We start from the raw sequence: 115,343 nt of genomic DNA on the forward strand, positions 1-115,343 counted from the left end.
AAGAAGGTACCAAAACCAGATTGGAAACTCATAGCCCAGTTTATGTAGAACGGAAAACGGCATGTAAATTGGAAGGTTGAGAAGGATTGCTCTCCAGCTAACCGCCCATGTCAATGTAACTACGGCCGATAGTGATGGCGTTTTGCTCACTGTTGCTCCCTTGCTACCGCGCTAATGGATAGGCAGTTAGTCAAGATTGCCTTTTTTGTCAATCGATTGGCCTAAATTCAGCGGGCACTCCTGGCCATTCTTGAAGTTATTGTGAAACTTTGCCCCAAACGGACAATTGGTTAATCCGTTCCAGCTTACCTCCCGTAAAGAGTTGGCCATCGCACAATTGGTACGGTGGAAAGTAATTCAATCCAATGACAAGGAAATGTGAATATGAAGGGTTTGGTAAAAGGTTTGGGGGTTCTTCTATTGGCTTTTGGAGGGCAGCTCTCTTGGGCTGATAATGAATCTGAGCTTGAGACGGTCCCCTACGTGGACGTCTATCAGTACGTTGGCAAGTGGTATGAAATAGCCCGACTGCCACAGATCTTCCAGCCTGCCTGTACAGCAGTCACGGCAGACTACGGTCTCAACGATGATGGCACACTCAGTGTTTTCAATTTTTGCCGAATCCTACACCCAAAGTACGGTTTTCCCATCAGCGTGCAAGGTACCGCTACCCCTCTAGATGATACGAATAGCAAACTTGCGGTTTCATTCTTCGATGGGAAAACCAATGGTAACTACTGGGTTCTAGAGCTAGACCCAGCATATCAATGGTCCCTCGTGGGCGACCCCAATCGCAGCAGCCTTTATCTTCTAAGTCGAACTCCACAACTGGATGAGGCCATTGTAGATGAGCTGCTTGAATTGGCTGTCACTAAGCACGGTTACAATATCGACCACATCATAATGACCAAGCAACTACCAAATTAACCCAATGAACCAAAGGCGAGCGGAGCTTTTGCTCCACTCGCCCTCTGAAAGTTAGAATTTACATTAAGTTCTATAAAATACATATATATCAATATGTTAAATCTATTTATTAATGTATTTTCTAGCTTAAATGTGTCCTTTCACACCACATTCGCAGGCCATAGCGTCTACTATTACTCACCGTCATTTCTCACAATCACATAACCATTTCTCTCTCCCGCAGCCTCTTGACCACTCTCGTGAAAGAGGTCATCTAAATATCTGGGACAGCTGTGATAGCAGAAACATGAGGAATCTGTACCCACGATATCTGCAGAATGCAAAATCACCGGCAACTCCGCCAAAAGATATCTCACCGCTATTGAAACCATCTCGAATGTAACTTCTTCTTCCGCTAGATGGTGCTCCAGCACCCATCTACTGGCTTCCAGACAACCCTCGCGGAAACCATCATTCAAGTGAAACTCCTGCTCAAACTGATAGAGCCAGCGAGAATAGAGCTCAGATTGTTTCAACCACTCGGAGTCAACCAATTCACTGTCTACAGCACACGAGCCCGAAGCGCGATAGACCTTGTTATGCAGATAGTGGCACTGTCGTCGAGCTCTTTTTCTCGCCTTCTCTTCCTCATAGCCAAGTGCGATCTGTGTATATTCAGCAGCATTATCGGGAATAAAAAACATGACTCGCTTAAAGTGACTTTGCGCCCACTTTGCAAGCCGAGCAATCTGCCCCTCGGAGAAGTAGCTGTTGAAAGGACTTACACCTATTACCGCTAGGTCAGCCATCTCATAGATTTCTTGTGAACGCGACGTTGCAAATTCAACCTTCATCCTACAACTCCATGGAACAGCACTGGGGAGCCAGTAGATCGATTCAGTGCAACATTTTTACCGGGAATAATGAGCAGTATTAAGCAGAAAAGGTTGACCTGAACCGCAATTAACTCTCGCCTAGATGCTTACCTTCAATATCAATACATATGTCTTAGATATAAATAATCGGTAACCAATCCCATTAATTGAGCCCTCGGGCGTGACCGTTAAGCCACGTTGAAGCAGTACGCATTTAAAAGGCCTCTGAACTAATTCAGAATGACTCTGCGGGACTTGAGGATTGCCGCTGCTTGGCACCGCTCGCCGTAAAAGAAAATTCGGCCTTAAGGGCCCTTCCTGTAAGTCTTTTAGAGCAGTTCACTCTGTGTTGCGATTTCATTCTGAGGGCTAGATATCCTTGCGAAGCTGCACTTTCACCCGAACCACTCAGAACGCTAAAGACATCCCGGAACTGATAGGGGGCTCTTAAAACAGCGGGTGTATCAACTCAATTCCTTTTCTTTTTAGCGGTATCCATTTTCCCGGCACTCAATCACTCTATGCTCGACTAGCTGGTCAAAAATGCTCTTCAGACGTAAAAATCATCAAAACCGAGCCGTGCCAACCGCCTCCATTTGAGACCAAATGCCCTAAATAATGGATAGTAGGAAACTCTATTTTGCTAAATGTGCCTAATGTGGAAAAGATCCATCTCTGATTGGAGGTATTTCATGCCCTTCGGAGCTTTCAGCCTTTATACTTGTCCTAAGCTATAGGTCGCTAAGCCATAAAGGCTGGTCGCCTATGAAGTAGGACGTATAAAGAGACTCCCTATGCTTACCAATCGGATCGCCGCTCTATTTTCCGGCTTCTTGGTCATTGGCCTGCTTTCCACAACCGCTCTGGCAGAGACCGAGCTTCTGGCTCCTGAAAAGGACCAGGGCAGTACTGCCAGGGAGATTGTCGGCAAGCTAGAAATGCTGCACTACAACAAAATCAAGGTCGGAGACGAAATGTCGGAAGACCTTTGGGACGAGTACATTGATGCTCTAGATCCCACCAAAAGCTACTTCCTCGCCTCAGACATCAATGAGTTCCGCGAATGGCAAACCAAGCTGGATGACCAGCTACGCGCTGGCGATGTCAAAGCAGGCTTTGAGATTTATAACCGTTTCCGCCTGCGTATGGGCGATCGGTTGGACAATATCTTATCCCAGCTCGAAAAAGGCTTGCCCGCTTTCGATTTCGATCGCGATGAATCCCTCGAACTCGACCGTGAGGAGAGTCAGTGGCCTACCTCCATCAGTGATGCCGATGATCTTTGGCGTAAGCGCCTGAAGAGCAGCGTCTTAAACCTGAGGCTCACAGGTAAAGAGGATGAGGATATTCGCGATTTGCTGGAACGCCGCTATAAAGGTCAAAAGAAGCGCCTTGAGCAGCAAAACAGCAATGACGTATTCGAGCTCTATATGAACTCGTTGACTCGCCTCTATGATCCCCACAGTAACTATCTGTCCCCACGCTCCCTGGAAAACTTCAACATGAGCATGTCGTTGTCTCTGGAGGGCATCGGTGCCGTGCTGCAGGGGGATGAGGAATACACCAAGGTTGCCCGATTGGTAGCGGGTGGTCCTGCTGACCGCACCGGTAAGATCAAGCCTAACGACAAGATTGTAGGGGTCGGCCAGGATAAAGATGGTGAAATGGTCGATGTCGTCGGCTGGCGGCTGGATGACGTGGTGGATCTAATCCGCGGTAAGGCCGGCACCTTCGTGCGCCTGGAAACTATTCCCACCGGCGGCGACGGCACGCACAAAACCATCCTGATCAAGCGCAGTAAAGTGAAGCTTGAAGATCAGGCTGCCAAGAAGGCCGTATTCGAATTTTCAGATGGTAAGAAGAGCTACAAGATCGGTGTAATCAACTTGCCGACCTTCTATATAGACTTTGACGCCTACCGTCGCCGCGACCCCAATTACAAGAGTACTACCCGCGATGTGGCTAGATTGCTCAGCGAACTGAAAGAGGAAAAGGTAGACGGTATCATTCTGGATCTACGCAACAATGGCGGCGGCTCCCTACAGGAAGCCACCATGTTGACCGACCTGTTTATCGATCAGGGTCCAGTAGTCCAAATCCGCCACGCTAATGAGCAGATTTCACGGCACAACCGCTCCCGCTCTCGCGCAATGTATCGCGGCCCGCTGATGGTATTGATTAACCGCCTCTCGGCATCAGCTTCCGAGATCTTCGCCGGCGCCATCCAGGACTACAACCGCGGCTTGGTTGTTGGCAATCAATCTTTTGGTAAAGGCACCGTGCAAACTATGGCGCCCCTGAAAGAAGGCCAGTTAAAAATTACCCAGTCCAAGTTCTACCGCGTATCTGGTGATAGCACCCAGCACGCGGGCGTGAAACCCGATATCCCCATGCCGCAACTTATTGATGCGGAGAGTGTTGGTGAAAGCGCTTACGATACCGCCCTGCCCTGGGACCGTATCCACGCCGTACCACACGCCAAGTACTTTAATCTGAAGACTCTGATTCCTAATCTGCTCACTAAGCACAATAAGCGCACAGCATCAGATCCGGACTTCATATTCCTGCGCGATCAATTCAAGTTTGAGAGCGAACGCGCCGATAGAAAGCATCTCTCCCTTAATGAGGTAATGCGAGAGCAAGAACGTGAAAACGTGAACCAGCGCCTGCTCTCCATGGAGAACCGCCGTCGCGAAGCAAAAGGGCTTGAACCCTACAAGGATTTCGAGGCTTATGAAGAGAGTGAGTCTGAAGAAGTGGCAACTATTGGTGGCCCTGTGGAAATCAAATTAGAAAAAGATCCAATCTTGAACGAAGCGGGCTATATAATGGCGGACTTTATTGGACTGGCTGACAAAGCCAGTAAGGCACCGCCGCAAGTCGCCAATTTCTAAAGATATGATGCCCTTTGGGGGTGCCAGGCACACCCATGCGCACAGTAAACAATTAGGTCGGGCTTGCCCGACCTTTTTCATTTGGGGGAAGAAATGAAAGTCGTTTCCTTTAACGTCAACAGTATTCGCACTCGCCTGCACCAAATGCAGGCTCTGGTAGATAGCCATCAACCCGATATCATTGGTCTTCAGGAAACCAAGGTTACCGATGAAGACTTTCCTGTAGATGCCATTCGCGACCTGGGTTACGAGCTAATCTATTTTGGCCAAAAAACACACTACGGTGTTGCCCTGCTCTCACGCCTACCATTTATCGATCGCGAATATGGCTTTCCTACCGACGACGATAACGCCCAGCGCCGTATGGTCATGGGAAAGTTCGATATTGGCGGCAGTAAACCTCTCACCGTCATCAACGGCTACTTTCCCCAGGGCGAGAATCGTGAACACCCAGTAAAATTCCCGGCAAAGCAAAAGTACTACGCTGACCTCGATACCTATCTACAAACCACCTGCGATCCCGAAGCCCCGGTGCTGGTTATTGGCGACATGAACATCTCTCCGAGTGATCTGGACATCGGTATCGGGGAGCCCAATCGCAAGCGCTGGCTGCGCGACGGCAAGTGCAGCTTCCTTCCAGAAGAGCGCGAATGGCTGCAGAAAATCGAGGCCTGGGGCTTGGCGGATACTTTCCGTGCGATGAATCCTGATACAGATGATGTATTTAGCTGGTTTGACTATCGCAGTAAGGGTTTTGACCGCGAGCCCAAGCGTGGGCTGCGGATCGACTTGATTATGGCTACAAGCCCTCTGATGGAACATTGTGTGGCCACAGGGGTCGATTATGATATCCGCGCTATGGAGCGCCCCTCAGACCATGCGCCGGTCTGGGCAGAGTTCAAGCTCTAAGCATTTAGTGAATAACCGGGATCTGCTCCCGGTTTTTTTGGTCCTTTGAATATTCGCTTTTCCATATATAATGCCCACTAAGTTGAACGGATTGCCGTTCTGGAGCATTCCTATGAAGAGGCGCATCCTGTTCGTCTGCTCAGGAAATTCAGCGCGTTCGTTAATAGCTGAGGCTTTATTGCGCTACTACGGGGGAGAGCTCTTTGAGGTTTTTAGTGCAGGAACAGATCCCACCCCCGTGGATGTCCGAGCTATTAAAGCCCTTCAGCGCTTCGGCATTCCGATCAAGGGGCTGTGTTCCAAAAGCTTGCAGGAGGTAGCTGACCGGAACTTTGATTTGGTCATTACCCTGTGTGACAAGAGCCATAACGAGTATGTACCCGTCGCTGGGCACGGTAGGCTGATTTCATGGAATTTTGAGGACCCAGCGAGCCGGCATTGCTTCAAACCCTTTTACACAACGGTGTTGGAACTGAGTACCCGCATCAAACTTTTTGTCCTGGTGTATAACAAGGCCGTGAAAGCGGCGTAAACAAGATTTGGGGTAAGCCTTGAACCCAGTTCAGTTCTACAAGTGCCTGGCAGACGATACCCGCCTGCGCACGCTTCTACTGATCACCCACGAGGGAGAACTTTGTGTGTGCGAACTCACTGCTGCTATGGGTTTGAGCCAACCCAAAATATCTCGGCACTTAGCCCTACTCCGCGGCGCTGATTTATTGCGGGACCGCCGCCAGGGACAGTGGATCTTTTACCGCATCAACCCTGAACTGGGCAACTGGGCCAAATCGATCCTTCAAGACACTTTGCAGGCAAATCAGCACTTTATTGCCGAAGATCTTCGCAACTTGATCCTAATGGGAGATAGGCCCCAAAGAGCTAGCCTATGCTGCTAAGTCACGGCAGTAGGTATTTTGCTGGCAAGTAATATCACTAAGTCGCTGAAAAAATTTACCTGGATATATGCGATTTTTCATATATTTAGATTACTCAGGAGTTACAACATGGCTATCAAAGTCGGAATCAATGGATTTGGTCGTATCGGTCGGCTTGTGCTGCGCGCAGCCTGGGACTGGCCAGAGTTGGAGTTTGTGCAAATCAATGACCCCGCTGGAGACGCTTCCACCCTTGCTCATTTACTGAATTTTGATTCGGTACACGGGCGTTGGCAGCATTATGCAGAAGCTAAGGACAACACAATTACGGTTACTGGCCAGGAAATAAGTTGTAGCCATAATCTCGCCATTGCCGACACAGACTGGAGTGCTTGCGACCTGGTTATTGAAGCCTCTGGGAAAATGAAAACTAGCGCGCAATTGGAGGGCTATTTAAAGCAGGGGGTAAAGCGTGTGCTGGTTTCGGCTCCCGTAAAAGAAGACGGGGTACCAAATATTGTTTTGGGGGTGAATCAGCACATTTATGATCCAGCCAAGCATCAAGTTGTTACTGCAGCCTCCTGCACCACAAACTGTTTGGCCCCGGTGGTAAAAGTGATACATGAAAAACTGGGCATCAAGCATGGCTCTATCACTACTATCCACGATATCACTAATACCCAGACAATCCTTGATGCGCCCCATGCAGATCTGCGCCGCGCAAGGGCCTGTGGAGCCAGCCTGATACCCACTACTACCGGCTCAGCCACAGCAATCACCGCCATCTTCCCGGAGTTGACCGGCAAGCTGAACGGCCATGCCGTACGAGTCCCGCTGGCCAATGCCTCCCTGACGGATTGTGTTTTCGAAGTAGAACGGGAAACAACTGTGGATGAAGTTAATAACCTACTGAAAGCCGCAGCAGAGGGCGAGCTGAAAAATATTCTCGGTTATGAGGAACGTCCTCTGGTATCTGTGGATTACAAAACCGACCCACGTTCCAGCATTGTTGATGCACTGTCCACCATGGTGGTCAATGGCACTCAAGTGAAAATTTATACCTGGTATGACAACGAGTGGGGCTATGCCAACCGTACTGCAGAGCTGGCTCGCCTGATTGGATAAGCCAATGTCCTAGATCCCACCAATAAAAAACTGATAAATACCCGCGGGGCTGGCCTGATCTTCAGGCCAGGAGCCCCTAGTAGTTAGAGCCAAAACCCATGCAGTTTTTCTCCACCCTTTCGCCCTCGGTACACCAATATTTATTGGTGACTGGTAACTATTGGTCTTTTACTCTAACTGATGGCGCACTGCGCATGCTGGTGCTTCTGCATTTCCATACCCTGGGGTACACCCCTCTCGAAATAGCCCTACTGTTTCTTTTCTATGAGTTTTTTGGAGTAGTCACCAATTTGGTGGGGGGATGGCTCGGTGCCCGGCTAGGCCTTAATCGCACCATGAATATTGGTCTGGCATTACAGGTTTGCGCTTTAGCTATGTTATTGGTCCCTTCCAGCTATCTCAGTGTGCCTTTGGTTATGGCCGCTCAGGGGATATCTGGCATAGCCAAAGACCTAAACAAGATGAGCGCGAAAAGCTCAATCAAGCTTTTGCTACCTGACAACAATACCCAAGGAACTCTTTATCGCTGGATCGCCCTACTGACTGGCTCCAAGAATGCCCTGAAAGGCATTGGGTTCTTTATGGGGGGAGGCCTACTGGCGCTGCTGGAATTTCGCGGGGCTATATTCGCAATGGCAGTCGCTCTCGCCTCAGTATTGCTTTTGAGTAAGAAATTTTTACGAAAAGATTTGGGTAAAACGAAAGTGAAAGCCCGCTTTCAAGATGTATTTTCTAAGAGTCGCCCGGTGAATATCCTTGCGGCAGCAAGACTGTTCCTATTTGCATCTCGTGATGTTTGGTTTGTAATCGCCCTGCCTGTTTTCCTGGCGAGCGAATTCGATTGGGGCCACTGGCAAGTCGGTGCATTCCTAGCCTGCTGGATCATCGGTTATGGCGCAGCACAAGCCTTTGCCCCAAGGATCACTGGAAGTTTTTCTTCGGCACTGCCTGATGGCCGAACCGCCCTATTGTGGGGCTGCGCATTAACTCTGATACCTGCGCTGATTGCCTTCTCACTCTATATCGGCTTCCACCCTCAACTCAGCATTTTGTTGGGCCTCATGGTATTCGCTCTGTTATTTGCAGTGAACTCTTCTGTGCACAGCTACTTGATCGTCGCTTATGCCAGAGAAGATAGCGTTTCTATGGATGTGGGGTTTTACTACATGGCTAACGCTCTGGGCCGCCTTACCGGAACTCTGTTGTCGGGCTGGATTTTCCAGATTGCCGGTTTACAAGCTTGCCTGTTGGTATCCACGTGCTTGCTGTTTTTGGCAACCTTCATTTCGCTTGCATTGCCAAAACACAACGAAGAAGACAACCCGATGATCAATGCAGTAACTTAATCAGATAGCTGATTAGAGGCTTTCAATTGAAAGTATGACCAATGGTTCCACCCTCGCTATGGGGTGGAATTCCCCGGGGGGATCACAGCCAGCCAATAACAAGAGAGCTCCGGACCACAATATCCAAGATAAACGACTACACATAAGCTACCACTTAGGACCCGCAGTAAACGACCATACCGGTTATTACTCAGACTCCAAACTATCAGGCCATCTCTATGGATGGGTACATTGTTATAGGCAGAAGATTAGAAAACCGAGCGCCAAATTTCTATGCCAAATTGGCATCAAATTCTGCCAATACACCAGGGTAAAATCTTGGCAGGGTTATATATGCAAATTACTCAGTACAATAAACATTCAGATTCCCTTAGAAGGATCTCCAAAATTTATATAAACATCGATTGCGGGAACGGCACGGAAATCTGGCGCCAATACTAGCCTCAATACTCTGTCAGGTGCGGAGAACTTTTTAGCTCAATAGCGCTTACATAGGTATGAAAGACCAAGATTATCAGCCCCCTGCAACTTTTCAGATACTGGACTTAATCGCCAGTAAAGCCTTTTATATCTTTGAGGATGCGATTAGGTAAAGTAATTTCCTCACTAGAGTCATAAATAAAACCTTAATGCAGGCACAACTGATTTTCAAAAATACATTCCTGGTCTCGGCAACATTATCAAGGGTCAAACAGAGCACTCTGGCTTTATGGTTATCGACCAACGAACACATAGTAGAGCCATTTAAATCACGGGCAAGGTAAATGACTTTATAAGAGTACTTGTTTCACTGATTACCCGTAGTCATCCTAATCAGTGTACGGTCTTTCTTTATAAAGTGATGATAAAGGGCTGCCAGGAAGTGTCCCAAAATAAGTAACCAGATAAGCCATTCACCCAGCACTTCCTTATGAATGAAATCGATAGGTTCCTCGAACTGTTTGAAGGTCAAGCCCATTTTATTCTGAACAAGGTGGGCAAAAAGGGAAGTGTCAGCAAACTGAGGGATTTCAAACAGGAAAAAGTACTCAGTATTCACCCCAGTTCCTAGGTATCCGGTTAATGGTGCAAGTATCATGACTACATATAACAGAAAATGGCCTGTATGCGCGGCAAAGTGCTCCAGCCTGGAGCCAGGTTCCAGTTTCGGAGTGGGATTAGTCAAACGCCAAAATATCCGTAACAGTACAAAAGCACCAATCGTTATGCCAATAGACAAGTGCAGCTGTAAGGCAATCCAGTTTGCTGGGGTATCCTCTTCAGTAAACCATTGGAGGTAATAGACACTGACGTAAGATCCTAGAATTAAGAATGCTATTATCCAATGAAGCCACTTGGCAACTGCCCCATATTCATAGATAGTATTTCGGGCGCCCATAGAATGCCTTCTTTATAAATTTTGCAGCCTAAAACACTATAAACCTAAAGCTGGCCAGGGGCCTTATAATACAGCTTCAATCATGAATACTTAGGGGGGTGTGGGCGCCTTTTCTATGCCCCCTATAGATCACAGCGCTTTGAGTAGAGGATTTCGATTCATAAAAACCTAAAGAATTAAATTGCGTAAAACATCATATTGATGCCTGCAGTGACTTTCTTATTCCTGCAAAAAAGAACAATACGCCTATTGTTTGAACCATATGATAAAGACTATTGTGGTTAAACGTCCAAATAAACGTAAACTCCAAAGCTGTTCTGACTTGCAATACCACAGCCAGGAGAGAAACAAACCCGCCAATAACCATATACCAAGCCCCAGGTAAACGCCCCATAACCCCCATCCATGTATAACCAATAACAACAGGAATCATCACTAACGCTTGATAACCCACAAATACTATGAAACCATCAATTCTAGATACTGCAATGAAATAAAATATCAGGCCAATTAAAAATATGTAGGGCAATAACTTTCTTGATATTCGCTCACCGGCAAGATCACCAATAATAGCGAGTGTAAACGACACCAGAAAAAGACCGAGAAAAAAAAATAAAACATGCCACATGAATATTCTTTCAGGTCCGGCAATCTGAAAACCATGAATTACCGAACCCAATAGGCCAACGACAAACATCACCCCAAAGAAACAAATCCAGCAATTTCTCTTCCAGCTAGACTTGAATTCCGGCCTAATAAAATAAAGAAATATAAACAACGCCAATACAGCCAATACCAAGTCTGTTATTGCCGAAACTTGTTCAGTAGGTACATCTGTTAATTTAAGCACCTATTTCACATCCCTTCAACGCAGCATATTTATATGGAAAATATCACGCAATATCGCATCACCTATCAAACCGTAAAAGCCACCCATAACAGCAATGGCAACACTAGCCGACACCGAACGACCAGCCTCATTACAACCAATACCAAAGCGCCAGGGTTAAATTAATCATCATCATGATAAAGTCCATAATAAATATAAACTTCATCACACCTTTCACTTTCCAAGGCCCACCCCCTTTTCGGTTCTTTAGCGCGACTGGCAAGTTATAAATAAACTGAGAACCATGTGTAACAGAAAAAACAAAAAGCAATATAGATCTTTGAATATCCCCGGAAAAGGAGGCGTGATTAACCAATAAAAGAATACTCATTAGCGCCAATGAAAAATTAAACCCGCCCAGAAATTTACCTGACTCAGCCAGAATTCCAAAGACAGGGGTATCCCTATGCTCTCTAGGAACAACCAGCTTGGCAAAAATCTTTCCCCGCAAGGAGAAAACATTGAAACCCATTAAAAACCAAATAGTATTTAGCACTAAAACCAGCTCAAAGATCACGTTACTCTCCAAATTTATTATAATAATTGCTTGTGATTACATACGGCTATATACAGTACAGCGTCATCTATTTAGAACCATGTAAAGATGTTTTTTCAGGAGTTACTTAATACAGGCCAGCGCTCCACGATCTCCCCTTTGTCATACACAGCTATATCCCCAAACTGAAGAAATACAGACTCACTTTGTGTTGGTCGCAAGAAAACCCAGTCATCCTCTTGTAGGACAACCTGATTGGAAGCATTGAGCATTTCCTGATTTGTAGAGCGTCCATAAATAGGATTGATCGAAAGACCTTCTGGAGATTCGGGCAGCGCCTTCCAATACCCCCCAGAGATAAAGAATGTCTGCTCGCGATTTGGGTTTAACCAGCGCATCGTACCCGTTAGTTTCTCCAAACCAGGAATTTGAGTCTGCGGTAACTTCTTCAATACTGGGCTGGCGATAAATGCAGCCGCCTTGTGATCACTGAGGGTGGGGATATCAAAATCTGTAGGTTTAACAAGACAGGAACCTGCCGCCAGCTCATTACAGGGTGCACTATCTGAGCGTGATTTATAAAGCTGGTAAGTCGGGCTGCCGGCGCCATTCAACGTCAACCTTTTAGGATACTGGTCACCCAACAATTGTTTAGCGTGCTCAAGCCTCTGAGTATAAATCTCCAAACCGCGATCAATGGCTTTCTCTGGGCCACCTAAAATACCCGGCATCTTAGCCGCATGGGCGTCATAGCCCATAAATCCTGACAGAGTAAGCAGTGGTTCTGTCTTAATAATATTGAGCATTTCAGTAAGGTCCCGAGCATCGCTGACTCCACCGCGGTGCAACCCCACATCCAACTCGATATTGATTTGTAACCTTTGCTCAAGGCTACCGGCTAGTGCCGCATACTGTTGTAGCCGCCGAGGGCTATCAATCAGCCACTGAAGTTGTGTTCTAGGGTCAAATCCACTGGTTGTTGGGCGGCTATAAAAGCTCTTGGCCGCAGCAATCGGAAGAGGCTTACCCAGCAAAATATCTGCCTGTGGTTGTGACTGGGCCAACTGTTGCAAAAAAGGTAGATGGAAAACCATATACCGCTGCGTACCAGTCTGTTTGGCAACCGCCTCCAGTAACCCCAGAGCTGGTAACGATTTGGCAACAATTCGATAGTCAAAGTGCCCATTTAGATGCCCAGAAAGTACAGTCGCATTGGCTCTCAGGCGGTTTAAATCCACTACCATTGTGGGACCAGAGAAACCTGCGGAATCCAGAGCCTTAGAGAGACTTTGAAAATAGTTAGTGTGCCCCCCCTGCCCCAAAGCTTTAGGCCTTAACAAAGGAAATGCGGCCGCAACCCCCAATGCCGCTCCGCCCAGTAAAAATTTTCTCCGCGTTTTCTGCACAGTTCGCTCCCCTAGTCTCTCTTCAGCCCTGAGATGAATAAGGGCCCTATCAACCAATTAGTTTCTTCAGGTACGGGTTTAAAAATTTTCCTTTAGGGTCAAGCTCACGTCTTACCTCAAGAAAATCCTGCCAGCGGGGGTATAAACCAGCCAGGTCCTGCCGGTGCAAGGTATTAAGTTTCCCCCAGTGCGGTCTGCCGCCATGCTTGCGCATAATGGGTTCCAGTGCCTTAAAAAGGGGCTGGTAATCCTCCTCAAAGTAACGGTGTACCGCAATAGATACGGAATCCTGTTGGTAGAAGGGGCTCAACCAAATATCATCCCCCTTTACAAAGCGCACTTCGATAGGAAAGAACACATTAAGATTGTTCTCTTCGATTGTGCGGCGTAGCTCCTCAAAAGCGGCCAGTCCGGCTTCCCTGGGAAGGTGGTATTCCATCTCATTGAAGCGAACATTTCGCTCACTGGCGTAGTTTCGCCAAGAGGACTCCACAACCACCTCCTTTTCAATATCCTCCATTGCAGACTGTAAGGCGTATTGCCGTAATCTGGGCGACCAGCCAAGCCAGTCTCGAACAGTTTTAAGGGTCATTACAGCTTCGTTAGTATCTTCACGCGCGGTAGTAAAGATCTCTTCATCCGTTAGTTGGTGCGTATCAGCCATACACATTCCGGAGAAAGGAATATAGTAAAACTCGAAATTGCGATTTGACTCCGCAAGTGTCTCCGCCTGCTCAAGCACCTCCCCCATGGGAGCCACCCAGGATTCTCGCCGGAGTTTGTAACTGGACTGGTTCTGCATACGCACCTTGGTCACTAACCCCAGGCTACCCAGGGAAACTTTGGCTGCTATGAAAGTCTCTGGGTTTTGCTCTGTATCGCACCACAGAGTGCTGCCATCTGCCGTAACCAGCTCCAATCCCGTTACATAGCTGGACATACAACCTAAACCGGCCCCAGTGCCATGAGTGGCAGTGGCCAGGCATCCGCCGAGAGTTTGCTCATCAATATCCGGCTGATTAATCAAGGCTTGACCAATATCTTCAAGCGGCTGGCCAAGATCGGCTATACGTGTACCCGCGTAAATCGTAGCCTGGGTGGTTTCGCTACTATAATCGGCCACACCGCTAATACGCCCGAGCGAGAGAATGGTGTCATCGGTGGGTACCAAGGCCGTGAAGGAGTGCCCAGCCCCCACAGCTCTAACAGCACCTTTAGCATCAGCTACACGTTGCTGTAGTTCGGCGATTGTCTTTGGTGCCAGACGTTCACTGGGCAGGCAGTCTTGCGAACCAGACCAGTTGCGCCAGCGGATACCCTTACGCTTTACTGGGCCACTCGCCTGTACCAAGGTGCGTGCCATAGAGGAGATTGGAGTAGCAGCGATAGCTGTAGAACCAGCGGCAATAGTTGTAATAAAGCGGCGACGTGACTGCTGCATAATCCCTTACTCCGCAGAGGCCATAAAGGCAATTAACTGTTCAAACTGCTCCGGTGAGCACTCGAAACAAAGGCCCAGTGGCGGCATCCCCTGGAAACCATTAATCGCGTTTTCAACCAATACATCCATTCCCTTGTCGAGACGCGGTTCCCAGCCGGCAATGTCCCCAGTGAGTGGCGCAGCGCTGACCCCAGTGCTGTGACAGCTGCGACAGGTTCGCTGATAGATTTCAGCAATTTCTGGATCAGCGGGCGCCAAAGTCAGCGCTTGTTGGGCTAAGGCCAAACGGTTTTTAGGGCTACTGTCGCTGGATTCCGAGCAACCACTCGTCAGTAAAGCCACAATAAGGGGGGCGCAGAAGAGCCTAAGGCTCCGGTGAGGTCCTACCAGTTCCATGTATGTACACCTACTACATTATTGTTAATATTTCCCAGGCTCTGGAGCCTGAGGTGGGCGTTGTGTACTTAAACTGCAACCATTGTTAATCAGGCTGGCAGCTAAGACAACAAGCGGAACTGCTCAGTCTATTATTGATTTTAAAATTTACTAATCCTGTATCCACTCATATCACCAATCCTTTATTATTCCGGCAATTGCTTTCTAGTACGCTTGCCCAACCTTTTATTTTGGCCATAGCCCGTTAAAGCTCTTTCTATCTTACTTATTGATGAAATGACAATTAGTATCTATTACTGAAGTCTTTTATCCGTCCGGTAGGCGCCAAATAAAATCGCTTAAATATTGCTAGTAATATTTGTCAATTAAGGAGGCCTCATAATTAATTAAAAATCGTTCCCCTTATCACGCACAACCAATAGACCGATATCCGAGATACACCATTGATAGAAAAATAAAATCGGACAATTTAAATAACGGATAACAATAAATGAAAAATAAACTATTAAGATCAGCTCTTATCGTAGGAAGCCTGGGCCTAAGCGCTTCTGCTTCAGCAATAACTTTGTCAGAAATATGGGATATTCTGGTTAGTTCCAGCACTCAGGTAGGTTTTACCGGCACTGTGGGCAATCAAGCCTATAGCAGGCCGGGAAGCTTGGCTGGGCAAAGTGGCCAAATTAGAGTAATGGCAGCCAACATAAAGGGCTTTCCTGAAGGTTTACAGGGTATTTCTGATGGCCAGGCATCTCTATTTTCATCCACCTATATTGCTGGGCAGGCCTACGATATTGTCGGACTCCAGGAAAACTGGGTCAGAAATTACGCGGTGATGTCTCCCCTTAGCCAAACAGAATATCCTTATCGAAGTGATCATTTCCAGGGCGGGGTCTTCAGTTTTGGCGATGGTTTAAGCACTATCAGCAAACACCCTATTAATGGAAGGCAGCTGCATGTTGAGTATTCAAGCTGTAAGGGTACCTACTCAGACTTTATCGCAAACGGCTCAAGTCCCGATTGTGAGACGGAAAAAGGCTTCACCTTCACTGAAGTTCAGCTAGCCAAGGACCTAAAAGTACACTTTTACAATACTCACATGGACACCAGTAACGGCCAGGAGAAAACAGGCCAGTTCAACCAGCTCAAACATTTTATTCAACAAAATTCGGCCGGATATCCAGTGATTGTAATGGGTGACTTTAATGCATGGATTGACAACGGCGGCTGGCAGCCAGGACCTAATCAGTCGGAGTTGGGGCGCTGGGCTTCCGAGTTGGGCTTAACCTGGTCCTGTAGCCAGGTAAGTTATGCCGCAGGTAATACGAATATTAACGATGTAAAGGGCCCCTGTAAGGGTGTTGACCATATTGCTTTTCGCGGCAACTCGCAAATTAGCTTCTCTACCAACCGGTATGATGAAGTCCACCAGAGCATCAGTGATCACAACCCCATTACGGCAACATTAAGTTGGACCAATCACGCTGCCGCCTATTCATCCACTTATGCGAGGGCACATACAGCTTCCCTGCTTAATACCCACCACAACACACGCATTCAGGCTGTCTACGGTGGTAACGATGAGGCAAAAAATATGCCTGCTGCGGCTGCAGAATGGGAGACTTTTACTCTTGCGCTGGAGCAAAAAGGGAACACCCAGCAGTGGGTGGATCACCGCTGTATTCAGAGTGGTGACACAGTTTCACTGCGCGCCCATAACGGTCATTACTTACGTGCCACTCCACATAACAACCATAATGTCGATGTAAGAGCCAGTGTGCTTTTAGGCTGGGAGAAATTTGTCCTTTACAACCATTCCAACGGATGGGCCTGCTTGAATCAAAATGACAAAATCACTTTGAAAACAGCCCACGGAAAATATGTGATGGCGGACGCAAATCGTAACCTGTCCGCTTCAGATAATCAGTTAGCCTGGGAGTTCTTCCAGATTGAGCTTGGAAGATAGTATGTCTTCAAATACTTCCAAACAGTTGCTTTTGCGCTCACATGCTCAAGGAGAAGTAGCTCTAAACTAATGTCCAGTTTTTAGAAGCAATTCGGGCTTGGCGGGCACTTTAATTGTCAAAAGAGCTCGAATTGCATTATTTAGAATCTACCATCCTTAAGCCGGTATTTAGGAAAACTCCTTCACGCAATGAGCGATGGATGCTAGTTTCCCTTATCTCGTGGAGGCTAACACCACAATAAGACCACTAGATTAATTATCGATCGACCATCTTCAATGATCTTCCACCCAAAACTTTGTTAAGTACGGCAGCTAAGCGCACACCACCTTGCTGTAGACGCATTTCTAAGGAATCCCTGCAGCGCAAGAAGTACTTTTCCCCCAATTGAGTTTCATTGGTATATGCCAGTTTATGAGCCAACTGATGGGACTCCTTTGCCCAGTCTGTTGCATCTGTAGACTGCCAAAGCTGGCTCTGGACTGCACCAATTTTTTCTGTCTGTTCTTTTGCATAACCCTGCCAATCGGTAACCACTCTTGAGACAAGATGGATATCCCAAAGAGCGTGTAAATTGGTCTCCTCTCCATAAAAGTGCACGAATACATCGTTGCCACCACGATCCGAATAAAGACCTGTGTGCAGCGGCTGATGAAGATCCCCTACAAAGTGCGCAATAAACATTAAGGCCTCGGCACGCTCTGTCCCTGACCGGGTGCGATCTGCAAGAACTTCTTCAAACTGCTGAATGGCTTTGACAATACACCCTGTTGGAGGGCAATCCCTCTCCGCTTCATAGCGGTTCCAGTCACGGGATAGATTGATATAGTGCATGGGCGCTGCCCAATTATATTGCTCGTTGGAACGAATACGATCCGCCCAGGTAGCTGACTCTGCCAGATGTGGTTCCCCAACCTCATCAAGTAACAATTCAACTTCTGCGGCTACATTAGGTGCCAAATAATGCCAAGCGATTTCTCCAACCACTCTATGGCCATCATCTCCCCAAGCATGGGATTTTAGGGTGCTGAGCAGCCCAACCAATAGAATATTTATACAAATTATTTTTTTTAGGTTAATCATCTCAATCATCCACTGCAGAAATTTGCGGCAAGCTTAATAAACATTTGTGACAAATTGGTCTGCATCAATGCCATCTCACGAACCTGTTACAAAATTGCAACAAATCGTTAACCAGCCCTTCAATTTCACCCGCTAAAAAGCACTCTGGCCGAGACCTGGGGATGAGTCTCGGGAGCCGATTACAACCAGTTCTCTCAAAGCCACGCTGTTGGCCCACTTAAAGACCAGGATTTAGTTATGAAACCTTCTATCTTCCGGCGCATGTGCTTATCCGCCGCGATTATCTCCGCGATTGGTTCAACACATGTCTCTTACGCTCAGGAAACTGCCGCAGCCATTCGCGGCTCTATTACTGGTAGCGCAGGCGAAGCCATCAGCGATGCAAAAATTACTGTAGTGCACGCGCCATCCAATAGTCGGCGAGTGGCCGAGGTAGGAGAATCAGGACAGTTTAATCTCAGTGGTTTGCGTGTAGGAGGCCCTTATACCGTCACAATTGAAACCGAACAGGGGGATCGTACCTTTGAAGATATTTATCTCTCAGTAGGCGATACCCTTCCCCTGATGGTATCCCTCAACACAAGTAACTTTGAAGAAGTCACCGTGCTTGGCCAAGCTATCACTACTTCCCGACTGGCGGTAGGCCCGGCATCTCACTTCAATAGCGATGACTTAGCCAGTGCACCCGCAGTAAACCGCGATATCAAGGACTTGCTACGTCTGGACCCACGAGTTTACATCGACGAAGCCAGCTATGACTCTATTCAATGTACTGGCGCCAACCCGCGCTTCAACAGCCTTACTGTTGACGGGGTGCGCATGAATGACAACTTTGGCTTGAATAGCAATGGCTATCCAACAGAGCGCATGCCCTTCTCATACGATGCAATCGAGCAAGTTGCTGTAGAGCTGGCTCCATTCGATGTGCAATACGGCGGATTCAGCGCCTGTAACATCAATGCAGTGACCAAATCCGGCAGCAATGAGTGGCATGGTTCATTCTTTTATGACTATACCGATGATGGTTTCCGTGGAGACTCTCTTGAGGGTGAAGACTTCCCTGTAGCCAGTTTTGATGAAAAGCGCTACAACGCTACCTTAGGTGGAGCCATTATCCAGGACAAACTCTTTTTCTTCACCGCTTACGAAAAGCTAGAAGGTGTCGCTACTTTTGACCGGGGACCAACAGGCAGTAATTCTCCCTCTGAGGTTGAGGGCGTATCTCAGGAGCAGCTGCAGGAAATCGTGCGCATCGCGAATGATGTGTACGATTATAACCCTGGCGGGCTCCCCTCAAGCCTGCCGGAAGAAGATGAGAAATTGCTGATCAAGCTAGACTGGAATATCAGCGATAATCATCGAGCCTCTCTTACCTATAACTACAACGATGGCTACTCTATTGCCGAATCCGACGACGACTACAATGAGCTAGAGCTATCCAATCATTATTATGAGCGCGGTGCCGAACTGAATTCTTATATTGTTCAGCTGTTTTCCGATTGGAGCGATATCTTTTCTACAGAAATGAAGATCGGTTATTCAGAGTTGGATAACTGGCAACTCTCTCTCGGTGGTACTGAATTTGGTGAAGTCCAGGTCACCAGTAAGGACGAAGAAGGCCTAAAGAGCGCAACGGTTTACTTGGGATCTGATGACTCCCGCCATGCCAATAAGCTGAGTTACGATAATTTGAGCATAAAACTCGCCGGGCGCTTATTGCTGGGTGAGCACAATCTCACCGCCGGCTACGAACATGAAAGTTTCGATGTATTTAACCTGTTTATTCAGGAAGCACAGGGGGAGTACCGGTTTGCTAGTATCGAAGATTTTGAAAACGGCGTTGCCAGCAAAATTATCTATGAAAATGCTGCCATCACCAATAATCCCTTGGATGCTGCAGCAGAGTTTGCTTATGACATCGATACTTTCTACCTGCAGGATGAATACACTTTTGCCGAAGTTGATCTCACAGTCGTAGCAGGCTTGCGCTATGACCGCTACAGCAGCAACGATAGGCCGGTGAAGAATCTGGATATCACAGAAACGTACGGTTTCAGTAACCAGCATAATATGGATGGCATAGACCTTTTACAGCCACGTCTCGGTCTCAACTGGAATGTCAATGACAGCCTGGAGCTACACGGTGGCCTGGGCCTATATTCTGGTGGCAATCCCAACGTTTGGATTTCCAACAATTATTCCAACAACGGGGTATTGCAGATAGAAACCACCGATAGTAGTGGAACCCCGCTCTTCGATATGGACTGGACTGGCAGTGGCCGCCCCATCTATGACATACCGCAAAATCTATATGACCAGGTTGCCAATGGAGAAGGAAGATCCGGTGGCGTCAATCTAATGGACCCGGATTTCGAAATCCCTTCAGTTTGGAAGTATGCCATCGGTGCTAGTTACGAGTTTGAATCCGGCTATTTGCTTTCTGCTGACTACCTCTATAGCGACTATAAAGATGCAGCCATTGTCCGCGATATATCCCTGCAACAAGTGGATACTGCTGTGGATGAGCGCCCAATTTATGAAAGCGCCAATGGTCGTAGCGGAGACTTTATGCTCACTAACGTAAAAGGAGATTCCGGTTTTTCCAGCGTTCTATCCCTGGGTCTAAGCAAGTCCTTCGACTTTGGTCTCAATGTAGCCTTGGGCTATGCCTACACAGAAGCCGAGGATGTGAATCCAATGACCAGTTCTGTGGCTTGGTCTAACTACACCAAAATTGCAACTATCGATGCCGAGAATCCGGGGGCCGCTACCTCCAACTATGTGGTACCCCACCGCTTCACTCTCAAAATGGACTACGCTCACGAGTTTTTTGCAGGCTATGAAACGCGCTTTACCTTGTTTGGCAGTGCAAATGAAGGGCTACCCTATAGCTATACTTTTGGCGGCGGCTTATTTGGCGATGCAGGCTCCGGCCGCAGCCTACTGTACATCCCAACCGGTAGCGATGACGCAAATGTAGTATTTGCTGAAGACTTCGATACTGAAGCCTTTTTCGCTTTTGTTGATTCTGAAGATCTTGATCGCGGTCAGATTATGGAACGAAATGAAATCCATAGTGATTGGTGGACCAAGTTCGACCTACGAATTGACCAGGAATTACCCGGTTGGCGCGCGGATGACAGGATCAACGCCTACTTTATCGTAGAAAATCTGGGGAACTTGATTAACGATGATTGGGGCGTGATGTATGAAGGAGACTTCCCGCGCTATCAGGCCGCTGTAGAGGCTGATATCGATGATCAAGGCCGCTACGTATTCAATAAATTCTTAGAGCCATCAGGCCAGACACGGGTTGCTGAACCATCTTATTGGAGCGCTCGTATAGGCGTTCGCTACGAATTCTAACCATAAGAAAGCCGCGGCAATTGCCGCGGCTTTCTATTATCCAATTATTAAATAATCCTAGTTCAGCAACTCTAGGCGCTACCTAACCAACGGGCCAAGGTTTCCCGTAACAGATCCTTGCTCAGGGGCTTGGTTAGATAATCATCCATTCCTGCCGCTAAACAACGCCCTTCGAATTGTTCTTCCGTGGTACTGGTTAAAGCAACGATTGGTAATCGATCATCAGGCCTGTGCTCTGTTTCCCATCGGCGCAGTATCTCGATTATCTCGGCACTGTGATCGGTATTTTGCTGACAATCTACCAGGGCTAGGTCGTAATGCCCCTCTGATAAACGCAGCAAGGCCTCCTCTCCATTGCTGGCGATATCCACCTGGTAACCGAGTGCCTGCAACATCTCTTCCGTTACCCACTGATGTGGACGGGAGTCCTCCACCAACAGCAGGGAATATTGCCGCGGCTGGTCGGCACCACCTTTTACTACACGCCGAGTAGTTCGCTTGGCGCCGCCAAAGATTCTCTCCACCAGAGTATCGTGTAACTCCTTACGGGTTACCGGTCGTCCCAGGTAGAGAGCTGAAGGTACGAGTCTTTGCAATTCCGCAAAAGAGGACTTTTGACCAAAGCCGCCCAGGCATATCAATGGGCAATCACGGTCCTCAGCATGAGTCTTTTCAAAGAATGGTGTAACTGATTCAAAGAGTATCTCATCGCCCATGGCGGGCACCAACATGATCAGTTGCCCTCGCTCCAAAGCCTGCTGAAGGAGCTGCTGTACTTCACACTCGCAACCTTCACACCAGCGCTGGGACTTTACGTCCATACCAAAGGAGCGCAGCATCTGCATCAAGCCGGAAATAAACAGGCCTTTTTGGTGTATCAGTAAAACCTCACTATCCTGCAAACGGCGGTCCGGGGTTAAGTAGGTACGCTGATTAGGTTCAATAGTAAATTTGACTACGACCTGGTAGCGGTTACCGTCTTGATTGGAGTGCAGTTGTAGATACCCCCCCATAGCTTCCGCCAGACCCTTGGCGATAGACAGCCCTAAACCTGTAGTTACCTGATTGGTATCCATTCTGGAAAAAGCACCAAACAGCTCACTCTCATCGGGCAGGATTTCACCGCGGCCGTCATCTTTCAGAGTAATATTCAACTGCCCTTCTACAGAGGTGATCGGGGTAAAACTCACTTCGCCCCAAAGCTCTCCCCGTTGGGCAATTCCCGTAGCCGAGTCCACCAGATTGCGAATCAACTGAGCTGTTTTACGATTATCGCCAGTGACCATCACCGGCAGGCTGTCATCAATCTGAAAGTTAAATTCCAAAGACTGACTATGGGCTGCTCGCGCAGCGAACTTGAAGGACTTTTCAATGGTTTTGACCAGGTTAAATGGCCCCTGGCGCATACGGATATCTTTGCGAGCAACGCGGGTAAAGAGCCCCACATTGTCCACTAGCTTAAGCTGTTGGCTGCTGGCATTTTTGGCCAGCCCCACCCACTCTTTTTGACGCTCGCTGAGCGGTTCTGCCTCCAAAAGAGACAAGGCCCCCAAGGCATCAGAAAGCTGGCTGCGGAATTCCTGACCAATATTAACAATAAATTCATTCGTCAATTCAACGGCCGCTTCAGAGTGCTTTCGTGCTGCAGCCAGGCTGCTCGCACGCTGCTGCAACTCCTGCATAGCCGACAGGCGTTCCCAATAATTCTCCGACTCTCGCCGCCCCTGGTGAGCGGTCAGCCAGATAAAGGCCAGAGTGAGCGTCCCGTAAATAGTACCGAGGATCATGCCAGAGAAAAGAGCCATCAATGCCGCTGGCAGTAGAGAAGTAACCGTAAACCAAGTGAGAAAACGGTGATAAGGCGAGAATACCGTGGTCACGCTGGAGCAAAAGATGACGGTATAGATCCACAGAAAGTGGGTCTCTGGGGCAAACCCCATATAGTAAACAAAATAGAATAAAGTCAGGCCCCACCAGATAGAGCCAAGAATCGATACAAAAAAGTAATGATTACGCCAGCGATTGGGTCCCGAACTATACAAATGACCAAAACGAAAAACGTAGTAACCGCGGATCAGCGTGAGAACCACTAACCCGGCCCCTAGAATCAGCAATAAGCGCGGAGCTTCCAGGCGCATATCACCGATGGTGGCCGCGATCAAAAATGCACAGAATGAGAGCACCATGCCTCGCCGGCTATATTTGGCGATACGCATATCGGTGGCACGGCAAATACGCCGATCCTTCTGCACCTTGAGTTCAGGGCGATCAAATAATGTCATAGCGACCTTCCCTGGAGCATTGGGTATCCGGTGACATAGAGGTCCCTAGCCTATCCCAAGTACTTCAACCAGTACTGTTTTTATAATAAAGCCGAGCAGTCCAAGACCGAGTGCCAGAAACAGGATAAAGGTGCCAAACCTACCCGCTTTAGAATCCTTGGCCAGGTTCCAGACGATAAACACCATAAATAAGATTAGTGCGCCAATTCCCAACCACAGGGAATACTCTTCAAACTGCTCAAAAGTCATGCAAATCTTCGCTTGTAAAAATTGGCGCGCATTGTACAGCGCTTAACAACTACAGGTAAGACTTGGCCGAATACAGTCGGTCAGCTCACCCATTAACATGACTGGCAGTTCAAGCACCCTGATAATAGTCACCATCTTCCTGCGCGTGGGTTCCACAGCGCAAACGACGCACTTCCTTCTCACGATAGCGGCTATCGTGCCAACATCTTGGTAGTGGCTCACCAGACAGAAAACACAAGTCTGTTTTATCGAAAACTTCTGGGTCTTGTACCTCTTCCCCCCACAGATAGCGGCCAACTACCGTGAGCTCATAGGGATTCGAGAGCGTGACAACATCTGCCACCTCAACCAAGTGCTTGGTGGTTACATCTTTAAAAAGCATAGTGGCACCTTTTTCCACTTCCCATCTTCAGTATAGGGCTTTTGGCGACAATTCTGGCTAAATTAGGGTTTATTGAAATGATGTAAAAAAGAAATGCAGCTACAGGGCAAGGAGGAGCACATAATTGTAAAGAGCTTGTGATCTGCAGAACACATATGGATTGATAAGGAGAAGCCTAATCTTATCCGGACTTCTCCAAATTCTATAAAAAAAGATAGGGCTCCTTTAGCCCTCAATAGTCAGACGAGCGGAAACCATACCCTGCTCCGGCAAAGCATCAAGGTTGATGGTGCGAACACCCAATTGTTCTTTCATCAACTGGTTTAGCCATGGCTGAAGATCCTGATAGCGCACCTCTTCAACCCATAGACGAATACGATTTTCCCCTTCGGGCTCAAATCGTTTAATCGTGACCCGGTTTTGCTTGGCCGCATTGGTTACCCGCTGCAACAAAGTGCCGGAAGCTTGGCCGCCCCCACTATTGGGTTTAACACGGGAGAGCACGGGTCGCTGGGACTCCATCCACAGAACCAGCTCCTGTGACTCCTCTGCTCGCGCGCGCGACTCATCGAAAAAACCTTTGGCCGGACTGTAAAGGCCATAGACAATAAAAAGCACCCCGGCAAAAAGACTAAGGATGCTTAAGGCGCGTTGATCACTGGGTGACAGCGCCTGCCACTTCTGTTTCCACTGCTCGATTTGTTCTTTCATTCTGCTCTAAATACCGAATTCTTTCGCCTTATACCTTGCGCCTCTAGCGCACACGCACCCGCCCGGATACGCCCTTCTTCAACTCATTGGCACCAAGTAAATCTGCACGCAAACCATTGCCAGACAGCTTGCTGACAAAAGTGTCCAAATCTGAGAGGTTCTGTGCCTTAAGCTGCAATACCATTTCACCGCGCTGGCCATCAAAGCGAAGTGATTGAAGTTGCAACTCTTTACCTCGCTGTTGAGTCCATACTTTGCTGAGCTGTTGCATATGGGTGGTAAAGGCGCCGCCCTGATTCCCCGCATTTTTTAAGAAGCCATTTAGCTGCCTACGCAGCTGGGCCGAGGGACGTACATTGGGGAACATCTCCGTGAACATGGCTCTAGCCTGCTCTTCTGCCTGCTCGGCCTGCCAGTGGTAGTAGGCCCCAGCACCGACAAAAAACAGAAGTTGTGCGGCAAAACAGAAGGCGGCTACTTTGGCCGGCTTTAGCCACCATACCGACTCAGTTTTGCCGCTGGCTAGTTGATAATCGCCACTGAGCAAATTACTAAGTTTGCCGGGCTTATAACGCTCGAGAAAAACTTCTTCAGGTGGGCGCTGATTGACTTGTAGGCGATCGGCAAAAAGTGATTCCAGCTCGGCAACAACAAGACCGTCCTCTTCACCGCCACCCAGTAATAGGAGTTCTTTGCCCTCTTCCCCTTCCTCCTCATCAGCACCTTCTTCAGAAGTAATATCTGCGCCAAGAAGGGAGCCTAACAGAGGCTGGAGGTATTCGCGGCGGATCGACAATCCCTGCCCTGTCGACTGCCAAAAATGAGCCTGCTCTCCATCCAACCAAAGGGAAAGGTCAATATCGAGTAGATCCAATAGTAAATATTCTGGTAATGCCTCAGCCAAAGGCCAGCCGAGTCGCTCCACCTGACTGTGCAAAATTTCCATCTTGTCTTTGGAAATCGCGTAAATGCTACAGATATCACCATTGCGAGGCGCACAGACAAAATGCAGATCTTCTACATCCTCTGCAAGCTGCTCTTCGACCATATAACCAATAGCGTTGGCCTGACGTCTAGCTGCTTTGGGGATAGATTCAACGCCACTCCAAACCCAGTTACCAGGCAGAAGTAGCAGCGCCTTACTGCCCTCTGGCAAGTTCAACGCTGGGTGGATGTCGGGTACAGCCGATGCCTCAAACTCTGGATTGAAGGCTGAAAGGAATTCATCATCCAGAGCAGCTTCACACCAAGAGCCATTCTCCCACTGATGTAAGGTGAGCCCACCGGCGCCAGTTTCAGAGAGCCGCAGCAAGACCAAAGCTGGCTTGGGTGGCACTGCAGGCATGCCGATTTCATTTACGCTTTTCTTTTTAAACATACAATCTTATTGGCTATCTACTATCTAGACTCGCTACGGTGCCTTGTAGTCGAGTAATTCCTGCATCATTGCACCAGAAAAAGTGCGCCGCTGGCGCTGTACAACTTTGACTTCACCGTCCCCGGCCTCATCGAGCCATAGAGACGTCTCCCAATACTGGCGGTAGTCTTCACTATCTCCCAGTTGGACAGCAATACGCGCCAGAAAGTGCTGGCTATGAAACACAAACTGGTTGGTGTTGTTGAAGCCATGAGAGGACAGATCCCCCGACTGGCTAAGGATGCCGCCAGACTCTCGAAACAGCAGCAACTTACTCACACTCGCGGAGGGGTCCACCGCTTCCAAAAGCTCCTGAGAAGCCAGATTGATATTGATCTTGCTTCCAGTCTCCGGCAGCGCACACAGGAATGGAGCCAGCTTCTGCCAGTCTTCCGGCTCCATACCCTGTACAGAAGACAGTTCCGATATATCACTGATTAAGGTATCTGGGGTGCGATGGGCAAGATCCCTACCGAGATAGCCATCGTCCTCGGTTGCTGAAGAACGCGGTGTGTCGTTGTCATCCATCCAGTCGGCAATAGTCCCGGCTAAGTCTGATTTTCCTGTGACATTGCTCACCAGTCGGCGAAAAATATCAAACTGATCGGTGCCGTTACCGCTATCGACAAGATTATTTACATTAAAGCAAGAGTTTAAGTCTTTGATATTTATGCGTATTTTTCCGTTATCAGGATTGAACTGCAACGCCGGTGCTGCCCAGGCCTCAAGAGCGTGATCGGCAGGTTGGGCAGCGTCTTTATCCTCTTCATAATCCTTGAGTAGCGCCACCCTACTCCAGGCCTCAGCCCCAGCGACAAACTCGGCTAATTGCGAATTAGCTAAAAGAGCACCACTTCGGGTGATGGAAATCTGATCTCGGGTAATGGCGTGCGAGACCAGGGCAATTGCAATCACCATTACAAGTAAAACGGTAATTAAAGCCACGCCCCGCTGGCGGCGAAAAGTCTTTATCGACTTAGAGCCGCTCATCGTTACCACCTCCGCCGGAATCATCCCCACCTGAATTGCCGCCGTTTGAGTTGTTCCCACCTCCATTACCACCGTTGCCGGAATTAGCTCCAGGAGGACTGAACTCTACAGTTGAGAAGGAGAATACGCGGCGTATTTCACCGTACTGACGGGTCATTAACACGATCTCGATAGCCTTTGGCAGGCGGCTATCTGCACTGGTAGTAGATGCTGTAGTACCGGCTGGCGGCCATTGGGCAACCCAGGCATCTGAGCTAGGGTCAAAATACTGTAAAGTCAGGCTCTCCACACCGGCGAGCAGAGGTTCAGCAATTGGCTCGGAATCAGGGCCTCGGTCTAAAACTTGCCAGCGACTGCGCAATAACAAAGCCCCAGGATCTTCCTCATCAGTAAAGGAGCTGCTTCTCTCATCGTCTTCTGGGTAGCCGATACTGTAACCCAGCCGCTGAAGTTCACCCCGGGGCTCACCAATAAGGTTTGCCGCCCCAAGGCGGGTAAATTCGAATTCGTCCTGATCACCGCGCAAAGCAGGTTCATAGCCCGTATAGGCATTTTTAATCGGTCGCGCTGTTACCTGGCGCAGGTCCTCCTCCAGACGATAGAGAGCCATGGAAAAACGGCGCAACTCTTCTGCACGACGCTCAACAACACTGTCGGAATTATGGAAAACTTCTAGAAGGGAAAACGAACCAACACTGATAATCGCCACCAGCACCAGTACGACGAGCACTTCAACCAGAGTAAAGCCTGACTGGCCCTTTATTGGAGAAATCTGCATAGAAGCTACTCCTGCGCCGCCCAGGCATCCAGTGTCAAAGTTGGGTTTTCGGCATCGGGGTAACCCACTTGAATCACGATATGGCGAAGGCGCTCTTCGCTGGTTGCCTCTACCTTTGCGGTCACTTCCCAGTCTCTCTCCGCAAAGGACATTTCCTCTTTTTTCTCACCAATCGGAGGCCAGGGAGTTTGTACCCTAATTTGCGAGAGTACCTGTTGAGCGACCCAGTTGGCTGCGAGCCGCTCCTCCATAACTCTTTGGCGCTGCACGCTGCTCTGCATAGTGCGCAATACGCTGGCGGCAATAACCCCAAAGATGACCAGGGCGATCAAAACCTCAACCAGGGTAAAACCGCCCTGTCGGGCCAGGGAATTGCGCTTAAAGGTCATCGGCTTGCCACTCTAGCTGCAAGCCATAGAGGCTACTGTAAGAAATTGTCGCGCCACGAGAGAAGTCACCATCCTCGACCAGAAAAACGGCTAGTTTGATCGGGAGAACTTCACCACTCGATAAAGCGACAAACTGCGGCTTGATCTTTTCCTCATCGCTCTGCTCTTCAGCAAACTCTGTGGATTGGGTGGAAGGCAGTTCCGCCTCTTCAAGCACCTCCAAACGAACGATAGCGGGAAGCTCATGAGCCGCAAATCGCTGGCTGCGTCGACCGGCAGCAGCCACATCGGGAGCCTGCCAAGTCATTGAAGTGGGATCAAATCGCACTACCGTATAAGACTCGGGTTCAAGCACTACGCCGTAATGGGCTTTATCAATCAGGGCACGGTCCGCGACAAGCTGCAACAAGGCGGAGAGACGTTGAGTCTCCCCTTCCCAAACACGCACCCCGGAACTGCCCAGGGACATCATGGCCATGCCAGCCAAGCTGGCGATGATAACAATCACCACCAGAATCTCGACCAGCGTGAAACCCTGATTACGCTTGAGCCTACTGCGGGCTGATCGCCTATACATCGATTGCTGATTGAACCGAGTTACAGGTCAGCGGCAAAAATATCAGCGGCTTCCCCCTCTCCACCGGGCTTACCATCCGCACCCAGGGAGAACAAATCGAATGCGCCGGCACTGCCGGGGCTGATGTACTGGTAGTGATTACCCCAAGGGTCCTTGGGTGCTTTCTTTAAGTAAGGCTCAGTCCAGTTTTTAGCTTCGGGAAAACCGGAGGGACGGGAAACTAGAGCTTCCAGACCCTGGTCAGAACTTGGGTAAACAAAGTTGTCCATGCGGTACATGTCGAGGGCAGTCTCGATAGCACGAAGGTCAACGCGAGCTGCCTTCATGCGGGCTTCACCAGTTTTGCCCAAAACACTGGGAACCACCATGGCGCCGAGAACACCGAGGATCACAATCACCACCATGACTTCAATCAAGGTGAAGCCACCACTTCTGCGTAGGTTTCGCATTTTTTTCTCCAAGTTCAGCTGAAAGCTGGGAACCCCCAGGGCCACGAAGGGAATCGTGGCCCCAATTTAAAAATATTCAGTTTTTGTAAAAAGAGATCTATCTACACTCTCAAAGCAGTAAGAAGCCGAGCACCCCTACTAAGCCGAGTCCAATAAGTACCCTTGAGGCCTCGCGTAGGGTAAAGCCACGGCTGTTTAGTAAGGATTTCATCTTCCCCTCCTAAATAACCTGCATCCTGAATCTGTGGACTTCACTACTTTGAACTCTACATAGCCAGTTCGTTCATGCTCATAATTGGCATCATGATGGCCATCACGATAAATAGTACGATAGCGGCCATAACAAGCAACATCAGCGGCTCGAACAAGCTCACAAAAGCAGTCACCGCCCCCTGAAGGTCTTGCTCCTGGGACTCCGCAGCCCTCTGCAGCATTTCGTCCAGGGTGCCAGAAGACTCACCACTGGCGATCATGTAGATCATCATTGGCGGGAAATACCCAATATCTTCCATGGCTCGGTGCAAACTGCCGCCCTCACGTACCGTCTTCTGTGCAGTTTCCAGACGATCCTTTAAGAACTCATTGGTCATTACCCCGCGAGCAATACCCATTGCCTGCACCAGTGGGACACTACTACCAGTAAGGATCGCCAAGGTTCCCACATAACGGGCACTCTGCGCACCGCGAACCATCCAACCAATTACCGGCAGGTCCAATAGGCGATGGTGAAACTTATATTTGATCGCCGGGCGGCGCAGCATAATGACCACACCCGCAATAATGGCCCCTAGCGCTGGAGGCACCAGCCAGCCCCAGGCGGCAATAAAGTCACTCATTGAGACCAGTATCCGAGTGGGCAGCGGCAAAATTTGTCCAGTGCCGGTGAAGACCTCAATGACATCCGGCACCACATAAACCATCAGGCCAGTAACCACGAGGACACAGATAAAGACCAATACCATGGGGTAAATAAGTGCCAATTGCACTTTCTGACGAAACTGCTGCTGCCCCTCGGTGTAATCTCCCAAACGTTCCAGCACCGCATCCAAGTGTCCGGAGTGCTCACCGGCCTCCACGGTAGCCCGGTAGAGCTTGGGGAAAGCCTTGGGGAAACACCCAAGGGCCTGGGCAAAACTGTGGCCCTCCAAAATCTTTCCGCGCACCGCCAGCACTACCCGCCGGATTTTCTGGTTGCGAGTCTGGTTGGCAATTGCCCCTAGGGTCTCCTCCAACGGAATACCGGCGCGCAACAAAGTGGCAATTTGGCGGGTAAGCAGGGCCAGATTTTTAATGCTGAGCCCGGGACTTCCGGACATAAAACCGCCAGCACTCTTCTCAGATTGCTCGGCGGCAGGGGTAACATCCAGAGGCACCATGCCTTTAGCACGCAATTGCTGCCGCGCCGAACGGGCACTATCGGCCTCTAGGGTTCCCTTGCTTTTTCGACCGGATGCCGCGAGGGCTGTGTACTCAAACGCTGCCACGATTAAGACTCCTGGGTTACCCGCATGACTTCTTCAAGGGAAGTCCTGCCGGCCAGGACCTTGGCAATACCGTCATCGCGGATACTCGGCCCCAATTTACGTGCTTCTGCCACCAGCTTGCTCTCGGAAGCTCGATCGTGGATTAGCTGGCGCATGATTTCATTGAGCGGCACCAACTCATAAATACCGATTCGGCCCACATAGCCGCTATGGTTACATTCATCACAACCATTGGGGCGGTAGATGAGAGCATCCTCAGCGGGAGCGACGCCGAGCACTAGCCTCTCCCCTTCATCGGGAACATGGGGCTGCTTACAGGTAGGGCAAAGCACCCTGACCAGGCGCTGTGCCAGAACTCCAATCAAACTGGAGGACAGCAAGAAAGGTTCGATGCCCATATCCATCAGACGGGTAACAGCACCAAGTGCAGTATTGGTATGCAGGGTTGAGAGTACCAAGTGACCAGTCAAACTCGCCTGGATGGCGATCTGCATAGTCTCAAGATCTCGAATCTCACCAATCATCACCACATCCGGGTCCTGACGCAAAATTGCGCGCAAGCCCCGTGCAAAAGTCATATCTGCCTTGGTGTTGACCTGGGTCTGTCCAACCCCTTCCAGGTTGTATTCGACCGGGTCTTCCACCGTCAGGATATTTTTTTCGCGGCTGTTAATGCTGCCGAGGCCGGCATAGAGAGTGGTCGTTTTACCTGAGCCCGTCGGGCCCGTAACCAGAATAATGCCGTGTGGGTGAGCCAAAAGCTCAGTCATGACATTGTGGTCCCGCTCGGACATGCCAAGTTTGGACAAATCCATTTTACCCGCTTGCTTATCAAGCAGGCGCATCACCACCCGTTCACCTGCCGAGGACGGCATGGTGGAAACACGTACATCGACTTCACGCCCGGCCATCAGCAGCGAAATACGGCCATCCTGCGGAATACGCTTTTCAGCGATATCCAGCTTGGCCATTACCTTGATACGGGAAACCAATAGCGGAGCCAGGGCGCGCCGAGGCTGCAACACCTCGCGCAGCACGCCGTCTACCCTAAAACGCACAATCAAGCGTTTTTCAAAGGTCTCAATGTGAATATCCGAAGCCCCCTGTTTCAGGGACTCCGCAAAAATCGCATTGATCAGCTTAACGATGGGCGCATCGTCTTCCTGCTCTAGTAGATCTTCTGTTTCCGGTAGCGAATCTACAACTGCGGCCAAATCCAAGTCATCACCCAGCCCCTCTACTTCGGAGAGGTTGCCCCCCTCACGGTTTTCGTAGAGGCGCTGCAAGGCTACCTGGAAAATTTCATCTTCCACCGACTCCAGGCTTACCGCACCACCATTGATACGTTGCACCTCGGCAATCGCAGAGGGGCTCAGCGGTGCAACGTATTGGCACAGCGGGCGCCCCTCCTGCTCCAGTAGCAGGACCTTGTGGCGCTTAGCAAAAGCATATGGAAGGCGACGAATTGCTGGAGTCCCTGTTCCTGTATCAACCGTCATTTAGATTCTTCTACCTCCAGCACCTCAACCTCACCATCCAACACTTCAACCTCACCAGGTACTCCCTCTAGGGCGTCTTCCAGGTTGTCAACGGCATTGATAGAGCCATCTACCGGCGCTGGGCTTTCGTTATAAGTTCCTGTTGGCGGCATCAGGTCAGGTAGCGCATCACCGCGGTGCCAATCCCACAGCAGGCTCGTTCTGTCTTTCAAGAAGATCTGCTTCTGCTGCATATCCATGTAGCGTTTGCGGGTTTCTTCATAGCCAGCCAACTGGGTGCTCAGGATCTTAGGCTTGAGGAACACCATCAAATTAGTTTTTACGACTTTCTTGGTATTGTTTCGGAACAGACGCCCTATTCCTGGAATATCCCCCAACAGAGGCACTTTCTGCACGGAGTCAGTAACATTATCTTCTATCAGCCCACCCAAAACCAAAATCGCACCATCATCAATCAATACCTTGGTGCGAATTTCACGTTTACTAGTAACGATGTCCGAGGCACCCACAGCGGCATCAGCTGCAGCGGAAAGCAGGTTTTCAACCTTCTGCTCAATTTCCAAAGTTACCGAGTTATTGTTATTTACACGTGGAGTGACTTTGAGGGTGGTACCAATATCTTCCCGCTGAATAGTGGTGAAAGGGTCGTCATTGCTACCGGACAACAATTGCTCACCAGTAATAAAGGGTACATTCTGCCCGACGAGGATTTCAGCCTCTTCGTTATCCAAAGCCATAATGGTCGGCGTAGACAGAATATTGGTATTGCCCGCTGTGGCAAGCGCATTCACTGCAACTCGGATATCACTTCCACTCAAATAGCCTAAATGTAATGCATTCGCGCCAGTGATACTCGTGAAAGGTAGGGAGAACGGATTGATATTCCCATCTCCGTCTTCAGCCGGTAGGTTGTTCCAGCCGGCAACAAGGTTTTCATCACCCGTGATCCAGCTGATACCAAGGTTATTATTGGTATCCTCTTTAACCTCGACAATAATTGCCTCGATCAGCACCTGAGCACGACGTACATCCAGCCGTGCGATCACGCCTTTCATTGTTTCCAGTAGTGCCGGAGGCGCGGTGAGAACCAGCGCATTGAGGGATTCGTTGACCTGAATGCTGACTTCAACGTTCGCAGCCTGCTGGTCTTTTTCTGTATTCTGAATACTACCGCTCATGCCTTCCAGAATTGGTTTCAGGTCGGCGGCATTGGCATACTGAACATAAACCACAGCCGTATTGCCATCACCATCCAGCGGCTGGTCCAAGCGGGCAATAACGGTTCTGATCTGCTGGCGTGTTACTGGGTCACCAGTCAAAAGAACGCTATTGGAACGCTCGTCCACTGCGATTCGCAACGGTTGAACTTCCCGGCCAGCGCCCTTGCCACCAGACGCCTGCAACAAGTCATTGAGAATTTGCTTCACTTCTTTGGCGGAAGCAAACATCAGTGGAACCACTTCAATGTCAATGGCACCTGCACGATCGAGCTGTTTTACCAAGAGAACAATCTGGTCAATATTCGCCGCACGATCAGCAATAATCAGGGTATTGGTATCAGCATAAGCTGCCAGGTGGCCAGTCTGAGGAATCAGAGGGCGCAACATAGCGATCAACTGGGAAGCGGAGATATTCTCAACTCGAACAGTACGAACGACTAATGATTCGGCCGGCGCACGGGTATTTTCATCAGCAACCGGAATCGCCTGCTGCTTGGCAAGGGCATCGGGTACCACTTTCCAGGTACCACCCTGCTCTACCAGGCTGAAACCATTTACTTGAAGCACCGACATAAAAACATCGAAGGCTTCATCATGTGTCATAGGGTCACCGGCAACAACGGTGACTTTTCCCTTTACATTGGGGTGGACAATTATATTTTTTCCGGTGAAATCCGCTGCCCAGTTAATCAGGTCGCGAACATCGGCATTGTCGAGAGAAAGGGTAACTCTCTCCGGGCCCTGAGCCAGCGTTGCAGTAGACACAAAAAAACTAAACCCGACCGCAATCAGCCGTCGATAAAACATCTTCATCATTATTTATCTGGCTCTAGTAAATGTTCAAAAAACTCAAAACAATCTAGTTAGACAGTTTTTATTGGGGCTGGCGCTGAGCACGACGCTCACGGGCCAGTTCACGCAGCTTTTCCATCCGCTCTCGAATACTTTCCTGGCTCGCCTCACGTCTTGAGGAACTTCCCGCACTACTACTTTGCCTAGATTTGCGTGACAGGCTTGAGTAGTTTTTCAGCGGGACATTGGGGCGGCCATCCATCTCGGGATATGTCAGCTTTTCCATCCTGCCATTACGACGAAGAACTACATGGTCTACCTCAACAGAATAAAGTTCTGCGCCACCAGGCAGGGAATCCCCCACATACAAACGCTTTGCAGGCTTGCCTTTTTCGGCAACCAGGGCGCTGGCTTTACTCTTGTCCGAATTATCCAAAACGCCAGAGAGGACGATGTTCAGCTGGGTTATAGGGAGGTTGGAGAGATCAACTTCGGGAACAGCTTCTTGTTTCTTGGCTTCGGCATAACCAAAGAAGGGAGTGTTCGGTATTGAAGCTGCCTGGGGGGCACTCACACGACTATCATTGCGCTCGGCCAGCAGAGACTCTTCCGGCTCTGCAGGAATCAGTAAAGAGCCATAGGCGAGTAGATTGCCAGATACCCACAGCAACCCCACCGCAGATGCCGCCATGGTGCCACGAGAGAGCGATCTGCGTGAATCGCCCTGGCTAAAGCCTTTACCGACTGAGCCAATGGCTCGCTTTAATGGGGACATGAACATACCCACATACAAGTTCAACTTTCTTAGGTTATTGGTTTTTGACGCCTATTTTGTTGCCTTCGCCTTCGAAAGGCAACGCTCCTGCCCAGTTAAACGTTGCAAACCAACACTTCGTCCCCGAATTTGCACACTAGTTCCGTAGTCCAGAAGCCAAAAATGAGAAAAGGCGGCAATACGCCGCCTTTTCCAGTACTGATCAGTATACTAATCAGAAATCACAGCTTTGCTTCCAGCTCGGGGACTGCTTCAAACAAATCTGCCACCAAGCCGTAGTCAGCAACGGAGAAGATTGGAGCCTCCTCATCTTTGTTGATAGCCACAATAACCTTGGAATCCTTCATGCCAGCCAAATGCTGGATGGCACCGGAAATACCAACGGCAATGTACAAGTCCGGAGCAACGATCTTACCGGTTTGGCCAACTTGCATATCATTTGGCACAAATCCAGCGTCTACTGCAGCGCGTGAGGCGCCAACCGCCGCACCCAGCTTGTCTGCCAACTTGTACAGCATCTCGAAATTGTCGCCATTCTGCATACCGCGACCACCGGAAACTACCACGCTAGCAGCGGTAAGCTCAGGGCGATCGGATTTAGCAAGCTCTTCTCCTACAAAAGAAGAAACACCGGCGTCATCGGCAATATCCACAGCCTCAACAGCTGCACTTCCACCTTCTGCAGCCACTGCGTCGAAAGCAGTAGTACGAACGGAAATCACCTTAATGGCGTCAGAGCTCTGCACGGTCGCGATAACGTTGCCAGCGTAGATTGGACGCTTGAAAGTATCGGCACTCTCTACAGAGATAATGTCGGAGATCGGTTGAACATCCAGCAGCGCAGCGGCGCGCGGCAGCATGTTTTTACCGGTAGTGGTGGCTGGCGCCAGGATATGGCCGTAATCTTTACCCAGATCGGCAACCAGCTTGGCAACGTTTTCAGCCAACTGGTGCTCGTAAGCAGCGTTGTCAGCCAGTAATACTTTGCTAACGCCATCAACTTTAGCAGCGGCGTCTGCAACAGCAGAACAGCCTGCGCCAGCGACTAGGACGGCGATGTCGCCACCGATAGCCTTAGCTGCGGCGATAGTGTTGAGCGTAGCGCCCTTCAGTTCGGCGTTGTCGTGTTCAGCAATAACCAGAATACTCATCAGATTACCTTCGCCTCGTTTTTCAGTTTCTCTACCAGTTCAGCAACGTCAGCAACCTTAATGCCTGCTTGACGCTCAGCCGGCGGCTCAACTTTCAGGGTTTTGGTGCGGGGAGTAATATCAACGCCCAGCTCATCCGGGGTCGTGGTATCGAGAGGCTTCTTCTTGGCCTTCATGATATTCGGCAAAGATGCATATCGTGGCTCATTCAAACGCAGGTCGGTAGTCACGATAGCTGGCAGCTTCAGCTCAACAGTCTGCAGGCCACCATCGATTTCACGGGTTACCTTCACAGCGTCGCCTTCTACAACCACTTCGGAAGCAAAGGTGCCCTGCCCCATACCAGTCAATGCGCCCAGCATCTGGCCAGTTTGGTTGTTGTCGCCATCGATAGACTGTTTGCCGAGAATAACCATTTGCGGCTCTTCTTTATCGACAATCGCCTTCAGGCACTTAGCCACAGCCAGAGGCTGCAGTTCGGCATCGGTCTCAACCAGAATGCCTCGGTCGGCTCCCAGCGCCAGTGCTGTGCGAATTTGCTCCTGGCTCTGCTTGGGACCCATGGAAACGGCGACTATCTCACTAACAACGCCTTTTTCCTTCAAGCGAACCGCCTCTTCTACTGCAATTTCGCAGAAGGGGTTGATAGACATTTTGACGTTGGCAGTATCAACGTCAGTGCCGTCCGCCTTGGGGCGAACCTTGACGTTGTAGTCGACAACGCGTTTCACAGCTACAAGAACTTTCATGGAAATCCCGTCTCAAATATGCTTTTTAACAGCCGCGACTGACGATTCTCATCGCGAACGGATACGGTGTTCTGGTCAAACAGGTGTTTGAACGGCGTGTATGGTGGCGGTTCTATACCGCAAAATCAATAGCCAAATAGAAGTGACTTCTGCCATTCATGCAATCTATTTCAGGAAATAGAGACCATCTATTCAGCTTCCCTAAGCTGTTGAAATACAGCACATTTGCCATAGCAAATGAATAGTCATGCAATTGGTAGGGTTGAATAAACGCCTATATAATCCGCCCTCTATATAAATGATAAGGCCGGAATGGCCGCAAAAAGTTGAATACAACTGCTGAGGAGAGTGCCGTGGAACGCGAATCAATGGAATACGATGTAGTGATCGTGGGTGCCGGTCCGGCCGGATTGGCAGCGGCCTGCCGTATTCGCCAGCTCAATGAAGATGTCTCAGTATGCGTTGTGGAGAAAGGTTCCGAGGTCGGCGCCCACATTCTCTCCGGCGCAGTTTTTGAGCCAACTGCTCTAAATGAGCTATTCCCAGACTGGAAAGAGCGCGGCGCCCCGCTGAACACAGAGGTCAAGGGCGACGATATCTACGTTCTGCGCAGCGATGAGAATTCCATCAAAGTGCCCAACATTTTTGTGCCAAGCACCATGCACAATGAGGGCAACTACATTATCAGCCTCGGTAACCTTTGCCGTTGGTTGGCCGAGCAGGCAGAGAACCTGGGGGTGGAGATTTTCCCCGGCTTCGCCGCTGCAGAAGTTCTGTACAACGAAGATGGCTCTGTAAAAGGTATTGCCACCGGCGATATGGGTATTGGCTTAAATGGTGAGCAGAAAGACTCCTATATGCCAGGCATGGAGCTGCACGCCAAGTACACTCTTTTTGCCGAAGGCTGTCGCGGCCATCTGGGCAAGCAACTGATCGAGCGCTTCAAGCTGGATGCAGATGCCGATCCGCAACATTACGGCATTGGCATTAAGGAAATCTGGAAAGTTCCTGCGGACAAACACCAGCAAGGCCTGGTAGTTCACACAGCAGGCTGGCCTTTGGAGCAAAGCGGCACCCACGGTGGTGGTTTCCTTTATCACCTGGAAGACAACCAGGTTGTGGTTGGCCTAATTACCGATCTCGCTTACAGCAATCCACACGTAAGCCCCTTTGACGAATTTCAGCGTTACAAACATCATCCGGTAATCAAACAATACCTGGACGGTGGTCAGCGTGTCGCTTACGGTGCACGTGCCATTGTTAAAGGTGGACTGCAGTCTCAGCCGAAGATGACCTTCCCTGGCGGCCTGCTGATCGGCGACAACGCCGGCACCCTGAACTTCGCCAAGATCAAGGGCAATCATACCGCGATGAAGTCCGGCATGATCGCCGCTGAGTCCGTAGTGGAAGCCCTTGCCGCAGAGCGCAACAGTGAAGAGCTGACCGACTACACCACCAAGTACCGTGATAGTTGGGCCTGGAAAGAGCTGCATATGCAGCGCAACTTCGGCCCGGCACAACACAAGTGGGGCAACATCCTCGGTTCAGCTTACGCATTTGTCGATATCAATATCTTCAAAGGCAAGCTGCCCTGGACCCTGCGCGACACCAAAGCTGACCATGCACAACTGAAACCGGCTGCGGACTGCGCAAAAATTGACTACCCCAAACCCGACGGTGTACTCAGCTTTGACAAGCTCTCCTCTGTGTTTATTTCTAACACCAACCACGAGGAAGACCAGCCTTGTCACCTAACCCTGAAGGATCCGGAGATTCCGCTTAACCACAATCTGCCGATTTATGATGAACCAGCTCAGCGTTACTGCCCTGCAGGCGTTTATGAAGTGGTTGAAGATACCAACGGCAAACGTTTCCAGATAAATGCACAGAACTGTGTGCACTGTAAGACCTGTGACATCAAAGACCCAACCCAGAATATTGTCTGGGTTACTCCAGAAGGTGGCGGCGGCCCCAACTACCCAAATATGTAAGCAGTTTGCTTTCTGGCGCCTTCGGGCGCCATTTTTGTATCCGCGTTATTAGTCAGCGCTCTTCTAAGATCGCAAAACTAGATGAACTCCTGCCTCCAGAAGTCGGAAGCAGGATTTAGCAGGCAGAAAATCAGAATTTATACTGAGCACTTAAGGCAAAGAATTGGCCAAGCTTCTCTTCGAATACGATGACGCCATCACGCTCAATCTCGATAGACTCATCCAACAAATTTTGCATCTTGGCTTTTATTGTCACTTCTTCGATGGGATACCAGGAGTAAGTCAAATCCAAAGAATGAAAAGGTTGTTCATATGAGTCTGGATCAAGTTTACGGCCGGCGAGATGCAACCTCTCACCAAATACGTTATACCCCAATGTTGCCGAATGGTTGCCATCAGGACTATCAAAGCCCAAAAGCATATTCACGACAAACTCCGAAGCCCCCGTCATTTCCCGCTCAGGATTCGTAGGCGCATCAGCCTCACCCCCCGCAACCAATTCCGTCTCCTGCAAAGTGACGTTGCCCTGCACAAAGAAACTCTCCATAGAGTCACCCAGGAAGCCGAGCTGCTTCATGCCCTCGATTTCAATACCGGTAATTTCTCCAGACTCGGCATTAATAATTTCCCTGGCTACATTGGTATCACTGGAAGCCGCTTCAAAAAATTCTATGGGGTCAATAACATCCTTATAAAAAGCGGAAACCGTTAAGTTGTCCCCACTATCGAAGAACCATTCGGCACGCAGATCATAATTATGGATTTCAGAGGGACGAACACTGGGGTTACCTTTGACCTGCTCTCCAGTAATAGGATCGATATAATACGCATCGGTAATTTCACGAAGATCCGGCCGTACAGCTGTCTTTGAGACTCCAAAACGAAGCTGAAAAGTCTCCGCCCAAAACTCTCCCATATAAGTCAGAGAGAAAGAGGGATAAATATCATCCTCAGCATAAACCGCTTCCAACAGGTCATCTGGGTCTGTTGTTACCTGAGGGTCACTTATGGAGTAGCCATAAGGGTTCCACTCAAGTGCCACTTGACTGTAATCCTCCCAGCGCGCCCCAGCCGAAATTCGCCAGGTTTCAAATAATGTCCAATCGAATTTACCAAATACTGCATCTGTAGCCGTAGCTGCTAAATAGCTTTGCTTGTTACTTCCCGCCAAGTCGAAAACGTAGTCATTTCCATTGTTGGTGATATTTTCATCACCAAATACCTCGCCCAGCGGGCCAACGAGTACATCTTCAGTAGCCACACTGAAGATATCTAGGCGCAGCTCAGTTTGCTTGTATGAGCGCCCCTTCTCCATCCTCGCGAAGCCACCCGTCAACTCCAAACTTGAAAATGAAAATTCTAGAGGGAAGTTGACTGACCAACCGTAATTTTTGACTTCGTCTTCAAGCTCTGTAAATCGGAAACCTGCACTTCGAGAACCCGTACTGACCTTAGAGCTAAGCACTTCACCCGTCGTAGGATCAGTAACTGTATCGGAAATGACGTCGACCTGATTGGGGATGTCTGTGGTCGCTGTTGCATCCGAATAAAACCAATCAACAATCACCTCTTCCGGAACCAGATTGAAGAACTCAAAAGGAAGAAGGGTTTTGGTCTCGGGCCCCAGAGAGTGACTGCCCTTGACCTGATTTAGGTTTAGCTCTCTTTCTTCATACTTCAACAAATACTCACGATAGCCTGAACCGTCTGATACCTGCCGGTTCTCATTAAAGTAATCCGTAATAGAGGTTTCATCATCAGTATTGCGCAGGAATATACTCGTAGTTTCAATCACATGCTCATCAGCAAAGCGTATACCTAAATTTAAATTCCCACTGATATCCACTGAATAAGTTGACTTGTTGCGATTATTCAATTGCTCTTTGGGGGCACCAAAGTTGCGCAGGGTTCTCTCAGACTCCCTCCACTTACTTTTATAAGAGGCTCCAGCCAGAAATCCCAACTCCCAAAGATCATTGAAGGAAAAACGGTTGCCTACACTCGCTTTCATATCCCTATCCAGATCACTGGAATCCACTTCGATAGAAATATCACGATTGAGATTTAAGGCCAGTTCACGATTTAGTGCTTGGGCTGCATCATCGGCTTCATGCTCACTGGCATACTGATTTCCCTCCTCAACCAGAACTTTTCTGATATCGGAGATACCCAAGCCCCCCCTGAAACGTTTTAGCGCTGCGGATATTTCTCCTGGGAGTGCCCTGGTACCATCATCAGTTCCGAAGATGTCATCATCTCCACCCTGATAACTCAGAACCTCGCCACTGGTTTCCGTATTACTTCCTGTGCCAAACTCTACAGAATAAGTCAGATCATCGGGAATTCCCTTTGTGCGAATATCCACATTGCCACCGCCAAAGCTAGCAGCCTGATCAGCAGAGTAACTCTTCTGAACAGCCAGGGAATCCACTATGGAAGTAGGGAATAAATCGAGAGGAATCACATTTCGAGTCAGGTCCGGTGAGGGTACTATCGCATCATTTAGCGTGGTACTTGAGTAACGCTCACCCAATCCACGCACATAGACGAACTTATCACTCACGAGCGATAGTCCCGACACCCTACGCAACGCAGCCGCCACTGTAGAATCCCCTACCCGACCGATCATCTCGGCACCAAGGATATCGGTGACCACTTCTTCTTCCAGGCGCTCACTGACCAGGGCCTCCGCGGAGTCCCGCAAACGCCCCTGAACCACCACTTCTTCAATCCCTCGTGCTTTACCAGTGCTTTCTTCCACCAGATCGGCATCCTGGGCAAATACACCAGGAGCCATAGCAGAGGCCGCGGTAATAGCCATTACCAACGGCAGTCTCTGGAAATTTTCATATTTAGCCATTACACGGGCCTCTTATCATTCCTATTTTGGGGTATCAAAACCAAACAGGGCGCCGACCCCATCAGCGAAGGCGGCGCCCTGCAGGTTCAGGAGAAATACTCCTAACAATCCCTAAAGCTAATTATTCAAACCAGAGAGGCTGTGCACGGTTGCCCTGGTGAAGGCCGTAAGTCCAACCTTGAGTCCAGTCAGTGCCATTTATATCGAGGGCACCCAAGTATGTGCGTTCAAACGCAGTTACAGTAGGCACGGCATCATTGATGCGCTGTTGATCAGCAGCCACCGTATAGATTGCAGGGGTTCCGTCTAGCAAAATAAAATTGGTATCAATACCGATGGTTGGGCTCACCGCACCAGAAATCGGAGCAAACTGGTTACCGTTATCTTCAGCCCAGGCCACTAAATCGAATGAAGCTTCGTCAGTTTTAGTGCGATCTTCACAAGCGAAAATGTTTGAGGTAAGGGCCAGTTCTGTTCCGGAGGTCGCTTCGTTACGGGTTTGGGCACTCTCCATACGTAAACAGTAGTTGCTACCATCATCAGCCGTTTCGTCAGCTTTAAATGAGGCAACGATTATGGAGTTAGTAATCATTGGGTAAATACCCTCTCGAAGACGCCACCCAGCACCCGGATCATGCGTACCTTCTTTTTGAGCAGAAACGATACAAGTCAGACCATCAATCATAGGGCGGCTGTTAAGCCCTTGATTAATCAGTGCGGTGTAATCAATCGTGTCTTTATAAGAACCGATTCCATCCGCCTCAATACAGTGGTTGCCATCATTTTCACTCTGAATCACCAGGGCATTGGTGATACTTCCGCGGTAACCTTCGTCAATATCGATTGAGTCATCTCGCACATAAAGAGCAACATAATTATTAATATCTACCGCACCGCCAAAGAACTCAATCCCATCATCAAAAGTGGAATAAGCCTGCAAATTGTTTACCACAGTCCCATTTCCAACCGCATCAAATGAGATACCATTGAGTTCATCGCCACTAGCGACCAAAGCTCCAGTATGTTTTACGACGACATAGGAAAGCTCACCAGAGTTATCCGCATTGTTGTCGCCGCCGTAGTATGAAGTGTTATCGTCAGTAGACCCCTCGGCAGCAACATGACACTCTCCATCCAAGACCAAATCTCCGCCGCCAATAGAGCCTTTATATTTACATTTATTGGTAACACCAAAACCATTGATAACCATTCCACCCCACTGGGATACTGCATCAGCAGTCACAGTGCCGCGAATATCCGTTTCAGAGGTGAAGGTAATTGGTGCTGATTCAGTACCACGGGCAAAAACTTGCGAGCCACGATTCACGACCATAAAAGCCGAGTTATCCTTGAACGCAACGGTTGTCCCAGCCTGTATCTTCAGCTTTACGCCATCTCCACCCTCGGTGATACCAGCGGCCTGCAAGTCGGCATCACTAGAGAAATTTTCACCAACAAAAAGACTACCATCAAAAATATGGGCTCCACCTTCTGAAAGCGCTGGGAGGTACAAATCTTCAGTTAAAGGATTGGATGCAGAAACAAAATCGGTTCCATATCGGCAGTTACCACTCTCATAGGTACCTTGCACACCAGAGCTTTCGACAATTGCACAGGGGTTTTCTGAAGAACCGCCTCCAGAATTATCAACAGAGTTATCTACTGAATTATCTACGGTCTTAGGCTCAACACTGACACCACCACCATCACAACCCGCCAATAAAGCCGCAATTACGGCAGCCAGGACAACTCGATTTTGTATACGCTTCATACTCCCCCCCTAAAGGAATTAATATCCAAAATATGAGCAGCCTATGAATATTGACCTCAGATTTTACTTATAGATAAAAACTTGAAATCAAATAATTGACTGCCTGAACACTATGTTAATTTATACGCCTAAGCGAATAGGACGGAGGGGAGTGTAGAAACGGCGTGTTGCGAATTTGTTAACTTTTTATATGTTTTCAGTAATTTTTGCACTAGAGACTTGAACTTTACATTTAATGGTATTTTTTATTTCCCTTGGATTTACATACGCTTTCAGAAAAATGAAAGAAATATAAAAACCATTAAATCTTGCCAATTTGCACAAGACTACAAAAAAATATGGAAAGTTATGAATCTAGGGAGAACTTACGCTAGAGGTGATTTCAAGAGGGGCTTAACTAAATTGTTAGATAAACCTGGGGAATAGAAAACAACCCCAGGTTTAGAAAAGGGCGCTTGCTAATAAGATCCCAAAAGAAATTCGCCACCCGCACTGCGTATAAACAGCTGCCCAGAGCCATTTTCGCCCAGCCTTCTCTCTTCTGCCCAATCTACTAGCTGGTAGAAGACATCACGGGACACCCTGGCCATTAGGCCATTTCGGGCTTCTACGTAGGGGACTGGATGCGCAGGTGTGCCAAATTCTTGAAGCTGCCAATTACTACCTTGATTCAGCTCGATAACATCGCCCACACTCGTAGTGAATAATAGCCGCTGATCTCCACCCTCTGAGGCGCTGCGCGCAACTTGGGTAGCTACAAAGGGGACATCCTCAACCTGTATTCGCAGCTTTTCGATAGGAGTGACCAGAAAGTACTCATCCCCTTCCCTCTTCAGGATACTGGCAAACAACTTCACCAGTGGCTGACGGCGGATTTCGGTTCCTTCATGAATCCAGCGACCATCACTCTTGATCACCATATCCATATCGCCACAGAAATCCGGGTCCCACCGGTCAACCGGTGGGTGCCCGTGGAACTCCTTTTGCAACTTTTGCAGTTGCTGAAAAAGTGGCTCAGCCAAAGGTGGACCCCGCCGTGTCGCCAGAATGGCCGCTCTCAATGGGTTTACGCTGTGAGGTATCACCAATGTGTACACCCACATCCATAATAAACTCCATCAATCCCTCACGATCCTCGATCACATCGGCAAAGGATTTGGAGTGATAGAGCTCTACTGCGCCCTGCACTAGGGCCCAGTAAGTGGAGTAATAGAAATAGGCAGGCACTTTTTTCAGCATTCCCTGCTCTATCCTGCGCTCAAATACTCGGTTTAAAGCCGAGGTGTTGGAGTTACGGATAGCGTGTAGTTCGGAGATCATCTCAGGCGCCAAATTGAGAGAGATAATCTTTTCTTCCAAGCGCTGAAAGAGGCGATCCTTACCAGGATCAGCCATACGGGACTCAAAGTAGGCACGGGCGGGCGCGGTAATGTCGCCTTTCTCTGCATTCTCTACTGCGATCTTCAGGCGCTCTGCCAGGGACTTTTCATAGTCCATCAGCAGCCGCATATAGATTTCTGTTTTAGAGATAAAGTGCTTGTAGATGGTGCCTTTGCCTATATCTACACGCTCAGCAATCTGCTCAACCGTGACTTTCTCTTCACCATGCTCCAGCAGAAGCTCCAGAGCCGCATCCAGGATGCGCTGCTCACGCGCGCGAAACCTCTGAACCTTCTCTTTTGCCTTATCCATACTTCCGACCTTCTCTGCCCGTAATGTTGGGGACTGAAATTGACTATTCATTCATGAATGATAGGCAATTCGAGTCGCTTGGAAAAGAGAATCGGGAAATTAGCCTAGAAAATACGCCCAAAGAGAGAGCAGCCCGCCTAAATTTTGTCCTAATACGACATTTAAGGTCCAAGTTAGCCATCATTTTCGCCATGAATGACATCACATTGCTAACGCAAAGCGCCCAACTAAGTGAACCATCAGCCACCAATGAAACTTGATGCAAAATTAATGACTAATAATGGCCTTTACGTCATCTACTGTTATTATCGCTCTTCTGGGCAGACCTCCAATGCCAGCCCAGGCAAACCCGACTATCACTTATAGGTAACAGGTAGAGTCGTCCATGTTGGAAAAGCTGAGCAAACTTCTCGACGTCGAAGAGCTGGATCGTCACCTCTTTCGCAGTCGCCATCACGTCGAAAATTATCGAAAAGTACTCTTTGGGGGCCAGGTGCTTGGCCAAGCCCTGATGGCCGCCGCCCGTACCGTCGAGGATCGCCTGCCACACTCCCTACATGCCTATTTCTTACGCCCTGGATCAAGCGAGCTACCGGTAATCTATGAGGTGGACCCAATACGTGACGGGGGCAGCTTTACCACCCGCCGCGTTGTGGCCAAACAGCGCGGCCGCGCGATCTTTAACATGTCGGCCTCTTTCCAGATCCAAGAGCCTGGTTTCGATCATCAGGCCGACATGCCTACTGTGGACATACCTGACCCAGAAAGCTTAAAAAACACTCAGGAGCTGGCTCTGGAGGCTGGCCTCGTTAGCCCGCAGTATGACCAGCGCCGCTATATGATCGACTTCCGCCCAGTAGATCCACAAAGCTACTTTGGTGCCGAAACTCGAGAAGCCAAGTGTATGTTCTGGTTGCGTGCAGAGGGCGAAATGTCTGATGACCCTATCGAGCACCGAGCAGCACTCTGCTATGCCTCTGATATGGGACTACTGGGCACCTCTCTGCAGCCACATGATATTTCCCTATTCGATCCACACCTGATGCCAGCCAGCGTTGACCACGCCATGTGGTTTCATCGCAACTTCCGCCTCGATCAATGGCTTTTGTACGTCACTGATAGCCCGTCTGCCGGTGGTGCACGTGGATTTACCCGCGGCCAGATCTATACCCGCGATGGCGTGTTGGTAGCCTCTACCGCACAAGAAGGCCTCATTCGACAAATTAAAAGCTAAGTCGAAAGGTTATAACGAAAGCCAGACAAGAAAGCGCCACTCATTGTATCGGTAGAGATAGCCCAGCCGGGAATGAGCGGCGCAACCTTTTACCTGAAAATCTAATAAATAGCTTCAGGATCTCCACGGGTGAATAGTCCCTTCTAATCCACAAAGACAATCGCTACCAATTTGGCGATCTCGCCGACATAAGCTGGCGGTTTTCTTCTTAGGATACGTAACAGGCCACTCTGCATTTTTAAGACGTGTGAGAAGTATGGAGCCATTTCGCTTTAGGGACTCGCGAAAATACCTTCATCTACATGTGGGGCACCCTCTTAACCCCTGCCCCATAAGAGCAAAAAATGGAAAAAGTACAGACCATTCTCAAGCACAATAACCGGAGTTTATTAATAAGGCTTTTGAACCATGTGGAAAGTTGGTGCTAGAAATACTCAGGAGAAAAGAAGCAAGCTGACAGACACAAATAAGCCCGCAGCATGCGGGCTTATTAAATAATGGTCGGTGAGAGAGGATTCGAACCTCCGACCCCTTCGTCCCGAACGAAGTGCGCTACCAGGCTGCGCTACTCACCGAGGTCGCGAATACTACGCGCCCACTTTTTATCGGTCAAGTATTTTCGACGCAAATATCATCTTCGTACATTTTGCATTCAACAACCTTACTTTATGGCTTTTTAAGGCTTTATCCCTCCGCTATACGAACTTCTTTGGCTTTATGTTATCGCCCCCTCTGAAATAACCGGCTTGCCTATTCGGGAGTCTTTTTTTGGATATATTTCAATCAATAGTGTACTCCTGCTGATTTCGCTCCTTCATTACGGCAAATACCGCATGCGGCGCACTTGGTGAGCAATGGACTCCTGCAATTGCAGGGCATCATCTGCTGCGTAGATACCACTCACCTCATTACTGGTGACCAGAAACAGATGATATTTGCTTGAAACTAACAACATGTTAACGGCTTTATAAGTGCATTCTTTCAATCGCTATTTAAGCACCTTCCAAGTTAATGGGTGTCCATCACATTATTCGTAACCTGATACCAGGTGACCTCTACCTTGATCCTGGATACTACGTCTTTTTAACTGCACCAAGATTTTTCACAGCACACATAGAGTTTCATTCAGCACTACCTGTTGCTATTAAACCCGGCGAAGCCAATAGATTGATAAAGATCCATGTGAAAAATGCAGAATAAAAAAGCCCTCCGCCCTACCCCACATTGATTCCATAGAGAAGAATTTTTAGCTTACACAGAAAACAACTCAGAAAAGAAGAAATGCTTTATGATTATTATTTAGGAGGAATTTAAATAAGATTGCCTACTTGAAGTCACACCCTGAAACTTTTGAGCGGGGATGAATACATCGCCTCCTCCGAACATTACAATATGTAAGTTTAGAATCTACACGGCCTGCCATCTTATAGAAAATTGAGTGAATTATCGGCTAAAAATCGTTACATTTTTAAAAAGGTACAAACATTTTTCACGCCTTTATATTCAACCGATTTTAGCCACAAAAAATTCTTAAACTTTTCCAGCACACTGCGAAAGCTTCTCTATACTCTGCTCAGCCAGCTGGATACTCGACACTTAAAGCATTCCCCCTATTATTGGCACCTGATTTACTTCTAGCTGGTCAAATTGTTAATGGGGCTTTATCAAGTCTCAATACTCTCAACCCAGAAACCATGAAATACCTGGACGATAGATTTTTATATCGATAAAGGCCTACTCAAGGAGTACGTTCATGTACCAACCATATGCATACGCTCAAGGGACTTTTGGACAGCCACTTAACTACGCTATTCCTCCAATCAACACAGTCGCAGGATTCACCAATATATTCCCTCATCATGCTGTACCACAACTGAGCCCCCAAGGTTTCCTGGGTGATTTGGTGAGTCGGGCGGCGCCATTAATTGGCGGTATTGTTGGTGGACCTCAAGGCCAGCTGATCAATTCCCTCGGCGGTCTTGGTCAATTGCTTCCCTTCCAAGCATTACCACAAATTCAGCCTCAACTTACCCAGCCATTCATTCCTCAGGGATATATTGGAGAATTAATCAACCGGGCAGCGCAACAATTTGGGGGCTATTTGGGGGCACCCCAAAACCAATTTGTGAATGCTGTGAATAACCTCAGTCAGTTGCTGCCTTTCCAGGCTGCGCCACAATATACGCCCCAGGGTTTCCTAGGAGAACTGATAAACCGCGCTGCTCCGGTAATTGGCAACTACATTGGTGGCCCACAGGGCCAACTTCTCAACAATGTTGCGCGACTAGGTCAGCTACTGCCATTCCAGGCCATGCCTCAGTTCGTTCCACAATTAACGACACAGCCCTATTTAAATCAGTTTACCCCTGTTCCCCAGATTCAAGAGCAGCTGGGGACCCTCCCTGCTCAAATGATGAACCCAATGACGGGTATCGGCCATACATTGCCATTTCAGGTAATACCACAGACTCCATATCAAGGATTGCAAAATTTAAGTGGTATCGGCCAGGCATACCCATTCCAGGCCATGCAGCAGCCTAACTCACCCCTACAGCAGCAATCCTATTTACACTAATAAAACACTGATTCTTGGTGGCGGATTTTCCGCCACCAGTTTTATATAACTTGCCCCGGCATTCTTTAAGTTGATCGTTATCAGAGAAAAATAATGAAAAAATTTGAGCAGTATGTGGCTGTCCCTAACCGCAAGGTATTAGCTACCGCCATAGAATTGGAGGAGCTGGCACGTGAGGCAAAAAATTGCCCAGATGTGAAAGAAGTCGTCTTGCGCAAAAGCAATGTCACACTACGAGCTACACCAGATGCAGTTGAAAACTTAAGAAGGAAATTAGGCGGGAAAGTGATCATAGATCCAGACAGACCTATTCAGCCAATCGGCTAATATTGAATACCCTCTCGATTCATTACTTTCGGACGTTAAGTACACGCTAAAAGTCAGCACCGCACTGAAAGCGAAGGAACACAAACATGACTGAATCCCGACAAGAAAAGGCCGCAGGAGAACCTTCGGTCGAGGTTGCAGAGAAGGTCGAGTTACTTATTTCTCCCCGCCGGAGCCAAGTGGCCAAGTCTATGGGAGTCCAGCTATTAAACGCTGGCTCAATGCACAATATAATTTCAACTATTGCCAGGCAGCCCGGTTGTGAAGTGCTTCGCGAAATTAGGCCAGGTAGAAAGCTAAAAACACTTTCAACTGCAGATGAAGCAACAAATATCTACAAAGTGCGTATGGATGTTGATGCTGCCGCTACTCTCTACCAAACGGCCCCTCCCAATATTGCCGTTGAACTGGATTCATTACTTTCTTATGGGCAAGCTAATTTTGCACCAAGCTTTACTGCAATTTTTGCCCAGCAACCCGGTCTCTTGCGTGAATATCATGCTAAGGCCCAACAAGTCCGGCTCCGAGTGGTCGGCTCAAAGGGTGAACCGATTCGGGATGCTCAAGTAATTGTAGAAAGTGCGGGCTTCCCACAAGAGGGCGTAACCAACAACAAAGGGGAAGTGGCAATCAATATTTTCGCCCAGAGTGGCGGGGCCCAGATCAAATCCCTTCTTATCCGCCCCTCTAAAGATTTCTGGAATAAATATATTCGTTGTCCCTCACTTTCTCTGACAGGAGTAAACCTGGTCAAATTGCACTCACTAAGCGAGGCAATCCCCAGCTTTCCAAATAACGCTCCCTATGGCTGGGGGCAAAAGTACATGGGCTTAGATCAACTTCCCGATGAATATACCGGTAAAGGTATTAAGATTGCCATCATTGACTCGGGGGCTGATAACCAACATCCAATACTCTCGCATCTAAAAAATGGCATTGATGTCACTAATAATTACGACAGTAAAAGCTGGGCAGAAGACATTGTCGGACATGGAACCCATTGCGCAGGTATCATTGCCGGCCAACCCTCTGGGACTGATGCTATACGTGGCTTTGCACCAGAAGCCGAAATTTATGTATTTAAAGTCTTCCCTGGCGGCCAATTTAGTAGCCTGATTGATGCAATCGCTCACTGCATTGAAATAGGCATTGATGTAATCAATATGAGCCTGGGGAGCACAGACTCATCAGAAGCCGTTGAACAGCAAATTGAAGATGCCGTGCAACATGGTATCGCCTGCGTTGTTGCCGCTGGCAATTCTGGCGGCCCTGTTCAGTATCCTGCAAGATCCCCCAATGTTATGGCTGTAGGGGCGATAGGAATGCTCAATGAATTTCCAAGAGACTCCTGGGATGCTCAAACCGTTATTCCATCAACCGTTACTGCAGATGGTGTTTTCTTACCCACCTTTAGTTGCCATGGACCAGAGGTATCAGTAGCAGCTCCGGGAGTGGGTATTGTGTCATCGGTGCCAGATAAAGGATTTGATGTACAGTCAGGCACGTCCATGGCAGCACCTCATATCACTGGTCTGGCTGCCCTGCTACTTGCCCACCACCCATTATTTAAAACCACTTTCAGACAGCGTGATGTTTCGCGTACAACCGGCCTCTTCCAACTGATCCGAACACTAACATCACCAATGAATCTTGGGGCAGATAGAGTAGGAGCCGGTGTTCCCAGGCTATTTGGTATTGATTCTCTATTCGAGTCAGCCAAAGAAATTGCAAAAACCGAAGGTGTTGGTGTATCTGCCGCCCAGCCCACAAGCCCACACGCTTCTCCTTATACCGGATATAGCGTGCCGCCAATGCAAGGCTATGCGGGGGCTGGAGCAAACTGGTCCGGCCATCAGTTTGTCCCGGCCTATTACGGGGCAGAGGTTAGCGGAATGCCCCCCCAACAACCAGTGATGGGTACTTTCCCAGACGGCTTCGCCTTTGCCTATGGAATGCCCTTTATGGATCCACGCTCCATTCGTTATTGGTAGAAACATCCACAGAGGCCACGGGGACCTGTGGCCTCTGTACCTACGTCATTCCTCAATGCTTGCGCATGGGCCATTTTCCCTACACACAGTTTGAATAAAAATCAACCACCCTTTCCCCTATCGACATTTTTCGGCGGCGCTTTTCTACATAACACAACCTCTAGTGACATATTGGGTTGTGCTTAGATATACCATTTACATTGATAACGCCTTTATAAGTGTATTCTTTAATCTGACTTGATAGTAAAAGCTGCTTCTACATGCACAAACTAGACGCACCGGAACGAATGATTAAACCCAGGTGCCGTGACTCATTTGCTTGATGGCGACATGTCGGCACCTGTAGGCTTGCTCATTGTCCAAATTGGAACTTGTTGGATTTTCTGCCAGATAATGATGCGTAAACAACTTCTCTCTTTGTCTTTGTTTGTTCTTATCCTTTCACCGGTTTCTAGGGCATATGAGCTCTTATACACGGCAAAAATCGACCCTGAAAGTAAGAAGGCCTTGGTTGAGGTAGCTCTGAGCGGTGAAGACGTACCCAGTAAGCTAACCCTGAACCTGGCTTCAGGCCGTTATAAGGACCTGAAGAGCGCGCAGCCTTTGGAAGAAAAGGAAGGAAAGGCTATTTGGCACACCGCCGGCAACGAGGCAAAACTCCGTTATAGTTTTGTTATCAATAACCAAAGGAAAAACGGTGGTTATGATTCACGCATTACCAAAGACTGGGCAATTCTACGCAGCGATAAATTAATTCCGCCAATTTCTGCTACTAGCCGAGGACGGGCCACGGATACCCGCCTGAAGTTAGAGATGCCTGAAGGTTGGTCTTCCGCTCTGCCCTACCCTCAAATCGAAGAAAATCTCTATCAAATATCCGACAAAAAGCGACGTTTTGTCAGACCAAAGGGATGGATGATTGTTGGTAAAATCGGCAGCCGCCAGGATTTGATTGCCAACACAGATACCAGAATTTCCGGCCCTAAGGGGCAAAACATCCGTCGACAGGACATTCTTGCATTTCTCAATTGGAACCTGCCAGAACTTAAAAAAATCTTCCCTCTATTTCCAGACCATTTATTGATCGTTACCGCTGATGACCCTATGTGGCGAGGGGGATTATCCGGGACGCGCTCATTATTTATGCATGCCGATCGGCCTTTGATTAGTGGAAACCGCACCAGTAGCATGATCCACGAGCTAGTACATGTCGGAACAGGTATCCATGGAGATGACCAGAGTGACTGGATTGTGGAGGGCCTTGCAGAATTTTACTCCCTTGAAATTTTAAGAAGAACTGGTGGCATCAGTGATGACCGCTACCAAGAGGCAATGGATAAACTGATTAATTGGGGAAAAAAGGCCCCCACTCTATTGGTGAAACGCTCCTCAGGGCCAGTTACAGCGCGGGCAGCGGGAGTTATGCTGGAACTCGATAAAGAGATTCGTGAAGCAAGCAACGGTAAGGCCAGTATCGATGAGGTTGCGAAAGCACTCGCGAGTACCCGTGGCGAAGTGACTTTGGAACGCTTTCGAAAGCTGTCAGAACAAGCAGCTGGTAGACCCGTAAAAGCACTGGCCTTAGAAAACCTCACAGAGAAAAATTCTAAGGTTGTCAAACAACAGATAAAAAAAAGCCCTGACGACGGGGGGGGAGAGCGTCAGGGCCAAGACCATTAGGAGTGAAACTTGGAGGATTTCATCCTTGCTACACTACGGGCAAATACCATCCTGGTGTGCCCTACCGGCATTGCATAACACGCTTGGGGGGAGACATGTTAGCCAGATAAAGACAGTATCGAACACCCTCAATGGATTGCCAGCAACCCTTCCAATAAATTAAGAACAAATGGAAATAGCTTCATTGGCAACCGTACTAAAAGTTATTAAGTCTATTGCCATAAGGTCATCCGTGAACTTTCCAGACTTTTTTCCTCAAGTTTTACAATTTGTTGAAAACAACGCTTGACTAATCTCTGATAGTCCATAGAATAGCGCCCACTTACGCAGCCAAGGGCACGTAAGTATAAGAAAACGCTAGGATTTTTCAGATTTATCAGATAGAATTCGCAGCGTTCTCATCCACACAAGATGTGGAACAAAGGCTAGGTGGCAGAGTGGTCATGCAGCGGACTGCAACTCCGTGTACGCCGGTTCGATTCCGACCCTAGCCTCCATTTTTCCTTTTCATTGCAGAATCCTGTGAACTGCATTGAACGTGAGGATCCAGGGAAGAGCAAAAGTGCTAAACTCCCGCCTCGCAAAGGAGCTGCCCGGGTGGTGGAATTGGTAGACACAGGAGACTTAAAATCTCCCGGCTTCACGGCCGTGCCGGTTCAAGTCCGGCCCCGGGCACCACACACTTTGTTAGAATCAAAAAACGAAATATATCTTGGCACAAATTTTGTGCACACCTTCAGAACCTCTAAACTCTTTCTCAAAACTTAAGGCAGAGAGAGTAGAAATCGTTTTCTTGATTCAAAAGTACTCCTACTCCCCTAATCACTCTATTTAAATTCAGCCCGCCCTTATAATCCCAGCTGTAACATAGTCAAGCCCCTAGACATCAATACCACCTAGGTTAATGGTTCGTCGATCCCACAAGGTGGTAAGGCACTTGACTGAAGTAAGCTTTAAGAAACCATGGGCCAGATTTTCAAACTACCATAATTTGCCTGATAGATTTCAGCCATCTTTTTTGCCAGCCGACATCTATTGCTCCCGAAAAAATAGGGGAGCTACGCTACTCCTTAGCATTGCATACAGCAGAAATAAATGCGGACTCTGTCTCTCCACCCATGATTTACAAAGAGTGAAAAGAGGTAATTGCCTAAATTTTCAATAGGGGGATGGGCTCAGCCTAAGAGATTCATGAATCTGAGTTGACTCCTGCTCAATAAACCTCAGTCGACACTTTCCTCCCATCGCCAGAAGAAGTCATTCACGGGCGACCCAGAATAACTCTTACAATAGCATTTTCTCACCACGCGCTTATCGCCCCAGCCTGCTTACGGTCATCATTGCTCAACATTACCCCATTGAGATACTCACATACTGTACCAGTAGTTAATAGAGAAGCCCTCAAGCCCCTTAGCTGCTAGCTTTCTGGGGAATCGCAGCCTAAGAAAACAGCCTATTTTATTCTGTGTATATCGATGAGTTAGTCATGAGTCTTGAACATTTTTTATCCCCTTAAATTACCACCAGAAATCAACCTGGACTGACCTGATACCGGGCCATTTATAATCATACTCAATTGAATTTTCGATCATCGCGCTGTTATTTTTGGGAGACTCTTAAAAATCAAAGATCCCCCCTTCTAACCAATGAGCCGTGTGATCACTAGAAAAGTTGATAGCGGTCATGATGGCTACTTTTCCACTTGTCTCTACAGTACCAAGTAGCTGCAGCCTATTAATTTAGCTGCAGGAAGAAGCTAGTTGACGTATATTTGCAAATGAAATAATAGTCGTTGTGATAAGGTCACAATGTAACTGTCAGACCAACAACATATGGATTCTTAATGTCCCAAAGCAAAGCCCTTTTAGTTATCGATGTTCAAAACGCTCTTTGTCACGGTAAAGGAGCTACATATAATGCACTTGGGGTAATCGATAACATCAATCTAGTTGCGTCGCGAGCAAGACAGGCTGGTGCCCCGGTCATTTATATTCAGCATGATACTGAGTCAGATGCTTTGAGGTATCAGACAGAGAGCTGGCAACTTCCAAAAGAGCTAGAGAACTCAGACTCAGATATTTACGTAAGAAAGCAGGCCTCAGACTCTTTCAAGGACACCGATCTCAAAGACCACCTGGATAGATTAGATATTCAGGAGCTAATTATATGCGGCATGCAAAGTGAGTTTTGCGTAGATAGTACGTTAAGGTGTGCCCTATCGCTTGGCTACACTGTCACCGTCATAGCGGATGGCCACACAACTGTAGATAACGATATTATTCCTGCAAATACGATATCCAAGCATCATAACTGCACTTGGGAGAATATTACCAGCTATAGCGCAAGAGCAACTGCAATCAATGCCAGTGAGATCGTACTATGAAAGGCCTAATAGATTTAGACAAACGGACAAATTACTCTGCCTTTGGCTCCGTAATTTGCCATTGCTAAAAGAGCTATTTATCGCTCAAGTGCCAAAATTCTGGGCACCACAAGGAGGTTAGATGTTAGGAAATCAAGCCGCAAAAGAAATAACGTATTGGCATATCGCACTTAATATCAGTTTTACACTTTGGTTTTTAGCTAAAATTGCAAAGCGCAAAGAGCTATTGTCATCTGATATATCTATTACGCTAAGCGCTACTTGTGCATTGCTATTGTTTGTTACAGTCGGTGGGCTATCACTAAAATTATTCAGGAAGCTGCCTGCACTGACTGTTTCTATTTTAAGCATACTTCCGCTGATTAATTTTTTCGTCTTTTTCTACTTAAATTACAAGGTAAGGAAAGCAAAGAGACAGCTGTACGGCTAAGCCTATATAACAACTCCATTAAGCTTCTGCAGCCTTCTGCGTAGCTCACAGGGCGCGGGCTAAAGCCGACTTTCGTTTGAGCGAAGAGCGAAATCAGTTAGCTTTTGAAAAAGAAATGAGCCGTATAAGGGAGAGGAGATAATCGAATATTGAGGGCAATCAGACTCTGAAGATACGCTCAATGAGCGTAGATTTTTAATTTTAAAGTAGAACCTATTGAGAAGGCGGAGATACATTAGTTGCACTCCAAAAGACTTTCTATTCAATTCGAATGAATGTAACCGAGTAAAAGAAATTTACTGTATTTTGAAAGGGGGATAAACCCACCAGTGGAAAGAATTCTTGCTTAAGAGCAGAGACAATTACCATTATGCAAGAGGTTTCCCCTGTACAGTACAGAGAAGTTCGTTTACTCGATCGTATATTTGTAATTGATTTTTCATAGTATTCCTGCAACTTTGACAGACCAGTTGGTAGAAGGCTTTGTAAGTGCTATCAGATCGGTATAACAAGTGAAGAGGGTTTTTCATCTCCTCTACTTAAAACCAAAGATTGGGCGAGGCATTTATTCACAAGGTTGAAAATTAACCAAACCCTCAAATCACAACTCTCGGCAAATCCCCCCTACCGAGTGGTATAAGCAGGCGATATAAACACCTGACGACGCATCTTCCACTTTTTCTGAATGCCTTCGGCCCCTAAAAACAAATTCCCGCGCCTAAACTTTTCATTAATCCAGTCCATCGCCTGCATGATCTCCCCTTCCCTGCCCCATTGCCCCGACTCAGGGCACGGGGGATTATTACGTCTAGCCCGGCTGCCGCTTTCATAAAGCGGCAGCCGGGAGGCTATCAATCCGCAATGGTTTCTCTTACCAGCCGCACGATCACCCCCGTGGCACCGGTGGAGTATGGGGTCTGCACTACGGCGCTGCGACTGTAGTAATTGGGCTCACGGGGTAAGGCATGTAGGAATACATGTAAGGCTGTAAACCTCCACTTTGGCACCTAATTCCCGCAGGATAGCCATTACTCTGTGGGAGATATCACCATTCAGAGTAATTTCTAGAGAAGGTCGCACCAGATGAATGTGCAACCAGCACGGAATTCAGGAAGTACATCAAGTTATTAAATATTGAGATTTTTTTGCTTAGCATCAAAGTTGCGTTATGGGATAGTTGCTATAGATCTATAGAAATATGACGCAAAATATATCAATTTTTGTAACTCATTAATTTTATTTCCTTTTATTTTGATAGAGCCAAAAGCATTGGGAAAAGTGAATTACAAAAGGTTGAACCTCTTTACGAATATCTTATTATGCGATGACATTCATTTGATGCGACACCTATCATGCATATCTCTCAGTTCTCAACAGGCTGTGGTGCGCTCGTGGAAGGCATACAGCTAGCTAATTTATCTAGTACCGAACTAAGCGAACTACGCCAGGCTTTCGCTGATCATGGCGTGCTATTTTTTCGCAACCAGTCTCTATCCCCTGAGGAGCACTTGACCTTCGCCCGCCGCTGGGGCGAAATTGTCATCAATAAGTTTTTCACCCACACTCAGGAATATCCAGGCATCGCTGAAGTACGCAAGGAGAAAGATCAGGAAACCAATGTAGGCGGTGGCTGGCATACTGATCATTCTTATGATCAGGAACCAGCCCTCGGCTCGATTCTGGTTGCCAGAGAATTACCTAAATCCGGAGGCGATACCCACTTCGCCAACCTACAAAAGGCGTACGAAAGTCTTTCCAATGGGCTAAAGCAAACACTGGAAACACTTAGGGCCGTACATTCCAATGTCCACGTATATGGTGAGGATGGTTACTACCAATCAACAGATTTGTCATCACAACTTGGGGGCGTCAACGAAGTTGGAGAAGCGATTCATCCGGTGGTAATCCAGCACCCCGATAACGGGCGCAAGATTCTCTATGTAAATCCAGGATTCACACTGCGCTTTGAGGGATGGACACCTGAGGAAAGTAGACCTCTATTGAACTTCCTATTTGCCCACGTGCTCACTAATGGCTATACATGCCGCTTCAATTGGGAGCCGGGCTCAGTCGCATTTTGGGATAACCGCTCTACCTGGCATTCTGCCGAAAATGATTATCAGGGACAGTTCCGCCTAATGCACCGTATCACCCTTGCTGGAAGAGCATTAGAAGCTGTCTGACCAGAGTTTGGGGCGTCGCAGTTTACCGTCAGTGAAAAGGTTCGGCTGCGCCCCAGATAGACTCCTCACACTGGCCGGGGGCTTTAATCATCAGTGGTTAAGTATGTGTCATTAGCGACTATTAAAACAAGGCAACTTCTAGACAAAGCCCGACCCCCGAGAAGTATCCAGTTACTCCACCTTCCTCTAGTGTTTTCTCTACAAACTTGTCTCTACCCCTCTGAACGACTCTTATCTACTGGATTTGATTAGTATCTTACGCCGCCGCTAAACTTAGATGAAAGCGAAAGGGTTCTTCTCATCTAATTTCGAACAAGTGGCTGAAACCAGCTGGTCAAAAAAATGCATAACGCAAGAGCGATAAAAAATATGACTATTGATTCTGTTTGGAAAGAATATCGTTCAGCCCTGCGAGCTTTTCTCAGCTCAAAGGTTTCATCTGCCGATGCAGTTGATGATCTGCTCCAAGAGATCCTGATAAAGATTCACAGGAATATCCATACAGTAAGGGATCAAAAAAGTATCAAATCTTGGCTATTTCAGATAGCCAATAGGACGGTTATTGATTTCTACCGTGAAAATGGAAGGCTCAAGGAAGTAGAACTCGAAGACAACTTGTTGTTACCTGAAGAGGATTCAGAAACGCAGCGTAGGTTATCAGCCTGTATAGAGCCTTTTGTTAACGCGCTCCCACAGGACTCAGCTGCTCTACTAAAGGCTATTGAACTGGAAGGTCAGTCACAAAAATCTTATGCGACAGAGCATAAAATCCCCTACTCCACCTTAAAATCCAGAGTACAAAAAGGTAGAAGCCAACTGCGCAAACTATTTGAGGACTGCTGCCATTTCACTCACGACAGCCATGGAACAGTGATCGATTATGTGCCGAAATCAAAACACCATAAAAATTGTTAAATAGTTTCGTCTTTTTCAAAAAGCTTCCGTCATATAAATACAAACCAATGACGAGGACGAATTATGATCAAGGTTGTCAGCTTTAAAATATGCCCTTTTGTTCAGCGAGTAACCGCCCTTCTTGAAGCAAAAGAGATTCCCTATGAAATTGAGTACATTAGCTTGAATGATAAACCTCAGTGGTTCCTGGATATCTCACCCACTGGCCAGGTACCAGTTCTAATCACCGATTCTGGGGAGGCCCTCTTTGAGTCCGATGCGATTGTTGAGTACTTAAATGAAATAGCCCCACCTCTAGAGTCAGGGCTCACTCCAGAACAACGTGCGCGCGACCGAGCCTGGAGTTACCAGGCAGCAAAGAACTATTTGCTACAGTGCTCTGCTCAGCGTAGTAAAGATAAGCAAACACTGGCTGAGCGCAGCGAAAAACTGAGCAAAGTTTTTGAGCGAGCTGAAAAGGCTTTAGGACAGGGGCCATATTTTAAAGGCGCGACGCTAAGTAATGTCGATATTGCCTGGCTACCACTTCTTCACCGAGCTGCCATTATCAAAGCACGTTCCGGGTACGACTTCATTGTCGACTACCCAAAAGTAAAGGCATGGCAAACTGCCATTCTGAATACTGGATTGCCAGAAAAATCAGTACCTGAAGATTTCGAAAAGCTCTTTACAGATTTCTACCTATCAGAAAATACTTTTCTTGGAGGTAACAAGGCAAGTACCCACAATCTAGATAACTCTTGCGCCAATGGGAGTTGCTGCTAATCTTCTCTACCGCACGCCCCTTGAAAGAGGGGCGTACAAAGAGAAAGCGTGTCAATTTACCCAGCACAAACATACTACATAACTCGAATAAATCATTAGTCCTTGTCATTTTATTCACTGCAACTACTTCGGAGCTCATAGTAGTCAACAAGTCAAAGCAACCCTATTTACCCTTGATGTTACAATGTTATGCGAGATCAGATATTTCTAGATGTCTGGATTAATATCTAGATGAAGTTAAATTGTTAGGAGATTGTCAGGCTCCGAACAAATGGATAGTGATTCACATGCCCTTCAAGAATCACCATCTCCCGAATACATCCCAATAACTCTGATCCAGTTCTTACAGGTTGGAATGACAGCTCTCTCTCGAATAACCTCAGAAAGTAAATTTCAATCCCCTTGGGGTAAGTTCTTCAGGAAAAAGTCTCGCATATTTTCACCCATGACCTTGCGAATTTCCTCTTCAGTAAACCCTTGACTTAGCATTTCTGCGGTCAAAATCCCCAAATCACCAGCATCAAAAGAAACTTCAACGGTGCCATCATAATCTGAACCAAGGGCAACATGATCAACCCCTAATAGATCTATGGCGTAGCGGATTGTTTTAACAATATTGTGGGGGCTATTATCACATACCGCTTCTTCCCAAAATCCAATGCCGATCAAGCCCCCTTGATCGGCAATCTCCTTCATTAGGTCATCGCTAATATTACGCGGCGAATCACACATACCTTTCAGGCCAGTATGAGAAATAATTACAGGCCTTTTGGTCAGAGCCAACACATCCCTCACAACAGGCTCTGAGGAGTGGGCTACGTCGATAACAATTGAACGTTTATCCATCTCCTGCACAGCTGACCGACCAAACTCTGTTAAACCAGCCCCACTTTGCCCATGCAAAGATCCACCCAGTTCATTGTCAAAAAAGTGCTGTAATCCCATCACTCGAAAACCGGCCTCATAAAGGCGGTCAATATTGGATAACTCACCCTCTAATGGGTGGGCCCCTTCAATACCAAGAATTGCTGCGAGGGTGCTAGCGCCTTGTTGCCGGGCCTGGAGGATTTGCCTCAGATCTTCCGCATTACGCACAATGCGAAATTTCTCGGGAGAAGATTCCTGTAGCTTAGTAACCCTTTCAGAGTGAAAAAGTGCCCGCTCCAACAAGCTATTCCATGTTCGCGGCGGCCAACCTTGAGCAATTGCCAGTAAGGTTATATTGTCACCAGCACTAGCAGAGTTTTCATTTAAGTTCATGCCCCGGGGAGACTTAGTGACAGAGGTAAAAACCTGCATTCCCAAATTACCACGCCGTGCCCTGGGTAGATCAAGATGGCCATAGTTTACCTCCTTTGACAAATCACGAGACCAGAGGAAGCTATCTGCATGCAAATCACCAACAATGAGTGATCTATGCAAAGCTTCAGCTTGTTCGGGAATTTTAGGGGGCTCACCAACACTAATCTTGTTTAAACTTCGCTCAATTCCTGGCAGCAAAAGCCATTTCCAGCTCGCGAACAATATTAATGCCACTGCTGTCAAACTTATAAGCCAAGTCTTCATTATGATTTCCTGATGCCAGTAGTCTTGTACACGATTGGGGTTATAACCTGAGACGTTGCGGCATGTCAGGAGCCAGCTAGGTTTGGAAACACTCAATGATCAATTAAAAGTCAATACGCTCAAAATACACACACAACATCACCTTAATCTGGTGTCCAGGTCAATATTTAGGAAAACCAAGGAATCATAGTGACAAATTATTATCGATTTATTCTAATATTGTTGATTACAGTACTATTTAGTGGCTGTGCGGCACTTTCACCGAGCTTCCAAAAACCTGAAGTAGAAGTGGTCGCCGTGGAACCTCTTCCTACAAGAGATGGCAATAATCTCAGATTTCGAATTCACCTTCGCGTTTTCAACCCAAACAATAGTGAATTGGCACTCTCCGGTCTTTTCTACACTCTGCGGCTAGGTGGGCATAAGGTTTTGACGGGAACCTCAAATAACCTGATGCCCATCGCCCCCTACGGCCAGGATGATATCGCTGTGGATGCAACAGCTAGCATAGTCGGCTCAATCTTTGCCGCTGTAAACCTCATTAACTTAAATCAGCACTCAATACCCTATGAACTAGAAGCAAAAATAGGCTTGCGTAAATCACTACTTCCCTCAATTAAGGTGAATAGAAGTGGGGTCATTCACTTGAACCAATATCGGTAACTCTTTCGCTTGATTTACTACTTGTCGGTCTGTGGAGGGCCGCCTGCTTGCCCTCCTCAATACTCACCCGCTAAATTTGCTTGGTAAGGATCAGGGACATTACAAAGTTACCCATTGGTGCACTGTTATGACTGAGGAACCCCTCGTCAGGATGGGACTGGGACTCATAAATTTTTGTGTTATACCTGATCTTCAAGCCGAATTCGTAAGAGTTTCGACCAAAGAAAGCGCCGATATTCGCAAACGTCACCTCCTTCTCAGGGGTGACACCATAGCTGAAGATTTTTACTCCTCCCTTAGTCTTTGAATTGCCCTCCATCAATACATTCCTTTGAACAGTTCTATGCTCTAACCCAGCCTGTAAATACCAGTAACGCCCACCCTCAAGGGGGGAGGACGCGGCACTAAAGGCGGGTAAAGAGCTTCCCAATAAAACTCGCACCCCTGCACCAAAGTCCCTGACGATATTACCTGTTTTCCAACGTAGGTAAGGCACTAGTCGATAGCTTGTGCCCCATATGACATTCTGGAGTAAGTGATAATCTAACTTAAGCTCAGGCATCAGTCCCCATTCATTGAAGACCTGGGAATCCCATCCTTTGGGGGGAGAAGACGAGACAATCCAGTGCATAAATTTCTGTGTTTGGCGAGCGCCCGCTCTAGAGCCGACTGTTCCGGCATCAAGTGTTAAATCAATCATCCACTGATTTAAAATTTGATATTTGTATCTTATGCCTAAATAGCTCCAACCTGCATAGGGATGCTCTTCATTAATGGGTTCAGATCTACCAAGATGATCTGGAGTATAAATCTCCTGACCAAACCTCAAGGTGTAGGGCTTTCCTATAGGGCTCCAACGAACAAAGAAACCGCCTGTATAGTCTCTGTCTGTCTGGAAAAGTGCATCATTTACTAGTTCAAGCTGTAACTTCCCTTTTGGTGAGTCATCCGCACAAAGCATTGAGGCGTGGCAGACAGACAGCAAACCGACAATAGAAGCTGAAAGTTTTTTTCTATTAATAAGCACCCTTAACCTGCCCTCTCGAATGATTGAACCAGTTTGTCCAGATCAAAATCCGGTGATTAATGCCCCCAATCCCCAACCTTATCGGCCCCAGGGATTTGAAACTCCAGGTATTCCTCAATGCTAAATGGCATTTCTTCCACGACTGCTCGAACTCGTTGGCCAATGGCTTTGGTCTCAGGGCGCGCATTGGCAAGCCCGGTGTAGGGGATACCCTTTCCGCTTGGCACATCAGGATACTTTTTCTTAAAGAGCCGATGCCGTGCAAGCATATGATTGAACTGCCCTTGGGTGTATATCAAAGGCACTAATTGCGGATATTCCTCACGCGGGTCCATGTAAAGATCGTAGTAGGCCTCTGGCATCCCTGAAGACGCAACCTCACCAGCGCCTATCCAGTGACGCTTATAGCGCCCTTTTACCGTAGCTCCTAGTTGGTTGCCGGTATAGATAAAGACATAATCCCGACGACTATGGGTATCGCCATTTAGCAGCAGTGCAGTCTGATCCAAACCATCCACCACTCTGTCGGTTGGAATATACTCAGAGGCGCCAGCAAGCCTGGCAAATGTGGTGTACAGGTCGGCGATATGAATAATATCTCCCACTACCTGGCCGGGTTGAACCATACCTGGCCACCAGGCAAAGGCTGGGACTCTTACCCCTCCTTCAGTGAAATCCCCTTTGCCTCCCCGATATAACATGGGGAGCATACCCCAACCCGCAGGGGGACTGTGCACCATGGGACCATTGTCTGCCATGGCTACAAAGAGAGTGTTTTCTGCGATACCCAGCGCTTGTAGCTCCGCCATTAACTGGCCGGCGAAGTCATCCACTGCGGGAAATGAATCCGCCACCATCAAACCAGAAACGGATGGCTTGGGCATAAAGGCGGCCATAAAATTCAAAAAATTAGGCCAGTAGGCCACAAAGAAAGGCTTGTTGGCTTCAGCGTTCTTACGAATGAACGCTATGGTACGACGCTCCGCCTCGGGGTCGAACTTGCTGAAACACTCATTGGAAGTCCCGCACCACTCCCTACCAGGCTGTCCTTTTTCACCTTCAATATTCATGACCCAACCGGTGGGAACCAAACCGGGGTTATCCAGGCGATAAGGGTCTGGAGGGTATATCTCAGGAAACATACCCAGCACCGCATTTACGGCATTAGCTTGAGGGTTAAAAAGAGAGGTTATCTGGTTCATTGGGGTAAATAACGCCTCATCAAACCCCTGGTTGTGCAAGTAGCTCTCCTCAATATCTCCCAAGTGGCCTTTCCCAAAGAACCCAGTGGCATACCCGGCTCTGGACAGCACCTCCGCAATGGTTACTTCCTCAGCACGAAGCCCAGAAAATTCATGGGGCATCCCCACAGCCCCCATGCCAAAGCGCACCGGATGGCGACCGGTAAGCACAGCAGCGCGGGTTGGAGTACAGGAAGGTTCAGAGTACATGCGAGTAAAGTTGATACCCTCTGCGGCCATCTTATTTAAGTTTGGTGTTGAGTAACCGAAATTTTTTTGTAATGCAGGAAATCCAACAGCACCAAAGGCCGTGTCATCCCAGAGAAGGAAAACAATATTGGGGGGCTGCCCATATTTATCCCGTAGAGCCTGTAACCGCCTGGTTATTTCTGAGTCTTCTTGCTGCCAGCGCTCACCATTTTGCATTTTCAACACATAGTATTCAGCGTCATGTACTATCTGTGCCTGCACAGGCATCCAGCTCAGAAACACCAGCAACCCGATCAAGATTTGCCTCACTGTCACAGTCCATCCTCCCTCAGTAAGTGTGGCTGGAAGTGCAATACTTTTATTAACTGTGTTACAACCCCAATGCATCACTCTAGAAGAAAGGTGTCATGGGAGCGCTATAAGTGGCGACAACTAGAAAGTTTTTATGAGTGGCCAGGCCCTACAAAGGCCCAGTGGTTCCGACAGGAAGGAAAGAATTTAAGTCATGGAGGGATAGGTGCCCCACAGCATACAGAAGGACACCTAAAATAACGAGATCGGCAATAACAGGGATCTAGGTTACAGAGACTTATGATTATCTGCCATCAATACAGGCCAGGCTGCGCGTAAGTACATCACCATGGTCCAAAGGGTCAGAGCCGCGGCAATATACAGCAGTAGATAGCCCAGAGTTTCCATTACAGGAAAGTCGCGGACATCAAAAGCGAGAAGCACTATGATTGCCGCCATTTGTGCGGTTGTTTTTATCTTCCCGACATAGGACACAGCAACACTACTGCGCTGCCCCAGTTCTGCCATCCACTCGCGCAAACCTGAGACCGCGATCTCCCGGCAGATAATAATGGCTGCAGCCACAGTGAACCAGGCACTTTTGTGCAGACCCACAAGCAATACAAGCGCAGTAGCTACCATTAACTTATCTGCAACAGGGTCAAGAAAGGCGCCAAAGGCAGTGCTCTGATTAAGTTTCCTTGCTAGGTAGCCATCAAGCCAGTCGGTAACTGCGGCAGCTGAAAAAATAACGGCAGAAGCAATGTAACTCCATTTATAAGGTAAATAGAAAACCAAAACCAGGACAGGTATCAGTGCGACGCGAAGCAGTGTAAGTTGGTTGGCGAGTGTCATACTTTTCTCTGTTCTTGCGGAGGGCGTACGTTATCAAGCTGTGGGGCAAATTGAAACGCTCAATGAGAAACCCGGAGAAAAAATCCGCCGCCTGTGCCCTGCATTTTTACTCGTGATGTAGTGCCGAGTATATATCCTGCGCAAGCTTGCGACTGATGCCATCTACACTAGCAATTTCTGTCACTGTAGCCTTCTTAATTTCCTGAAGACCGCCAAAATGGCGAAGCAATGCGCGTCTACGTGCGGGGCCCACGCCAGCAATACCCTCCAGAGGGGACTCCCTTCGTTTTTTGTCACGCCGCGCGCGGTGCCCGGTAATTGCAAATCGATGGGCCTCATCTCTAACCTGTTGAATCAGGTGCAATGCCGGGGAGTCCGCCGAAAGTACCAGTTCCTGATTACTGGAAACGATATGTAAGGTCTCAAAACCTGCTTTACGGGTAGTGCCCTTGGCCACTCCGATTATCTGAACACCTACAACGCCCAGGCCATTGAGGGTATCCACCGCCTGACTGACCTGCCCCTTGCCACCGTCAATTAACAGGATATTAGGGAACTTACCCTCACCTCCCGATAGGCGCGTGTAGCGACGCTTAAGTGCCTGCCCCATTGCAGCATAATCATCACCAGCCTGAATGCCATCAATATTAAAGAGACGATAATCTGACTTAACTGGACCGCCTGAATCAAAAACCACACAAGAAGCAACCGTGGCCTCACCCGAGGAGTGGCTGATGTCAAAGCATTCCAGCCGCTCGGGCAACTGTTCCAGTCCAAGCACTTCTTGAAGGGCCTCAAAACGACTAAACAACTTCTGCTGCGCTGCAGTGCGGCTACTTAAATTCTGCTGAGCCGCCTGCTGGGCCATTTCCACCCAGGTAGCGCGCTTGCCTCGCAGTTTATGGGTAACTGAAATGTCTCGCCCTGCCTGAGCACCGAGTGCCTGCTGCAGCGGAACCACATCTTCTATAGATTCCGAGGCTAGAATTTCACGGGGAATTTCTCTTGGACTACCGAGATAAAATTGAGCCACAAAGGCCGAAAGTAATTCAGGGTGGCTTAAGCCCAAACGCTCACTGGGAAAAAAGCTGCGACTACCAAGAATTCTCCCCTGTCGGATAAAAAGTACATGCACACAGCAGCTACCACCCTCGGTGGCAACACCATGGACATCAACATCCCCTGTATCACCCTCTGCCACTTGATCCGCTTGAAGACGCCGTAGTGCGGATATTTGATCCCTGAAGCGCGCGGCCTTTTCAAACTCCAACGCTCTTGAGGCTTCATCCATTTCATCGGCCAGTTCACGAATAATATTATCGCTCTTGCCAGTGAGAAACATTTCTGCGTGGCGTACATCTTGGCGATACTCCTCGGGACTGATGAAGTCTACACAGGGTGCCGTACAGCGCTCAATCTGATATTGCAGGCAGGGCCTGGATCGATTGCGAAACACGCTGTCTTCACAAGAGCGAATACGAAAGGTCTTTTGCAAAAAATTCAGGCTATCGCGTACAGAAGAGGCATTGGGAAAAGGACCAAAATAGCGGCCTTTCTTTCGCTTAGCTCCACGATGGAGTGCTATGCGGGGAAAAGTGTCAACACTGGAAAGAAAGATGTAAGGATAGCCCTTATCATCTTTCAGCATCACATTGTAAGGCGGACGCTGGGATTTAATCAGGCTTTGTTCGAGTACTAATGCCTCGGTTTCACTACGAGTAACAGTTACTTCGATGTTCCCGATCTTCTGCACCAGCGCCATGGTCTTGGCTGTGAGCCCAGAGCTGCGAAAATAACTGGCAAGCCGATTGCGTAAATTTTTCGCCTTACCCACATAAAGTATATGGTTACTGGCATCGAACATTTGATAGACGCCAGGCTTGCGGGTAACTGTAGAGAGAAAACGCTTGCTATCGAACATCTGACAACCGGTCTTGCCGCTTCAGTAAATACACGGATATTAGAGCGCTGCTTCCGGGTCGAGTATCTGATACTTGACGGCAAGCAAGGTCAATTCCACATCGCTGTTAATATTCAGCTTTTCAAATATCCGATAACGGTAGCTATTAACGGTTTTAGGGCTGACCGAAAGGGACTTGGCAATCTCGGCAACCTTGGCTCCATTCACAATCATGTCCGCAGTTTGCAACTCACGTTTAGAAAGTTTTTCAAAGGGAGAAAGGTTATCCGATTGGCCTGAGACATTGCGCAGAGCCATTTTGGTAGCCATGGAGTTACTGATAAAAACTCCACCATTCATTACTGTATGAATTGCACGCACCATCTCTTCAAGATCTGCCCCCTTGGTCACATAACCCATAGCACCGGCTTGCATAAGGCGGCCAGGAAACAGGTCGTCATCCAGGGCGCTAACAGCCACTACTTTGACTTCAGGACAGCGGTTTAACAGCTTGCGGGTCGCCTCCAAGCCACCCATTCCTGGCATTTTTACATCCATCAAGATGACATCAACCGCAGTCTCACGCACGAATTCCAGCGCTTCTTCGCCACAATTCGCATCGCCAACAACTTCAATATCCTCGACGTCACTCAACATGCGCGAAATCCCCATTCGCACAAGGTCGTGATCATCCACCACTAAGACTTTGATCAAGCTATCCCCAACTACGGATAAGTGCAGTGGCTACGCGGCGTACAATCCCCTCGCGCGTGCTCTTGAACTGCGTTCTTCTTTTTACTCACGGAGAAACTACTCCGCGCAGATCCTCCCCAAGAATCCAGTCGCAACATACCAGACAAAAACGCTACTGCAAAGCGCCACAACCGTCTCAAATGCTGTTTAACTGATGTTTAGCCGCAGGATCTTGGCTTGTATATAGCGATTAATTATAACCTAGAAACGTAACAGCTAATCATTCTGCACTCAAGCCGGCCTTTGCCGCATGACTTGAGGAAACGAAAATTCAAGAAATAAAAAAAATTTTTTGTACTTTGCAATAGTCAATAGATTTTATATTTCTAACAGCTATAGCAGAATTCTTTATAGAAACCAGTATAAAGTCCTGCCATCAAAACCAGACAGGACTTGGGGCTCGCACTTTGCGAATACTCGAAAGGCAGTTATTTACTGAGCTTTAAGGGTAAAAGCGTGGCTCCGGCTCGAGGGAAACACCAAATTTTGAATGTATATCGGCAGCAATATCCTGAGCAAGCTGTACTAATTCACGGCCTGCTCCCCTACCAGGATTAATCAGCACCAGTGCCTGGCGCTCATGGACTCCAACCGCACTGCGCCGTAAACCGCGCCAGCCAGCGCGATCTATTAACCAACCAGCGGCAAGCTTCCAATCCTCGCCGGCCGCGAAAGCAACTAGATCGGGATGCTCTGCTTTTAGACTCTGATAAAGATCCGTATCTACCACCGGGTTTTTGAAAAAACTCCCAGCATTGGGGATCTCAGTAGGCAAAGGCAGTTTGTTACTCCGGATATCAATAACTGCTTGAGCAATCTGAGTAGGTGTCGGGTGGTTTGCATCCCAATTGTGCTGCGAAATATATTGGCGCAGTGCCGGGTAGTCAACGCGCGGCTGCCAGTCTTGTGGCAACTGCAAATTCACCTGGGTAATAATATACTGGTCGCGCAGACGCCCTTTAAAAACACTATCCCGATAGGCAAAACCACAATCGTCTTTAGTAAAATCGTGCAGCTCACCTGTGGCAACTTCCATAGCCTGCAAGCTTGTAAAGCGATCACACAACTCGATACCGTAGGCACCTATATTTTGGATCGGTGCCGCACCAATCTTACCGGGAATCAGTGCAAGATTTTCAAGTCCACCTATGCCACTGCTGACAGTAGCCATAACCAGCTGGTGCCAATTTTCCCCAGCCGCAGCTTCAATAGTATGCCCCTGACTATTGGGCTCTATTAAAAGTCCTCGCAAGTCGACCTGGATAACAAGACCTGGGAAATCATCGGTCAACACAACATTGCTACCACCCCCCAAGGGTAAGATTGGTAATTTCTGTGTTCTGGCGAAGGCCAATGCCTCTCGCAGCTGATCCAGGTTTTGCACCCTGGCAAAGTGGGCGCTACGAGCCGAAATTGCCAAGGTATTGTGGGGCTGCAGGTCAATATCAGTTTCTATCATGCAGGTAACTTTAACCGAGAAGCTCACGCATTCGCTGGAGATCCTGCTCGGTATCTACACCACCGGGCACCTCCGCACAGGCAACAGCCACATGAATATTCTCATCGTGATACAAAAAACGCAGCTGCTCTAGGGCTTCAAACTGCTCCAGTGGCGCCACTGGCCAAGTAACAAAACTTTGCAGCAGCGCTACACGATAAGCATAGATACCGATATGACGACGTGGTTCCAACCCCTGCGGCAACTCATTTGCGTGCACAGCAAAGGCATCGCGCGGCCAAGGTATTGGGGCACGGGAGAAATAGCGGGCTAACCCGGATTGTGCAGCAACCACCTTAACAATATTAGGGTTGCGGAAATCTTCCACCGTAAGAATAGGTTCGCACAGGGTAGCCACACCGGCGCGGGTATTTTCCGCAAGGTTAGCGGCTACCTGATTAATTACCTGAGCAGGAATTAAAGGCTCATCCCCCTGTACATTCACCAGAATACGGTCATCGGCTAAACCCAGGTTAACAGCGACTTCCTGTAGGCGGTCAGTGCCCGATGCGTGATCAGCAGAGGTCATACACACCTCACCGCCAAAGCCTCGAACTGCCTCCGCTACACGCATGTCGTCGGTGGCAACGATGACTCTCTCTGCATCACTCTCGCAAGCCCTCTCAAAGACATGCTGAACCATGGGTTTGCCGGCAATATCTGCCAAGGGCTTGCCCGGTAAACGACTGGAGCCAAAGCGGGCGGGAATAATGACATCAAATGAGTGTTTATTTTTCATCTTTGGAGAACTGTTGCAGGTGCTGGTGCACCTTCTGATAAAAAAGATCTGGCAACTTGGCACGCACTTCCAGCGCCCACCAGTGACTCTCCCAGAAATCGCGACACTTCACCGCGTCTTTCATCGTCATAATCACTGGTGTCTCGCCATCGAAATGCAGCTCCTGGGGGCTGAACTGGTGATGATCCGCAAAGGGCTGCTCCATCACCTTGTAGCCCATACGTTGCAGTGCGCGGAAAAAACGTTTGGGGTTTCCTATCGCTGCCACCCCATGGCAGGGGCCTGGCTCAGGGCCTGAGGTCAGGCGCAGCGTAGAGGTCTGATCAAGGTTAAACTGGTGCCAGCAGGCAGGCTCCAGAGTCATCTGGTATTCCAGTAGCGCACCGCACTGCTGTTTCACACTGGCTTCAGGCTCGCCATTACTCACCACCAAATCGACACTCTGTAAACGACTAATGGGTTCCCGCAAAGGGCCACGAGGGAGCATATGCCCATTACCGAGACCGCGACTGCCATCCACCACGCAGATTTCAAAGCTTCGCCAGAGGCTGTAATGCTGCAAACCATCATCAGAGAGAATCACATCACACTGGTGGTAATCAACTAACGCCCTCGCCGCTTCACTGCGATTGGGGGAAACCATCACCGGTACCCCGGTGATCAAATGCAACATCAGCGGTTCATCACCGGATTCCAGAGGGTGAGACTGAGCAGTTACCTGGTAGGGATATTGCTCTGCACGGCCACCATAGCCACGGCTAACAATCCCGGGATTTTTCCCCCGCTCTTTTAGCCAGCGAGCCAACTCTGCCACTAATGGCGTCTTACCAGCACCACCGACGGTGATATTGCCTACAACAATAACAGGTACCGATAGTGGTTCCGATGGGGTGCGGGAACTGATCACCCTGCGCCGATTACTCACTCCGCTATAGAGCAACTCCAAAGGCGTAAGCAGAGATAAGGCAGGGCTTGTACCGTCCTTCTTGTACCAGCGCTTGTTGAACCAGTCTTCCAGTGACATCCAGTGCCCTAACCCATTGTCTGCTGTTGTAATAATGTGGCATAGCGCCCACCCCGGGCGAGCAGTTCGCTGTGCTTGCCACTCTCTACGATACGCCCTTTCTCCATAACCAGGATTCGATCGGCACTTTCAATCGTACTGAGACGGTGGGCTATCACAAAGGTGGTGCGATTTTTCATAACTTCTGTCAGAGCCGACTGGATATGGCGCTCTGATTCATTGTCCAGTGCTGAAGTTGCCTCATCGAGAATCAATACCGGTGCATCTTTTAATAGCGCCCGCGCAATAGACAATCGCTGTCTTTGGCCACCGGAAAGCATCTGGGCATTGTCCCCCAATACAGTTTCCAAACCTTGAGGTAGCTCCTCAATAAAGTTAGCCGCATGCGCCAACTCGATAGCCCGCAAGACATTCTCTTTCGGTGCTCCTTCCAAATCGCCATAGGCGATGTTGCGATAGACGCTGTCGTTAAATAGGACGATATTTTGGGACACCATGCTGATATGTCGGCGTAAATCTTGTAGGGGAACCGTTGAAATATCGACTCCATCAAGAAGGATCCGCCCGCCAGTGGGCTCGTAAAAACGCGCCAGCAGACTGGCAAGCGTTGTTTTACCGGAACCCGACGCCCCTACCAGCGCAACTGTTTCGCCCGGCTCCACCGAGAAGCTAATATTCGACAGCACCTGGGGAGCGGCCTCATCGTAACTAAAATCGAGAGACTCAAAGGTAACCGCACCACGCACAGGCTTGGGCAGCACCTCGTGGCCGCCCTCTGGCTCACTGGGGGTATCCATTACTTCAAAAATACTCTCCGCGGCGGCAATTCCCTTCTGAATATCTGCAAAAACTTCTGAAAGGCTGCGAACCGGCTTGGCCAGAGAAGCTGCGGCACCAATATAAGCGGCAAAGACCCCCGCGGTCATGGATTCCACCATACCCGGAGCCAGGGCAAACCACACAATAGTGGCAGTAGATAGGCCAACCAGAATCTGAATCACCGACACGCTGGCATTGTTGGCCACCACCAGCTTCATAAATTGTCGGCGGTTATTGTCACTGGCAGATTCAAAACGTGAATTTTCATATTTTTGGCCACCATACATCCGTACTACTTGATAGCCATTAATCGCCTCCTGGGTAACATGAGTGACATCACCCATGGAGTTTTGGATGCGATGGCTCAGTTTACGGAATCGTTTGCCCACCGTACGCACGATTAGAGCAATCAAGGGGGCAAAAAGGAAAAAGGTCAATGTCAGCTTCCAGTTCACCAACAATAAGTAAGCCAGCAGCGCAACGGTAGTAAAAGTCTCGCGAAATAAAACCTTAACCGCCTTGGTAATGGAATTGGTAACCTGCTCAACATTGTATGAGACTTTGGAAATCAGGTAGGCACCCGTGTAACGATCAAAATAGGCACTAGGCAGCTGGCCAATCTTCTCAAACAACTGCGAGCGCAACTGGTGAATAATTGCGCGCCCCACATAGGAGAGACCATAACTGCCAACAAAGTTACCAATCGCACGCAGCAGAATAATGATGAGCATGGCCAGAGGTACCAGCCAACGCGCAGTCTCCTGTGGCATTACCCCATCGGGATAATAGGAGGCTACGTATTTCGAGAGAAAACCTCTGCTTTCTTGGATACCAGCGCCCACCGCATCTAACAGCAGCTCCGTAACGGCAATTAAGCTGACGCCCATGGTGGAAAACAGGAAAAATCCCAGCACTGCAACAGCAAAAATCGCTAGGTGCGGCCGAGCGTACGCGAGTAAACGACGATAGGTGTGCGCCCCGTGCTGTGGTTTACGGGGGGGCATGGTTACTTTCTTCATACAGACCAATGACTGGACTCGCCCCAAACCCTTAGGCAGTGGGGCGAGTACGCTCGCAAGGCTAATCGTCCATCCCTGGCATTAAAGCAAAGCCCAGCGCGCTAGTTCTCTTCTGGTTGCCGTGTAGTAATGCTTAGGTTGACAAAGCCTAGCTGTCCAGCGGCATCCATTGCCCGCACCACAGCCTGATGGTGAGCTGTAGCGTCGGCGGTTATCACAAGCGGGCGATTGTACTCGCCTGCAGAAACTTCCGACAGCGCAGATTTCAAAGTGGTCAACTTTTTGTTGATCAACCCCTGGCCATTTACCGAATAAGAACCATCGGCACTGATCAGAATTTCAACAGAACGAGGCTGCTCTTCTGCCTGAGGCCCAGCGGCCTCGGGCAAATTTAACTTCAAATGGCTCTCTTTGGTGAATGTGGTCGACACCATAAAGAAAATCAGCAGAAGAAAGACCACATCGATTAATGGCGTAAGGTTTACCCCATCCTGCTCTTTGGTTTGGCGGCGAAATTGCATCGATTGCTACCTCACTCAGGCCGCTTTTTCAATTTTGCGGTCACTGTGTAAGGCATCCACCAGCTTCACGGCTTCCTGTTCCATGGTTACCACAATAGTATCCACTCGGCGCTGGAAGTATCTGTGCGCCATTAGCGCTGGAATCGCCACAGTCAAACCCGCCGCCGTAGTAATCAGAGCCTGGCTGATACCACCGGCCAAAATACCCGCATTGCCGGTGCCCTCCAGCATAATTGCCGTGAAAACCTGGATCATACCGATGACAGTCCCAAGCAAACCGATCAATGGCGCAATCGCGGCGATGGTGCCGAGGGCATTGAGGAAACGCTCCAGCTCGTGTACTACCTGGCTTGCAGTTTCCTCAATACTGTCTCTCATTACTTCACGGCCGTGGCGGGAATTGGAAAGTCCTGCGGCAAAAATTCGTCCGAGTGGGCTGGAATCACGCAGCTCCTTAAGTTTCTCACTATTGACCTGGTTGCTTTTTAGCCACCCCCACACTTCTCCAAGTAAAGTGCGCGGTGCAATACGCTGGGGATTCAGCGTCCAAAAACGCTCAATGCTGATAGCAATAACAGCAACGGAACACAACAGGATCGGCAACATCAACCAGCCGCCAGATTTTATTATTTCAAACACTTTTCTTGGCCCTAAACAGCGAGAGGGATTTCAGGAATTTCTTCTGCATCTTAGACGCAGGAGTCGCACTTTATCACAGCTGCTCTCGGCGGCTAAGTCTTCCACTAGGCTCAGCCTCACCATTGTGATCCGCATACCAAAACCGTGGCGCTGAACGACCCCAGCTGATCACAGGCTCCGAGGTGCCTCTTTGCCAAGAAAGCTCGACAGCTCCACTTTGTGCTGTATTAAAAATTTGTGTATCCATCGCACGATAACGTGCGACTACATTCGCATGGGGATGGCCAAAATGATGACGATAGCCTGCGCTGAATATCACTCGCTCAGGCCTTGCCCAGCTCAGTAAAGTCTGGGATGAAGAAGTCTTAGAACCATGATGAGGCGCCACCAATAAATCTACTGGCTTCTCCATTGGATAAAGCTCCACAAGACGGCGTTCTACGGAGCTTGTGATATCCCCAGTAAGTAAAATACGCACTTGCTGCCATTCAATTAGAGCCACACAACTTTGATCATTTTCCTCTCCATCAATTTTTTTTTGCAGTGGCCATAACCAACGTACAGAGAGCTCACCGAAATAAAGCCTTTCACCCGCGACACAGGAGTCTGCTCGAATATCAAAATCCCCCACCAGTTTCTTTCCCAGTTGCCCTGGAGCATAGAAATTATTGACAGGCAGTGACTGCAATAGCGCCGCCACCCCACCCGCATGATCCCTGTCACCATGGCTGACAACCAACACATCGAGTTCTCTCACCCCGACTCCACTCAAATAAGAAGCAACAATGGCCCCTCCAGCACTCCAACCCGATGACGAGAGAGGTCCGGTGTCAAAGACAAGGCGCGCTTCTTGGGAGCGGACCGAGAGAGCCAGACCCTGGCCAACATCCAAAGCGGTGAAAGTAAGCCCCTGACGACCTGATATCGAAACAGGCAACATAGATTGGAGTAAAGGAAGCAGAAACAAGCAGCCCAAATATCGTCCCGGCACCCCCCTGGGTAAGATTAATAACAGGGCGCCCAGTGCGGATAGGACAAGTAGGGTTGTGCTTTGAGGCGTTATCAAAGGCTGCCAGGTTGGAACAAAATCCCGGGCATACTTCAGCATTTCCATGAGAAGAGTCAGTTGCCAGTCAGCAAATTTAAAGCACCAGATTCCAAGGCCAGTCCCTAACAGTAAGGTGCCAAGCATCAAGGCCGGCAGTATTAGCAAGCCAAGCCAGGGAATGGCCATCAGGTTCAGCAGCATCCCGCCAGAGCTGTACCCAGAAAAATACACTACCGAGGGTAAAATCAAACCCAGCGCCACCAGCCATTGGCTGCGCAATAATTGTACAAAGGTGGAGAACCAGCGTAAAAACCAAGCTTCAACGTGCCTTTTCATCCCCACATGAGCACTCGTCTCACTTCCCTCCACACCGTTCTTCGTTGTCCTCTCCTGCCTAACAGAGCTACGCCCAGAAAACCCCAAGAGAAGCGCACCCACAGCGGCGAATGACAGCCAAAACCCGGCTCCGAAGAAAGCCAATGGCTGGATAAATAGCACTAATGCCAAAGCGAGAGAAAAAGCCAAGCCAGCGCCTACCCGTCGCCGCCAATGCCAAGCCAGCAGCAATACCCAGGTCATCACCAGGGCCCTTTGGGCGGAGAGAGGAGCGCCAGCCAACAAGGTATAGGTTAGAGTGCCAATGAGCGCCAACAACATCGGAATCCACCTGGGACAGGTCCCCATCAATACCCCGAGAGCCCTCACCAATACCTGCCCCAACAACAGTAAAAACCCAGCCACCATGCCCACATGTAGGCCCGATATTGCCAAAAGGTGTGACGTCCCTGTCTGCTTCAACAGGTCACTGTCGGCACGGGAAAGGCCGCTGCGATCCCCTAGTAACAGTGCTGTAACCAGGGCGCTTTGGTTTATCGGTAGCCTTTGAAGCTTTTGCCTAAAAGCATCTCGCAGGGCGGATAGCCCCATGCCCTGGCTCAACCACTGTGGGTTGCCATTTTGCGGGCGCACATACCCCGTTGCATAAACACCCCGCCGTAAGAGCCAGCCCTCATAGTCAAAGGTATGGGGATTTACACTACCGTGTGGACGCTTTAACCGCACCGGCAAATCCCAGTGGCTATTACCTCGCAGTAACCTTTGCACCTCAACATCTGCGCGGTACCAGGTGAGATAAAGAAGGCTGCCTGAATGAACTTCCCCCGACCCCGCCTCCAGTATTCTCGCCTGGAAGCGTATATCCCGGGTAGCGCCCCTCTGTAACGCTGAATTACTCCTCACCTCGGGGAGGGATACAACCTCAACCCTTAGGCGTTGATCAATGCCATGAGCCGATTCAGGTAAACGCTGCTCAAGCGCGGCTTTATTGCTCGATAAAGCCCAGAGAGCACCGAGCAACGAGATGACAAGTAATAGGCAGAGAGCGCGTGTTTGAGGGAGGGAAACCACCAATAGAAAGGCAATAATATATACCCACAGTACTCCCCCTATTTCTGGTAGAGACGGCAACAAACCAATAGCAGCAACTGATAGAGAGAAGACCCAAAGGGCCAGCGTAGGGCTCCATAGCCACAGAGTAGTCTTAGGGTCCCAATCCACATCCAGCCTGCACTTTTTTTGTACAGGATTTATGGTTCTCATCCTCGTCCGAAGCCCCGTGATAGCAATAGACCAGAAAATTTGACACCGCACACAAAACAGGCACCATAGAACCAAAAGATGACTATAACCGGCGCGCCATGCCGCATAGTGACTGTCTTAACTGCAATACATGGCACCCGCTGGTCATATTTTTTTAAGAAAAATGCCATGTTTAATATGTTTGTAATATTCAGGTCGCAGAATCCGCACCAAATCGAGGGGCAACCAACAGACTGAACGGAAGGCTTCCCCTCAACCCACAACCATAAACTGTGCGAGACGACTATGAATAAGACCGCTCTCTCTCTGGCCATTGTTGCCATGATCCCGACTCTGGCCAACGCCCAAGAAGAAGGCGATGTCCTCGACTTTTACGGCAAAGCCAATGTTACCTTCCAGTCTGCTGACGAAGGTGACGGCTCTGTAACCGATGTTCAAAGCAACGCTTCCCGCCTGGGCGTTAAGGGTGAGATCGCCCTGACCGACGGCATCAAGGGTATCTACCGTATGGAATACGAAGTAGATATGGACGGCGACGCTGATGACACTTTCTCTCAACGCAATATCTACGCTGGACTGGAAGGCGGCTTCGGTCAGGTAATCGCGGGTAAGTTCGACACCCCTTTGAAAGTTGCCCAGAAGAAAGTTGACCTGTTCAACGACCTGGAAGGCGATATTAAAAGCCTGATCACCAGCAGCGACAACCGCGAAGAAGACGCTCTACAGTACACTACCCCGTCTTTCGCGGGCTTCAAAGCTTCTGCGGCTTATATCAGCAATAAAGATGAGGTAATTGGTTACGAGATCATTGGCCAAAATGATGATGGCAGTGACATCTTAGGCAAAGAAATCAAGCGCAATAACGGCATCTCCACTTCTATTGCTTACGACAACAACGGCGTTTACATGGCCTACGCTTTCGACCAAGACGTTGAAGGCCAGGACGTTGACGTTCAGCGCTTTGTAGCCCAGTACAACATCGGCCCTGTACAGGTTGGTGCTCTGTTCGAAGACCAGGAAAACGCTGACGGTGAAAACGCTGACGGCTGGATGAGCTCTGTAGCTTACAAAATCGAGCAGTGGACTCTGAAAGCTCAGTACGGTCAGTCTGACATTAAGAAAGAAGACGGCGAAACTTACAGCCTGGGTGTTGACTACAAGTTCAACAGCTCCGCTAAAGTATTCGGCTTCTACACCGACGAAACAGCTGATGGCGATTACGACCGCAGCTATGCCGGTATCGGTGCTGAATACAAGTTCTAAGAGCGCTTTTAACGACGATCATCCGAATTGGGAAGTGCTGTTTGACCGTCGTATGATTTAAGAGCTTGAATTAGGCGACCTATGGTCGCCTTTTTTGTTGGAAGTTCCAAAGCCGCAATGCGGCAGCTTATTAAATAACCAACTTATCCATAAAAAGATGAACTGGCATTGCCTGTAACTGTTGTTGATCAGCAAATAAAGCTAATATTTTCTCTGCTTGGCCTGAAGGGAAACGTGCAGCCAGATTGGAATGGAATTTCTTCAACAAAAGCGGTATCCCCTCTTTACGACGGCGACGATGACCAAGGGGGTATTCCACCACTACATTCTCTGTTGCCTTGCCCCCCTTAAAAAATACCTGCACACCATTCGCAATTGAACGCTTATCCGGATCAAGGTAATCCTTCGAATAGCAGCCATCCTCAACAACGGTAATTTTCCCGCGCAGCTCATCAATTTCCGGATGGGACTGATGGAATTCATCCTCATAAAAACTAGCCTGCAAATCCCCAAATAAAAGAGCCACAGCCACGATATATTGCAGGCAGTGATCGCGGTCCGCCGGATTGGAGAGGGGGCCGGTTTTACTAATAATTCGTATTGCGGATTCGTGAGTAGTCACGACAATTCTCTCTATGTCTTGCACCCTGCCCCTTACCAATGGATGTAAAACTATCGCGGCTTCACAGGCCGTCTGACCATGGAATTCTGCCGGGAAGGAAATCTTGAAAAGGATATTCTCCATTACATAGGAGCCGAATCGACGCGGAAAACGGAACTGCCGCTCCTCCAACGGTTTTATTACCTGATCAGCATTGGTTTTACTGAAAGCCACGTCATAAAAGCCCCACTGCTTCGCCGTAAGTACGGTTGGTATACCCATCTCACCACGCATGGCCATATCCGCCAAGCGAACTCCCCTTGCCGTGGCATCTCCTGCCGCCCAAGATTTACGCGAACCCGTATTGGGGAAGTGCCTGTAGGTACGCAGGGCGCTACCATCTACCCAGGCCTGGGAAATCGCCGCCAGTAATTCTTCCCTTCCCCCCCCCATCAACCAAGTAGCAATCGCTGTAGAAGCCACGCGAACCAACAATACATGGTCCAAGCCGACGCGGTTAAAGCTGTTTTGTAATGCCAGTACACCTTGGATCTCATAAGCCTTGATCATCGCCTCCATCACCTTTCCCATTGTCAGGGGCTCTTCCCCTGCACTCAGCCGCTTCTGAGAAAGGAAATCGCACACCGCCAAGATAGCGCCCAGATTGTCAGATGGATGCCCCCACTCTTCTGCCAGCCAAGTATCATTGAAATCCAGCCAGCGGATAGTACAGCCTATATCCCAGGCAGCTTTAACCGGATCCATGCAAAATTGGGTACCCGGCACACGAGCCCCATTGGGCACCACCGTCCCCTCAACTAGAGGGCCTAATAGTTTCGTACACTCGGGAAAACGCAGTGAAAGAAAAGCACAGCCCAAGGAATCCATCAGGCAGTAGCGCGCTGTTTGCCAGGCCTCATTGGAATAAACTTCAAAATTGAGAACGTAATCGGCAATATCCTGGATTACCTGATCATAAATTAGATGGCCAGTTTGGTCTGAGTCGGTGCGCATAGCAGAAGGCCTGATGGTACTGTGAAGAAATTAAATAAGCCTAGTAATTTTTTAGCTGTATCTTTCACTTTGTAAATGGATAACAAGATTTGAGCGCTACGACATTGATGGCTTGCTTTTTTGTGTATATTGTCATCCTGTGAATTTCACTAATATTCGACCAAGATTGAAAAGGTAAGTGGGTTTGTGATTAGTCTATACACTCCAACCTCCAATAAGAAAACACTAAATTGCAAACGATAGCGACTAAAATAAAAAGAGTATGCTGTACCACAGAAACAGTGTTATTTCGTCAGGGAGTGACCTCCCGAAATATTTATTTTATACATGCCGGTTATGTTCTTATCCATAAAGTGGACTTTAATGGCAACCGGGGACTTGTAGACCTGTATGGGCCAGGCTCCTGGTTTGGCCCAGGTCTTGGCGGAAATTCACAAGAAATAGAAGCAATTGCCAAAATAGGTTGTGAGCTAGAAGTCGCTTTTCCAGAAAATCTCAATAACCTGTTACATTCACTGTCACAAACCCAGCAAGACCTTATAGAGCATCTAGCCAACAGAGAGTCTTTATTACAACAGCGTATATTTCAGCATATAACCGCGCCCCTAGCTGTCAGATTGGCAAGTTTATTATCCCAACTCTTTCATTTTCGGGGGCAACCTTGCGCTCACGGGCATGAATTAGATGTAAAGCTTTCCCAATCTGAGCTAGCGGCTATGGCCGGCGGCAGTAGACAAACCGTTAGCCAACTACTTAGCACCTGGAAACACAAAGGCATTATTGATTACACACGCCAACATATTTGCCTACTAAACAAAGGCGCCCTCGAAGGCTTAGCGCAAGGCTAATTTTGGCTTTAGTGTCAGCTAGCTGACAGTTGATCGTCCCTCTCCTCCCTATACTTCCAAAAAATGAGGGCTAGACCTAGTCCCCACCTCCATGGAATCAACATAGGAAGAGGCATTATGCGCACAATCTGCTTAGTAACACTGGGAATACTGTTTAGCCTACAGGCCATAGCCCAAGAGAATCTAAAGTCCACTTTCAGTCATTTCGTTGACGCACAGGGAAACATCACATTACCCAAGGATTACCGCCAAGAATGGACATTTCTCGGCTCTTACCAAGTAAAGTCATCCAGTGGCAAGGGCTGGGATACTCACATTGTTTACACTCAACCTGAAGCAGTTAAAGCCTTTCGCAAAAATGGAAAATTCCCGGATGGCGCAGTCCTGGTAAAAGATGTCAACAGCACCAAATCAGAACCATTAACCACAGGCTTGGCTTACTACTCTACTGATCTCCAGTTCACCTTTATGATGGTAAAGGACACAGAAGGGAGATTTCCCAAGAATGAGGCCTGGGCAGAAGGTTGGGGATGGGCTTTATTCAAGCCAGGGGTAGCAAAAAGTGAAACCAAAACCTGGAAGGGCAGCGGGCTTAACAACTGTTTTGGATGCCACTTACCAGCCAAGAATAATGACTGGGTCTATACACAAGGCTATCAACAGGTCCTACAGAACTAAAAAGTAAGCAGCAAAAATTAGAGGTTAGAGGTCTTTTATTCGGCTAGAGTAACAGGCATAGATTCCCTCCAGATCAGCTTATCACCCCCACCCCAGCGCTAATTGATTTATATCAATTAGCGCGATCTTGAATACCGTTAACATGCGGCCGCGTCCGACTATTCCACTATGAGTTTTTCCGTGTTTAAACCTGAGTTACTGTCCCCCGCAGGGACTTTAAAAAATATGCGATATGCGTTTGCCTATGGTGCCGATGCCGTTTATGCAGGCCAGCCCCGCTACAGCTTGCGTGTGCGCAATAATGAATTTAAAAATATTGAAACCCTGCGCCTGGGTATAGAAGAAGCACACCAGCAAGGAAAACAGTTCTATATCGCTTCCAATATCGCCGCTCACAACGATAAAGTTCGCAGTTACCTGCGGGACCTGGAAGAAATTGTTGAAATGGGACCTGACGCCCTGATTATGTCCGACCCAGGCCTGATAATGATGGTAAGGGAGCGTTGGCCTGATCTGCCAGTCCACCTATCCGTACAGGCCAATGCGGTAAACTACGCGACCGTAAAGTTCTGGCATCGCCAGGGGTTATCTCGGGTGATACTTTCTCGAGAACTGTCCCTGGATGAGATTGAGGAAATTCGCCAGAAAGTGCCTGAGATGGAGCTGGAAGTCTTTGTCCACGGTGCACTCTGTATCGCCTATTCCGGGCGCTGCTTGCTATCCGGTTATATGACCCATAGAGATGCCAACCAGGGCGCCTGCACCAACTCCTGCCGCTGGCAATACCAAGCCCATGAAGCCAAAGAGAATGAAGTTGGCGAATTGATTCATGTGCAAAATCAGGAATCTATCCAAAAACCCATCCAGCAACCCACCTCCGCCAGTGACAGTACTTCCCAAGCCTTTTTACTACAGGAAGAAGGTCGCCCTGGAGAATATATGCCGGCTTACGAAGATGAGCACGGTACCTACATCATGAACTCCAAAGATCTGCGGGCCGTACAGCACGTCAAGCGCCTCACGGAAATGGGGGTCCACTCTTTAAAAATCGAAGGTCGCACCAAGTCCCACTATTATGTGGCTCGTACTGCTCAGATTTATCGTCGCGCCATAGACGACGCTGCAGCAGGAAAAGACTTCGACATGAAGATGATGGACGAATTGGAAACCCTCTCGAACAGAGGCTACACGGAAGGTTTCTACCGTCGCCATCCACCAGCAGAATACCAGCAATATGAAAAGGGGTTGATATCAACTCCGGGCCAACAGTTCGTAGGCGAGCTTATTGACGGCAGTCCTGAGTATTTGACGATTGATGTTAAAAATCGCTTTGAACGCGGTGATCAATTGGAGTTAATGAATCCCAGCGGTAGCTTGTTCTTCCCCTTGGAGCAAATGGAGAATACGGAAGGCAAAGCGATCGATGTAGCTCCAGGATCCGGGCATATCGTGCAGATACCTCGACCAGAAGGAGTCGATGACGATCAGCTTCAACAGGCGCTATTGGTCAAAGCTCTGGGATAACCCTGGGTTTGTAATTTGCACTAAGGCTTATCAAGCCTCCCGTTTTGCAAATATATTTTGTTAAAGGTGTAGTGGTTAAGACAATCTACCGGATTCACTAAGCCACGACACCTTTATTCCCACTACATATCCACAATTTTACTTGTGAACCTATCCTCAAAATGCATTGGGTAATCGTTAAACCTCTCAAGTGACTGGCCACCTCATAATATTCAAACCGTCCTGTATCTCCCCACCATTCACCGCAAGCAACTGGTTCTTGTACCAATTTTCCTGCATTTTCAGCCTCACCTACAACCCTTTTAAAGCCCTGAGTTTTGATCACAAAAATATGCTCGACAGTACTAATTACAAGATAAAAACCCGCCCTCCCTCGGAGTTCCAACAGGAATACACTCGTTTTAAATAGTTATGATTTTCCACCTCTAACTCGCCCCCGCATCAAGGTTTCACAGTAGAAAAGCGTGCAACGATTGCTTAACCAAGGAAATGCCGCAATATGGATATTATTAAACCTAAGAAACGCCCCCTGATTAAGCACCCTTTAATGCTAGGTAGTGCTGCTCTTGCTTTTGTGGCATTTACCAGCACCCTCCTGTTACTTCCTGACAGCGCCTATAAGGTTGAGCGGAAACAGCTAATGCTAGGTACCGTCCAACGGGGAGACCTGCAGGTTGTGGTAGATGGCTACGGTAGGCTGCGTTCAGACAAGCAGACTTTAATTACCGCACTAACCGCAGCGAATGTTGAAAAAATCATGTTGCGTCCCGGTGCAGAAGTACAAAGTGATAGCATCATTATGCAGCTGAGTAATCCAGAGTTAATGCGCGACCTGGATGCAGCCGAAACCTCCCTGGAGCAAGAGGAAGCTAATCTGCGCCGGCTTGTTCTGAACAACCAGCGCGATGTTCTCGCGGAGGAAGCCATACTCGCGGAACTGAACTCCAATTACCAAGTGATCAAGTTGCGTCGCGAAGCTGAGGACGAGCTGGTAAAAAGTGGAGTGGTTTCCCAGCTCACCTATCAAACCACCGTCTTACGCCAGGAACAGATGAAAAAACGTGTGGACCTGCAAAAACAGCGTATCAACCACCTGCGCAAAGTCGCCGTCGAATCAGAGTTAATCCAGCGCGAGCAAATCAACCAAGCCCAGACCCAACTGCAGAGTATCCAGCAACGTGCAGACCGACTGACCGTACGCGCCGGCCTGGACGGCATACTGCAACGACTACCGGTAGAGCTGGGGCAAGGTGTCGATCCCGGCCAGGAGCTGGCGCTGATCGGCAGCGAGACAGATCTACTCGCCTTGGTTCAAGTCCCACAATCCAAAGCAGAGCAACTGGAGGTTGGCCAGCCCGCTGAAATTGATACCCGCAGGGAAAAAGTCGAAGGTGTGGTTACCCGTATTACTCCTGAGGTTCGGGACGGCAATATTGAAGTGGAAATTGCTTTTAGCGCAGGCGCCCCAGAGTCTGCCAGGCCACAACTCAACGTCGATGCCCGGATCTTCACCGCCACTATGGAAGATACACTGTTCGTCGAGAGACCTATCAATGTGCAGAGGCACAGTGAGGCCAATCTCTTCCTGATTAACGAAAACGGGGAGGAAGCGGCACTCCAACCCATCAGCTTCGGCGAGGAGTCAGGTCGATATATCCAGATCACCCAAGGCCTCAATGAAGCGGACCGCATCATCCTCTCGGATATAGCCAATTTTAATGAAGCTGAGCATATCCAGATTGTTGACTAAAGCCTGAAACTAGGGAGCCTCTGAATAACTCCGTAATACCTCTGCGGGTCTTGAAGACTGTAGATGTTAGGCGCAGCTCGCCGCGAATGGCCGTAGCCCTTTGCAAGAGCTGCAACGCAGCAGATGCGGCCTTCAAGACCCGCCCTTCGGGGCTTGCAGAGCGATTCACACTCCGCGTTGCGACTTCTTGAAAGGTCCAGACATTCCTGCGAAGCCGCGCCTTGATTGTGAACCGCTCTGCAAGCCAGAGGCATCACGGAGTTATTCAGAGCCTCCCCAAAGCAAGAACAGGGAGTTCGCTATGTCCAAGCCAATCCTTCATATGGCCGGGATCACTAAGGTGTTCAGCACCGAAGAAATGGAAACTCACGCCCTGCGGGGCGTTGACCTGAGTATTTACTCGGGGGAATTTGTTTCTATCTGCGGCCCCTCGGGTTGCGGTAAATCCACACTTCTCTCGATTCTCGGCCTGCTGGACCTCCCCACCAGTGGCAGCTACCAGATTGAAGGCACTGAAGTCGCTCAATTGACGCTAAGTGAGGCGGCGACAATTCGTAACGAGAAAGTAGGCTTTATCTTCCAGTCCTTTAACCTGATTGACGAACTCTCTGTCTACGACAATATCGCCCTGCCCCTGCGATACCGACGCAATCCCATTCCCAAGTCTGAAGCCGACAAAAAAGTGAAACACTGCCTGGAGAAGGTGGGGATGAGTCACCGGGCCTCTCACAAACCTAATCAGTTATCGGGTGGCCAACAGCAGCGAATCGCCATAGCCCGGGCGCTAGTTGGCAATCCATCCCTGCTACTGGTGGACGAGCCCACCGGCAACCTGGATTCCCACAATGGCGATGCGGTAATGGAAATGCTGCGGCAGCTCAACAATGAAGGGACCACCCTGTGTATGGTGACCCATGATCCTCGTTACGCTGACATGGCCAGCCGCCAATTGCATCTGCTGGATGGAAAAATCTCAACGCCGCAGCCCATAAAAGAGCCCCATGAGATGGCCCTATGATCACCACAAAGGACCTGTCCATTGCCCTCCAGTCCCTCAATCGGGCGCGGAGCTACGCCACCACTATTATTTTAACCCTGGGTATCACCCTCGGCGCCCTGGTAACACTATTTAACCTCAATTACCAACTGTTAGCCGCACCCCTACCCTACCCGGACGAAGATCGGCTGTATGTCGTGAATGGTAATCTCTACCAGAACAAGCAGCTGCGGCTGGAAAACAACAGCCAATACCCCGCCCTGGTTGAAATCTATAAAAACGACAGTTTCTTCGAGTCCAGCGCCCTGGTGTACTTCTGGGAAGATGTGGTCCGCAATTTATCCGGATCACCACGGGTTAATGTTTCCTATGTCTCTCCAGAATATCTCCAGCTGGCTGGAGCACCCCTGGCCCTGGGCAGACAATTTAATGCCGATGAAGGGCTCGACAACCGAGTCCCTGTGGCGGTTATCAGCTATCAAACCTGGGAGCAGATGTTCCGGCGCAACCCAAATGTCTTGGAGCAAAGCCTGCAATTTGGGGAGGTGGACTTTCGCATTGTCGGCGTCACTGCCAAAGACTTCATTGAACCCCAGATCTATAAACAGGGCCGACAAACGGCGGTCTGGCTACCCTGGGACTTTAACGATACACAAGTAGAGCGCAGAAATAATTGGAGAGGCTTCTTGCCTTTCCGCATGCTCACAGGGAAGTTGAAGCCGGGCATTGACCCCACCAGCGCAGGGCATGAATTGAGCACATTAATGGATGCCCAGTATCAAGCTGCCCTAGCGGGAAGATCCTCTTCGGTAGAGAGGTCCGTTGAATACCGACTCACCCCCTTCGCTAATAAAATACTTGGCGACAGCGCCACACGAACCCTAATGGTTATGGGCGGTACACTGGTGCTCCTGTTAATTGCCTGCGCCAATGTTACCAATCTGATTCTTTCTCGCGCTGCCAAACAACAACGCAATATGGCGATACAGGTCGCGTTGGGCGCACACAAAAAACATATCTTTTTGGCCCTGCTGTGTGAAATCGGCCTACTAATGTTAGGGGCAGCATTACTTTCTCTACTTTTAGCCCTGGGATCGACGGAAGTATTAAAGGTGATGGCTACGGAACAAATTCCTCGCATTCAAGAGCTCACCTTAAACTGGCAGACACTGGTTTTCGCACTGTTGTGTGCCTTACTGCTCGCCCTATTCTTTTCAGCCATAGTCAGTCGCCAGGTTAATTACCGCGCACTGAATCAAATGTTGCAGAGCAGCGGCAAAGGATCCGGTGTACAAATTTCACCACTGATCCGCAAAGTCCTCATCAGCAGCCAAGTGGCAATGACCAGTTTGCTTATCATCGCCAGCTTACAGATTTTCCTGCAAGCTAACCGACTGATTAACCAGCCCTTTGGCTTCCCCTTGGACAACGTTCAAGTGATGACTCTGAATATCGGCAATCTTAGGAGCGCCCCCACTACCGAACGGGAGAGTTACCTAAAGGCCATCAGGCAGAGGTTGCTGGAGCACCCTAAAGTACAAAATGCCAGCCTGAGCTTAAACACCCCTATCTCTATCAGCCGGCCACTCTGGACCACCTCCCTGAGTCATGATGCCAGCCGACAAAACCCGGTGATGGCCAAGACCACAGTAGTCGACGAAAACTACCTTTCCATTTTGCGTATGCCACTGGTAGCTGGCCGCCATATCAATGCGGCTGAGTTTTCCGATAACAATCGCATGATGCTCGTTAACGAAACCCTGGCCCAGCAGCTGGAACCCGATGGAGAAGTATTAGGCAAGCGCTACTACTGGCGAGGTGATTTGCCCTATCAAGTAGTCGGTGTAGTGCGTAACGCAAGCCTGCCAGGCAAAAAGGAACCCGCCCGCTTATTTGTGCGCGGTATCAACGTGAGCTATCCCCTACTCGTACTCAGACATAAGCCTCACCAACCGCTCAGCACCACAGAAATCAATTGGGAATTTGCCCACGTAAACAGGCAGTACAAAGTTTCCGAGCTATTCTCCCTGGAGCAGGCGCGAGACCTACTCCTAAGCAATGACCGAGTCTCAGTTTGGGTAACCACCGCCCTAACATTACTGGCACTCAGCCTCGCTGCCATCGGTATCTTTGGAGTGCTCAGTTACAGTGTACAACTGCGGCGCACTGAGCTTGGCGTGCGCATGGCAATCGGCGCCCGCCCAGCGACGATTTTCTATCACACCCTGATCGATAGCCTGATTCCCGTAGTTATCGGTATCGCTGTAACGACTTTGGTAGTGGTCCCACTGGCACTTTGGCTTGAGCAAAGCGAGTTCAGCATTGAAACCAGCCTCTGGGGCTGGCTGCTGCCACCACTGCTTATTATCGGCCTGACCGCCTCGGTTACCCTGCTTTCTGTATGGAAAATAATCAACAAGCCCGCGATTTACGCATTGCAAGGAACAAGATAAATACTTTCCATCTGATAGCCGCTGCTTGAGGTTGCGCGCTCATCGTGCAATCTTTACAGCAAGTACAACAATAAGAAATGGAGCAGCCAATGCAACCTCAGCAATGGTTATCAAATGGAAAAATATTTGATTATCAAAACCACCAACTCTTCTATGTCGATAGCAACCCAAGCTGTCGACATAAACCAGTACTGCTTTTGATTCACGGTTTTCCAACCAGTAGTTATGACTGGCAAAAGGTATGGACCCAACTGACAGAGCACTATCGCTGTATTGCTATGGATATGCTGGGCTTTGGCTATTCAGACAAACCCAAACAACATAACTACAGTATCCACCAGCAAGCTGATTTACATGAAGCTCTTCTACAATATTTAAACATCAACAAAGTCCACCTGTTGGCCCATGACTATGGGGATTCCGTAGCACAGGAGTTACTCGCCAGAGCCAACAACGGCGGCACTACAGGGTATATCTCGGTATGCCTGCTGAATGGCGGTCTATTCCCAGAAACTCATCAAGCTCGCCTCGTGCAGAAACTCCTGCTTTCTCCTATTGGCTCTCTAATCAATAAACTAATGCGCTACCAGCAGTTTTGCCGCAGCTTCAGTGCCATTTTCGGACCAGAGACAAAACCCTCCGACAGAGAATTGCGAGACTTGTGGCAAATTCTCCAATATAAGAATGGCAACCGGCTCCTCTATAAACTGATCACCTACATGTACGACAGGCGCAAACATCGTCAGCGTTGGATCGACGCGCTAAACCTATACCCTGGCCCCCTACTGCTAATCAATGGCTCATTGGATCCAGTTTCAGGGAAGCATATGGTGGATCGATTTCGTCAATTGATAGATCGGGCAGCAGACATTATTGAGCTGGGAAAGATTGGGCACTATCCGCATTGGGAGGCGCCTGATCATGTGGTAAGTGCGTACTTAAATTTCGTAGAGGCGGAGAAAAAAGAGCATTTAATGCTTTCTTGAATATCTTAGATAGTTCTCTATTGCGATCATGATGGCAAGAAGCTGGGTGTCAAAATCCCAGTCTAATTCCAAGCATCACCAATAATAAGGCGTATTTTTAGTTTCATCAAAATGTAATACTTTCTTCTTTTCAAGGCATGTCCCATGCAATCATAGTAAGAACCATACCAAGCAACATTAAGAAATGTATCATGATCTACTCAACCACTGAAACCGTACCAGGATATGAAATTAAAGAGATACTCGGAGTGGTTACCGGTAACGTTGTTCAATCCAAGCATATTGGTCGTGATGTTATGGCGGGCTTAAAGAGTATCGTTGGCGGTGAGATAAGAGGCTATACAGAAATGCTATCCGAAGCCAGAAATAAGGCCCTTCAACGGTTGATTGATAGTGCCCAGCAGAAAGGAGCCGATGCCGTAGTAGGTATCCGATTTTCAACAAGTGCCATTATGGAAGGGTCTTGTGAAATGATGGTCTTTGGGACTGCCGTCAAACTAAGGAAGTGATATCCCCTAACCAACAATTAGTGCCTATTTTGAAAGATTCCGTAAAATATAGCTTTTACTGCTAGTTAGCTTCAATTCAGGGATACGAGGTTCTGAAATTAAATTCAATGGAGCCTCTAATTTACAGCACAATATCTGGCGATAGGATTCACTAGTGGCAACTAGGCCAAGGCCTCTACGTCAGATCTAATTTTTCAGACATCAATGATCTATATAACCAATAACTTACAGAAAGATCGCTCATGATACGCACAATTCAATATCTTTTTCTTTCCTTCCAATTAGTATTAACACCTGTGGTAATAGCAATAACCATTCGCGATGATGTGAGTGACTCAAGATACCGTATAGATGCCTCTGAACTCCCCGCACTTGTAGATTTACCGGGAGAAGGACACGGTGTACTTATCTCCCCAGAGTGGATTGCTACAGCTGCGCATGCCGTTACTTGGCAACACTGTATTGAAGAGGTCACCATTAAAGGCACTTCCAGAAGGATCGATAAGCTGGTGATACACCCCGGCTACAAGAAAATACCTCAAAGAATGATTGATGAGGCACTAGAAACGGGAGATGCCAGTGAAATTGAAGCATTATTGGCCACATCCGATGATATTGCCTTAATTAAACTCTCTCAGCCTATCATTGGTGTTAATCCGGTAGGAATTTACCGTGAAAGTGATGAGCAAGGAAAAATAGTAAAGCTGATCGGAAAAGGAGCAACGGGTACAGCTGACCTCGGCCATGACCCCAAAGGCCCCAATCGAACAGAACTCCGCAGAGCATTTAACATTATCTCATCAACTCAAAATCGTTGGCTTGGCTATGACTTTGATCAGGCCCCAAATGCGTTGCCACTTGAAGGTATGTCTACAAATGGCGATAGTGGCGGCCCAGTACTAATTGAAATTGATGGCCAGTGGTTACTCGCAGGACTCACATCCTGGAAGCACGCGGAAAACGTTGATATACGAACCTTCCGCCCTGGCACCTATGGCCAGACTTCCTATTCCATTCGCTTAAGTCATTATGCAAGCTGGATTGACGCAATGATTTCTAATGATTCATCTACTCAGCAATCTGTCAAAGCAGAATCTGATAGCTCATCAACTAACCAATAAACCGTTATTCTACAAACCCCACAACAAGAGTTATCCAAGGAAATATGATGTACAAATTAATACCTTTAATCCTGTTAACTTTTTTAAATTCATATGTATATGCCAATTCCGCTGAGGACAACACCAAAATACGCAGAGCCGTACTCGATTACATTGAATCACAACAAAAAGTTGAACCAAGCCTAATGGAAAGAGGTTTAGATACGAAACTAGCCAAGCGAACCTACTGGAAATCCAAAGACGGCTCAGAATTCATCATGGAGACAGACTATGAAACCATGGTTTGGTTGGCCGAAAACTACAATAAGGAAGGCGATAAATTTACAGAGTCCCCCAGGGTTGACATCAACATACTTGATATTGATAACCGGGTAGCCTCGGTAAAGCTTACAGTCGATGATTGGATTGATTATATGCACTTATATAAGAATGATAAAAATAACTGGAAAATCATTAACGTTCTCTGGCAGTACCATGACACGAAAAGACATATTAACAAGAAATGAACTAGATATTAAAAATACCTTGTGGGCTTCCCACACAAATAGATACTATTTCTTAAGAAGTTCTTATTTATAAAAAAATATCCCCATAAGTTTAACAGGCTAAGTGCTAGAAAAAGTTGCAGCGAATACCATAAAAAATGATGACTGTTTCAAAAATCTGTCTTTGCCTTATAGCAAGCTCAATATCAATTCTTATTGCCACTATGGAATACTGGCTAGGCCTAGATGGTAACGAGTTGTTTCTAGCCAGAAGTGTTTCAGCTATGGTATCTGTCGGGCAGAGTAACCTAATTTATCCAGAACCGACTTTAGTTGCTGGCAATGGCGGTATTACAGAAGTTCGAGTCATCTTCATGGCGCTGTGTCTATCGACTCTCCTGGCCTTAGGCTCATTCTTATTGGCCACGGTTAATAGAATCAAACATGGTTCTTACAAACTCTATCTACCTTTAGCATTCTGCTCTGTAGTTCTATGCCTAAGCATTATTTATGTTGGGTTTCGGTCTGGCATTCAGTATAGTCTTTGAAGTGTGCCAAGCTTGAGCCTGTGCCCACACACAAAACAAAAAGGAGCACCAAATTGAAGAGGATCACCGTCGCCCTACTATTCTTACTAGCAGCCATTGCCTGCTATGTATTTGGTGTGCCTGTTGGCGGGGCCTTTTTTCTCGCTTTGGGTGTTGTTTTTGAGGGGATCTTTTGGGTAAAACTGTTCAAACGCAAGAGAAAGTCAGCCTAATAATTAGTATCTTGTTATTTCTACCTAGTCAAAGACGTGTTGGCAGTTTAGTCGAACCTAAGCGGCCCTACTTGCGCGACTTCTTTTAGCAATAACGAACCATATTCTCCTATTGCCGATATCTCCTTGGCTCCTTATCCAACCTTCGCTAATACTCATTACCAAGCTCAATACCCTTACTAACTCACATTGAGCAATACGAAAGCTTGAGACAACGTTCAAGACCAACTAAATTGTCCGCCACTTTCTTTACCAACTAGGAAATATCCATGTTCCCTCACCGCTTACCGCGTTGGATTGCGGTCATTCTTCTCTGTCTTGTTGCTATAGCCTGCACGCCTGAGAAGCCAGAAAAGCTGAGCGAGCCCTCTACTGAAAAGGCATCTACCCATGGGGCACTCAAAAGCGGTGATGAAAATTCAAAGGAAGAAACACCCCCATTAGTCTCTGCCCCAAAGGCTAGTGTTAAAGAGGCTAGTAGTGAGACTGGATCAACAACTTCCGATACCAAACCCCTAAGCAAGTCCAGTGAAGAAGCTCCTTCGCAGGCTGCTACTTCCAACAACGACACGATGCCGCTGGTTGCGGATTCAACGGAAAGTGCTCTTACGGTGCTCCATATAGGTGAGCGGGTCTACAAAGATGCGCGAGCTATTGCGGTGATCTTTTCTGAGCCACTGCTGGGGAATGCCCATTTTGGTTCTTACCTAACCCTCACCCAGGAAAATGGTGAAGATGTCGATGGGGGCTGGGTTTTATCTGACAACCAGAAGATCCTTTACTTCACCAACATCGAGCCGAATACACGCTACAGTGTAGCGATACACCCCGGCCTGCCCAGTAAGGATGGATTCGAGTTACGAAAGTTAAAGAAGGAAACAGTTCACACCCGGCGTATCGAACCCAGTATCAGCTTCTCCAGTAACGGCAGTATATTTCCAGTTACGGTAACACCTGGCTTACCAGTGACTGCCGTCAGCATTGAAGCGGTGCAAATCCATTTTCACAGAGTGAAGCCTGAACACTATTCCGCCTTCCTTAGTCTGGTCAACAATCAGTCTCTGAAGTACTACTACCAGTTAAGGGCACTGAACAATGTTGCTGAGTTAGTCTACAGTGCACATTTTGATCTAACCCAAGAAAAATATGTTCAGCGAGACTTCGATCTCTCCATAGGCCATATTGAACCATTAAAGCTGCCAGGCATTTATGTTGCTGTCATGCAGCCAGCCGGTGTGTACAACACCAATCTTTTCGATGTCACCCACTTTTCTATTTCCAACTTGGGCTTACATGCCCGTTACTATCCGGAAAGCATTGACCTCTATGTTTCCTCGCTGGATAAAGGAGAGTCTCTGGAAGGCATCCAGGTGGAGTTATTGGATAATAAAGGTGGGTTGATCCAGCAAGACGGCACCTCTGAAGAGGGACATGTTCGTTTTCTGCTCAGCCAGGAGCAGGAAAACTCTCAGCGCTTTTTTGTTGCGAAAGACCCGGATACCGGCCATTTCTCTCTGCTGGACTTGCGCGAACCGGCGCTGGACCTGTCCGACTTTCAATTAGGCCAACGCCCTTCCCGGCCGATGGAATTCTTTATGTACGGTCCCCGGGATTTGTACCGTCCCACAGAGTCCATAAAAGTTAGCGGCCTGCTACGCAATTACGACGGGCGCTATTTAAAAGACTTACCGATCAAGGCGGACTTGATTAAACCCGATAACACCAGTGCCCGTACTTTCACTTGGCACGCCAGCGCGCCGGGATACTACGAGAAGCTGCTTCCCCTACCTCAAAATGCTCCGACGGGTGACTGGCGCCTGGAAGTCGAATTGGCCGATGGACGCAAAGTGCGCTACCCATTCAAGGTGGAGGAGTTTCTACCGGAACGTATGAAGCTGGTATTACAGGATGGTGAAGAGCGCAGCCTGGTTCAGGGGCACGATAAAGCCTTGGAACTGGAAGTTGAAGGTAGCTATCTGTACGGTGCTCCGGCCGCCAACAACCGCTTGGAAACTCTGGTACAAGTCAGCCACTACCGGGAACCCTTCCCTCAATGGGAAGGGTTTTTGTTTGGGGACGCCACTGAGCGATTGCCCGCGCGCCAGTTTAATGCGTCCACCATTGAGCTGGATGCTGAAGGGCTTGGCAAATTACCGCTGCGATCCCGTTGGAATCACGCGAAGAGCCCGCTGAAAATTAATCTGGTTTCGAGCCTGTTCGAGTCCGGCGGCCGCCCCGTAACTCGGCAACATCCCGTTCTGGTTTGGCCCGAGCATCCAGTAGTCGGCATTCGCCCTAACTTTGGCAAGGAGAATCCCTCGGCCAATAGCCGACCGGAATTCGAAATTGTTGTAGCCGATGCACTAGGTGAACCGGTCACAGGCCGCAATCTCAGTGCGGTATTAATCTCAGAGGATCGCCAATATTTTTGGGAGTACTCCGCTAGCCAGGGTTGGCACTATGAATACTCCACTGCCGAGTTCGAATCTTTCAGCCGCCAACTGCAATTTAATGAAGAGACTCCCCTGAAACTCACGGTGCCTGTGGAATATGGCCACTACCGTTTGGAAATTACCGATACTAATAGCGGAGCCACCAGCAGCCTGCGCTTCCATGCTGGGCGCGACTGGTATTACTGGTGGCGTAAGGACCAAGTAGCGAAAGGCCAGGCGGCCCGCCCGGATACCGTGGCTTTATCTTTAGATAAACCCAAATACTCACCTGGAGATTTAGCACAACTCACTATAGTGCCACCGGCAGACGGTGAAGCGCTGGTATTGGTAGAGAGCGATCGATTGCTGTGGTCCGAGCGTGTATCGATAGAGAAATCGGGCACCAAAGTTGAAATTCCCATTTCAGCAGACTGGGACAGTCACGATACCTATATTTCCGTAACCGCTCTGCGCCCGGCCGATAAGAATGAGCGTATCGCCCCTAATCGCGCTTTCGGACTGGCTCATTTGCCACTGGACCGGGAAGCCCGACGCTTGCCTGTGCGCCTGGAAGCCCCGGCACGCGCCCTGCCCGGCTCAGAGATAGAAGTCACCGTAATCACGGACCTGGATTCCATCAGCAAAAGTGGCGGCACAGCCTGGACCACCTTGGCAGCAGTAGATGTGGGCGTACTCAATATCACCCGCTTCGAAACACCAGATCCCTTTGAAGCCTTTTTCGGCCAGCGCCGCTATGGTGTCGATGTCCGCGATATCTATCACCGAATTATTGAGTCTAGTAATGGCAAGCTGTTGGAGCAACGCTTCGGTGGAGATGCTGAACTGGCGCGTGGTGGAGAAGAGCCTAACTCCGATGTGCAGATCGTTTCGCTATTTTCCGGGCCAGTGAAATTCGATCAGCAAGGCAAAGCGAAAGTTTCCCTTCAACTGCCAGAATTCAATGGCAGCCTGCGCCTAATGGCGGTGACATTTAGTAAAGAGGGGTTCGGCAGTACTGAAGGCGAATTAACAGTAGCCTCCCCATTGGTGACCCAAGCAGCACTCCCCCGCTTTATGGCTCCCGGGGATAGCAGCACGCTGGCGCTGGACCTCAACAATCTGAGTGGCCGTAGGCAAAAACTAACGGTGGAAATGCAATCTGTCGGTGCAGTAGACATGAAAGTGGGGGAGCGCTTGTTAGAACTGGCCGATGGCGAGCGCAAGACTTTGCGCTTCCCCATTACTGCCAAAAACGCCACTGGTGAAGCGGAATTCCAACTGACAGTAAATGGTGCGTTAGATGAAGATGGCCAGGATATCGCCATCGAACGCCGGTGGAGTCTGGGTGTTCGCCCAGCCTGGCCCGCCACTACGCGCACCCAACGCCGTCTTCTAGGGCAGGATGAGAGTTTCAGCCCGGATAAGGCTTTCCTGGATTCTCTGATGCCGGACACGGTACAAACATTAGTATCCCTGGATAGCCGCCCGCAATTGCAACTTCAGGACCACCTAGCAAATTTGCTTCGCTATCCCTATGGCTGCTTGGAGCAAACTTCCAGCCGTGTTTATCCACTGGTGATGGCAACGCCGCTACAGCAACAAAAATTGGGCATCGAACCCCTGGACGAAATCGAGCGTGCGAGACGTATTGATGCAGGTATCGAACGTATCTTCAGTATGCAAAAAAGCAATGGCGGTTTTGGCCTGTGGAGTGCGGAATCAGCAGAGAACCAATGGCTCACCGCTTATGTGGCCGACTTACTTCTGCGCGCTCGTGATCAAGGTATTGTGTTCGATAACACACGCCTGGAGTCCACCCTCAAGCGTCTGCAGGAATATGCCCGCGAGCGCGGTAGCTTTTATCAACAGCGCTATAGTAGTGACCCTGACTTTTACGCTTATGCTGCCCGCTCCTATGCCGCCTATGTGCTATCCCGTGTGCAAAAAATCTCGCTCGGCCAATTGCGCAGCCTTTACGAAAGCGGTGCTGACTTAACCCGATCCCCTCTACCACAGTTACATATGGCAATTGCTCTCCAGGCCATGGGCGATAACACCCTGTCTCAAGAGGCCTTACAAAAAGCCCTTTCCACTGAGCGCAAGCGCCTTAGTTACTACGGCGATTATGGCTCTAACCTGCGCGATACTGCACAGATGATCTCCCTATTGCTGGAGCATAATTTGGCTACCAACAAAGCCGAAGAGATGCTGTTTGAAATGGTGAATCTGCTCCGTGAACGGGAGTACCTAAGCACGCAGGAACGAGGCAGTATATTTATGGCCGGCGTTCAGTTACAGCTTAATGGCGGTGAAAATTGGTCTGCTTTATTAAAAACCATTGATGGTTTACGGGAAGTGAATGATGATAATCCGCACAATACTCTCTTCCGTGGTCGTGAAGCTGCAAAGGTATTTGAGGTAACCAGCCAAATAGAAAAACTCTTCGCTGCTATTACCATTAATGGCTACAGCAAACAGGCACCTACAGCGGTGATGGATAAGGGCGTTAAAATCACGCGCAGCTACCACAAACTAGACGGTTCAAGTGTGGTGCCGACTCAGGTACGTGAAGGTGAACTCTATCTGGTGCGCTTGCAAATCGACGCGGACCGACGCCTGCCCGATCTTCTCGTAGTAGACCTGCTACCCGCAGGGTTTGAGCTGGAAAACCAGAACCTCGCCGATAGTCTCAAAGTGGATGAGCTTGAATTCGACGGTAAGAGTATCGCCCAATGGCAGGACGACCAGGACAATATACAACACATGGAATTCCGCGATGATCGATTTGTGGCAGCCTTGGATCAATCTGAGTGGAAACCCACCAACCTCTTTTATATCGCCCGAGCAGTAACTCCCGGTCACTACCAGGTACCACCTCCCTTTGTGGAGGATATGTATAACCCTGAACGCTTTTCCATTGGCAAGAACCCAATGGCGCAAGTACAGGTAATCGGCAAGCATTGAAACTGTTAGCCACACTAATAGCTCGATGGAAAAACAGCAGCCGCATGTTTCGCGTGCTGCTGATCTCACCTTTCTTTCTTTTAGTCACATTGTTGGCCCTGGATACTATTTTCCCCCCACCTTTGCCTGAAACACATGGTTTTGCGCGGGTAGTGGCTGATCGCCATGGTAAGCCACTGCGTTTCTTCGCTGATAATCGCGGCGTGTGGCGTTACCCCATCACGCAAGATGAAGTAGCGCCACGATTTATCGAGGCACTACTCACCTATGAGGATCGCCATTTTTATCAGCACCCAGGTATCAATCCCTTTGCGCTCGTTCGGGCGGCCAGCCAATACCTTCGCAATGGACATGTGGTCTCCGGTGGCTCCACCCTGACCATGCAGGTAGCGCGCCTGCTAGATCCACATCACAGGACTTTAATCGGTAAGGCCAAACAAATGTTGCGCGCCCTGCAATTGGAATGGCATTTCAGCAAGCAGGAAATTCTCGATCTCTACCTCAATCTGGCACCTTACGGCGGCAATATTGAAGGCGTGGAAGCCGCCAGCCGTTTATACCTGCGTAAATCCTCCGCCGATCTCACCCACGCCGAAGCGGCACTCCTGGCAGTATTACCCCAAGCGCCCAGTCGCTTGCGACCGGACAGGTACCCAAATCGAGCACAAAAAGCTCGGGACAAAGTTCTGACCCGGTTACAGGCCTACGGCGTTTGGAGCAAAGACGAAGTCGAGCGCGCGCGGCTAGAAAACGTCTATGCGGAGCGTCTGGAATTTCCACAGAACGCGCCGCATTTATCGCGCAGACTGGTAGAAACCATCAGTGATCAAGAGGTGATTAACACCACTATCGACGGCAATATTCAGCGGGGGCTGGAGGATTATCTTCGTGATCATATGGAGAGCTATCCGCAGAAAACTTCTGCCGCCGTTATAGTACTGGAGAATTCCGACTTATCTGTACGCGCCTATGTGGGAGCCTCTCATTTCGGTGACAAACGTCGATATGGCTATGTAGATATGGCGAGAGCCACGCGCTCGCCCGGCTCTACTCTCAAACCATTTCTGTATGGACTGGCAATCGATGGAGACCTGATCCACAGCGCCTCCTTGCTCAGTGATGCACCGCGAATTTATGGAGATTACCGCCCAGAGAATTTCCATCGTGGTTTTTCCGGCCCGGTCAGTGCTACTGCCGCTTTGCAGCGCTCTCTCAATGTCCCAGCCGTGCAATTGCTGGAGTACTACGGCCCCGGCCGATTCGCAGCGACACTGGAAAATGCCGGCCTCTCACTGCAATTCCCCAGCGGCGGCAAACCTAATCTAGCCATGATTTTAGGTGGCGTTGGCACCCGCCTGGACCAACTCACCGGACTTTATGCAGCCCTAGCGCGCGGCGGGCTATCCGCAGCACCTCGCTATTTACCCGAAACTCCACTGCGAGAGCGGTACCTGATGTCTGCAGAGGCCGCCTGGATTACATTCGAAATGCTGGCTTCCAACAGTGGTGGCTCACGACGCTGGCGCAATCTGGTAAGGCAAAGCAAAGCAGATATTGCCTGGAAAACAGGCACTAGTTACGGCTACCGCGATGCTTGGGCGATCGGTGTAACCCCCAGCTATACCGTAGGAATTTGGGTAGGTCGCCCAGACGGCACCCCCCTCCCCGGCTACTACGGCTCCATCAGTGCAACTCCATTGTTAAACGCAGTGATTTCATCTCTACCAGGTAACAAGCAGCAACGCCTGGCAAGACCCGAATCAATAATCCAAACAGAAATCTGCTGGCCGTTAGGAGGCCAGAAGTCGTTAACCGAAGATGAACTCTGCCACCAACAGCGCAATGCCTGGCTTATCCAGGGCCGGGCGCCCCGAACCCTCCCCCCAAAAGGAGAACCTTTACGTGCTGCACAAACTTACCACTTCTTTGCCAACCAACAGGGCTTGCGGGTAAAACCCAGCTGTATGGACTCCTCTGCTACAAAGAGAAGCCTTGCCCTGTGGCCAAAGGAGCTGGAGTCCTGGTTGCCCACCAACCAAACTCGGAACCAACAAATCCCACCGACAGCGCCCGAATGTAACGCCCCAACCGCAACTATGGGTACCCCACTGAAAATTGTCGGTGCCAGCAATGGTAACCAATACCTTCCTACCGGTAACAGCGCTCCTTTACCACGTATAAATCTCAGCGCGATAGGAGGACAAGGGAAACGCTACTGGTTTATCAACGGCGAACCCAAGGATGAAACATTGGGCACTCAAAATTTTGCACTCTCACCACAGAGTGGGCTGCATCAAATTACAGTGTTGGATGAGAGCGGGAATGTGGATCGGATTGAAATATATGTAGGAATTAACGATTAAATTTAGCACTATCAATATGGACAGAGATAAAAGCTATCGCAGGGCTTGTGAGCTCCAAACTTCTGGGAAGCTTTCTCAAGCTATTCAGCTGTATTCACAGTTAACGGCCTCATCTAATGACCCAAGATATTACATCGCTTATGGTATGTGCCTCCAAGAATTAAATCATTGGAAACAATCTATAGCGGTTTTAAAAAGAGCCATTGATCTAAAGCCCCACTACTGCCTACCAGATGCACAACTTTCTCTAGCGATAGCTTACCTTAAAGTCAATCAGAAAAAGGAAGCGATAAAGCTACTGAGTCTTTGTGCATCAAGGGCTCCTGAATACCCAAGTTATGAGTCAGCTCCAAACAAAGCCAAAGAGTTATTAAAAAATCATAAATAACAAACCAAAGTGATGGACGATTGAATAAGGTCCAACCCTATTTTTTCAGCCGGGATAAAATTTTATGACACAGTGAGGTCAAGTCCTGTTGCTCTTCAGCCGTTAATCTGACCTTGCAGGCCATATCTTCAAGTATATGAGAGGTTTTCTGCTTTAGATCGCGCCCTTTTCGGGTGAGGACAATCACTTTTGCCCGCTCGTCCACGCTGGACTTTTGCCTCTCGATAAACCCTTTAGCCTCTAGGCGTTTCAGCACTTGAGTCAAGGTGCCTGCATCCAGGTAAGTCTGATGGCTTAGCTCTTTGATAAAAACAGAGTCTTCATTCCAAAGGCTCATCATCACCAGAAACTGCGGGTAGGTAAGATCAAACTGATCAAGCTCCGGCCTGTATTCACGCACCATAGAGTTCGCTGTTGAATATAAGGCAAAACACACCAACTCTTGGAGATTGAACTCTTTTGGAGTCATCTTGATTACTCTCTGAACAGACCTATATATTATGCGCGCAAAGTACTTGACGGTAAACCCGAACTTAAACAACAATACTTTGCGCGCATAATATTGTTGTTTAAGATGGAAGAGTACTGCTATGAATCAAGTGAATTTTTCTGGCATCACGTCTAGTCACTGGAAGAATATTGAAGCCAGGGAGGTTGCTCCCGGCATATTCGAGAGAAGTCTTTGGAGAGAGGAAGCAGGAAGCTGGGTTTCTGTCTTCGAGTTTCTACCTGGAGCCAGATTCCCAGGTGTGGAAACACATGTTGACGGTGCAGAACAAATTTTTGTGATTTCCGGGGTCTTTAATGATGGCAGAGACGATCATCCTGAGGGATCATTTATTCACAACCCCATTGGCTCAGCACATATTCCCCAGTCAGAAACAGGATGTACTGTCTTGTTGAAATTCCAGGCGGCTTAAAATTTTTTTACCGTCTTGGTGCCCTATTCTTGGCATAGGGCACCCGAGATGCAGTCATTTACACCCGTCCCTCTATCCCCTTCTGCCAACTCAAATGTTTTAACAATTCTTTAGAGATTACACACCTAATTTTTATATGCTAAATTTTGCTTTCACCCTATTCATTACTCGAATTCCCAGGCATTACCTTGAAATTAGTACCCCCTTCAGCTATCTATGAGGCTAGTTATCGGCAATATATAAAAGAGTTGGGTGATGAAGAGCGCTATCCCTTTCCTATGGATTTTGATCATGCGGACTTCGAAGCTCTCATCCAAAAGCTCATTAACTTTGCACAGGGTAAAAACCTACCGGAAGGCTTTGTCCCAAGTTCTACACTATGGCTTGTTGATGAAACTGAAATCGTAGGCGTCACCAATATTCGCCACTACCTGAACGATAGAATTACCCACTGCGGTGGGCACATTGGTTTGGGGATCAGACCCAAGTATAGAGGTAAAGGGTACGGTAAACGCCTGATGGAGCTCTCGATCCAGTGGCTTCAGGAAATGAAAGCCGGGACAATTCACATTCACTGTCACAAAGACAACCCCGCCTCTGCCAATACAATTAAGGCATGTGGTGGATTATTGGATTCTGAGATCGAAGCAGATGGGAAAATTGTACAAAGATACCTTGTAAAGCCTGGCGATTAATTGTTACAGAAAATTCACGAACCTTAGGTTTAACCAATCAATACGCTAATCTCCCCCTGGAGGTAGCACCTAAAGCAGACTAAGTACTTGGTCAAGAATATCGAAGTATGAATGGAAAAATGAACCGATTTACTTATCAAAGCTTATTCTGTATCAGTCTCACACTCTCCAGTAATCTTGCAAGCGCGGAAATTTATCAGTGGGTCGATCAAAGCGGAAACGCCAACTTCTCTGATAAAAAACCACCATCCATAGCAGATGCCACCCTTAAAAAAACCGTTAAGAAAAAGCGAGAGCGTAGCAGAGTAGAAATTCAGCAGGTATTTGATAAACACAAAGGCCAGCTTTATCGTTTATACTTGAGTGCGCGCAAACAAGACCCTGACCTTGAAGGCGGAGCGGAATTTATTATCAATATTGAACCAAGTGGCGAAGTCGCCAATATCGCATTGGCCAGTTCCAGCCTCGATTCCAAGCTGTTTACCGATCAGTTAATGACAAAGATTCAGGAATTTAACTTCGGTGCCAGCGACACACGAAGAACAACAATTCACTACCCGATTCATTTTTTGCCCACCCAATAACCGCCAATTGACTTTGTGCTCTAATCCACTTGTGATCAATTATCCCACTAGCGGAGATATGGATAATTGATCACAAGAACAGCCTACAGATTGCAAGCATAAATACTAAACTACGGTATGTAAGTTATGCTCAAAATTGGTTTTCAAATAACACTTCACCCAATGCTAACTGGCCACCACGTCCATTCGCTGCTTTGCTAGCCTTACCCACGACTATCATCATTCCGATCAGATAACCTTCTGGCAGGTTTATAAGCTCGGCCACTTTATCTGAGTCAAACCCAACCAGTGCGCCGGTGTCATAGCCCAGTGCTTTTGCCGCAAGCATCATGGTTTGCGCCGCTAAGCCACAGCTCCTTATTGCTTCATCTCGCTGTAATTGAGGTTTATCTCTATAGAAGTCAGTTAGCATCGGGACTAAAAGTTCCCTCGCCTCTCTGGGTGCATCAGCCCAATAGCGTTCTGGTCGATCTTTCCAAGCGTTTATATCTGCACAAAGAATAATCAGCTCAGACGCATCTTCCACTTGCTGTTGACCCCAGGCAGCATCTTTAAGCCTGCTTCGAAGCCTGGAATCTGTTACTCGCAGGAATCTCCAATGCTGAATGTTATAGGATGTTGGCGATAACATTGTGGCTTGGATAAGCTGGTTAAACTCACTTGATGTCATCTTTTCAGATACATCGTAATGCTTGACCGAACGGCGAGTTTCAACAGCAGTGAACAGGTCCATAATTTCCCTCTGACAATTAATCATCTTGTGTATGTCGATGAGAGAAAGCTTATTGGGTTTCTCCTGGCTTGATAATGGGCTCTTTTGTTAAATGATTGTTGAGAAAAAGTTAACAAACTAGCAATCCCAATAGGGAATGTCGCCACCAAAATACTCAATGGCAAAGTCTATAAAGGCCCGTACCTTGGCAGGCATATACTGCCGCTCCGGAAATACGGCATAAATAGTCTTGGCCGGCATTTGATATTCTTCAAACAACGGCACCAGGAGACCACTCTTGATATCCGCTCCCGCGACAAAAGTCGGCAGGCGGCCGATGCCAAGCCCCTGGAGAATGGCTTCCCGCAGCGCTTCACTGTTATTGACCTGGTAGTTACCCCTGACTTCTATGGTGTGCAGATGGTTATCCTGAATAAAATTCCACTCTTTTACATCCCTGGAATAAGTAAACATCAAACAATTGTGCTCTGTTAACTGTTCAAGCTCGATCGGTTTGCCGAACTCTTCCAAGTACGCGGGAGAGGCACAGAGCACGCTTTGCAGAGGCGCCAGCTTGCGGGCAATCAAACTGGTATCAGGCAGGTCACCACCACGGATAGCGATATCAAACCCCTCTCCAATCAGGTCTACCACCTTATCGTCCATCACCAGATCAATCGTGATTTTTGGATAGCGCTTGAGAAACACTGGGATAAGCGGTGCCAAATGCAACCTGCCAAAGGACATTGGGGCATTGATTCGCAAGCGCCCCTGAGGCTCACCTTGAAGCTGAGTCACTGCATCCTGAGCGTCCTGTGCGGCCTGATAAGCGATTCGGGCATGCTGAAAAAAGTGCTCGCCCGCCTCGGTCAGGCTCAGCTTGCGGGTGGTGCGATGCAATAGTTTTACCCCAAGTTGCTCTTCCAGCTGACTGACCCGTTTACTAACTGCAGACTTGGATATCCCCAGCAACTTGGCGGCCGGGGAAAAGCCACCGGTTTCGGCCACTGTGACAAATACCGGTATGGCTGCAAAACTTTCCATAAACTACTGTTTCCTTTTTCTCAACAGTATGTATCTTAATTGATGGATTATCAGTTTATCAGAAACGAGTTACTCTGATCTCGCTTTTATTGAGGGAAGAGTCATGCGTGAACTTTCAAGGGGTATCAACCCTACAGCAACGGCAAGCAGTGGCACATCATTGTGGTGGGTTCACGGCTTGATGATAGCCTGCACATTACTGGTCGCCGGCTCATTTCCTGTTGGTGCGTTAATCGCCGATTCGTTACCGGCGGATTGCTTGATGATGATTCGGTTCTTAATTGCAACAGGGTTATTTGCGCCCTTCATATTCCTAAAGCATGGATTTCAGCTTCCACACCCCAAAAAGCTACTGGGTTATGCGCTACTCAGCATCCCATTGGTTATCTTTTTCTGGTGTATGTTTGAAGCGCTCAAATACACCACAGCAGTAAATACCGGCGCCCTTTTTACAACCGTTCCTGCAATGACTGCCGTCTTTGCCTTGATCATCAATGGTGAGCGTAGCAGCGCCCGCAAAGTCATCGGTCTTACCCTTGGAACATTGGGTGCGGCCTGGATTGTATTTGAAGGGAGTATTACAACAGCGATAACGCTGGATCTAAATAGAGGGGATTGGATATTCACCTTAGGTGCTATATCGCTCAGCTTGTATAATCCACTGATCAAGAGAGTCCACTCAGGGGAGCCTACAGAGGTTATGACATTCTGGGTTATTCTATTTGGCGCCCTCTGGTTATTACTGCTTTCATTCCCAAGTTTAAGCCAAATAGAATGGCGGAATATACCTGCCGAAACTTACGGAGGGCTATTCTATTTAGCCTTATTCACAACATTAATCAGTTTTTTCCTACTGCAATTTAGCACAATAAGAATCGGGGCGACCAAAGTTGCAGCATACAGCTTCTTGAATCCGGTATTTGTACTGGCATTGGCTACAGCATTGGAAATGACGAAATTCTCTATCAACTTTATACCTGGAATAATCTTAGTATTTGCAGCCATGTTATTTATCCAGGCAGAAAAACCCAAGAAAAAATACCCCTGAACAACTCAAGAACAATAGAATCAAATTGCCATCAATAGGGGCAATATTTCTAGTCGACAGTCTTTTCTATTTCATAAATTGCATCAGAAATATCTTCCAACTTAGAGGACACTATTACCTGAGCATCATGTAGACCTTGATTATAAAACCCTGCCCCCATCTCCTTTGCAAGAAAATCAATAAAGAACTCCGCTTCAAAACTGCCAATCTCCAACTCAAATTCTTTAGATAAATACTCCCTAATCTTTTCGATTAGCTCTAACTTTCGCTTTTCTTCCAGTTCTATTGTCGACATCACTTATTTTCCATCAATACACAAATTTAGAACAAACACTCAGCCCCATATGAGAATAACACAAATGTTGAGACCCTTAATGAATCCCAAATGCATGACTCCAAGTAAACAACATGTACAGCGGCGCATATCTTTATAAGCAAACCGGACAATGTTAGATTCGAATCTATTCGGATTAACTAAAAAACGGGATCAAAATGAGACTCTTTAACTACTTCTTTGCCCTGCTTATATTGGGCAGTAGCTCTGGCTGCTCAGAATCAAGCAGTGATAGATCAACAACTTCATACAGTCCCAATGCCCACACCACCAGCAACAGGGTTGCAGATATCCGGTTCCCGGAACCTATCACAGGGGGCAATCGAGATGAACAAGATCAGTATATTGCTTACGAACATTTCCTGACAGCTGAACTACCTGCTGAAGAAGTTGAACCTGTATTCCACAAACTCCAATTACTTTGCCAACAGGAGATGGAGAAAAAATGCACTATATTGCATTCTAGTCTCCGTAATGATGAAAAGCCCTACGGAAGGATTCACCTTAGAATACACCCCACCGGAGTCGATAAAATCATTGATCTGGCATCAAAGCAAGGAGGAGTGATACAGCGGGAAACCAAAGCAGAAGATTTACAGGATGTAATTATCGACAGTCAAAAACGACTTGAAATGTTACTCCAGTATCAATCGAGACTTATAGAACTGGAACAAAAATCTGCGAATGACATTGATACTCTAATAAAGGTTGCTGAAAAGTTAGCATCAGTACAATCTGATATTGAGTATTCACAAGGTAAAAAAGCTAAACTGCTCAAGCGAATTCAGATGGATGTGGTTGAAATTGAATTACACTCAAAATCTTATACTTCTTTCTGGAGTCCCATATTAGACTCCCTATCTCATTTTGGTGAAAATTTGTCTGATGGGCTATCTGAGGCAATCACTGCAATCGCCTACCTTTTACCCTGGATGCTTATCGCCCTATTGGTATTTTATCTGATTCGCATAATTTGGCGTAAAACCAGAACCTAGCAGTTTACATAGCCCCAAGATACACGCATGTCTTGATATGGGCTAAAGTACTCGTGAGAAGTTTTGACTTCACTCACGAGCCATAAAAAAAGCCGGACCATCTAAATTGACCCGGCTTTTTACTATGGAGTAACAGTAGCTACTTAGAAGTTGTAGTTAAAGCGTACACCGTAGCTCATTGGAGTGGAGAATGGCCCAGATACGAGGCCATCACTTCCATCAGCGTAGTAGGGAACAATCTCATCAGTCAGGTTATTACCAAAGGCTTCAACGTTCCACTGATCGTCCGGGCTTACATACTTCACGGAAGCATTTACCATCCAGAAGGAATCACGACTGTCATCAAAAGCAGAAGTATCACCAGTGGGGAAGTCGTGCTTGTCAACATTCCAGTAGGTCAGGTAAGACTCATCTTCCCAGTGGATGCCTATAAACGGAATAATTGCACCACCCTGGGCCAACTCAAAGGTGTGATCATAATTGATTGTGAAGCTGAATTCAGGTGATACAGGTAACTCATTACCCTTCAAATTTCGGAAGAGCTCTTCATTGGTATTGTCATGAGCTAAACCGTAATCCGAAATTTCGAATAACGCTTGGTTATTGAAATTCCAGCGGTTCTGAAAATCAGAGGTGATTTCTGTTTGCATCCAGGTAGCAAAACCACTGATTCGGCCATTCGGATAGGGGGCCCAGTCAAACTCTAACTCTAGCCCCATAATCTCTGCGCTAGCAGCATTCTTAGTAAGGTAAATGACGACGGGCTCGGTTGTAATTTCACCTGCGTTCTCACCTTCTCGCTCTACCGCATAGTACGAGTATGCAGTATCAGGTGCAGCTAGCTGCATATCTTTATAGTCGGAGAAAAAGAAGGTACTAGCCAGATTTAGTCGACCATCCAAGAAAGTACCTTTTGCTCCTAGCTCCCAAGTAATGACCTTCTCCTCATCATAGCTAGTGTCAATTACCTGTTGAACAACCCGATTTCCCTCATCATCGTAGATGTACTCAGCTGTGTCCGGGTCTTGCTCATATTGGATGACAACATCACCCAAACCACCGGACTTAAATCCACTTGCAACATATGCATACAGCATGACTTCATCTGTCAGGTCATAATCGAGACCAATTCGAAAGTCGGATGAATCCCAGCTCTTGCTGGTATCATTGTAAGTATCAATTGTATAAATTGAGCTGTCAGCAAAGTGGTTGGTAGAGAAGCTATTAAAGGTGCCCTGTAAATAGGCAGGGAAGCAGCCATACTCTTCATCTGATTCAGTGGACCAGTCTCGAGTGCAACTCAGGTTGTTACCACCTACATCACTCTTCTCATCTTCCGTATATCGACCACCAACAGTTAGGTGAAGGGTATCAGTAAGGTCATAGGTAGCCTGAGCAAACACTGCGCTGGCTTCAATGGTTCTGTCCGGCTGCCGCCAGAATACGGCATTATCTAATGAGGCCAGGAAGTAACCATTCAAATCAGTGGTCTCGTGGAAATAAAACAAACCTGTAATCCACTGTAGGGGACCATCACCTGTAGATTGCAACTGCAATTCATGGGAGTAAGAGACATTTTCTGAGTCTGTAATGCTCATACTCATATCCCAGGTATTGCGACCAGCATCAATATCAATCAGGTTGCTTCGTTCCTGAACTGCATACCCGGTGTTATACACAAACGCCATGGTATCGCTGAAATCCCAGCGGAAGTTAGAACGGAATGAAGTCATGGTGAGATCAAGTTCACCTGGTACATTCACCGCTACGGTGTACTCATCAGCACCGGAGCCGTAGTAGGTTTCACAAGTTGTTCCATCTTCGCGCTGCTCAGCCTTTTCACAGTCAATAGTGTTGATGCCGCCTGCACTACTATCCTGATAGTGTTCCGCTACGGCATACCAAGAAATATCGTCAGTCGGTTCCCATAACGCACCTATACGCACCGCTTGCTGATCAACATTCCCATAAAAATCTTCAGCATCCGCCCTAACCAGCTGATAGTCTGTGGCTCCTTCAGCGTTATTCGCTTGAATAAAGGTTCTTGAAGCGTCATCAGATAAAACGCTCGCACCTACAGAGTCAGCATCAATATAGCGATTGTCCCACTGGTTAACGTCATAGTACCCGGTTAGGTAGGTATCGCGTGTCTCATCCATAAAGGACGCACGAAGAGCAAAGGTGTCTGAAACCGGAATATTGATAACGCCTTTGACTAGCTCTTGATTCCAGCGACCGAGCTCAACGCCCACGGAACCTTCGAACTCATTAATTACCGGTCTTTTTGAAATAACATTAATGGCACCAACAGTAGAGTTACGCCCGTAAAGAGTACCTTGAGGCCCACGCATGGCTTCTACCCTTTCAGAGTCAAACATCATTGCCATTGCAGACTGGGGGCGCGAAGAATAAATACCGTCGAAGTGTAAGCCAACAGCTGGATCACCAAACTCAGTAGTATTGGTAGAGCGAACACCACGCATAGAAATCACTGGTGAAGACTGAGAAGCATCATAGCCGATATCCACATTGGGAATTGTACTGCCCAGATCTTTTACATTCTTAATACCCTGACGATCTAACTCTTCCTGGGTGAAAGCGGAAATGGCTACTGGAGTTTCCATCAGGTTGGTTTCGCGCTTCGTCGCAGTAACAGTGACTTCTTCCAACGCCCAGTCATCTTCTTGATTACTAGCTTCCTGTGCCCAGGCTGAGGCCACCGCTATATTGGCCATTGTAATCGCAAGGGTAAGTGGTTTTTTAATTGTCATTGATGTCTCTCCAATCTGCTGCAACAGGAAAGCCGGTTTGATTGTTATGCGTGGCTTACCTATGGGCCGTCGGCTGTACGTCGGCTAGGTTAAAATCTCAAAAAGGAGAGTTCTGTGAAACTGAGATACGATGGGGCGGATCGCGATTAGGATCAATCGGATCTCTAAATTAATCGAAAGGTGATTTAGTACCCTATAAACCCTGCGGTTACCGCAGGGCACTAGTAGGTTTACCTAGGTAGGTGGCTCACTAGAGGTTAATTTTAAGCGGGTAACTCATTAATTTAACGGGGCGGATCAACCCGATCGGTTACTGAAGTATTTACCCGAAACCAGCCTGCAATGGAGTAGCGATCCCGATTAGCTGGTAGAACTTCGTGGGGAAACTCCTCACTTAAGAAAGTCACTACCGTTCCCATTAACGGCGTTACTTTGGTGCCGACCCTATCCTGCTCATCTTTGTAGAGCACAAGCTCACCAGCATCCGCAGTGCTCCAGCCTGGATTAAGATAGACGACCAATGAGAGCACCCTGTTCGCCTCTCCGCGAAATGCATCGTAGTGCCTTTTGTAGTAGTCCCCAGGCCGGTAATGGGCAAAATGGCTTTCAAATGAGAAGAGCCCCAGAAAAAGATGCCTGTTGAGGTAAACCTGAAGCTGGCCCGCCCAGCTGAGCCAGTCTCTTCCTGTAGCAGACTCTCCGGTAATCCAACAAATTTCATCCGTTCGCACGAATTCATTTCGTAGGTAATCGTCACCTCGCCCGACCCCTGCATCAATAAATTTCTCTCCGTTCATCTCCTGCTGATAGGTAAAAAGCGCACTGGAGAGTGATTCGGGTAGTGCGGCATGGCGAATACTATAGCCCTGCTCGGTAAGATCCCTAGCGATGTGTGCAAATAGAGTTTCATCTATAGTGTTATCGCCACCGAGCGACATTAACGATTTGGCTGCTACCAAGTTTATTTCCTGCTAACAATAAGAGGCACGGCGATGTGTAATTTCGCCAAGAGCACTACCTAATAATCAAACTGTATTCTTATAGAAACAGCGTAAGACCCGAGTGAGATTGCGGCCGAGGATAAGCCAGGGGCTGGAATGGGTGGCTCGGGGTGCAGGGAAAGGTAGCCCAAAGCTGTATGAGAGTCTACGAAAGTATTGTGTGAGCCGGCTAATAAAATAGAAACCCTTCAAGAGTACAAGCCGACCACTAAAAAGGGGCGTATCACGCCCCTAAAGATGTGATTACACCAAACTAGAAACTATCGCCTGGCACCCTCACCCAGCCTTCCATCAGGATGCGCGCACTACGGCTCATAATGGCTTTGGTGGCAACCCACTGGCCATCAACAACTTTTGCATGGGCTCCAACCCGCAATGTGCCTGAAGGATGGCCAAAGCAAATGGAGTTACGATCACCCCCACCGGCGGCAAGGTTTACCAGGGTGCCGGGAATAGCCGCTGCAGTTCCTATAGCCACGGCGGCAGTACCCATCATGGCGTGGTGCAGCTTACCCATGGAGAGGGCTCGCACAAGCAAATCAATATCTTGCGCCGCTACCTTTTTTCCACTGGAGGCAATGTAGTCCTGCGGCTTGGCGACAAAGGCAATCTTCGGCGTGTGTTGCCGGGCCGCGGCCTCCTCCACAGAGGAAATCAGGCCCATCTTCACTGCACCGTAGGCACGGATGGTCTCGAACATGGCGAGTGCCTTGCTATCGCCATTAATGGCATCCTGCAGCTCGGTGCCGGTATAGCCAATATCTTCCGCATTGACGAAGATCGTGGGGATACCGGCATTGATCATGGTCGCCTTGAGCACACCAATCCCGGGCACTTCGAGATCATCGACAGGATTACCGGTGGGAAGCATGGCACCCTCGCCGTCCGAGGGGTCCATAAACTCAATTTCCACTTCGGCTGCCGGGAAAGTTACACCATCCAGCTCGAAATCTCCGGTTTCCTGCACTTCACCATTGGTAATAGGCACACGGGCAATAATGGTTTGGCCAATATTGGCCTGCCAAATGCGCACTGTACAAATACCATTTTCTGGAATTCGCGCAGCATCAACAAAACCGCTATTAATCGCAAAAGCTCCAACAGCCGCAGTGAGATTACCGCAGTTACCACTCCAATCGACCAGGGGCTTATCGATGGAAACCTGGCCAAACAGGTAGTTCACATCGTGATCGGGCTTATCACAGGCAGACAGGATCACCGTTTTGCTGGTGCTCGAAGTGGCTCCACCCATCCCATCGGTATGCTTTCCGTAAGGGTCCGGGCTACCAATTACCCGCAACAGCAAATTATCACGGGCCTCTCCTGGAACCTGCGCAACTCCGGGTAGATCCTGTAAACGGAAGAAAACGCCCTTACTGGTGCCCCCGCGCATATAAGTCGCGGGGATTTTGACTTGAGGAGCAAATTTCAACATTTAAGCCGTCGCCTCTGCTTCGAGGAAGTCTTTCGCAAAGCGCTGCAAAACACCCCCAGCCTCATAAATGGAAACCTCTTCTGCAGTATCCAAGCGGCAGGTTACCGGCGCCTGAACCGTCTCACCATTGGCACGGTGGATCAGTAGAGTCAGCGTGGCATGGGGGGTACGCTCACCGATTACGTCGAAACTTTCAGTACCGTCGATGCCCAGGGTTTCGCGAGTAGTTCCCGGCTTAAACTCTAGCGGCAACACGCCCATACCGATCAGGTTAGTGCGGTGAATACGCTCGAAGCCTTCGGCGGCAATCGCCTCCACGCCGGCCAGGCGTACACCTTTCGCAGCCCAGTCACGGGAAGAGCCCTGCCCATAGTCGGCACCAGCAATGATAATCAGCGGCTGCTTGCGATCCATATAAGTCTCGATCGCCTCCCACATACGAGTAACCTGCCCTTCCGGCTCGACACGAGCCAGAGAGCCCTGGCGAATCTCGCCCTTATCATCGCGCACCATTTCGTTGAGCAGCTTCGGGTTGGCGAAAGTTGCACGCTGGGCAGTGAGGTGGTCACCACGATGGGTTGCGTAGGAGTTAAAGTCCTCTTCCGGCAATCCCATCTTCGCCAGGTATTCACCGGCAGCGCTGCTGGCCAGAATGGCATTGGAGGGAGACAAGTGGTCGGTAGTGATATTGTCACCCAGCACCGCCAGCGGGCGCATGCCCTTCAAGCTGCGCTCGCCTGCCAGGGCACCTTCCCAGTAAGGTGGGCGGCGGATATAGGTACTCATCGAGCGCCAGTCATAGAGCGCGTGGCCCTGCTCTTCTGCGGCATCCCGCTCTTCGAACATGGGAATATACACATCGCGGAACTGCTGTGGCTTCACGCTCTGACGTACGATCGCATCAATCTCTTCGTCGCTGGGCCAGATATCTTTCAGGGTAATCGGGTTACCATCGGCATCGTATCCCAGCGCATCTTTTTCGATATCAAAACGGATGGTGCCGGCAATAGCGTAGGCAACGACCAGCGGCGGTGAAGCCAGGAAAGCCTGCTTGGCATAGGGGTGGATACGACCATCGAAGTTGCGGTTTCCGGACAGGACCGCGGTGGCATACAGATCGCGGTCGATCACTTCCTGCTGGATTTTCGGGTCCAGGGCACCGCTCATGCCATTACAGGTGGTGCAGGCGAAAGCCACTACGCCGAAGCCCATCTGCTCCAGATCCGGTAGCAGGTCGGCCTCTTCCAGATACATTTTTACCGTTTTGGAGCCCGGCGCCAAGGAGGATTTCACCCAGGGCTTGCGGGTCAGGCCGAGCTTGTTCGCATTGCGGGCAATCAGGCCTGCGGCAATCATATTGCGCGGGTTACTGGTATTGGTACAGCTGGTAATCGCCGCGATAATCACAGCACCATCGGGCATCTCACCGGCTTTCTCTTCCCAGGCTTTAGCGATTCCACGATTAGCCAGTTCCGAGGCCGGTAGCAGCGCGTGGGGGTTGGAAGGGCCTGCAAGGTTACGACCCACTGTATCCAGGTCGAACTTCAGCACGCGCTCGTATTCAGCATCCTTCAAGGTCTCGGACCAGAGGCCCGTTTCCTTGGCAAACTTCTCTACCAAAGCTACCTGCTCATCATCGCGGCCGGTGAGTTTGAGATAGTCGATGGTTTGCTCATCGATAGAGAACATGGCCGCAGTAGCGCCATACTCCGGAGTCATATTGGAAATAGTAGCGCGATCCCCCAGGGTCAGGTTGGAAGCCCCTTCACCATAGAATTCCAGGTAGGCTCCGACCACACGCTCGCGGCGTAGGAATTCAGTGAGAGCCAGAACCAAATCGGTACCGGTAATCCCGGGCTGCAATTTTCCAGAGAGTTCGACCCCAACGATATTCGGCAGACGCATATAAGAGGCGCGGCCAAGCATCACGCTCTCAGCTTCCAGGCCGCCAACGCCCACAGAAATCACACCCAGAGCATCGACCATCGGCGTGTGGCTGTCGGTACCAACACAAGTATCCGGGAAGGCCACGCCTTCGCGCACCTGCACCACCGGAGACATTTTCTCCAAGTTGATCTGGTGCATGATGCCGTTGCCGGGGGGAATCACATCCACGTTTTCAAACGCAGTTTTGGTCCAGTTGATAAAGTGGAAGCGATCTTCATTGCGACGCTCTTCTACCGCACGATTTTTTTCAAAGGCATCCTTCTCAAATCCGGGGTGCTCTACCGCGAGGGAATGATCCACAATCAACTGGGTGGGAACAACTGGATTTACCTTGGCGGGATCACCGCCTTTATCGGCAATGGCATCGCGCAGACCGGCCAGGTCTACCAGCGCAGTTTGACCAAGAATATCGTGGCACACCACTCGCGCCGGGAACCAGGGGAAGTCCAGTTCGCGCTTGCGTTCGATAATCTGTTTCAGGGAGTCGGACAGTTTTTCCGGCTCGCAGCGACGCACCAGGTTTTCCGCCAGAATACGTGAGGTATACGGCAGTTTGGCATAGGCTCCGGGCTGGATCGCGTCAACCGCGGCGCGGGTATCGAAATAATCGAGGTCGGTACCGGGCAGTGATTTGCGGTAATCAGTATTCATAGCAGGTAAATCAGTTCAGTCGAATCTTTTTAAAATCGTATCTCTTCCGAGAGCGGCTCCAGATTACCCCAAAAGGCAACCTGAAGCCGGCACACTGGGTGTGCCTCATTTCAATAGTGAAATGAAAATTAACCGCGCTCGGCGATAGGCGGTACTTCGCGCGGTTCGACACCTACATATTCAGCGCTCGGGCGAATAATGCGGTTGTCTGCACGCTGTTCAAATACGTGGGCAGCCCAGCCAGTAACACGCGACATTACAAAAATCGGCGTGAACAGTTTGGTGGGAATTCCCATAAAGTGATAAGCGGATGCATGGAAAAAGTCGGCATTACAGAACAACTTTTTCTCGCGCCACATGACTTCTTCGCAGCGTACGGAAACCGGGTACAAGACCTTATCGCCCACATCTTCAGACAGCTTTTCAGACCAGGCTTTGATGATCTCGTTGCGCGGATCGGATTCGCGATAAATCGCATGGCCGAAGCCCATGATTTTCTCTTTGCGCTCCAGCATACCCAGCAGCTCTTTCTCTGCTTCATCCGGGTTGGCAAAACGCTCGATCATTTCCATTGCCGCCTCGTTGGCGCCGCCATGCAACGGGCCACGCAGAGTGCCGATG

96 protein-coding genes and 3 tRNA genes (1 of these 99 only partly in view) are annotated in these 115,343 nt (G+C 48.6%); 43 read left to right on the forward strand and 56 right to left on the reverse strand.

Going from position 1 to position 115,343, the window contains the following annotated elements; translation table 11 throughout:
* Nucleotides 1-384: 384 nt before the first annotated feature.
* A complete protein-coding gene (locus ACJJIT_RS09545) occupies nucleotides 385-927 on the forward strand; it encodes a lipocalin family protein (protein WP_444900805.1) in 543 nt (180 codons plus the stop codon).
* Nucleotides 928-1,100: 173 nt separating this feature from the next.
* On the opposite strand, the gene ACJJIT_RS09550 is transcribed toward ACJJIT_RS09545, so the two are convergent.
* Nucleotides 1,101-1,760: a tRNA-dependent cyclodipeptide synthase gene (locus ACJJIT_RS09550; RefSeq protein WP_252085869.1), complete on the reverse strand. Its 660-nt coding sequence runs from the start codon at nucleotides 1,758-1,760 to the stop codon at nucleotides 1,101-1,103.
* Between the two features lie 815 nt (nucleotides 1,761-2,575).
* On the opposite strand from ACJJIT_RS09550, the gene ACJJIT_RS09555 reads away from it, so the two are divergent.
* From ACJJIT_RS09555 to arsJ, 6 genes are all read left to right on the forward strand, one after another.
* Nucleotides 2,576-4,675, forward strand: a complete 2,100-nt coding sequence (locus tag ACJJIT_RS09555; RefSeq protein ID WP_444900806.1) for a carboxy terminal-processing peptidase — start codon at nucleotides 2,576-2,578, stop codon at nucleotides 4,673-4,675.
* 93 nt (nucleotides 4,676-4,768) lie between these two features.
* Nucleotides 4,769-5,584: an exodeoxyribonuclease III gene (xthA, locus tag ACJJIT_RS09560; RefSeq protein WP_444900807.1), complete on the forward strand. Its 816-nt coding sequence runs from the start codon at nucleotides 4,769-4,771 to the stop codon at nucleotides 5,582-5,584.
* Between the two features lie 112 nt (nucleotides 5,585-5,696).
* Nucleotides 5,697-6,116: an arsenate reductase ArsC gene (locus ACJJIT_RS09565; protein WP_444900808.1), complete on the forward strand. Its 420-nt coding sequence runs from the start codon at nucleotides 5,697-5,699 to the stop codon at nucleotides 6,114-6,116.
* 19 nt (nucleotides 6,117-6,135) lie between these two features.
* Nucleotides 6,136-6,480: a metalloregulator ArsR/SmtB family transcription factor gene (locus ACJJIT_RS09570; protein ID WP_444900809.1), complete on the forward strand. Its 345-nt coding sequence runs from the start codon at nucleotides 6,136-6,138 to the stop codon at nucleotides 6,478-6,480.
* Between the two features lie 108 nt (nucleotides 6,481-6,588).
* The gene (locus tag ACJJIT_RS09575; protein WP_444900810.1) at nucleotides 6,589-7,584 is read left to right on the forward strand and encodes an ArsJ-associated glyceraldehyde-3-phosphate dehydrogenase; all 996 of its coding nucleotides are present in this window, start codon (nucleotides 6,589-6,591) and stop codon (nucleotides 7,582-7,584) included.
* Nucleotides 7,585-7,682: 98 nt separating this feature from the next.
* Nucleotides 7,683-8,930, forward strand: coding sequence for an organoarsenical effux MFS transporter ArsJ (gene arsJ / locus ACJJIT_RS09580; RefSeq protein ID WP_444900811.1), 1,248 nt, complete (start codon nucleotides 7,683-7,685; stop codon nucleotides 8,928-8,930).
* 787 nt (nucleotides 8,931-9,717) lie between these two features.
* On the opposite strand, the gene ACJJIT_RS09585 is transcribed toward arsJ, so the two are convergent.
* The 6 genes from ACJJIT_RS09585 to ACJJIT_RS09610 all read right to left on the reverse strand — a co-directional run bounded on the left by ACJJIT_RS09585 (nucleotide 9,718) and on the right by ACJJIT_RS09610 (nucleotide 14,936).
* Complete coding sequence (locus tag ACJJIT_RS09585) at nucleotides 9,718-10,308, reverse strand: cytochrome b (RefSeq protein ID WP_252085862.1); 591 nt, start codon at nucleotides 10,306-10,308, stop codon at nucleotides 9,718-9,720.
* Between the two features lie 193 nt (nucleotides 10,309-10,501).
* The gene (locus tag ACJJIT_RS09590; RefSeq protein WP_444900812.1) at nucleotides 10,502-11,158 is read right to left on the reverse strand and encodes a DUF6962 family protein; all 657 of its coding nucleotides are present in this window, start codon (nucleotides 11,156-11,158) and stop codon (nucleotides 10,502-10,504) included.
* A gap of 130 nt (nucleotides 11,159-11,288) precedes the next feature.
* Entirely contained in the window at nucleotides 11,289-11,714 is a 426-nt protein-coding gene (locus ACJJIT_RS09595; protein ID WP_252085860.1) for a hypothetical protein, read from the reverse strand.
* 95 nt (nucleotides 11,715-11,809) lie between these two features.
* The gene (locus tag ACJJIT_RS09600) at nucleotides 11,810-13,099 is read right to left on the reverse strand and encodes a DSD1 family PLP-dependent enzyme (RefSeq protein ID WP_444900813.1); all 1,290 of its coding nucleotides are present in this window, start codon (nucleotides 13,097-13,099) and stop codon (nucleotides 11,810-11,812) included.
* 49 nt (nucleotides 13,100-13,148) lie between these two features.
* Entirely contained in the window at nucleotides 13,149-14,540 is a 1,392-nt protein-coding gene (locus tag ACJJIT_RS09605) for a D-arabinono-1,4-lactone oxidase (protein ID WP_444900814.1), read from the reverse strand.
* 6 nt (nucleotides 14,541-14,546) lie between these two features.
* Entirely contained in the window at nucleotides 14,547-14,936 is a 390-nt protein-coding gene (locus ACJJIT_RS09610) for a c-type cytochrome (protein ID WP_252085857.1), read from the reverse strand.
* A 490-nt stretch (nucleotides 14,937-15,426) separates the two neighbouring features.
* Between ACJJIT_RS09610 and ACJJIT_RS09615 the strand changes: the two genes are divergently transcribed.
* Nucleotides 15,427-16,899, forward strand: coding sequence for an endonuclease/exonuclease/phosphatase family protein (locus ACJJIT_RS09615; protein ID WP_444900815.1), 1,473 nt, complete (start codon nucleotides 15,427-15,429; stop codon nucleotides 16,897-16,899).
* Between the two features lie 256 nt (nucleotides 16,900-17,155).
* On the opposite strand, the gene ACJJIT_RS09620 is transcribed toward ACJJIT_RS09615, so the two are convergent.
* A complete protein-coding gene (locus ACJJIT_RS09620; protein ID WP_444900816.1) occupies nucleotides 17,156-17,980 on the reverse strand; it encodes a S1/P1 nuclease in 825 nt (274 codons plus the stop codon).
* A 237-nt stretch (nucleotides 17,981-18,217) separates the two neighbouring features.
* Between ACJJIT_RS09620 and ACJJIT_RS09625 the strand changes: the two genes are divergently transcribed.
* A complete protein-coding gene (locus ACJJIT_RS09625) occupies nucleotides 18,218-21,346 on the forward strand; it encodes a TonB-dependent receptor (protein ID WP_444900817.1) in 3,129 nt (1,042 codons plus the stop codon).
* A gap of 71 nt (nucleotides 21,347-21,417) precedes the next feature.
* Here ACJJIT_RS09625 and ACJJIT_RS09630 read toward each other — a convergent pair whose 3' ends face one another.
* From ACJJIT_RS09630 to ACJJIT_RS09705, 16 genes are all read right to left on the reverse strand, one after another.
* Nucleotides 21,418-23,628, reverse strand: a complete 2,211-nt coding sequence (locus ACJJIT_RS09630; protein WP_252085853.1) for a response regulator — start codon at nucleotides 23,626-23,628, stop codon at nucleotides 21,418-21,420.
* A gap of 45 nt (nucleotides 23,629-23,673) precedes the next feature.
* Entirely contained in the window at nucleotides 23,674-23,877 is a 204-nt protein-coding gene (locus ACJJIT_RS09635; RefSeq protein ID WP_252085852.1) for a DUF2788 domain-containing protein, read from the reverse strand.
* Between the two features lie 109 nt (nucleotides 23,878-23,986).
* Nucleotides 23,987-24,259 carry an acetyltransferase gene (locus ACJJIT_RS09640; protein ID WP_252085851.1) on the reverse strand — a complete coding sequence of 91 codons (273 nt, stop codon included), beginning with the start codon at nucleotides 24,257-24,259 and terminating at the stop codon, nucleotides 23,987-23,989.
* 225 nt (nucleotides 24,260-24,484) lie between these two features.
* Nucleotides 24,485-24,970, reverse strand: a complete 486-nt coding sequence (gspM, locus tag ACJJIT_RS09645) for a type II secretion system protein GspM (protein WP_252085850.1) — start codon at nucleotides 24,968-24,970, stop codon at nucleotides 24,485-24,487.
* Between the two features lie 43 nt (nucleotides 24,971-25,013).
* Nucleotides 25,014-26,348 carry a type II secretion system protein GspL gene (gspL, locus tag ACJJIT_RS09650; protein WP_252085849.1) on the reverse strand — a complete coding sequence of 445 codons (1,335 nt, stop codon included), beginning with the start codon at nucleotides 26,346-26,348 and terminating at the stop codon, nucleotides 25,014-25,016.
* Nucleotides 26,349-26,381: 33 nt separating this feature from the next.
* Entirely contained in the window at nucleotides 26,382-27,437 is a 1,056-nt protein-coding gene (gene gspK / locus ACJJIT_RS09655) for a type II secretion system minor pseudopilin GspK (protein WP_252085848.1), read from the reverse strand.
* Nucleotides 27,364-28,155: a type II secretion system minor pseudopilin GspJ gene (gene gspJ / locus ACJJIT_RS09660; protein WP_444900818.1), complete on the reverse strand. Its 792-nt coding sequence runs from the start codon at nucleotides 28,153-28,155 to the stop codon at nucleotides 27,364-27,366. Before gspJ ends, gspK begins: the two co-directional genes overlap by 74 nt.
* 5 nt (nucleotides 28,156-28,160) lie before the next feature.
* Entirely contained in the window at nucleotides 28,161-28,544 is a 384-nt protein-coding gene (gene gspI, locus ACJJIT_RS09665) for a type II secretion system minor pseudopilin GspI (protein ID WP_252085846.1), read from the reverse strand.
* The gene (locus tag ACJJIT_RS09670) at nucleotides 28,534-29,121 is read right to left on the reverse strand and encodes a prepilin-type N-terminal cleavage/methylation domain-containing protein (protein WP_444900819.1); all 588 of its coding nucleotides are present in this window, start codon (nucleotides 29,119-29,121) and stop codon (nucleotides 28,534-28,536) included. The genes gspI and ACJJIT_RS09670 overlap by 11 nt, the downstream gene beginning before the upstream one ends.
* A 20-nt stretch (nucleotides 29,122-29,141) precedes the next feature.
* A complete protein-coding gene (gspG, locus tag ACJJIT_RS09675) occupies nucleotides 29,142-29,570 on the reverse strand; it encodes a type II secretion system major pseudopilin GspG (protein ID WP_252085844.1) in 429 nt (142 codons plus the stop codon).
* Between the two features lie 266 nt (nucleotides 29,571-29,836).
* Nucleotides 29,837-31,054, reverse strand: a complete 1,218-nt coding sequence (gene gspF / locus ACJJIT_RS09680) for a type II secretion system inner membrane protein GspF (RefSeq protein ID WP_252085843.1) — start codon at nucleotides 31,052-31,054, stop codon at nucleotides 29,837-29,839.
* Between the two features lie 2 nt (nucleotides 31,055-31,056).
* Nucleotides 31,057-32,553, reverse strand: coding sequence for a type II secretion system ATPase GspE (gene gspE, locus ACJJIT_RS09685; RefSeq protein WP_444884974.1), 1,497 nt, complete (start codon nucleotides 32,551-32,553; stop codon nucleotides 31,057-31,059).
* Nucleotides 32,550-34,589, reverse strand: a complete 2,040-nt coding sequence (gene gspD, locus ACJJIT_RS09690) for a type II secretion system secretin GspD (protein ID WP_252085841.1) — start codon at nucleotides 34,587-34,589, stop codon at nucleotides 32,550-32,552. Before gspD ends, gspE begins: the two co-directional genes overlap by 4 nt.
* A 58-nt stretch (nucleotides 34,590-34,647) precedes the next feature.
* Entirely contained in the window at nucleotides 34,648-35,340 is a 693-nt protein-coding gene (locus ACJJIT_RS09695) for a type II secretion system protein N (protein ID WP_444884975.1), read from the reverse strand.
* 221 nt (nucleotides 35,341-35,561) lie between these two features.
* Nucleotides 35,562-36,491, reverse strand: a complete 930-nt coding sequence (locus ACJJIT_RS09700; protein WP_444884976.1) for an electron transfer flavoprotein subunit alpha/FixB family protein — start codon at nucleotides 36,489-36,491, stop codon at nucleotides 35,562-35,564.
* Nucleotides 36,491-37,240, reverse strand: coding sequence for an electron transfer flavoprotein subunit beta/FixA family protein (locus ACJJIT_RS09705; protein ID WP_444900820.1), 750 nt, complete (start codon nucleotides 37,238-37,240; stop codon nucleotides 36,491-36,493). Before ACJJIT_RS09705 ends, ACJJIT_RS09700 begins: the two co-directional genes overlap by 1 nt.
* Nucleotides 37,241-37,593: 353 nt before the next feature.
* Between ACJJIT_RS09705 and ACJJIT_RS09710 the strand changes: the two genes are divergently transcribed.
* Complete coding sequence (locus ACJJIT_RS09710; protein WP_444900821.1) at nucleotides 37,594-39,231, forward strand: electron transfer flavoprotein-ubiquinone oxidoreductase; 1,638 nt, start codon at nucleotides 37,594-37,596, stop codon at nucleotides 39,229-39,231.
* A 130-nt stretch (nucleotides 39,232-39,361) separates the two neighbouring features.
* On the opposite strand, the gene ACJJIT_RS09715 is transcribed toward ACJJIT_RS09710, so the two are convergent.
* The 4 genes from ACJJIT_RS09715 to ACJJIT_RS09730 form a co-directional block, all read right to left on the reverse strand.
* On the reverse strand, nucleotides 39,362-42,091 hold the full coding sequence (locus ACJJIT_RS09715; protein ID WP_444900822.1) for a TonB-dependent receptor domain-containing protein: 2,730 nt from the start codon (nucleotides 42,089-42,091) through the stop codon (nucleotides 39,362-39,364).
* A gap of 121 nt (nucleotides 42,092-42,212) precedes the next feature.
* Entirely contained in the window at nucleotides 42,213-43,862 is a 1,650-nt protein-coding gene (locus ACJJIT_RS09720; protein WP_444900823.1) for a serine/threonine protein kinase, read from the reverse strand.
* Between the two features lie 458 nt (nucleotides 43,863-44,320).
* On the reverse strand, nucleotides 44,321-44,884 hold the full coding sequence (locus tag ACJJIT_RS09725; RefSeq protein WP_444900824.1) for a DUF1285 domain-containing protein: 564 nt from the start codon (nucleotides 44,882-44,884) through the stop codon (nucleotides 44,321-44,323).
* Nucleotides 44,877-45,554, reverse strand: a complete 678-nt coding sequence (locus tag ACJJIT_RS09730; protein ID WP_444900825.1) for a TetR/AcrR family transcriptional regulator — start codon at nucleotides 45,552-45,554, stop codon at nucleotides 44,877-44,879. Before ACJJIT_RS09730 ends, ACJJIT_RS09725 begins: the two co-directional genes overlap by 8 nt.
* Nucleotides 45,555-45,939: 385 nt before the next feature.
* Between ACJJIT_RS09730 and ACJJIT_RS09735 the strand changes: the two genes are divergently transcribed.
* The gene (locus tag ACJJIT_RS09735) at nucleotides 45,940-46,788 is read left to right on the forward strand and encodes an acyl-CoA thioesterase (RefSeq protein ID WP_444890375.1); all 849 of its coding nucleotides are present in this window, start codon (nucleotides 45,940-45,942) and stop codon (nucleotides 46,786-46,788) included.
* A gap of 498 nt (nucleotides 46,789-47,286) precedes the next feature.
* Here ACJJIT_RS09735 and ACJJIT_RS09740 read toward each other — a convergent pair.
* Nucleotides 47,287-47,363 (reverse strand) — tRNA-Pro (locus ACJJIT_RS09740).
* Nucleotides 47,364-47,605: 242 nt separating this feature from the next.
* Nucleotides 47,606-47,743: a hypothetical protein gene (locus ACJJIT_RS09745; RefSeq protein ID WP_444900826.1), complete on the reverse strand. Its 138-nt coding sequence runs from the start codon at nucleotides 47,741-47,743 to the stop codon at nucleotides 47,606-47,608.
* Nucleotides 47,744-48,541: 798 nt separating this feature from the next.
* Between ACJJIT_RS09745 and ACJJIT_RS09750 the strand changes: the two genes are divergently transcribed.
* The 8 genes from ACJJIT_RS09750 (at nucleotide 48,542) to ACJJIT_RS09785 (ending at nucleotide 56,174) form a co-directional block, all read left to right on the forward strand.
* The gene (locus ACJJIT_RS09750; protein WP_252085832.1) at nucleotides 48,542-49,363 is read left to right on the forward strand and encodes a hypothetical protein; all 822 of its coding nucleotides are present in this window, start codon (nucleotides 48,542-48,544) and stop codon (nucleotides 49,361-49,363) included.
* A 93-nt stretch (nucleotides 49,364-49,456) separates the two neighbouring features.
* A complete protein-coding gene (locus ACJJIT_RS09755; RefSeq protein WP_444900827.1) occupies nucleotides 49,457-49,690 on the forward strand; it encodes a hypothetical protein in 234 nt (77 codons plus the stop codon).
* Nucleotides 49,691-49,776: 86 nt separating this feature from the next.
* Entirely contained in the window at nucleotides 49,777-51,681 is a 1,905-nt protein-coding gene (locus ACJJIT_RS09760) for a S8 family serine peptidase (protein WP_444900828.1), read from the forward strand.
* Nucleotides 51,682-51,996: 315 nt separating this feature from the next.
* Complete coding sequence (locus ACJJIT_RS09765; RefSeq protein WP_444900829.1) at nucleotides 51,997-53,361, forward strand: hypothetical protein; 1,365 nt, start codon at nucleotides 51,997-51,999, stop codon at nucleotides 53,359-53,361.
* A 423-nt stretch (nucleotides 53,362-53,784) separates the two neighbouring features.
* A tRNA-Cys gene (locus ACJJIT_RS09770) sits at nucleotides 53,785-53,858 on the forward strand.
* A gap of 94 nt (nucleotides 53,859-53,952) precedes the next feature.
* Nucleotides 53,953-54,039, forward strand: a tRNA-Leu gene (locus ACJJIT_RS09775).
* A 1,165-nt stretch (nucleotides 54,040-55,204) separates the two neighbouring features.
* Nucleotides 55,205-55,744, forward strand: a complete 540-nt coding sequence (locus ACJJIT_RS09780; RefSeq protein WP_444900830.1) for a cysteine hydrolase family protein — start codon at nucleotides 55,205-55,207, stop codon at nucleotides 55,742-55,744.
* Between the two features lie 121 nt (nucleotides 55,745-55,865).
* Nucleotides 55,866-56,174: a hypothetical protein gene (locus ACJJIT_RS09785; protein ID WP_444890380.1), complete on the forward strand. Its 309-nt coding sequence runs from the start codon at nucleotides 55,866-55,868 to the stop codon at nucleotides 56,172-56,174.
* Nucleotides 56,175-56,798: 624 nt separating this feature from the next.
* On the opposite strand, the gene ACJJIT_RS09790 is transcribed toward ACJJIT_RS09785, so the two are convergent.
* Together ACJJIT_RS09790 and ACJJIT_RS09795 are read right to left on the reverse strand one after the other, a co-directional pair.
* Nucleotides 56,799-56,927, reverse strand: a complete 129-nt coding sequence (locus ACJJIT_RS09790) for a DUF4113 domain-containing protein (protein WP_444900831.1) — start codon at nucleotides 56,925-56,927, stop codon at nucleotides 56,799-56,801.
* A 98-nt stretch (nucleotides 56,928-57,025) separates the two neighbouring features.
* Nucleotides 57,026-57,181 (reverse strand): hypothetical protein, encoded by a 156-nt coding sequence (locus tag ACJJIT_RS09795; protein ID WP_444900832.1) that lies wholly within the window; start codon nucleotides 57,179-57,181, stop codon nucleotides 57,026-57,028.
* A gap of 345 nt (nucleotides 57,182-57,526) precedes the next feature.
* Between ACJJIT_RS09795 and ACJJIT_RS09800 the strand changes: the two genes are divergently transcribed.
* From ACJJIT_RS09800 to ACJJIT_RS09810, 3 genes are all read left to right on the forward strand, one after another.
* Complete coding sequence (locus tag ACJJIT_RS09800) at nucleotides 57,527-58,357, forward strand: TauD/TfdA dioxygenase family protein (protein WP_444900833.1); 831 nt, start codon at nucleotides 57,527-57,529, stop codon at nucleotides 58,355-58,357.
* Nucleotides 58,358-58,699: 342 nt separating this feature from the next.
* Nucleotides 58,700-59,272: an RNA polymerase sigma factor SigZ gene (gene sigZ, locus ACJJIT_RS09805; RefSeq protein ID WP_444900834.1), complete on the forward strand. Its 573-nt coding sequence runs from the start codon at nucleotides 58,700-58,702 to the stop codon at nucleotides 59,270-59,272.
* A gap of 63 nt (nucleotides 59,273-59,335) precedes the next feature.
* On the forward strand, nucleotides 59,336-60,037 hold the full coding sequence (locus ACJJIT_RS09810; RefSeq protein WP_444900835.1) for a glutathione S-transferase family protein: 702 nt from the start codon (nucleotides 59,336-59,338) through the stop codon (nucleotides 60,035-60,037).
* A gap of 393 nt (nucleotides 60,038-60,430) precedes the next feature.
* Here ACJJIT_RS09810 and ACJJIT_RS09815 read toward each other — a convergent pair whose 3' ends face one another.
* On the reverse strand, nucleotides 60,431-61,603 hold the full coding sequence (locus tag ACJJIT_RS09815) for a dipeptidase (protein ID WP_444900836.1): 1,173 nt from the start codon (nucleotides 61,601-61,603) through the stop codon (nucleotides 60,431-60,433).
* Nucleotides 61,604-61,792: 189 nt separating this feature from the next.
* Here ACJJIT_RS09815 and ACJJIT_RS09820 point away from each other — a divergent pair, with 189 nt between their 5' ends.
* Complete coding sequence (locus ACJJIT_RS09820; protein ID WP_252085822.1) at nucleotides 61,793-62,266, forward strand: LEA type 2 family protein; 474 nt, start codon at nucleotides 61,793-61,795, stop codon at nucleotides 62,264-62,266.
* 70 nt (nucleotides 62,267-62,336) lie between these two features.
* On the opposite strand, the gene ACJJIT_RS09825 is transcribed toward ACJJIT_RS09820, so the two are convergent.
* The 12 genes from ACJJIT_RS09825 to ACJJIT_RS09880 form a co-directional block, all read right to left on the reverse strand.
* The gene (locus ACJJIT_RS09825) at nucleotides 62,337-63,293 is read right to left on the reverse strand and encodes a lipid A-modifier LpxR family protein (protein WP_444900837.1); all 957 of its coding nucleotides are present in this window, start codon (nucleotides 63,291-63,293) and stop codon (nucleotides 62,337-62,339) included.
* 56 nt (nucleotides 63,294-63,349) lie between these two features.
* Nucleotides 63,350-65,059, reverse strand: a complete 1,710-nt coding sequence (locus ACJJIT_RS09830) for a sulfatase-like hydrolase/transferase (protein WP_444900838.1) — start codon at nucleotides 65,057-65,059, stop codon at nucleotides 63,350-63,352.
* 264 nt (nucleotides 65,060-65,323) lie between these two features.
* Nucleotides 65,324-65,890: a CDP-diacylglycerol--glycerol-3-phosphate 3-phosphatidyltransferase gene (pgsA, locus tag ACJJIT_RS09835; RefSeq protein ID WP_252085819.1), complete on the reverse strand. Its 567-nt coding sequence runs from the start codon at nucleotides 65,888-65,890 to the stop codon at nucleotides 65,324-65,326.
* 106 nt (nucleotides 65,891-65,996) lie between these two features.
* A complete protein-coding gene (gene uvrC, locus ACJJIT_RS09840; RefSeq protein ID WP_444886106.1) occupies nucleotides 65,997-67,811 on the reverse strand; it encodes an excinuclease ABC subunit UvrC in 1,815 nt (604 codons plus the stop codon).
* Nucleotides 67,812-67,850: 39 nt separating this feature from the next.
* A complete protein-coding gene (locus ACJJIT_RS09845; RefSeq protein WP_252085817.1) occupies nucleotides 67,851-68,504 on the reverse strand; it encodes a response regulator in 654 nt (217 codons plus the stop codon).
* Between the two features lie 481 nt (nucleotides 68,505-68,985).
* Nucleotides 68,986-70,002 (reverse strand): UDP-N-acetylmuramate dehydrogenase, encoded by a 1,017-nt coding sequence (murB, locus tag ACJJIT_RS09850; RefSeq protein ID WP_444900839.1) that lies wholly within the window; start codon nucleotides 70,000-70,002, stop codon nucleotides 68,986-68,988.
* A 10-nt stretch (nucleotides 70,003-70,012) separates the two neighbouring features.
* The gene (gene kdsB / locus ACJJIT_RS09855; protein ID WP_444900840.1) at nucleotides 70,013-70,780 is read right to left on the reverse strand and encodes a 3-deoxy-manno-octulosonate cytidylyltransferase; all 768 of its coding nucleotides are present in this window, start codon (nucleotides 70,778-70,780) and stop codon (nucleotides 70,013-70,015) included.
* Nucleotides 70,770-71,804, reverse strand: coding sequence for a tetraacyldisaccharide 4'-kinase (lpxK, locus tag ACJJIT_RS09860; RefSeq protein ID WP_444900841.1), 1,035 nt, complete (start codon nucleotides 71,802-71,804; stop codon nucleotides 70,770-70,772). Before lpxK ends, kdsB begins: the two co-directional genes overlap by 11 nt.
* An 8-nt stretch (nucleotides 71,805-71,812) precedes the next feature.
* Complete coding sequence (gene msbA / locus ACJJIT_RS09865) at nucleotides 71,813-73,627, reverse strand: lipid A export permease/ATP-binding protein MsbA (RefSeq protein WP_444900842.1); 1,815 nt, start codon at nucleotides 73,625-73,627, stop codon at nucleotides 71,813-71,815.
* Between the two features lie 116 nt (nucleotides 73,628-73,743).
* Entirely contained in the window at nucleotides 73,744-74,163 is a 420-nt protein-coding gene (locus tag ACJJIT_RS09870; RefSeq protein WP_252085811.1) for an ExbD/TolR family protein, read from the reverse strand.
* Nucleotides 74,164-74,178: 15 nt separating this feature from the next.
* Entirely contained in the window at nucleotides 74,179-74,802 is a 624-nt protein-coding gene (locus ACJJIT_RS09875; RefSeq protein WP_252085810.1) for a MotA/TolQ/ExbB proton channel family protein, read from the reverse strand.
* 73 nt (nucleotides 74,803-74,875) lie between these two features.
* Nucleotides 74,876-77,449 carry a DNA internalization-related competence protein ComEC/Rec2 gene (locus ACJJIT_RS09880; RefSeq protein ID WP_444900843.1) on the reverse strand — a complete coding sequence of 858 codons (2,574 nt, stop codon included), beginning with the start codon at nucleotides 77,447-77,449 and terminating at the stop codon, nucleotides 74,876-74,878.
* 285 nt (nucleotides 77,450-77,734) lie between these two features.
* On the opposite strand from ACJJIT_RS09880, the gene ACJJIT_RS09885 reads away from it, so the two are divergent.
* Nucleotides 77,735-78,712, forward strand: coding sequence for a porin (locus ACJJIT_RS09885; RefSeq protein ID WP_444900844.1), 978 nt, complete (start codon nucleotides 77,735-77,737; stop codon nucleotides 78,710-78,712).
* 130 nt (nucleotides 78,713-78,842) lie between these two features.
* Here the strand turns inward: ACJJIT_RS09885 and ACJJIT_RS09890 are convergent, their stop codons facing one another.
* Nucleotides 78,843-80,327 carry a bifunctional 2-methylcitrate dehydratase/aconitate hydratase gene (locus ACJJIT_RS09890; RefSeq protein ID WP_252085807.1) on the reverse strand — a complete coding sequence of 495 codons (1,485 nt, stop codon included), beginning with the start codon at nucleotides 80,325-80,327 and terminating at the stop codon, nucleotides 78,843-78,845.
* Nucleotides 80,328-80,557: 230 nt separating this feature from the next.
* Here ACJJIT_RS09890 and ACJJIT_RS09895 point away from each other — a divergent pair, with 230 nt between their 5' ends.
* From ACJJIT_RS09895 to trhP, 3 genes are all read left to right on the forward strand, one after another.
* Entirely contained in the window at nucleotides 80,558-81,175 is a 618-nt protein-coding gene (locus ACJJIT_RS09895; protein ID WP_444900845.1) for a Crp/Fnr family transcriptional regulator, read from the forward strand.
* A gap of 117 nt (nucleotides 81,176-81,292) precedes the next feature.
* The gene (locus ACJJIT_RS09900) at nucleotides 81,293-81,853 is read left to right on the forward strand and encodes a cytochrome P460 family protein (RefSeq protein WP_444885056.1); all 561 of its coding nucleotides are present in this window, start codon (nucleotides 81,293-81,295) and stop codon (nucleotides 81,851-81,853) included.
* A 225-nt stretch (nucleotides 81,854-82,078) separates the two neighbouring features.
* Nucleotides 82,079-83,377: a prephenate-dependent tRNA uridine(34) hydroxylase TrhP gene (trhP, locus tag ACJJIT_RS09905; RefSeq protein ID WP_444900846.1), complete on the forward strand. Its 1,299-nt coding sequence runs from the start codon at nucleotides 82,079-82,081 to the stop codon at nucleotides 83,375-83,377.
* Between the two features lie 97 nt (nucleotides 83,378-83,474).
* Here the strand turns inward: trhP and ACJJIT_RS09910 are convergent, their stop codons facing one another.
* Nucleotides 83,475-83,702, reverse strand: coding sequence for a hypothetical protein (locus ACJJIT_RS09910; protein WP_444900847.1), 228 nt, complete (start codon nucleotides 83,700-83,702; stop codon nucleotides 83,475-83,477).
* A 174-nt stretch (nucleotides 83,703-83,876) separates the two neighbouring features.
* Here ACJJIT_RS09910 and ACJJIT_RS09915 point away from each other — a divergent pair, with 174 nt between their 5' ends.
* From ACJJIT_RS09915 to ACJJIT_RS09965, 11 genes are all read left to right on the forward strand, one after another.
* On the forward strand, nucleotides 83,877-85,127 hold the full coding sequence (locus ACJJIT_RS09915) for an efflux RND transporter periplasmic adaptor subunit (protein WP_252085802.1): 1,251 nt from the start codon (nucleotides 83,877-83,879) through the stop codon (nucleotides 85,125-85,127).
* A 301-nt stretch (nucleotides 85,128-85,428) separates the two neighbouring features.
* Nucleotides 85,429-86,145 (forward strand): ABC transporter ATP-binding protein, encoded by a 717-nt coding sequence (locus ACJJIT_RS09920; protein WP_444900848.1) that lies wholly within the window; start codon nucleotides 85,429-85,431, stop codon nucleotides 86,143-86,145.
* Nucleotides 86,142-88,577 carry an ABC transporter permease gene (locus tag ACJJIT_RS09925; RefSeq protein ID WP_444900849.1) on the forward strand — a complete coding sequence of 812 codons (2,436 nt, stop codon included), beginning with the start codon at nucleotides 86,142-86,144 and terminating at the stop codon, nucleotides 88,575-88,577. Before ACJJIT_RS09920 ends, ACJJIT_RS09925 begins: the two co-directional genes overlap by 4 nt.
* Before the next feature lie 89 nt (nucleotides 88,578-88,666).
* On the forward strand, nucleotides 88,667-89,563 hold the full coding sequence (locus tag ACJJIT_RS09930) for an alpha/beta fold hydrolase (protein WP_444900850.1): 897 nt from the start codon (nucleotides 88,667-88,669) through the stop codon (nucleotides 89,561-89,563).
* Between the two features lie 191 nt (nucleotides 89,564-89,754).
* The gene (locus ACJJIT_RS09935) at nucleotides 89,755-90,072 is read left to right on the forward strand and encodes a heavy metal-binding domain-containing protein (protein WP_252085798.1); all 318 of its coding nucleotides are present in this window, start codon (nucleotides 89,755-89,757) and stop codon (nucleotides 90,070-90,072) included.
* 242 nt (nucleotides 90,073-90,314) lie between these two features.
* On the forward strand, nucleotides 90,315-91,193 hold the full coding sequence (locus ACJJIT_RS09940; RefSeq protein ID WP_252085797.1) for a S1 family peptidase: 879 nt from the start codon (nucleotides 90,315-90,317) through the stop codon (nucleotides 91,191-91,193).
* Nucleotides 91,194-91,240: 47 nt separating this feature from the next.
* Nucleotides 91,241-91,699 carry a nuclear transport factor 2 family protein gene (locus ACJJIT_RS09945; RefSeq protein WP_444900851.1) on the forward strand — a complete coding sequence of 153 codons (459 nt, stop codon included), beginning with the start codon at nucleotides 91,241-91,243 and terminating at the stop codon, nucleotides 91,697-91,699.
* A 580-nt stretch (nucleotides 91,700-92,279) separates the two neighbouring features.
* On the forward strand, nucleotides 92,280-92,438 hold the full coding sequence (locus tag ACJJIT_RS09950) for a hypothetical protein (RefSeq protein WP_444885062.1): 159 nt from the start codon (nucleotides 92,280-92,282) through the stop codon (nucleotides 92,436-92,438).
* 269 nt (nucleotides 92,439-92,707) lie between these two features.
* Nucleotides 92,708-97,834, forward strand: coding sequence for an alpha-2-macroglobulin family protein (locus ACJJIT_RS09955; RefSeq protein ID WP_444900852.1), 5,127 nt, complete (start codon nucleotides 92,708-92,710; stop codon nucleotides 97,832-97,834).
* 44 nt (nucleotides 97,835-97,878) lie between these two features.
* On the forward strand, nucleotides 97,879-100,197 hold the full coding sequence (pbpC, locus tag ACJJIT_RS09960; RefSeq protein ID WP_444900853.1) for a penicillin-binding protein 1C: 2,319 nt from the start codon (nucleotides 97,879-97,881) through the stop codon (nucleotides 100,195-100,197).
* Nucleotides 100,198-100,213: 16 nt separating this feature from the next.
* Nucleotides 100,214-100,585 (forward strand): hypothetical protein, encoded by a 372-nt coding sequence (locus ACJJIT_RS09965; RefSeq protein ID WP_444900854.1) that lies wholly within the window; start codon nucleotides 100,214-100,216, stop codon nucleotides 100,583-100,585.
* A 37-nt stretch (nucleotides 100,586-100,622) separates the two neighbouring features.
* Here ACJJIT_RS09965 and ACJJIT_RS09970 read toward each other — a convergent pair whose 3' ends face one another.
* Nucleotides 100,623-101,054 carry a MarR family winged helix-turn-helix transcriptional regulator gene (locus ACJJIT_RS09970; protein ID WP_444886089.1) on the reverse strand — a complete coding sequence of 144 codons (432 nt, stop codon included), beginning with the start codon at nucleotides 101,052-101,054 and terminating at the stop codon, nucleotides 100,623-100,625.
* Nucleotides 101,055-101,175: 121 nt separating this feature from the next.
* On the opposite strand from ACJJIT_RS09970, the gene ACJJIT_RS09975 reads away from it, so the two are divergent.
* From ACJJIT_RS09975 to ACJJIT_RS09985, 3 genes are all read left to right on the forward strand, one after another.
* Entirely contained in the window at nucleotides 101,176-101,505 is a 330-nt protein-coding gene (locus ACJJIT_RS09975) for a cupin domain-containing protein (protein WP_444900855.1), read from the forward strand.
* A gap of 188 nt (nucleotides 101,506-101,693) precedes the next feature.
* Nucleotides 101,694-102,200 (forward strand): GNAT family N-acetyltransferase, encoded by a 507-nt coding sequence (locus tag ACJJIT_RS09980; RefSeq protein WP_444900856.1) that lies wholly within the window; start codon nucleotides 101,694-101,696, stop codon nucleotides 102,198-102,200.
* A 107-nt stretch (nucleotides 102,201-102,307) separates the two neighbouring features.
* Nucleotides 102,308-102,784, forward strand: coding sequence for an AgmX/PglI C-terminal domain-containing protein (locus tag ACJJIT_RS09985; protein WP_444900857.1), 477 nt, complete (start codon nucleotides 102,308-102,310; stop codon nucleotides 102,782-102,784).
* Between the two features lie 130 nt (nucleotides 102,785-102,914).
* Here the strand turns inward: ACJJIT_RS09985 and ACJJIT_RS09990 are convergent, their stop codons facing one another.
* Both ACJJIT_RS09990 and ACJJIT_RS09995 read right to left on the reverse strand, forming a co-directional pair.
* On the reverse strand, nucleotides 102,915-103,517 hold the full coding sequence (locus ACJJIT_RS09990; protein WP_252085787.1) for a nitroreductase family protein: 603 nt from the start codon (nucleotides 103,515-103,517) through the stop codon (nucleotides 102,915-102,917).
* Nucleotides 103,518-103,634: 117 nt separating this feature from the next.
* Entirely contained in the window at nucleotides 103,635-104,540 is a 906-nt protein-coding gene (locus ACJJIT_RS09995; RefSeq protein WP_444885071.1) for a LysR family transcriptional regulator, read from the reverse strand.
* A 103-nt stretch (nucleotides 104,541-104,643) separates the two neighbouring features.
* On the opposite strand from ACJJIT_RS09995, the gene ACJJIT_RS10000 reads away from it, so the two are divergent.
* Complete coding sequence (locus tag ACJJIT_RS10000; protein WP_444900858.1) at nucleotides 104,644-105,588, forward strand: DMT family transporter; 945 nt, start codon at nucleotides 104,644-104,646, stop codon at nucleotides 105,586-105,588.
* Nucleotides 105,589-105,637: 49 nt separating this feature from the next.
* Here the strand turns inward: ACJJIT_RS10000 and ACJJIT_RS10005 are convergent, their stop codons facing one another.
* The gene (locus ACJJIT_RS10005; RefSeq protein ID WP_444900859.1) at nucleotides 105,638-105,883 is read right to left on the reverse strand and encodes a DUF2164 domain-containing protein; all 246 of its coding nucleotides are present in this window, start codon (nucleotides 105,881-105,883) and stop codon (nucleotides 105,638-105,640) included.
* Nucleotides 105,884-106,080: 197 nt separating this feature from the next.
* Between ACJJIT_RS10005 and ACJJIT_RS10010 the strand changes: the two genes are divergently transcribed.
* Nucleotides 106,081-106,917: a DUF4349 domain-containing protein gene (locus tag ACJJIT_RS10010; protein WP_444900860.1), complete on the forward strand. Its 837-nt coding sequence runs from the start codon at nucleotides 106,081-106,083 to the stop codon at nucleotides 106,915-106,917.
* A 143-nt stretch (nucleotides 106,918-107,060) separates the two neighbouring features.
* On the opposite strand, the gene ACJJIT_RS10015 is transcribed toward ACJJIT_RS10010, so the two are convergent.
* The 5 genes from ACJJIT_RS10015 to prpC form a co-directional block, all read right to left on the reverse strand.
* Nucleotides 107,061-109,688 carry a TonB-dependent receptor gene (locus ACJJIT_RS10015; RefSeq protein ID WP_444900861.1) on the reverse strand — a complete coding sequence of 876 codons (2,628 nt, stop codon included), beginning with the start codon at nucleotides 109,686-109,688 and terminating at the stop codon, nucleotides 107,061-107,063.
* Nucleotides 109,689-109,972: 284 nt separating this feature from the next.
* Nucleotides 109,973-110,647, reverse strand: a complete 675-nt coding sequence (locus tag ACJJIT_RS10020) for a 2OG-Fe(II) oxygenase (RefSeq protein ID WP_444900862.1) — start codon at nucleotides 110,645-110,647, stop codon at nucleotides 109,973-109,975.
* 295 nt (nucleotides 110,648-110,942) lie between these two features.
* Nucleotides 110,943-112,124, reverse strand: a complete 1,182-nt coding sequence (prpF, locus tag ACJJIT_RS10025) for a 2-methylaconitate cis-trans isomerase PrpF (RefSeq protein ID WP_444900863.1) — start codon at nucleotides 112,122-112,124, stop codon at nucleotides 110,943-110,945.
* Nucleotides 112,125-114,722, reverse strand: a complete 2,598-nt coding sequence (acnD, locus tag ACJJIT_RS10030) for a Fe/S-dependent 2-methylisocitrate dehydratase AcnD (RefSeq protein WP_444900864.1) — start codon at nucleotides 114,720-114,722, stop codon at nucleotides 112,125-112,127.
* A gap of 128 nt (nucleotides 114,723-114,850) precedes the next feature.
* A protein-coding gene (gene prpC, locus ACJJIT_RS10035; RefSeq protein WP_444900865.1) for a bifunctional 2-methylcitrate synthase/citrate synthase crosses the window boundary here: on the reverse strand, nucleotides 114,851-115,343 show its final stretch. Its footprint extends 635 nt past the window's final position; the window shows 493 of its 1,128 coding nt (coding positions 636-1,128); the start codon falls outside the window, past its right edge — the gene reads right to left on this strand; the stop codon is at nucleotides 114,851-114,853.

The organism is Microbulbifer mixtoriginis (SeqCode) (assembly GCF_052467515.1).

Excerpts from the sequence above, each read along its gene's own strand:
- gspG (WP_252085844.1), bottom strand. The coding sequence starts at position 29,570 with ATGCGAAACCTACGCAGAAGTGGTGGCTTCACCTTGATTGAAGTCATG.
- ACJJIT_RS09640 (WP_252085851.1), bottom strand. The coding sequence starts at position 24,259 with ATGCTTTTTAAAGATGTAACCACCAAGCACTTGGTTGAGGTGGCAGAT.
- ACJJIT_RS09565 (WP_444900808.1), top strand. The coding sequence starts at position 5,697 with ATGAAGAGGCGCATCCTGTTCGTCTGCTCAGGAAATTCAGCGCGTTCG.
- ACJJIT_RS09700 (WP_444884976.1), bottom strand. The coding sequence starts at position 36,491 with ATGAGTATTCTGGTTATTGCTGAACACGACAACGCCGAACTGAAGGGC.
- ACJJIT_RS09695 (WP_444884975.1), bottom strand. The coding sequence starts at position 35,340 with ATGTCCCCATTAAAGCGAGCCATTGGCTCAGTCGGTAAAGGCTTTAGC.
- ACJJIT_RS09785 (WP_444890380.1), top strand. The coding sequence starts at position 55,866 with ATGTTAGGAAATCAAGCCGCAAAAGAAATAACGTATTGGCATATCGCA.
- ACJJIT_RS09745 (WP_444900826.1), bottom strand. The coding sequence starts at position 47,743 with ATGTTGTTAGTTTCAAGCAAATATCATCTGTTTCTGGTCACCAGTAAT.
- lpxK (WP_444900841.1), bottom strand. The coding sequence starts at position 71,804 with ATGTCACTGGAAGACTGGTTCAACAAGCGCTGGTACAAGAAGGACGGT.
- ACJJIT_RS09900 (WP_444885056.1), top strand. The coding sequence starts at position 81,293 with ATGCGCACAATCTGCTTAGTAACACTGGGAATACTGTTTAGCCTACAG.
- murB (WP_444900839.1), bottom strand. The coding sequence starts at position 70,002 with ATGATAGAAACTGATATTGACCTGCAGCCCCACAATACCTTGGCAATT.
- ACJJIT_RS09585 (WP_252085862.1), bottom strand. The coding sequence starts at position 10,308 with ATGGGCGCCCGAAATACTATCTATGAATATGGGGCAGTTGCCAAGTGG.
- msbA (WP_444900842.1), bottom strand. The coding sequence starts at position 73,627 with ATGCCCCCCCGTAAACCACAGCACGGGGCGCACACCTATCGTCGTTTA.
- ACJJIT_RS09755 (WP_444900827.1), top strand. The coding sequence starts at position 49,457 with ATGAAAAAATTTGAGCAGTATGTGGCTGTCCCTAACCGCAAGGTATTA.
- ACJJIT_RS09625 (WP_444900817.1), top strand. The coding sequence starts at position 18,218 with ATGAAACCTTCTATCTTCCGGCGCATGTGCTTATCCGCCGCGATTATC.
- ACJJIT_RS10000 (WP_444900858.1), top strand. The coding sequence starts at position 104,644 with ATGCGTGAACTTTCAAGGGGTATCAACCCTACAGCAACGGCAAGCAGT.
- sigZ (WP_444900834.1), top strand. The coding sequence starts at position 58,700 with ATGCATAACGCAAGAGCGATAAAAAATATGACTATTGATTCTGTTTGG.
- ACJJIT_RS09990 (WP_252085787.1), bottom strand. The coding sequence starts at position 103,517 with ATGGACCTGTTCACTGCTGTTGAAACTCGCCGTTCGGTCAAGCATTAC.
- ACJJIT_RS10010 (WP_444900860.1), top strand. The coding sequence starts at position 106,081 with ATGAGACTCTTTAACTACTTCTTTGCCCTGCTTATATTGGGCAGTAGC.
- ACJJIT_RS09930 (WP_444900850.1), top strand. The coding sequence starts at position 88,667 with ATGCAACCTCAGCAATGGTTATCAAATGGAAAAATATTTGATTATCAA.
- ACJJIT_RS09760 (WP_444900828.1), top strand. The coding sequence starts at position 49,777 with ATGACTGAATCCCGACAAGAAAAGGCCGCAGGAGAACCTTCGGTCGAG.
- arsJ (WP_444900811.1), top strand. The coding sequence starts at position 7,683 with ATGCAGTTTTTCTCCACCCTTTCGCCCTCGGTACACCAATATTTATTG.
- gspD (WP_252085841.1), bottom strand. The coding sequence starts at position 34,589 with ATGATGAAGATGTTTTATCGACGGCTGATTGCGGTCGGGTTTAGTTTT.
- prpF (WP_444900863.1), bottom strand. The coding sequence starts at position 112,124 with ATGTTGAAATTTGCTCCTCAAGTCAAAATCCCCGCGACTTATATGCGC.
- ACJJIT_RS09635 (WP_252085852.1), bottom strand. The coding sequence starts at position 23,877 with ATGACTTTTGAGCAGTTTGAAGAGTATTCCCTGTGGTTGGGAATTGGC.
- kdsB (WP_444900840.1), bottom strand. The coding sequence starts at position 70,780 with ATGAAAAATAAACACTCATTTGATGTCATTATTCCCGCCCGCTTTGGC.
- trhP (WP_444900846.1), top strand. The coding sequence starts at position 82,079 with ATGCGATATGCGTTTGCCTATGGTGCCGATGCCGTTTATGCAGGCCAG.
- ACJJIT_RS09670 (WP_444900819.1), bottom strand. The coding sequence starts at position 29,121 with ATGTATAGGCGATCAGCCCGCAGTAGGCTCAAGCGTAATCAGGGTTTC.
- ACJJIT_RS09890 (WP_252085807.1), bottom strand. The coding sequence starts at position 80,327 with ATGCGCACCGACTCAGACCAAACTGGCCATCTAATTTATGATCAGGTA.
- ACJJIT_RS09620 (WP_444900816.1), bottom strand. The coding sequence starts at position 17,980 with ATGATTAACCTAAAAAAAATAATTTGTATAAATATTCTATTGGTTGGG.
- ACJJIT_RS09995 (WP_444885071.1), bottom strand. The coding sequence starts at position 104,540 with ATGGAAAGTTTTGCAGCCATACCGGTATTTGTCACAGTGGCCGAAACC.
- ACJJIT_RS09800 (WP_444900833.1), top strand. The coding sequence starts at position 57,527 with ATGCATATCTCTCAGTTCTCAACAGGCTGTGGTGCGCTCGTGGAAGGC.
- ACJJIT_RS09720 (WP_444900823.1), bottom strand. The coding sequence starts at position 43,862 with ATGAAGCGTATACAAAATCGAGTTGTCCTGGCTGCCGTAATTGCGGCT.
- gspE (WP_444884974.1), bottom strand. The coding sequence starts at position 32,553 with ATGACGGTTGATACAGGAACAGGGACTCCAGCAATTCGTCGCCTTCCA.
- xthA (WP_444900807.1), top strand. The coding sequence starts at position 4,769 with ATGAAAGTCGTTTCCTTTAACGTCAACAGTATTCGCACTCGCCTGCAC.
- ACJJIT_RS09925 (WP_444900849.1), top strand. The coding sequence starts at position 86,142 with ATGATCACCACAAAGGACCTGTCCATTGCCCTCCAGTCCCTCAATCGG.
- ACJJIT_RS10005 (WP_444900859.1), bottom strand. The coding sequence starts at position 105,883 with ATGTCGACAATAGAACTGGAAGAAAAGCGAAAGTTAGAGCTAATCGAA.
- ACJJIT_RS09975 (WP_444900855.1), top strand. The coding sequence starts at position 101,176 with ATGAATCAAGTGAATTTTTCTGGCATCACGTCTAGTCACTGGAAGAAT.
- ACJJIT_RS09810 (WP_444900835.1), top strand. The coding sequence starts at position 59,336 with ATGATCAAGGTTGTCAGCTTTAAAATATGCCCTTTTGTTCAGCGAGTA.
- pbpC (WP_444900853.1), top strand. The coding sequence starts at position 97,879 with ATGTTTCGCGTGCTGCTGATCTCACCTTTCTTTCTTTTAGTCACATTG.
- ACJJIT_RS09730 (WP_444900825.1), bottom strand. The coding sequence starts at position 45,554 with ATGGATAAGGCAAAAGAGAAGGTTCAGAGGTTTCGCGCGCGTGAGCAG.
- ACJJIT_RS09555 (WP_444900806.1), top strand. The coding sequence starts at position 2,576 with ATGCTTACCAATCGGATCGCCGCTCTATTTTCCGGCTTCTTGGTCATT.
- ACJJIT_RS09575 (WP_444900810.1), top strand. The coding sequence starts at position 6,589 with ATGGCTATCAAAGTCGGAATCAATGGATTTGGTCGTATCGGTCGGCTT.
- ACJJIT_RS09920 (WP_444900848.1), top strand. The coding sequence starts at position 85,429 with ATGTCCAAGCCAATCCTTCATATGGCCGGGATCACTAAGGTGTTCAGC.
- ACJJIT_RS09780 (WP_444900830.1), top strand. The coding sequence starts at position 55,205 with ATGTCCCAAAGCAAAGCCCTTTTAGTTATCGATGTTCAAAACGCTCTT.
- ACJJIT_RS09630 (WP_252085853.1), bottom strand. The coding sequence starts at position 23,628 with ATGACATTATTTGATCGCCCTGAACTCAAGGTGCAGAAGGATCGGCGT.
- ACJJIT_RS09940 (WP_252085797.1), top strand. The coding sequence starts at position 90,315 with ATGATACGCACAATTCAATATCTTTTTCTTTCCTTCCAATTAGTATTA.
- uvrC (WP_444886106.1), bottom strand. The coding sequence starts at position 67,811 with ATGTTCGATAGCAAGCGTTTTCTCTCTACAGTTACCCGCAAGCCTGGC.
- ACJJIT_RS09715 (WP_444900822.1), bottom strand. The coding sequence starts at position 42,091 with ATGGCTAAATATGAAAATTTCCAGAGACTGCCGTTGGTAATGGCTATT.
- ACJJIT_RS09545 (WP_444900805.1), top strand. The coding sequence starts at position 385 with ATGAAGGGTTTGGTAAAAGGTTTGGGGGTTCTTCTATTGGCTTTTGGA.
- ACJJIT_RS09550 (WP_252085869.1), bottom strand. The coding sequence starts at position 1,760 with ATGAAGGTTGAATTTGCAACGTCGCGTTCACAAGAAATCTATGAGATG.
- ACJJIT_RS09970 (WP_444886089.1), bottom strand. The coding sequence starts at position 101,054 with ATGACTCCAAAAGAGTTCAATCTCCAAGAGTTGGTGTGTTTTGCCTTA.
- ACJJIT_RS09955 (WP_444900852.1), top strand. The coding sequence starts at position 92,708 with ATGTTCCCTCACCGCTTACCGCGTTGGATTGCGGTCATTCTTCTCTGT.
- ACJJIT_RS09935 (WP_252085798.1), top strand. The coding sequence starts at position 89,755 with ATGATCTACTCAACCACTGAAACCGTACCAGGATATGAAATTAAAGAG.
- gspL (WP_252085849.1), bottom strand. The coding sequence starts at position 26,348 with ATGTTTAAAAAGAAAAGCGTAAATGAAATCGGCATGCCTGCAGTGCCA.
- ACJJIT_RS09790 (WP_444900831.1), bottom strand. The coding sequence starts at position 56,927 with ATGCAGGCGATGGACTGGATTAATGAAAAGTTTAGGCGCGGGAATTTG.
- gspM (WP_252085850.1), bottom strand. The coding sequence starts at position 24,970 with ATGAAAGAACAAATCGAGCAGTGGAAACAGAAGTGGCAGGCGCTGTCA.
- ACJJIT_RS09870 (WP_252085811.1), bottom strand. The coding sequence starts at position 74,163 with ATGCAATTTCGCCGCCAAACCAAAGAGCAGGATGGGGTAAACCTTACG.
- gspJ (WP_444900818.1), bottom strand. The coding sequence starts at position 28,155 with ATGCAGATTTCTCCAATAAAGGGCCAGTCAGGCTTTACTCTGGTTGAA.
- ACJJIT_RS09885 (WP_444900844.1), top strand. The coding sequence starts at position 77,735 with ATGAATAAGACCGCTCTCTCTCTGGCCATTGTTGCCATGATCCCGACT.
- ACJJIT_RS09615 (WP_444900815.1), top strand. The coding sequence starts at position 15,427 with ATGAAAAATAAACTATTAAGATCAGCTCTTATCGTAGGAAGCCTGGGC.
- pgsA (WP_252085819.1), bottom strand. The coding sequence starts at position 65,890 with ATGACACTCGCCAACCAACTTACACTGCTTCGCGTCGCACTGATACCT.
- ACJJIT_RS09945 (WP_444900851.1), top strand. The coding sequence starts at position 91,241 with ATGTACAAATTAATACCTTTAATCCTGTTAACTTTTTTAAATTCATAT.
- ACJJIT_RS09965 (WP_444900854.1), top strand. The coding sequence starts at position 100,214 with ATGGACAGAGATAAAAGCTATCGCAGGGCTTGTGAGCTCCAAACTTCT.
- ACJJIT_RS09735 (WP_444890375.1), top strand. The coding sequence starts at position 45,940 with ATGTTGGAAAAGCTGAGCAAACTTCTCGACGTCGAAGAGCTGGATCGT.
- ACJJIT_RS09605 (WP_444900814.1), bottom strand. The coding sequence starts at position 14,540 with ATGCAGCAGTCACGTCGCCGCTTTATTACAACTATTGCCGCTGGTTCT.
- ACJJIT_RS09915 (WP_252085802.1), top strand. The coding sequence starts at position 83,877 with ATGGATATTATTAAACCTAAGAAACGCCCCCTGATTAAGCACCCTTTA.
- acnD (WP_444900864.1), bottom strand. The coding sequence starts at position 114,722 with ATGAATACTGATTACCGCAAATCACTGCCCGGTACCGACCTCGATTAT.
- ACJJIT_RS09880 (WP_444900843.1), bottom strand. The coding sequence starts at position 77,449 with ATGAGAACCATAAATCCTGTACAAAAAAAGTGCAGGCTGGATGTGGAT.
- ACJJIT_RS09985 (WP_444900857.1), top strand. The coding sequence starts at position 102,308 with ATGAATGGAAAAATGAACCGATTTACTTATCAAAGCTTATTCTGTATC.
- ACJJIT_RS09610 (WP_252085857.1), bottom strand. The coding sequence starts at position 14,936 with ATGGAACTGGTAGGACCTCACCGGAGCCTTAGGCTCTTCTGCGCCCCC.
- ACJJIT_RS10015 (WP_444900861.1), bottom strand. The coding sequence starts at position 109,688 with ATGACAATTAAAAAACCACTTACCCTTGCGATTACAATGGCCAATATA.
- ACJJIT_RS09815 (WP_444900836.1), bottom strand. The coding sequence starts at position 61,603 with ATGAAGACTTGGCTTATAAGTTTGACAGCAGTGGCATTAATATTGTTC.
- ACJJIT_RS09750 (WP_252085832.1), top strand. The coding sequence starts at position 48,542 with ATGTACCAACCATATGCATACGCTCAAGGGACTTTTGGACAGCCACTT.
- gspI (WP_252085846.1), bottom strand. The coding sequence starts at position 28,544 with ATGACCTTTAAGCGCAATTCCCTGGCCCGACAGGGCGGTTTTACCCTG.
- ACJJIT_RS09705 (WP_444900820.1), bottom strand. The coding sequence starts at position 37,240 with ATGAAAGTTCTTGTAGCTGTGAAACGCGTTGTCGACTACAACGTCAAG.